The 114,116-nt window shown below is 55.1% G+C and carries 112 protein-coding genes and 3 tRNA genes (2 of these 115 cut by a window edge); 31 read left to right on the top strand and 84 right to left on the bottom strand.

What is annotated here, in order from left to right:
• From ACHZBF_RS04735 to ACHZBF_RS04720, 4 genes are all read right to left on the bottom strand, one after another.
• Positions 1-1,037 carry the 5' portion of an AI-2E family transporter gene (locus ACHZBF_RS04735; protein ID WP_029135153.1) on the bottom strand. Its footprint begins 22 nt before the window's first position, so only the first 1,037 of its 1,059 coding nucleotides appear in the window; the start codon lies at positions 1,035-1,037; its stop codon lies off the left edge, out of view.
• Between the two features lie 26 nt (positions 1,038-1,063).
• The gene (locus tag ACHZBF_RS04730) at positions 1,064-1,453 is read right to left on the bottom strand and encodes a hypothetical protein (protein ID WP_321527776.1); all 390 of its coding nucleotides are present in this window, start codon (positions 1,451-1,453) and stop codon (positions 1,064-1,066) included.
• A 2-nt stretch (positions 1,454-1,455) separates the two neighbouring features.
• Positions 1,456-2,370: a selenium metabolism-associated LysR family transcriptional regulator gene (locus ACHZBF_RS04725; protein WP_029135151.1), complete on the bottom strand. Its 915-nt coding sequence runs from the start codon at positions 2,368-2,370 to the stop codon at positions 1,456-1,458.
• A 186-nt stretch (positions 2,371-2,556) separates the two neighbouring features.
• Positions 2,557-3,369: a hypothetical protein gene (locus ACHZBF_RS04720; RefSeq protein WP_321527775.1), complete on the bottom strand. Its 813-nt coding sequence runs from the start codon at positions 3,367-3,369 to the stop codon at positions 2,557-2,559.
• A gap of 410 nt (positions 3,370-3,779) precedes the next feature.
• Between ACHZBF_RS04720 and ACHZBF_RS04715 the strand changes: the two genes are divergently transcribed.
• Positions 3,780-5,006 carry an OmpP1/FadL family transporter gene (locus tag ACHZBF_RS04715; RefSeq protein ID WP_321527774.1) on the top strand — a complete coding sequence of 409 codons (1,227 nt, stop codon included), beginning with the start codon at positions 3,780-3,782 and terminating at the stop codon, positions 5,004-5,006.
• Positions 5,007-5,141: 135 nt separating this feature from the next.
• Here the strand turns inward: ACHZBF_RS04715 and dsrE2 are convergent, their stop codons facing one another.
• The 3 genes from dsrE2 to ACHZBF_RS04700 form a co-directional block, all read right to left on the bottom strand.
• The gene (dsrE2, locus tag ACHZBF_RS04710) at positions 5,142-5,621 is read right to left on the bottom strand and encodes a sulfur carrier protein DsrE2 (RefSeq protein WP_029135149.1); all 480 of its coding nucleotides are present in this window, start codon (positions 5,619-5,621) and stop codon (positions 5,142-5,144) included.
• Positions 5,622-5,667: 46 nt separating this feature from the next.
• A complete protein-coding gene (locus tag ACHZBF_RS04705) occupies positions 5,668-5,898 on the bottom strand; it encodes a sulfurtransferase TusA family protein (protein WP_029135148.1) in 231 nt (76 codons plus the stop codon).
• Positions 5,899-6,055: 157 nt separating this feature from the next.
• Positions 6,056-6,376 (bottom strand): rhodanese-like domain-containing protein, encoded by a 321-nt coding sequence (locus ACHZBF_RS04700; protein ID WP_029135147.1) that lies wholly within the window; start codon positions 6,374-6,376, stop codon positions 6,056-6,058.
• Between the two features lie 174 nt (positions 6,377-6,550).
• Between ACHZBF_RS04700 and cysG the strand changes: the two genes are divergently transcribed.
• Both cysG and ubiT read left to right on the top strand, forming a co-directional pair.
• Positions 6,551-7,984, top strand: coding sequence for a siroheme synthase CysG (gene cysG, locus ACHZBF_RS04695; protein ID WP_029135146.1), 1,434 nt, complete (start codon positions 6,551-6,553; stop codon positions 7,982-7,984).
• A 74-nt stretch (positions 7,985-8,058) separates the two neighbouring features.
• Entirely contained in the window at positions 8,059-8,607 is a 549-nt protein-coding gene (ubiT, locus tag ACHZBF_RS04690) for a ubiquinone anaerobic biosynthesis accessory factor UbiT (protein ID WP_245621811.1), read from the top strand.
• Positions 8,608-8,671: 64 nt separating this feature from the next.
• On the opposite strand, the gene ubiV is transcribed toward ubiT, so the two are convergent.
• Positions 8,672-9,592 carry a ubiquinone anaerobic biosynthesis protein UbiV gene (ubiV, locus tag ACHZBF_RS04685; protein WP_321527773.1) on the bottom strand — a complete coding sequence of 307 codons (921 nt, stop codon included), beginning with the start codon at positions 9,590-9,592 and terminating at the stop codon, positions 8,672-8,674.
• A 15-nt stretch (positions 9,593-9,607) separates the two neighbouring features.
• Positions 9,608-10,603 carry a ubiquinone anaerobic biosynthesis protein UbiU gene (gene ubiU, locus ACHZBF_RS04680; protein WP_037376253.1) on the bottom strand — a complete coding sequence of 332 codons (996 nt, stop codon included), beginning with the start codon at positions 10,601-10,603 and terminating at the stop codon, positions 9,608-9,610.
• Positions 10,604-10,863: 260 nt separating this feature from the next.
• On the opposite strand from ubiU, the gene ACHZBF_RS04675 reads away from it, so the two are divergent.
• A complete protein-coding gene (locus ACHZBF_RS04675; protein WP_245621810.1) occupies positions 10,864-11,265 on the top strand; it encodes a SirB2 family protein in 402 nt (133 codons plus the stop codon).
• Between the two features lie 15 nt (positions 11,266-11,280).
• Here the strand turns inward: ACHZBF_RS04675 and ACHZBF_RS04670 are convergent, their stop codons facing one another.
• The 6 genes from ACHZBF_RS04670 to surE form a co-directional block, all read right to left on the bottom strand.
• Positions 11,281-12,039 carry a helix-turn-helix domain-containing protein gene (locus tag ACHZBF_RS04670; RefSeq protein ID WP_084610323.1) on the bottom strand — a complete coding sequence of 253 codons (759 nt, stop codon included), beginning with the start codon at positions 12,037-12,039 and terminating at the stop codon, positions 11,281-11,283.
• A gap of 238 nt (positions 12,040-12,277) precedes the next feature.
• The gene (rpoS, locus tag ACHZBF_RS04665) at positions 12,278-13,252 is read right to left on the bottom strand and encodes an RNA polymerase sigma factor RpoS (protein ID WP_321527772.1); all 975 of its coding nucleotides are present in this window, start codon (positions 13,250-13,252) and stop codon (positions 12,278-12,280) included.
• Positions 13,253-13,295: 43 nt separating this feature from the next.
• Positions 13,296-13,634 carry a murein hydrolase activator EnvC family protein gene (locus ACHZBF_RS04660; RefSeq protein ID WP_245621809.1) on the bottom strand — a complete coding sequence of 113 codons (339 nt, stop codon included), beginning with the start codon at positions 13,632-13,634 and terminating at the stop codon, positions 13,296-13,298.
• Between the two features lie 608 nt (positions 13,635-14,242).
• On the bottom strand, positions 14,243-14,827 hold the full coding sequence (locus tag ACHZBF_RS04650) for a YqaA family protein (protein ID WP_029135139.1): 585 nt from the start codon (positions 14,825-14,827) through the stop codon (positions 14,243-14,245).
• A complete protein-coding gene (locus tag ACHZBF_RS04645) occupies positions 14,827-15,489 on the bottom strand; it encodes a protein-L-isoaspartate(D-aspartate) O-methyltransferase (RefSeq protein ID WP_029135138.1) in 663 nt (220 codons plus the stop codon). Before ACHZBF_RS04645 ends, ACHZBF_RS04650 begins: the two co-directional genes overlap by 1 nt.
• The gene (gene surE, locus ACHZBF_RS04640; RefSeq protein WP_029135137.1) at positions 15,486-16,238 is read right to left on the bottom strand and encodes a 5'/3'-nucleotidase SurE; all 753 of its coding nucleotides are present in this window, start codon (positions 16,236-16,238) and stop codon (positions 15,486-15,488) included. The genes ACHZBF_RS04645 and surE overlap by 4 nt, the downstream gene beginning before the upstream one ends.
• Before the next feature lie 157 nt (positions 16,239-16,395).
• Between surE and ACHZBF_RS04635 the strand changes: the two genes are divergently transcribed.
• Positions 16,396-16,956 carry a Smr/MutS family protein gene (locus ACHZBF_RS04635; RefSeq protein WP_321527771.1) on the top strand — a complete coding sequence of 187 codons (561 nt, stop codon included), beginning with the start codon at positions 16,396-16,398 and terminating at the stop codon, positions 16,954-16,956.
• Positions 16,957-16,964: 8 nt separating this feature from the next.
• Here ACHZBF_RS04635 and truD read toward each other — a convergent pair whose 3' ends face one another.
• The 3 genes from truD to ispF form a co-directional block, all read right to left on the bottom strand.
• Positions 16,965-18,059, bottom strand: coding sequence for a tRNA pseudouridine(13) synthase TruD (gene truD / locus ACHZBF_RS04630; protein WP_321527770.1), 1,095 nt, complete (start codon positions 18,057-18,059; stop codon positions 16,965-16,967).
• Between the two features lie 92 nt (positions 18,060-18,151).
• Entirely contained in the window at positions 18,152-20,035 is a 1,884-nt protein-coding gene (locus tag ACHZBF_RS04625; RefSeq protein ID WP_321527769.1) for an ATP-binding protein, read from the bottom strand.
• A gap of 71 nt (positions 20,036-20,106) precedes the next feature.
• The gene (ispF, locus tag ACHZBF_RS04620) at positions 20,107-20,595 is read right to left on the bottom strand and encodes a 2-C-methyl-D-erythritol 2,4-cyclodiphosphate synthase (protein WP_029135135.1); all 489 of its coding nucleotides are present in this window, start codon (positions 20,593-20,595) and stop codon (positions 20,107-20,109) included.
• 153 nt (positions 20,596-20,748) lie between these two features.
• Here ispF and ACHZBF_RS04615 point away from each other — a divergent pair, with 153 nt between their 5' ends.
• Positions 20,749-21,093 carry a TusE/DsrC/DsvC family sulfur relay protein gene (locus ACHZBF_RS04615; RefSeq protein ID WP_051302771.1) on the top strand — a complete coding sequence of 115 codons (345 nt, stop codon included), beginning with the start codon at positions 20,749-20,751 and terminating at the stop codon, positions 21,091-21,093.
• 18 nt (positions 21,094-21,111) lie between these two features.
• On the opposite strand, the gene ispD is transcribed toward ACHZBF_RS04615, so the two are convergent.
• The 5 genes from ispD to ACHZBF_RS04590 form a co-directional block, all read right to left on the bottom strand.
• Positions 21,112-21,822 carry a 2-C-methyl-D-erythritol 4-phosphate cytidylyltransferase gene (gene ispD, locus ACHZBF_RS04610; RefSeq protein WP_321527768.1) on the bottom strand — a complete coding sequence of 237 codons (711 nt, stop codon included), beginning with the start codon at positions 21,820-21,822 and terminating at the stop codon, positions 21,112-21,114.
• Positions 21,819-22,112: a cell division protein FtsB gene (gene ftsB, locus ACHZBF_RS04605; protein WP_321527767.1), complete on the bottom strand. Its 294-nt coding sequence runs from the start codon at positions 22,110-22,112 to the stop codon at positions 21,819-21,821. Before ftsB ends, ispD begins: the two co-directional genes overlap by 4 nt.
• 147 nt (positions 22,113-22,259) lie before the next feature.
• Positions 22,260-23,537, bottom strand: coding sequence for a phosphopyruvate hydratase (gene eno, locus ACHZBF_RS04600; protein WP_029135132.1), 1,278 nt, complete (start codon positions 23,535-23,537; stop codon positions 22,260-22,262).
• Positions 23,538-23,607: 70 nt separating this feature from the next.
• Positions 23,608-24,441 (bottom strand): 3-deoxy-8-phosphooctulonate synthase, encoded by an 834-nt coding sequence (gene kdsA / locus ACHZBF_RS04595; protein WP_029135131.1) that lies wholly within the window; start codon positions 24,439-24,441, stop codon positions 23,608-23,610.
• Positions 24,438-26,087 carry a CTP synthase gene (locus ACHZBF_RS04590; RefSeq protein WP_029135130.1) on the bottom strand — a complete coding sequence of 550 codons (1,650 nt, stop codon included), beginning with the start codon at positions 26,085-26,087 and terminating at the stop codon, positions 24,438-24,440. The genes kdsA and ACHZBF_RS04590 overlap by 4 nt, the downstream gene beginning before the upstream one ends.
• 363 nt (positions 26,088-26,450) lie before the next feature.
• On the opposite strand from ACHZBF_RS04590, the gene fnr reads away from it, so the two are divergent.
• Complete coding sequence (gene fnr, locus ACHZBF_RS04585; RefSeq protein WP_029135129.1) at positions 26,451-27,209, top strand: fumarate/nitrate reduction transcriptional regulator Fnr; 759 nt, start codon at positions 26,451-26,453, stop codon at positions 27,207-27,209.
• On the opposite strand, the gene dnaQ is transcribed toward fnr, so the two are convergent.
• Genes dnaQ through ACHZBF_RS04570 form a run of 3 tightly spaced genes read right to left on the bottom strand, consistent with a single transcriptional unit; the run spans position 27,202 to position 29,183 of the window.
• Positions 27,202-27,957, bottom strand: coding sequence for a DNA polymerase III subunit epsilon (gene dnaQ / locus ACHZBF_RS04580; RefSeq protein WP_321527766.1), 756 nt, complete (start codon positions 27,955-27,957; stop codon positions 27,202-27,204). The genes fnr and dnaQ overlap by 8 nt on opposite strands.
• On the bottom strand, positions 27,954-28,394 hold the full coding sequence (gene rnhA, locus ACHZBF_RS04575) for a ribonuclease HI (RefSeq protein ID WP_321527765.1): 441 nt from the start codon (positions 28,392-28,394) through the stop codon (positions 27,954-27,956). The genes dnaQ and rnhA overlap by 4 nt, the downstream gene beginning before the upstream one ends.
• Positions 28,395-29,183: a class I SAM-dependent methyltransferase gene (locus tag ACHZBF_RS04570; protein WP_084610317.1), complete on the bottom strand. Its 789-nt coding sequence runs from the start codon at positions 29,181-29,183 to the stop codon at positions 28,395-28,397.
• A gap of 263 nt (positions 29,184-29,446) precedes the next feature.
• On the opposite strand from ACHZBF_RS04570, the gene ACHZBF_RS04565 reads away from it, so the two are divergent.
• Positions 29,447-31,102 (top strand): lytic transglycosylase, encoded by a 1,656-nt coding sequence (locus ACHZBF_RS04565; protein ID WP_321527764.1) that lies wholly within the window; start codon positions 29,447-29,449, stop codon positions 31,100-31,102.
• A 149-nt stretch (positions 31,103-31,251) separates the two neighbouring features.
• Here the strand turns inward: ACHZBF_RS04565 and ACHZBF_RS04560 are convergent, their stop codons facing one another.
• From ACHZBF_RS04560 to ACHZBF_RS04545, 4 genes are read right to left on the bottom strand one after another with little or no spacing between them, the layout of a single operon-like run.
• Positions 31,252-33,261, bottom strand: a complete 2,010-nt coding sequence (locus tag ACHZBF_RS04560; RefSeq protein ID WP_321527763.1) for an ABC transporter ATP-binding protein — start codon at positions 33,259-33,261, stop codon at positions 31,252-31,254.
• A 27-nt stretch (positions 33,262-33,288) separates the two neighbouring features.
• A complete protein-coding gene (locus ACHZBF_RS04555; protein ID WP_029135126.1) occupies positions 33,289-34,704 on the bottom strand; it encodes an ABC transporter permease in 1,416 nt (471 codons plus the stop codon).
• Positions 34,705-34,717: 13 nt separating this feature from the next.
• Entirely contained in the window at positions 34,718-35,695 is a 978-nt protein-coding gene (locus tag ACHZBF_RS04550) for an ABC transporter permease (protein WP_288104054.1), read from the bottom strand.
• Positions 35,692-37,809 carry an ABC transporter substrate-binding protein gene (locus ACHZBF_RS04545; RefSeq protein WP_321527762.1) on the bottom strand — a complete coding sequence of 706 codons (2,118 nt, stop codon included), beginning with the start codon at positions 37,807-37,809 and terminating at the stop codon, positions 35,692-35,694. The genes ACHZBF_RS04550 and ACHZBF_RS04545 overlap by 4 nt, the downstream gene beginning before the upstream one ends.
• A gap of 313 nt (positions 37,810-38,122) precedes the next feature.
• Here ACHZBF_RS04545 and ACHZBF_RS04540 point away from each other — a divergent pair, with 313 nt between their 5' ends.
• Complete coding sequence (locus tag ACHZBF_RS04540; RefSeq protein ID WP_029135123.1) at positions 38,123-38,899, top strand: enoyl-ACP reductase FabI; 777 nt, start codon at positions 38,123-38,125, stop codon at positions 38,897-38,899.
• Positions 38,900-38,981: 82 nt separating this feature from the next.
• Here ACHZBF_RS04540 and ACHZBF_RS04535 read toward each other — a convergent pair whose 3' ends face one another.
• The 13 genes from ACHZBF_RS04535 to prmB all read right to left on the bottom strand — a co-directional run bounded on the left by ACHZBF_RS04535 (position 38,982) and on the right by prmB (position 52,967).
• Positions 38,982-40,901, bottom strand: coding sequence for a SurA N-terminal domain-containing protein (locus ACHZBF_RS04535; protein WP_321527761.1), 1,920 nt, complete (start codon positions 40,899-40,901; stop codon positions 38,982-38,984).
• A gap of 74 nt (positions 40,902-40,975) precedes the next feature.
• Positions 40,976-41,052, bottom strand: a tRNA-Asp gene (locus tag ACHZBF_RS04530).
• Between the two features lie 5 nt (positions 41,053-41,057).
• A tRNA-Val gene (locus ACHZBF_RS04525) sits at positions 41,058-41,133 on the bottom strand.
• A 12-nt stretch (positions 41,134-41,145) separates the two neighbouring features.
• Positions 41,146-41,418: an HU family DNA-binding protein gene (locus tag ACHZBF_RS04520; RefSeq protein ID WP_029135121.1), complete on the bottom strand. Its 273-nt coding sequence runs from the start codon at positions 41,416-41,418 to the stop codon at positions 41,146-41,148.
• A gap of 349 nt (positions 41,419-41,767) precedes the next feature.
• On the bottom strand, positions 41,768-44,218 hold the full coding sequence (lon, locus tag ACHZBF_RS04515; protein WP_321527760.1) for an endopeptidase La: 2,451 nt from the start codon (positions 44,216-44,218) through the stop codon (positions 41,768-41,770).
• 334 nt (positions 44,219-44,552) lie between these two features.
• Positions 44,553-45,824 carry an ATP-dependent Clp protease ATP-binding subunit ClpX gene (clpX, locus tag ACHZBF_RS04510; protein WP_029135119.1) on the bottom strand — a complete coding sequence of 424 codons (1,272 nt, stop codon included), beginning with the start codon at positions 45,822-45,824 and terminating at the stop codon, positions 44,553-44,555.
• 173 nt (positions 45,825-45,997) lie between these two features.
• The gene (clpP, locus tag ACHZBF_RS04505; RefSeq protein WP_029135118.1) at positions 45,998-46,642 is read right to left on the bottom strand and encodes an ATP-dependent Clp endopeptidase proteolytic subunit ClpP; all 645 of its coding nucleotides are present in this window, start codon (positions 46,640-46,642) and stop codon (positions 45,998-46,000) included.
• A 27-nt stretch (positions 46,643-46,669) separates the two neighbouring features.
• Positions 46,670-47,995 (bottom strand): trigger factor, encoded by a 1,326-nt coding sequence (gene tig, locus ACHZBF_RS04500; protein ID WP_321527759.1) that lies wholly within the window; start codon positions 47,993-47,995, stop codon positions 46,670-46,672.
• A gap of 430 nt (positions 47,996-48,425) precedes the next feature.
• Positions 48,426-48,510, bottom strand: a tRNA-Leu gene (locus ACHZBF_RS04495).
• A gap of 152 nt (positions 48,511-48,662) precedes the next feature.
• Positions 48,663-50,231 carry a long-chain-fatty-acid--CoA ligase gene (locus ACHZBF_RS04490; RefSeq protein ID WP_029135116.1) on the bottom strand — a complete coding sequence of 523 codons (1,569 nt, stop codon included), beginning with the start codon at positions 50,229-50,231 and terminating at the stop codon, positions 48,663-48,665.
• A gap of 107 nt (positions 50,232-50,338) precedes the next feature.
• Positions 50,339-51,724 (bottom strand): oxygen-independent coproporphyrinogen III oxidase, encoded by a 1,386-nt coding sequence (gene hemN / locus ACHZBF_RS04485; RefSeq protein ID WP_029135115.1) that lies wholly within the window; start codon positions 51,722-51,724, stop codon positions 50,339-50,341.
• 2 nt (positions 51,725-51,726) lie between these two features.
• The gene (locus ACHZBF_RS04480; protein WP_029135114.1) at positions 51,727-52,044 is read right to left on the bottom strand and encodes a hypothetical protein; all 318 of its coding nucleotides are present in this window, start codon (positions 52,042-52,044) and stop codon (positions 51,727-51,729) included.
• Between the two features lie 8 nt (positions 52,045-52,052).
• The gene (gene prmB / locus ACHZBF_RS04475) at positions 52,053-52,967 is read right to left on the bottom strand and encodes a 50S ribosomal protein L3 N(5)-glutamine methyltransferase (RefSeq protein ID WP_321527758.1); all 915 of its coding nucleotides are present in this window, start codon (positions 52,965-52,967) and stop codon (positions 52,053-52,055) included.
• 550 nt (positions 52,968-53,517) lie between these two features.
• On the opposite strand from prmB, the gene ACHZBF_RS04470 reads away from it, so the two are divergent.
• Both ACHZBF_RS04470 and ACHZBF_RS04465 read left to right on the top strand, forming a co-directional pair.
• Entirely contained in the window at positions 53,518-55,464 is a 1,947-nt protein-coding gene (locus tag ACHZBF_RS04470; protein ID WP_051302763.1) for a sensor histidine kinase, read from the top strand.
• A 203-nt stretch (positions 55,465-55,667) separates the two neighbouring features.
• Positions 55,668-57,326: a methyl-accepting chemotaxis protein gene (locus ACHZBF_RS04465; RefSeq protein WP_321527757.1), complete on the top strand. Its 1,659-nt coding sequence runs from the start codon at positions 55,668-55,670 to the stop codon at positions 57,324-57,326.
• Between the two features lie 247 nt (positions 57,327-57,573).
• On the opposite strand, the gene ACHZBF_RS04460 is transcribed toward ACHZBF_RS04465, so the two are convergent.
• The 5 genes from ACHZBF_RS04460 to htpG all read right to left on the bottom strand — a co-directional run bounded on the left by ACHZBF_RS04460 (position 57,574) and on the right by htpG (position 62,422).
• A complete protein-coding gene (locus ACHZBF_RS04460) occupies positions 57,574-58,050 on the bottom strand; it encodes an Rrf2 family transcriptional regulator (protein ID WP_037376241.1) in 477 nt (158 codons plus the stop codon).
• Positions 58,051-58,278: 228 nt separating this feature from the next.
• The gene (locus tag ACHZBF_RS04455; RefSeq protein ID WP_029135112.1) at positions 58,279-58,737 is read right to left on the bottom strand and encodes a DUF1249 domain-containing protein; all 459 of its coding nucleotides are present in this window, start codon (positions 58,735-58,737) and stop codon (positions 58,279-58,281) included.
• A 308-nt stretch (positions 58,738-59,045) separates the two neighbouring features.
• A complete protein-coding gene (trxA, locus tag ACHZBF_RS04450) occupies positions 59,046-59,408 on the bottom strand; it encodes a thioredoxin (protein ID WP_029135111.1) in 363 nt (120 codons plus the stop codon).
• 127 nt (positions 59,409-59,535) lie between these two features.
• Positions 59,536-60,189 (bottom strand): adenylate kinase, encoded by a 654-nt coding sequence (adk, locus tag ACHZBF_RS04445; protein ID WP_029135110.1) that lies wholly within the window; start codon positions 60,187-60,189, stop codon positions 59,536-59,538.
• A 325-nt stretch (positions 60,190-60,514) separates the two neighbouring features.
• Entirely contained in the window at positions 60,515-62,422 is a 1,908-nt protein-coding gene (htpG, locus tag ACHZBF_RS04440; protein WP_321527756.1) for a molecular chaperone HtpG, read from the bottom strand.
• 394 nt (positions 62,423-62,816) lie between these two features.
• Between htpG and ACHZBF_RS04435 the strand changes: the two genes are divergently transcribed.
• The 3 genes from ACHZBF_RS04435 to ACHZBF_RS04425 all read left to right on the top strand — a co-directional run bounded on the left by ACHZBF_RS04435 (position 62,817) and on the right by ACHZBF_RS04425 (position 67,406).
• Positions 62,817-63,413 carry a hypothetical protein gene (locus tag ACHZBF_RS04435; protein WP_037376238.1) on the top strand — a complete coding sequence of 199 codons (597 nt, stop codon included), beginning with the start codon at positions 62,817-62,819 and terminating at the stop codon, positions 63,411-63,413.
• Between the two features lie 35 nt (positions 63,414-63,448).
• On the top strand, positions 63,449-65,809 hold the full coding sequence (ppsA, locus tag ACHZBF_RS04430) for a phosphoenolpyruvate synthase (protein ID WP_029135107.1): 2,361 nt from the start codon (positions 63,449-63,451) through the stop codon (positions 65,807-65,809).
• Between the two features lie 187 nt (positions 65,810-65,996).
• On the top strand, positions 65,997-67,406 hold the full coding sequence (locus ACHZBF_RS04425) for a dihydrolipoyl dehydrogenase (RefSeq protein ID WP_029135106.1): 1,410 nt from the start codon (positions 65,997-65,999) through the stop codon (positions 67,404-67,406).
• Positions 67,407-67,459: 53 nt separating this feature from the next.
• On the opposite strand, the gene ACHZBF_RS04420 is transcribed toward ACHZBF_RS04425, so the two are convergent.
• Positions 67,460-67,813, bottom strand: coding sequence for a hypothetical protein (locus tag ACHZBF_RS04420; protein WP_029135105.1), 354 nt, complete (start codon positions 67,811-67,813; stop codon positions 67,460-67,462).
• Positions 67,814-68,168: 355 nt separating this feature from the next.
• Between ACHZBF_RS04420 and ettA the strand changes: the two genes are divergently transcribed.
• Together ettA and ACHZBF_RS04410 are read left to right on the top strand one after the other, a co-directional pair.
• Entirely contained in the window at positions 68,169-69,836 is a 1,668-nt protein-coding gene (gene ettA, locus ACHZBF_RS04415; protein ID WP_029135104.1) for an energy-dependent translational throttle protein EttA, read from the top strand.
• Between the two features lie 189 nt (positions 69,837-70,025).
• Positions 70,026-70,898 carry an ATP-binding protein gene (locus ACHZBF_RS04410; RefSeq protein WP_029135103.1) on the top strand — a complete coding sequence of 291 codons (873 nt, stop codon included), beginning with the start codon at positions 70,026-70,028 and terminating at the stop codon, positions 70,896-70,898.
• On the opposite strand, the gene cysS is transcribed toward ACHZBF_RS04410, so the two are convergent.
• Positions 70,895-72,277 carry a cysteine--tRNA ligase gene (gene cysS, locus ACHZBF_RS04405; RefSeq protein WP_029135102.1) on the bottom strand — a complete coding sequence of 461 codons (1,383 nt, stop codon included), beginning with the start codon at positions 72,275-72,277 and terminating at the stop codon, positions 70,895-70,897. The two genes, ACHZBF_RS04410 and cysS, sit on opposite strands and share 4 nt — an antisense overlap.
• A 225-nt stretch (positions 72,278-72,502) precedes the next feature.
• Between cysS and ACHZBF_RS04400 the strand changes: the two genes are divergently transcribed.
• The 3 genes from ACHZBF_RS04400 to ACHZBF_RS04390 are packed head-to-tail and all read left to right on the top strand — an operon-like array spanning position 72,503 to position 74,322.
• Positions 72,503-73,075, top strand: coding sequence for a peptidylprolyl isomerase (locus ACHZBF_RS04400; protein ID WP_029135101.1), 573 nt, complete (start codon positions 72,503-72,505; stop codon positions 73,073-73,075).
• Positions 73,076-73,093: 18 nt separating this feature from the next.
• Positions 73,094-73,582, top strand: a complete 489-nt coding sequence (locus ACHZBF_RS04395) for a peptidylprolyl isomerase (RefSeq protein ID WP_029135100.1) — start codon at positions 73,094-73,096, stop codon at positions 73,580-73,582.
• Positions 73,583-73,596: 14 nt separating this feature from the next.
• Positions 73,597-74,322 carry a UDP-2,3-diacylglucosamine diphosphatase gene (locus ACHZBF_RS04390; protein ID WP_029135099.1) on the top strand — a complete coding sequence of 242 codons (726 nt, stop codon included), beginning with the start codon at positions 73,597-73,599 and terminating at the stop codon, positions 74,320-74,322.
• A 3-nt stretch (positions 74,323-74,325) separates the two neighbouring features.
• Here the strand turns inward: ACHZBF_RS04390 and fliW are convergent, their stop codons facing one another.
• The 4 genes from fliW to ACHZBF_RS04370 all read right to left on the bottom strand — a co-directional run bounded on the left by fliW (position 74,326) and on the right by ACHZBF_RS04370 (position 78,566).
• Positions 74,326-74,790 (bottom strand): flagellar assembly protein FliW, encoded by a 465-nt coding sequence (gene fliW / locus ACHZBF_RS04385; RefSeq protein WP_157606896.1) that lies wholly within the window; start codon positions 74,788-74,790, stop codon positions 74,326-74,328.
• Positions 74,791-74,871: 81 nt separating this feature from the next.
• Positions 74,872-76,986 carry a type IV pilus assembly protein FimV gene (locus tag ACHZBF_RS04380; RefSeq protein WP_029135097.1) on the bottom strand — a complete coding sequence of 705 codons (2,115 nt, stop codon included), beginning with the start codon at positions 76,984-76,986 and terminating at the stop codon, positions 74,872-74,874.
• A gap of 168 nt (positions 76,987-77,154) precedes the next feature.
• Complete coding sequence (locus ACHZBF_RS04375; protein ID WP_029135096.1) at positions 77,155-77,919, bottom strand: DUF2189 domain-containing protein; 765 nt, start codon at positions 77,917-77,919, stop codon at positions 77,155-77,157.
• A gap of 206 nt (positions 77,920-78,125) precedes the next feature.
• Positions 78,126-78,566, bottom strand: coding sequence for a hypothetical protein (locus tag ACHZBF_RS04370; RefSeq protein WP_051302759.1), 441 nt, complete (start codon positions 78,564-78,566; stop codon positions 78,126-78,128).
• 142 nt (positions 78,567-78,708) lie between these two features.
• On the opposite strand from ACHZBF_RS04370, the gene ACHZBF_RS04365 reads away from it, so the two are divergent.
• The 5 genes from ACHZBF_RS04365 to ACHZBF_RS04345 all read left to right on the top strand — a co-directional run bounded on the left by ACHZBF_RS04365 (position 78,709) and on the right by ACHZBF_RS04345 (position 81,582).
• Positions 78,709-79,239 carry a hypothetical protein gene (locus ACHZBF_RS04365; protein WP_029135095.1) on the top strand — a complete coding sequence of 177 codons (531 nt, stop codon included), beginning with the start codon at positions 78,709-78,711 and terminating at the stop codon, positions 79,237-79,239.
• A complete protein-coding gene (locus tag ACHZBF_RS04360; RefSeq protein WP_051302757.1) occupies positions 79,236-79,730 on the top strand; it encodes a thioredoxin family protein in 495 nt (164 codons plus the stop codon). The genes ACHZBF_RS04365 and ACHZBF_RS04360 overlap by 4 nt, the downstream gene beginning before the upstream one ends.
• 13 nt (positions 79,731-79,743) lie before the next feature.
• Entirely contained in the window at positions 79,744-80,202 is a 459-nt protein-coding gene (locus ACHZBF_RS04355) for a hypothetical protein (protein WP_157606895.1), read from the top strand.
• A 117-nt stretch (positions 80,203-80,319) separates the two neighbouring features.
• Complete coding sequence (locus ACHZBF_RS04350; RefSeq protein WP_084610312.1) at positions 80,320-80,874, top strand: Tll0287-like domain-containing protein; 555 nt, start codon at positions 80,320-80,322, stop codon at positions 80,872-80,874.
• Between the two features lie 279 nt (positions 80,875-81,153).
• Positions 81,154-81,582: a hypothetical protein gene (locus ACHZBF_RS04345; RefSeq protein WP_321527755.1), complete on the top strand. Its 429-nt coding sequence runs from the start codon at positions 81,154-81,156 to the stop codon at positions 81,580-81,582.
• Between the two features lie 79 nt (positions 81,583-81,661).
• On the opposite strand, the gene ACHZBF_RS04340 is transcribed toward ACHZBF_RS04345, so the two are convergent.
• Entirely contained in the window at positions 81,662-83,242 is a 1,581-nt protein-coding gene (locus ACHZBF_RS04340) for an inorganic phosphate transporter (RefSeq protein WP_029135090.1), read from the bottom strand.
• Between the two features lie 279 nt (positions 83,243-83,521).
• Here ACHZBF_RS04340 and ACHZBF_RS04335 point away from each other — a divergent pair, with 279 nt between their 5' ends.
• Entirely contained in the window at positions 83,522-83,863 is a 342-nt protein-coding gene (locus ACHZBF_RS04335; protein WP_029135089.1) for a hypothetical protein, read from the top strand.
• Positions 83,864-83,967: 104 nt separating this feature from the next.
• Here the strand turns inward: ACHZBF_RS04335 and ACHZBF_RS04330 are convergent, their stop codons facing one another.
• The gene (locus ACHZBF_RS04330) at positions 83,968-84,360 is read right to left on the bottom strand and encodes a hypothetical protein (RefSeq protein ID WP_029135088.1); all 393 of its coding nucleotides are present in this window, start codon (positions 84,358-84,360) and stop codon (positions 83,968-83,970) included.
• Between the two features lie 72 nt (positions 84,361-84,432).
• Here ACHZBF_RS04330 and ACHZBF_RS04325 point away from each other — a divergent pair, with 72 nt between their 5' ends.
• Complete coding sequence (locus tag ACHZBF_RS04325; RefSeq protein WP_029135087.1) at positions 84,433-85,071, top strand: ankyrin repeat domain-containing protein; 639 nt, start codon at positions 84,433-84,435, stop codon at positions 85,069-85,071.
• A 122-nt stretch (positions 85,072-85,193) separates the two neighbouring features.
• Positions 85,194-85,478 carry a hypothetical protein gene (locus ACHZBF_RS04320; RefSeq protein WP_273440847.1) on the top strand — a complete coding sequence of 95 codons (285 nt, stop codon included), beginning with the start codon at positions 85,194-85,196 and terminating at the stop codon, positions 85,476-85,478.
• A 145-nt stretch (positions 85,479-85,623) separates the two neighbouring features.
• On the opposite strand, the gene sbcB is transcribed toward ACHZBF_RS04320, so the two are convergent.
• From sbcB to ffh, 6 genes are all read right to left on the bottom strand, one after another.
• Positions 85,624-87,060 carry an exodeoxyribonuclease I gene (gene sbcB / locus ACHZBF_RS04315; RefSeq protein WP_037376235.1) on the bottom strand — a complete coding sequence of 479 codons (1,437 nt, stop codon included), beginning with the start codon at positions 87,058-87,060 and terminating at the stop codon, positions 85,624-85,626.
• Between the two features lie 183 nt (positions 87,061-87,243).
• Complete coding sequence (gene rplS / locus ACHZBF_RS04310; protein ID WP_029135084.1) at positions 87,244-87,588, bottom strand: 50S ribosomal protein L19; 345 nt, start codon at positions 87,586-87,588, stop codon at positions 87,244-87,246.
• 19 nt (positions 87,589-87,607) lie between these two features.
• Complete coding sequence (trmD, locus tag ACHZBF_RS04305; protein WP_029135083.1) at positions 87,608-88,351, bottom strand: tRNA (guanosine(37)-N1)-methyltransferase TrmD; 744 nt, start codon at positions 88,349-88,351, stop codon at positions 87,608-87,610.
• 7 nt (positions 88,352-88,358) lie between these two features.
• Positions 88,359-88,880 carry a ribosome maturation factor RimM gene (rimM, locus tag ACHZBF_RS04300; RefSeq protein WP_273440845.1) on the bottom strand — a complete coding sequence of 174 codons (522 nt, stop codon included), beginning with the start codon at positions 88,878-88,880 and terminating at the stop codon, positions 88,359-88,361.
• Between the two features lie 60 nt (positions 88,881-88,940).
• Positions 88,941-89,192, bottom strand: coding sequence for a 30S ribosomal protein S16 (gene rpsP, locus ACHZBF_RS04295; RefSeq protein WP_029135081.1), 252 nt, complete (start codon positions 89,190-89,192; stop codon positions 88,941-88,943).
• Positions 89,193-89,565: 373 nt separating this feature from the next.
• Positions 89,566-90,963 carry a signal recognition particle protein gene (gene ffh, locus ACHZBF_RS04290; RefSeq protein WP_029135080.1) on the bottom strand — a complete coding sequence of 466 codons (1,398 nt, stop codon included), beginning with the start codon at positions 90,961-90,963 and terminating at the stop codon, positions 89,566-89,568.
• A gap of 176 nt (positions 90,964-91,139) precedes the next feature.
• On the opposite strand from ffh, the gene ACHZBF_RS04285 reads away from it, so the two are divergent.
• Positions 91,140-91,949, top strand: a complete 810-nt coding sequence (locus ACHZBF_RS04285; RefSeq protein ID WP_029135079.1) for a cytochrome C assembly family protein — start codon at positions 91,140-91,142, stop codon at positions 91,947-91,949.
• A gap of 185 nt (positions 91,950-92,134) precedes the next feature.
• Here ACHZBF_RS04285 and ACHZBF_RS04280 read toward each other — a convergent pair whose 3' ends face one another.
• The 19 genes from ACHZBF_RS04280 to ACHZBF_RS04190 all read right to left on the bottom strand — a co-directional run bounded on the left by ACHZBF_RS04280 (position 92,135) and on the right by ACHZBF_RS04190 (position 110,056).
• Positions 92,135-92,434: a flagellar protein FliT gene (locus ACHZBF_RS04280; protein ID WP_029135078.1), complete on the bottom strand. Its 300-nt coding sequence runs from the start codon at positions 92,432-92,434 to the stop codon at positions 92,135-92,137.
• 2 nt (positions 92,435-92,436) lie between these two features.
• Positions 92,437-92,859, bottom strand: coding sequence for a flagellar export chaperone FliS (gene fliS / locus ACHZBF_RS04275; protein WP_029135077.1), 423 nt, complete (start codon positions 92,857-92,859; stop codon positions 92,437-92,439).
• Positions 92,860-92,913: 54 nt separating this feature from the next.
• A complete protein-coding gene (gene fliD, locus ACHZBF_RS04270; protein WP_029135076.1) occupies positions 92,914-94,275 on the bottom strand; it encodes a flagellar filament capping protein FliD in 1,362 nt (453 codons plus the stop codon).
• Positions 94,276-94,428: 153 nt separating this feature from the next.
• Positions 94,429-94,857, bottom strand: a complete 429-nt coding sequence (locus ACHZBF_RS04265) for a flagellar protein FlaG (protein ID WP_051302755.1) — start codon at positions 94,855-94,857, stop codon at positions 94,429-94,431.
• A 61-nt stretch (positions 94,858-94,918) separates the two neighbouring features.
• Positions 94,919-96,466 (bottom strand): flagellin N-terminal helical domain-containing protein, encoded by a 1,548-nt coding sequence (locus ACHZBF_RS04260; protein ID WP_029135075.1) that lies wholly within the window; start codon positions 96,464-96,466, stop codon positions 94,919-94,921.
• 375 nt (positions 96,467-96,841) lie between these two features.
• A complete protein-coding gene (locus tag ACHZBF_RS04255; RefSeq protein ID WP_321527754.1) occupies positions 96,842-97,351 on the bottom strand; it encodes a flagellin in 510 nt (169 codons plus the stop codon).
• Positions 97,309-98,070, bottom strand: a complete 762-nt coding sequence (flgL, locus tag ACHZBF_RS04250; protein WP_321527753.1) for a flagellar hook-associated protein FlgL — start codon at positions 98,068-98,070, stop codon at positions 97,309-97,311. Before flgL ends, ACHZBF_RS04255 begins: the two co-directional genes overlap by 43 nt.
• A 2-nt stretch (positions 98,071-98,072) precedes the next feature.
• Positions 98,073-100,049: a flagellar hook-associated protein FlgK gene (gene flgK / locus ACHZBF_RS04245; protein WP_321527752.1), complete on the bottom strand. Its 1,977-nt coding sequence runs from the start codon at positions 100,047-100,049 to the stop codon at positions 98,073-98,075.
• 165 nt (positions 100,050-100,214) lie between these two features.
• On the bottom strand, positions 100,215-101,249 hold the full coding sequence (gene flgJ / locus ACHZBF_RS04240) for a flagellar assembly peptidoglycan hydrolase FlgJ (RefSeq protein ID WP_321527751.1): 1,035 nt from the start codon (positions 101,247-101,249) through the stop codon (positions 100,215-100,217).
• Positions 101,249-102,340, bottom strand: coding sequence for a flagellar basal body P-ring protein FlgI (locus tag ACHZBF_RS04235; RefSeq protein WP_037376298.1), 1,092 nt, complete (start codon positions 102,338-102,340; stop codon positions 101,249-101,251). The genes flgJ and ACHZBF_RS04235 overlap by 1 nt, the downstream gene beginning before the upstream one ends.
• A gap of 57 nt (positions 102,341-102,397) precedes the next feature.
• Positions 102,398-103,108, bottom strand: a complete 711-nt coding sequence (gene flgH, locus ACHZBF_RS04230) for a flagellar basal body L-ring protein FlgH (protein WP_037376232.1) — start codon at positions 103,106-103,108, stop codon at positions 102,398-102,400.
• Between the two features lie 15 nt (positions 103,109-103,123).
• A complete protein-coding gene (flgG, locus tag ACHZBF_RS04225; protein WP_029135069.1) occupies positions 103,124-103,909 on the bottom strand; it encodes a flagellar basal-body rod protein FlgG in 786 nt (261 codons plus the stop codon).
• Positions 103,910-104,076: 167 nt separating this feature from the next.
• Positions 104,077-104,817 (bottom strand): flagellar basal-body rod protein FlgF, encoded by a 741-nt coding sequence (gene flgF / locus ACHZBF_RS04220; protein ID WP_029135068.1) that lies wholly within the window; start codon positions 104,815-104,817, stop codon positions 104,077-104,079.
• Between the two features lie 155 nt (positions 104,818-104,972).
• Positions 104,973-106,256: a flagellar hook protein FlgE gene (gene flgE, locus ACHZBF_RS04215; protein WP_321527750.1), complete on the bottom strand. Its 1,284-nt coding sequence runs from the start codon at positions 106,254-106,256 to the stop codon at positions 104,973-104,975.
• 23 nt (positions 106,257-106,279) lie between these two features.
• A complete protein-coding gene (locus ACHZBF_RS04210) occupies positions 106,280-106,960 on the bottom strand; it encodes a flagellar hook assembly protein FlgD (protein ID WP_029135066.1) in 681 nt (226 codons plus the stop codon).
• A gap of 78 nt (positions 106,961-107,038) precedes the next feature.
• Positions 107,039-107,452, bottom strand: coding sequence for a flagellar basal body rod protein FlgC (gene flgC / locus ACHZBF_RS04205; protein ID WP_029135065.1), 414 nt, complete (start codon positions 107,450-107,452; stop codon positions 107,039-107,041).
• A gap of 2 nt (positions 107,453-107,454) precedes the next feature.
• Positions 107,455-107,844, bottom strand: coding sequence for a flagellar basal body rod protein FlgB (gene flgB, locus ACHZBF_RS04200; RefSeq protein WP_029135064.1), 390 nt, complete (start codon positions 107,842-107,844; stop codon positions 107,455-107,457).
• A gap of 387 nt (positions 107,845-108,231) precedes the next feature.
• Entirely contained in the window at positions 108,232-109,050 is an 819-nt protein-coding gene (locus tag ACHZBF_RS04195) for a CheR family methyltransferase (RefSeq protein WP_321527749.1), read from the bottom strand.
• Between the two features lie 61 nt (positions 109,051-109,111).
• Positions 109,112-110,056, bottom strand: coding sequence for a chemotaxis protein CheV (locus ACHZBF_RS04190; protein ID WP_029135062.1), 945 nt, complete (start codon positions 110,054-110,056; stop codon positions 109,112-109,114).
• Positions 110,057-110,247: 191 nt separating this feature from the next.
• On the opposite strand from ACHZBF_RS04190, the gene flgA reads away from it, so the two are divergent.
• The 3 genes from flgA (at position 110,248) to ACHZBF_RS04175 (ending at position 111,920) form a co-directional block, all read left to right on the top strand.
• Positions 110,248-110,973, top strand: coding sequence for a flagellar basal body P-ring formation chaperone FlgA (gene flgA / locus ACHZBF_RS04185; protein ID WP_169720434.1), 726 nt, complete (start codon positions 110,248-110,250; stop codon positions 110,971-110,973).
• Positions 110,974-111,107: 134 nt separating this feature from the next.
• Positions 111,108-111,434 carry a flagellar biosynthesis anti-sigma factor FlgM gene (gene flgM, locus ACHZBF_RS04180; protein ID WP_321527748.1) on the top strand — a complete coding sequence of 109 codons (327 nt, stop codon included), beginning with the start codon at positions 111,108-111,110 and terminating at the stop codon, positions 111,432-111,434.
• 3 nt (positions 111,435-111,437) lie between these two features.
• Positions 111,438-111,920 (top strand): flagella synthesis protein FlgN, encoded by a 483-nt coding sequence (locus ACHZBF_RS04175; protein WP_273440832.1) that lies wholly within the window; start codon positions 111,438-111,440, stop codon positions 111,918-111,920.
• A gap of 455 nt (positions 111,921-112,375) precedes the next feature.
• Here ACHZBF_RS04175 and ACHZBF_RS04170 read toward each other — a convergent pair whose 3' ends face one another.
• The 3 genes in view from ACHZBF_RS04170 to arsS are tightly spaced (each overlapping or abutting the next) and all read right to left on the bottom strand, a layout consistent with a single transcriptional unit that may run on beyond the window.
• Positions 112,376-112,996, bottom strand: a complete 621-nt coding sequence (locus ACHZBF_RS04170) for a TIGR04282 family arsenosugar biosynthesis glycosyltransferase (RefSeq protein WP_273440831.1) — start codon at positions 112,994-112,996, stop codon at positions 112,376-112,378.
• Positions 112,996-113,697, bottom strand: coding sequence for a TIGR04283 family arsenosugar biosynthesis glycosyltransferase (locus ACHZBF_RS04165; RefSeq protein ID WP_321527747.1), 702 nt, complete (start codon positions 113,695-113,697; stop codon positions 112,996-112,998). The genes ACHZBF_RS04170 and ACHZBF_RS04165 overlap by 1 nt, the downstream gene beginning before the upstream one ends.
• Positions 113,690-114,116, bottom strand: partial view of an arsenosugar biosynthesis radical SAM (seleno)protein ArsS gene (gene arsS, locus ACHZBF_RS04160; RefSeq protein ID WP_029135057.1) — the final stretch only. Its footprint extends 539 nt past the window's final position; only the last 427 of its 966 coding nucleotides appear in the window; its start codon lies beyond the right edge, outside the window; it ends in the stop codon at positions 113,690-113,692. Before arsS ends, ACHZBF_RS04165 begins: the two co-directional genes overlap by 8 nt.

The following is a 114,116-nucleotide window of genomic DNA, read 5'->3' as shown; positions in this document are numbered from 1 at the left end:
TTTGGCCACGCCCGCATAACCGCCTGCACCAGTGTTGCCAACGGAATGGCAAAAAACACCCCCCAGAACCCCCATAGTCCACCAAACACCAGTATCGCCACGATAATAGCTACCGGATGGAGGTTCACAACCTCTGAAAACAGCAGCGGCACCAGGACATTGCCGTCCAACGCCTGAATAACAAAATAGGCAACACTCAACCAGATAAAATCGTTACTCCAGCCCCACTGAAACCAGGCAATCAGTATCACCGGAAAGGTGACTACGGCCGCACCTATATAGGGGATAATGACGGAGAGCCCCACCAGCACGGCCAACAGCATGGCATACTGCAGACCCATAAAGGTGAAAGTGAAAAAACTGACCGACCCGACAATGATAATTTCCCAGAATTTGCCACGCACGTAGTTGGCAATCTGCTCGTCCATGTCCCGCCATACAGTATCGGCAAACTTCCTGTCTCTTGGCAGAAATTTAAGCGCCCAATCGAGGATGATCCGTTTATCCTTCAGGAAGAAAAAAACCAGCAACGGCATCAAAATCAGATAGACCAGAATGGTAATGATTCCAACCACCGACGACAGTGACAGGGAAACCACCTGCTGACCAAACGTAGCAATTTCACGTCGCAGTATGGTGAATATCTCCTGCACCTGCGCAGCGGAAATTATCTCCGGATACTTTTCCGGCAGAAGCATCAACAGCCGTTGCCCCTCTGAAATCATCGCGGGAATCTGCTGAAACAGCTGCGTCACCTGGCGCGACAGTTCAGGCATCAACACAAACAGAATCAACGTGACAAATAACAGAAAAGCGACGAACACGACCAGCACTGCGCCAATGCGTGGAAGCCCCATACGCTGGATTTTACCGACCAGTCCTTCCAGGAGATAGGCAATCACTGCGCTGGCCAACACCGGGGCCAGCATCTCCCCCATGGTAATAATGATGGCGAAACACACCACCAGAAACAGGGCAAGAAAAATGACCTCTGGATCAGAAAAATGCCGCTTGAACCAATCTGTCAGAAATTGCATCCGGATAGGCCTGTTAACCGCTCTTGTTATTGTTCACGCCGCTTTGAGAGAAACTCCTGATGATGACGCTCAAACAATGTCTCCAGCTCATCGATCACTTCGCTAGCACCGCGCCCGTGCATGATGTGCGCCGTCATCAAAGAGGAGGTCTCCGTCAACAGCGCTGACCGTTCCAGCATGTGATAACTCTCGGAAAGCCTTTTGATTGCAGCAACAACGCTTTCGACTTCAGGTCGGGGGATCGGTTTTGGCTCTGGCACAGGCCCCAGCTCATCAGCCTCGGAGACCGGGCCGGAACGCTGAAGCAGAAACTCAGCGAATGCCAACAGGCTCAGTTTATCCTGTTCATTCAGAGCAGAATAGAGTTTGAGCAGCTTTCGTTTCTCGTCGGAAAGTTTCTGCCTCGGTAACAGCATAATCAGTCTATGCAGTCGTTCTTGTGCTCTTCACAGTATTTCTGCGCGAACTCCAGCAACTCTTCCATTACCCGTGCGCGGAACTTTTGTTTCTGGTGCACAAAAGAGAAAGGCCTCTCCAGCCCCGGGTCAAGATTGATAGCCACCAGCGTACCCAGTTTCAGTTCTTTCTGAATAGTCGCCCGGGATACCACAGAGATGCCCATGCCCGCCTCGACAGCACCTTTGACCGCCTCCGGGCTGCCCAATTCCATGGAGATATTCAAATCATCCACATTGTCCTTGATCTGGGCAAGATACTCATTGATCACCTCACGGGTTCCCGAGCCCTCTTCCCGGCAGATAAACGGATATTTGATCAGGTCCTCATAGGTCAGGGTACTGCGCTGCGCCTCCGGATGTCCCGGAGGGACAATGGCTACCAGTTGATCGGCCTTGCATATCTCCACCACCAGATTTTTATTGGCCACCGGCGCCTCAACCACACCCAGGTCTATGGTATTGTTCTCCACCATGGAGACAATACCATCGGTATTGGAGACCTTCAGGTGGATATTCACATCGGGATACTTTACTTTAAAATCACCCAGTAACGCCGGCAGCATATATTCCGCGATGGTCGTACTTGCCCCTATAGTTAACGAGCCACTGATCTCTCCGGTCATGGCCCGGACAGAGTTTTCCATTTCGGCATAAAGTTCAAAAATTCTAGCCGCATACTCGTAAACGTGCGCTCCCGCATCCGTAAGACTGATGCGATTATGGGTGCGGTCAAACAGACGGGTATTGAAATAATCTTCCAGTTGCCTGACCTGAAAGGTAACCGCCGGCTGCGTCATATGAAGAGATTCCGCCGCCTTGGTGAAGCTGAGCAACCGTGCCACGGTATGAAACACCTGAAGTCTGCGATCGGCCATATGATATCCCCACAGATATGATTGGTAATAAAATCTTTTTATAGCATACAAATCCTTGAAAAGGCCAATTATTTTAGAAAATTATAACTCTTTAAAATAACTGGCATGAGGGTCTGCCTGAATTGCCGGTTTCCGTGCACAAACAACCCGAACCACGGACCTCCAACATATAGAGTCGCCCCCCGCTCAACGATCACTCAACAGTGAATGCAGGGATTCTTCGATCGCCCCGAGCACCTTGATCAACCCGGTAAAACTGTACCTCCCGGTCCGCTCCAGATCGGGAAAATCGAGCGGCAGTGCGAACCTTGGATGGAGTGCAAAAATCTCACCTTTGCGCACCACCAGGGTATAGGGGAAACGCGGGGTATGTTTTAACGGTTGGATATCCACCGCGTCGATGACAGCCTGGTCACTACCCGCACCCTCCTTCAGCGCCACACCAAACAGGGATACGGCAGCCCCCGGGATCTCAGTCCTGAAAACGACGTTGACTCCACCCCGGCCGCTACGCAAGCCTTCCTCTATCACTTTCAGCGCCCTGGATTGACTTCCAAACCTACCCAAATACAGAAAGTCATCAAACTGCTCCATACCGTATGAATAGCGATAACCGGACAATATCGCCGCCGTCAGCCCCCTGGATGATCCAAACGTTTCCTGCTCCCCCAGAATATTTTTCAGCTGTACTCTTACTGGCTCAAGATCTCCCTTTATTCTGAAGGCATATTTTTGATAATCAGGATTGGTGTAGGCAATTTGCAATCGTCCTTCAAAACGGGTGATACCGATTCGCTGCGGGACAGAAAACAGCGCACTCGCCTCCTCCGCCGCCAACCGCCTCAGGTAATCATTGGTCACTACGATAACGTGGCGGTCGGCATCAGGAGAATATTCTCCAAGTAGTTGAAATCCGCCAGCCGTCAATGCCTCTTTAAGCTCAATAACAGCCTTCACCATGTCACCCTGTACGTTGGATGACAGTATATAGGGCCTCAACAGCGGCTCCGCTGCATCTGCATGAAGCGTAAGGCACCAGATTAATACTAATCGGGAGATATTGCTTAAAATCGTCGAATGAGACATTCCATTTCCCGCTTCCACAAGCCCCGACTCATGATGCGCCGATCATTCGATAAAATCGATCGTTTCTACTAAGCGCAAAAGGCCAGATTACAATTTTGTGCAACAGATCAATACTGATTTTTATCAATCTTCATAAAACTTCATGTGCAGGAGTGTTTCAAACGGTTGTGCAAATAAAAACAGAATGCTAGATTCCTTTAAATAATAATTAAACGGTCGAGATCAGCCCCCAAACAGTATCGACCCCCAGGTCATGGAGATGATCGAACATTAACGTACAGGCCAGTTAAGGCCGCAGACCAAATTACGGGGATACCAAATAGATGAAGAAACTTGCGCTTGTCTCGGCAATCTCGCTGGCAGTTACCGGCCAGGCGATGGCGGCCGGTTATAAAATCCCGGAAAACTCCATCAATAGCATGGCGCTTTCCGCTGCCTATGTCGCCAACGCCCATGGCGCCGATGCCGCCTACTACAATCCGGCGGCAATGGTATACAACGCCCCGGGGGCGAGTCTGGAGGCGGACCTGACCCTCGCACACCTGACCAGCATCAACTTGACCAGTGGAGCATTAGCCCCTGACTCGACAAAAGTCGAGAATATTCCCATCCCCTCTTTCCACTACGTCAGCCCCGCAATGGGTGATTTCCGCTTCGGGCTCTCCGCCGTGGTACCCGTTGGTTTGAGCAAGCGCTGGAAAGGCGGTGCCACCGCGTTTGCCGAGGAGTTCACGCTGGAGACCCTGGAGCTGAATCCCTCCGTCGGCTATCGTATCAACGACCGGTTTTCCGTGGGTGCGGGCGTCCGGGTAATCTACAGTGACGGCGTGGTCAAAAGCAACAACGGCGCTGGCACATCCCGCGACCTCACCGGTGACTCGTTCGATTACGGCTATAATCTGGCCCTGCATTTCAAGGCCACCGATCAGCTCTCGCTGGCGGCCACCTATCGATCAAAAATTGACTTGACGGTTGAAGGAGATGCCAATCTGCTGGTGGGCGGTGCGCTCAGCTATATAGGACCTGCGAGCGTGAAAATTCCCGCACCGGCGGCCCTGAACCTCGCGGCAGCCTATGACATCAACGACCAGACCACGATTGAATTCGTCTATGAGCGTACCTACTGGTCGGCCTATGATCAACTGGACTTCAACTATGCATCCACCATCAATCCGGTGATAAATGGTATTTTTGGAACCCCGCTGATCAAGGACTGGAGTGACAGCAACACCTATCGCATCGGCCTGACCCATCAACTGAATCCGAAATGGACCGTAATGGCTGGTTTTGCCTACGATGAAACCCCGGTGCCGAAAAAATATGTCGGGTATGAACTGCCGGATTCGGACGCCAAGATTATTTCATTCGGCGCCAAGTACAACTACTCAGACCAGATGACCATCGGTGCAGCCCTGCTGTATGACCAAAAGGACAAGCTGACTATTCCTGCCGGCGTCAATGCAGAGGCCAGCAACACGCTTTTGGGAGGTGCCACCTTCGAGGATGCCCGAGCTTATCTGTTCACCGTGGGTATGGAGTACAAATTCTAGGTCAACCTTGGCTACGGACGGGCACCGAAAATACCGGGGTTATCCCCGGTATTTTTTGCCTGGGCTAAGGTAGGCGATAAAAAAGGCCGCTCCCCATTGCTGGGGGGCAGCCTTTTTCATTCAACAATCGACCCTTTAGATATAGAGACAGATATCGCTCTCACCGGCAAATTCGAAGAAACGGGCCGCGCCCGCATATTCGATGCCATCGATAAAATCTGCAGAATCCATATCAAACAGATCCACAGTCATCTGACAGGCGATCAGCTTGACTTCGGCCTCCTGACAAAGCTCCCGCAGCTCTTCCAGCCCGGCAACGCCCTTGTCGGCCATTTTCTTTTTCATCATCATGGTCATCACGGACTGCATGCCCGGCAGCGCCGTCCCCAGCACCGGGAACCACTTATCCATGCCCAGCGGCATGGGCATACCCGGATTGCCCAGTGGGGTCACCTGCAGGTCCAGTTTTTTACGCAGTAGTTGCAGACCATAGAAAGTAAAGAAAATCTCCACTTCATAACCAAGCGCCGCAGCAGTGGATGAAAGGATAAAGGGCGGATAAGCCCAGTCCAGAGAACCCTTGGTTGCAATAATGGCTAATTTTTTCGTTTCCATCTGAATTTCCTCCAGTGGATGAGGCTTTGAATCCGAACCGTATGGATCAGGATTTTTTGATCAGAAAGTGGAATTTGCCGCCTTCTTCACGAGACTCCAGCAGCTGATTACCGGTCTGCTTGGAAAATGCCTCGAAATCTTTAACCGAACCGGGGTCGGTTGCGATAATGTGCAGAACCTTGCCTGCATCCATTGCGGTCAGGCTCTTCTTTGCACGCAGGATGGGCAGTGGGCAGTTCAGGCCGCTTGCATCCAACTCATCATCAAAATCAGCCATGGTAAACCTCCAGATCTTTAGTGTTTAGTTGTATGAAAATCAGTCGTATCTTATATTCTAATTATCAACCAAACGCAAGTCCATGCCCTGTTTCGCGGTTGATGCCCATCGTCCTGATAGCTGGTCGGAATAATAAAATGACTATCGTCGGTGATGATCATCCGTAAGCAACAAGCTGATATCCATTACGCGCCCAATCAATGATCCCGCCTCGTAGGTTAATTACATTATCAAACCCCTGCTGCATCAAATACATGCATGCATGGTAAGAACGGGCTCCACTGCGGCAATAGAGTACAATGTCCTTATCTGGTGAAAGTTCAGTGATTTTCAGCGGAATCAGGTGCATGGGCAGGTGAGTTGAGCTCGGCAACACCCCGGCCACCACTTCCGCTTCGCTGCGGATATCCAGCAGATATATATCTTCATTTGCAGCCAGTCTGCTCTCGAGCTCCTGGGAATTGATCTCTTTGACCACGCGTCACACTCATGTGATGATTAACCTAGTTATTTAGTATATTATAGATTTACTAATATATACAAGCTGAGGGTGGTTATTGTTCCACTCAGGACCACATGTTAGAGTTCCGCCTCACTCAATGGGCATGGTATTCAGGCTCACGGACTCAAATTCCACTTGCGAAGGTAACTGATGGATTTTTTTCCTATTTTCCTGGATGTTAAAAACAGAACGAGTCTGGTAGTTGGCGGGGGCGATGTAGCCGCCCGAAAAGTGGCACTACTGCTGAAGGCACAAGGTAAGATCCGGGTTGTTTCACCCGAACTATGCACCGAACTGAAGGCATCAGTGGAAAAGGGGCTGATAGAGTACGTTGCCCGGGGATTCCAGGTCGAAGATCTGGATGATGCCTACTTGGTCATTGCCGCCACCGATAACACTGAAGTAAACAGGCAAGTATCCGAAGCAGCGCAAAACCGCCATCTGCCCGTTAACGTGGTGGATCAACCGGAACTCTGCACCTTCATCACTCCCTCAATCATTGATCGCTCCCCGGTTGTGGCTGCCGTCTCGACCGGCGGCGCTTCGCCCGTGCTGGCACGCATCATCCGCAGTCGCCTGGAGACATTGATCCCAGCCGGCTATGGCCGCCTCGCAGAGTTGGCGAATCGCTTTCGTGACCGGGTCAAGGCGCGTTTTCAGAATGCCACAGATCGGCGCCTGTTCTGGGAGAAGGTATTGCAGAGCGGAGTAGCGGAACGCATCTTCTCCGGCCACATCGAAGAGGCCGATGCCAGCATGGAGCGAGCCCTGGAGAGCACCGATCCCGGTGACGGCATGGGGGAAGTCTATCTGGTCGGTGGTGGGCCGGGTGACCCGGACCTGCTCACCTTCCGTGCCCTGCGGCTAATGCAGCAGGCGGATGTGGTGGTCTATGATCGGCTCGTGGCCGCTCCCGTGCTGGAAATGACCCGGCGCGACGCAGAGCGTATCTATGTGGGCAAAGAGCGGGATCATCACGCCATGCGTCAGGAGGAGATTAATCAACTGCTGGTGGATCTGGCAAAAAAAGGTAAACGGGTGGTCCGTCTCAAAGGGGGGGACCCCTTCATATTCGGTCGTGGGGGTGAAGAGATCGACACCCTGTCGGCGGAAGGCGTGCCGTTTCAGGTTGTCCCCGCCATTACTGCGGCCTCTGGCTGTGCCGCCTACTCCGGCATTCCCCTGACGCACCGGGACTACGCACAGTCCGTGACCTTTGTCACCGGCCATCTGAAAGATGGCTCCATCAATCTCAACTGGAGACAACTTGCCCAGCCGCATCAGACCGTGGTGTTCTACATGGGGCTGGTGGGCCTGCCGGTGATTGTTCAGAAATTGATCGAACATGGCGTATCGCCGGATATGCCGATAGCCCTGATTCAACAGGGCACCACCGAAAAACAGCGGGTTTTTACCGGTACGTTAAATAGCATCCAGGCGATTGTCGACCGGGAACAACCAAAGCCACCGACCCTGATAATTGTTGGCGAAGTAGTCCAACTCCAGGAAAAATTGAGTTGGTATAAAACGCCTGAAGTTCCACGCAGTGGCGCGACGTCTCCTGCCGGCCCCGTTATGGGATAAATAGTGCCGGAGAAAACCATCGGTTTTATTGACAAAATAACGCCGGTACCTTGGGAATTAACTCAAGCAAGCACATGACGAATGGCATCCAGATGAACAATATGACCCATATTCCCGGAACCCCCTATCTGCCCGCACCACTGGCGTTGCCGCTAAGCCTGGTACCCGGGACCACCTATAGCCAGGTAATGGTTAAGGTACTCAACAAGCTGTTTGTTCCGGAGCTGGCGGATGGTGAACTGGACTTCCTGGAAGGAAAGGTGATGCGCGTGGATGTGATCGACGCCAGACTCCATTTCAGCATCACCCTTCGAGATGGCGTACTTGCTGCCGCCAGTGCGAATCAGCCGCACGACCTGAGCATTGAGGGATCCATTTACGATTTTCTGCTACTCGCCACCCGGCGTGAAGATGCCGACACCCTGTTTTTCAATCGCCGCCTGCGACTCGGGGGTGACACAGAGTTGGGACTCTATGTGAAGAATTTCCTTGATGCACTTGAACTCGACGGCCGCATTGGCCCGTTCCTGAAAATGATGGATGGCGTCACTACCCTGATCGGACGCATCCCGAGCCTGCCTAAACCACGCTTGCCTTTTCCCGGATTGGGGCGACGTAACTGAGCAAATAATCTGCCGGCTGGAATATAAGGGCTGTTCTCTTACCGACTTAGCGCAGAATATCGCTTCACAGCAGTGCCTCGGCGGCCGCCTGAGCCCTATTCTCCATCCCAGCATCCCCATGCCAATAACCATTGCACGAGCCGACCGGCACCAGCCGCTCCAGCCTCACTGCACCAGCCTCCAGCTCGATCTCGCCCTTCAGACAGCCGCTGAACAGTTCGATCACTTTAGCCGTGTGATTGGCCTGAGGACTGATCCGTAGCACATCCACATCTAATGTCCGCACCTCATCCAGCTCCGGGAGCAGATTGAAGGTATGGGCCGACTGGGTCTGAATGCCGTTCAGGGCAAGGAAACGGGTATCATCCTGTGCCGACAGGGTCAATCCATCGGGAAAGTCAAGACAGCGGTATTGGCAATCGTCTTTTGGCAAATTATACGCCCGAGCGGTAAAGCAACGGGCCGAATAGGCCAGTGGTAGACGACCGAAGGCAAACAGCTCGGTTTCAACCCCCTCCGGCCTCAGTTCCTGCATTGCCTTCAGGGTCACCTTGGACAGTTCAACCGGAAACACCCAGCGCTTGAGACCCTGTCTGGCAAGCAGCGCCAGGGTTCTGTCATTATAAATATTGACACTATGGCCTGCGACGAAGGGTTTTCCCCGCATCAGCTGTACAGCCCCCATGTCATTGGCCTCTACCATGTGTGCACCGTTTTCGCACACACGACGTAGACGCTTCAGCTCGGATTCCGCCTCCAGCAACGCCAGCGTGGAAAAAACCACCTCCTTACCCGCCGCCGTCAACCGTTCCGCCAGGGAGAACCAGTCATCTGTGCGCATCAGGCTGCGTTTGGAACAGACCGTCTCCCCCAGATAGATAATATCCACGGGTGAAGCCGCCATCTCTTCATAGAAATCAAGCAGCTGATCTTTTGCCCAATAATAAAGCACTGGTCCGAGAGAGAGTTTCGGCTGTGTATTCATAATAGTAGAGACCCTTTACTGCCAGGGGCGACTGTAGGCACCGAGAGTGGTTTGAGTCCCTTCTGAAACCTTGCCAAGCTCGGCCATCCACTCCGCCTGTGGGCGATAGTTTTCCGGGTCCCGTTGACAGGCATCCAGCGCCGCACGCCAGACCCTGGCCACCTGTTGAACATATACCGGACTGCGTTGGCGCCCTTCGATCTTTATGGCGGCGATACCGGCAGCTTGAAGCTGGGGCAGCAGTTCCAGGGTATTCAGGCTGGTCGGTTCCTCCATGGCATGATAGGTATTGCCGCCGACACTGAAACTTCCCTTGCAGAGGGTGGGGTAGCCCGCGTTCTCGCCCTTGGCGAAGCGGTCAATCAGGACTCCGCCCAGGCGGGTTTCCAGCCCTTCCGCGGTTTCCCGCCACTCCACGTGACTGGCCGGCGAGCAGGCACCGTAGGTATTGGGTGAGCGCCCGGTCGCATAGGACGAGAGAATACAACGCCCCTCCACCATCACGCAGAGACTGCCAAAACCAAACACCTCAATCTCAACCGGGCTGTTAGTGACCACATGCTGCACCTGACCGAGGGAGAGCACCCGCGGCAATACGGCGCGGCGGACCCCAAAGTTATCCTTGTAAAACTGCAGCGCCTCGTAATTGGTGGCGGAGCCCTGTACAGAGAGGTGCAGGTTAAGCGCCGGATAACGGTTTGCCGCATAGTCCAGTACCCCGATATCCGCTGCAATCATGGCATCCACACCCAGATCGGCCGCCTGATCGACTGCATTCTGCCATCGACTCCAGCCATCTGGCTGTGGATAGGTATTGAGCGCGAGGAACACCTTGACCCCACGCTGGCGGGCATACTGTATGCCCTCCGCAATCTTGGCAGGTCCAAAATTCAGACCGGCGAAATGCCGGGCATTGGTGTCATCACGGAATCCGAAATAGACGGCATCGGCGCCATTATCGACTGCAGCCTTGAGGGAGGGCAGATTACCGGCAGGGCATACTAATTCCATCGTTTCAGTCACTCAGGTATTGTGAAACAGCGCAGGACCGGCATCGTCGGCCCGGCGATTGAACTCCAATATAAAATCAATCGGTTGCGCCAACAGATCCAGCAATATTTCCTGCAGTTTTCTGGGTTAATTATCCCTTCCCTGGCACTGAACAGACAACCCCTAAATCATACGGGTTTAATCCGCGCCACTCCACGACAGCGCCTCCTTGGCCCAAACGGTAGTTACAGGTATGCTGCCTTCGCATTAGCGACTCGGCAATGGAACTCATGATTTACTACTGGATTAAGACTCTACACGTCAGCACGGTGATCTTCACCATCGGTTTTTTTACGCTGCGTTTTGTATGGATGTTGAGCCGGTCACGATTATTCAACCATCGCTGGGTACGACTGATATCCCAGACCAATGACTCACTATTGCTTGTGGCAGGTATTGCATTGGCGGTGATGAGTCGACAATACCCCTTCGTAGCTCCCTGGTTGACCGCCAAGCTGGCAGCCCTGCTGCTCTATATCGTTTTGGGTATGTTTGCCTTCAAATGGGCCGGATTGCGCCGTAATCGAATCTTATTCGGTATCATGGCCCTGCTCACCGCGGGTTATATCGTGGCGGTCGCCCTGACCCGACTTCCCCGGCCCTGGGAATTCTTGCTCGGATAGCGGGAGCCGGAAGGCTCAGTGTTCAGCGATATCCCGCAGACCGTCCTGATCCAGCAGGCGCAACCGTTTATGGCGCAGTTGAATCAGACCGTTCTTCTGGAAACGCGTAAACACACGACTGACGGTCTCACTGGCCAGGCCAAGATAACTGCCAATATCACTTCTGGACATGCCGATCTGAAACTCGATCTGGCGCATGCCACGGGCATGCAGGCGTTTGGTCAGGTTGAGCAAAAATCCAGCCAGGCGCTGATCGGCGCTTTGATGTATCAGGGTGGTTATCAACTGATGATTAAAAGCCACCTCGGCGCTCAGCATATTGATAATGCCCTGTTGCAGGTCCTCCAGCAGATAGCCGGATTCCGAGAGGGATTCCATTCTGAGTTCACAGACACTGCTGTCCTGCAGGGCTCGCGCGGTATAGGGATAACGCTGGCCGGAGAGTCCCTCCATGCCGACCAACTCCCCAATCAGGTGGAAACCAACCACCTGATCATAACCCGACACCTTGGGTATGTAGGTTTTGAAAGACCCCGACTTGACGGCAAAAACAGACCTGAATGGGTCATCCTTGAGAAAAATAGTCTCTCCCCGGGCCACATGCCGGCGCCGCAACAATACCCCTTCGGGCACGTTGCTACCCTCCTCGGCATACTCAAGGATGGAACACATCGGGTCCATGCCGCAATCCTGACAGGCCACTTCATCAGCGGCCGCTTTGTCCGACACTCTTCTACGCCCAATCTGAGGAATCTGCTTTTTCACTCTTTCCATTGGTTAATCATTTATTAATCGCTGATCATTCAAACCTTATTCTGCCGAATACTGTAACATTAATACAGGTTCTAGCATCAATTCTCATTTACGGCCAGAACTTACTCTCACACCCCTTTTAATCCCAAGTAACGACCAGCCCCACCGGCGGCGATAAACTGACGGGCAGATAGCATGACACCCCGCCAGGGGCGCTTCTGGACAGGGTGCCAATTTGGTACAAATACCCGTTGACCTGCTATTTGAATAGCGCTTCCACAGAAAAACCATCCTTTTCCAATATACCCCGCAGCCGCTTCAGGGCATCCATCTGTATCTGCCGAACCCGCTCCCGGGTCACCCCGAGTTCATTGGCTACCTGCTCCAGCGTGGCATTTTCATAGCCGTGCAGTCCAAAGCGCCGCTCAACCACCTCGCGCTGCTTATCATTCAGCTTGTTCAGCCAGTCATCCAGGTTGGCCGTCATCCCTTCACTCTGCAGACTGTCAGATGGGTCTTCTGACTGCACATCCGGGATCGTATCGAGTAATGGTTTGTCTGCATTCTTGCCAAACGGCGTATCCACGGAGGTTATCCGCTCATTCAGACCTAGCATGTGTTTTACTTCATCAATAGGTCTGTCGAGCAGGTCGGCGATCTCATCGGCTGTGGGCTCATGATCGAGCTGTTGTGTCAGTTTTCGTGCCGCTCGCAGATAGACATTAATCTCTTTAACCACGTGAATCGGTAAACGGATGGTACGAGTCTGATTCATGATTGCCCGCTCGATGGTCTGCCTTATCCACCAAGTAGCGTAGGTTGAGAACCGAAACCCCCGTTCCGGGTCGAACTTTTCAACCGCCCGAATCAGTCCAAGGTTCCCCTCCTCGATCAGATCAAGCAGTGCAAGCCCCCGGTTCATGTATCGCCGTGCAATCTTGACGACCAAACGCAGGTTGCTTTCGATCATACGCTGGCGCGCTGCGATATCGCCTTTCTGCGCCAGCCGGGCCAGTGTTACCTCTTCTTCCGCGGTCAGCAGCTTTGAAGCGCCAATCTCACTCAGATAGAGGCGCGTCGCATCCATTTGGGCAGACTGCCCAGCCCCGTCGTCACTCTCGGCAATAACCTTGGCCTGGTTATCCGCCGGTCGTTTCGCCCGGACCGTGGACTCCGGGGACTCCGATACGCCGGCATTCCCCTCCTTCTCCTTATCCAACTGCCGTTTGACCATATAAATCCTCCTGGCAAATCTTGCGGATATTCTGATCAGCAGATCAAGGACGGTGCGGCAACAGCTTCAGAGGATCGACAGGCGCTCCGTTGCGTCTGATCTCAAAATGAAGCATGGGTTTTCCGTTACCATCACTGCCCATTTCCGCGATACGTATCCCCTTCTCAACCGTATCACCTTCTTTAACATGTATTTTTTTATTGTAACCGTAAGCACTAAGATAGTTCTTGTTATGCTTGATAATTACCAGGCGTCCGTAACCAATCAACCCACTGCCGGCATACACCACCTTGCCTGTCTCCGCTGCGTTGATCGATGTTCCATATCGCCCTTCGATCTTAACGCCCTTTCTCACCGGATCACCTTTGACGAAACGCTGCACCACTGAACCATCAGTCGGCCACAACCATCGTAACTTAAGGCTCTCGCTGCCAGATTTCCCTTCAGTCTGGCTTGATGATACTCCTTTTGGCGATGATCTGGATAGCTGCTTACCAGATACTACCGGTTTATTCTTACTAGAGGCACCCCTGGTTTGTGGGGTTTTTACTGATGGCGTCTCAGCAACCCGACTCCGTGTTGTGGGTGTCAGACGCAATCTCTGGCCCGGATATATAGTGTAGGGATAACGTATCCCGTTCCAACGGGCCACGGAGGCGTAGTCAATACCGAAACGCCAGGCGATGGAGTAAAGAGTATCGCCTTTCCGTACCCGATAGACACTGGGTCTGGCACTGCGCTGCTGCTGTAGTGGCGGATGATCGCGGGAGACCACAGGCGCTCTCACGGGCGCACTGCATCCGCTCAGATTACCGATCAGCAGAAAAGCGGCCAGGCAGGCGTGGAGTACCCGGGCATATTCGCTCGGCAGCCCCGTGGCAGAACGCCTGGCGTTACCGCTGGTGGTCCGGACTCCAATCATCTCGCCACACGCTTTGCCTGCCAATATTACGCCTTCTCCAGGTTTTTCACGGGTGTTCTTGTAATACGCTATCGGTATAGCTTGACCCCGACGATGACCAGACCGATCAACAAGACCATGGCCCAGCCGATCCGGTCAATATATTTATGCAGTGTATGTTCCATACGCTCGCCGCCCCAGGCCATCAGACCGGCCACCATAAAGAACCGTGCACCGCGTCCGATAAACGACGCCAGAATGAAGGGCAAAAGCGCCATCGAGATAACCCCGGCAGAGATGGTAAACAGTTTGTAGGGAATGGGTGAGAAGCCTGCCAGGAAGATCGCCCAGAAGCCCCACTCAGTGAACCATTCGCGTACCTGCAGATATTTTGGGAAATATCCCGCGCCTTTGAGCAGGGGCTCAATCAACTCGAATGCGAACAATCCAATCGTATAACCCAGCAGACCACCCAGGACGGATGCAACCGTGGTCAGGGTGGCGAAATTCCACGCCTTGCCAGGATTGGCCAAGGTCATTGGTGCCAGCATCACATCGGGAGGAATGGGAAAGAATGAGGATTCCGCAAAACTGAGTCCGGCCAGGTAATGGGGCGCATACCGATGCCGTGACCAATCAAGCACACGCACATAGAGTCTGGAAAAGAGCTTCATCAGAGTGTGCCCCCCAACAGGGGTACAAAAACCACCTGTTCAAGCAGCTCCTTCTCATAACCGGCGCGGGTTCGGGTCACCCTTACCAGCACCTGTTCCGAACGATTGCCGATAGGCAGGATCATGCAGCCCCCGACGCGCAGTTGATCCACCAGTGCCCGCGGTATGCCCTCGGGAGCAGCGGTAACCAGTATCCCGTCGAATGGGGCATATTCAGGCAGGCCCATACCCCCATCCCGATGATGTAGACGGATATTTCGGACATGCAGCTCCTGAAAACGCTTTCTCGCCTGCAGTTGTAACGACTTGATCCGCTCCACGCTGTAGACCCGTTTCACCAGCTTCGACAGGATTGCCGTCTGATACCCTGAACCAGTGCCGATCTCCAGCACCGTCTCCAGTGGCCCCGCCTCCAGTAGCAGTTCAGTCATCCGCGCCACAATAAACGGCTGGGAGATCGTCTGCCCCTGACCGATCGGCAGGGCGGTATCTTCATAGGCGCGACTGGCCAGCGCCTCATCCACGAAGATATGTCTCGGAGTATTGCGTATCGCCTCCAGCACCGCCTGATTGCCGATCCCCTCGTCACGCAAACGCTGGATCAGCCGCTCCCGGGTACGTAGCGAGGTCATACCGATCCCGCGGTGTAGCGAACTGCTCATTGCCCCAGCCTGCCCAGCCAGTCCCCGAGTCGATCGATATCGGCATACCGGGTCAGATCCACCTGTAGCGGCGTGACGGAGACATAACCCTCCCTGACTGCAAAGAAGTCGGTTCCCGAGCCGGCATCCTGTTCCAGACCGGCCGGCCCTACCCAATAGATAGTCCTGCCCCGGGGATCGGTGTCGCGCACCACCGGTTCAGCCCGATGCCGGTGACCGAGCCGGGTGACCTGATAACCTTTCAGCTCGTCATAGGGGAGATCGGGAATATTCACGTTGATAATGGTATCCGGGGCGAGCGGCTCCGCCTGAAGATGCTCAACCAGCTCTCTGGCAACCCGCGCTCCGGTCTCGTAATACTTTGGATCATGACCATTCATGGAAAGGGCAATGGCCGGCAGACCAAGGAATCGCCCCTCGGTGGCGGCCGCCACGGTACCGGAATAGAGCACATCATCGCCCAGGTTGGCGCCGGCATTGATTCCGGCAATCACCATGTCCGGCTCTTCATCCAGAAGACCGGTAATGGCCAGATGCACACAGTCGGTGGGGGTTCCGTCAACCCGGATAAAACCGTTATCCGCCAACTCGGCGCGGATGGGGTACTCCAGGGTCAGCGAGTTGCTTGCCCCGCTACAGTTGCGCTCCGGGGCCACCACGGTAATCTCCGCCAGACCCGACAGTTCAGCCGCCAATATTCTCAGGCCGGGAGCCAGGTAGCCATCATCGTTACTCAGTAAAATCTTCATACAAAATCAAGACGCCAAATACACGGGTTCAAAGACCAAACTATACTGGAAATGCTGCAACTACTCGACCTGCAGCGCACGATTCCCTATATGGATTCCAGATATAGCGGCAGGTTTGCGTATCAGTTGATCCCGGGATGATATACTGGTTTCCGTCATGAACGACGATGAACAACAGAACCGGGATAATGTCGACATACATTTCCAACAGGAGGTGGAAGGTGCCGTACGGCATGAACACGACAAGGCCACCCCTTACAAGCCCAGGCTAAAACCGCTTCCCCTGCCACCCAATCCGAAGGCGACGGGCGATGGGCTGAGCGATGAGTTTGCCGATCTCAATATCGAAACCGGCGAGGAACTGGAGTTCATCCGTCCCGGAATCCAGAATCGACTGTTTCAGGATCTGCAGCGCGGCAGAATCCCACCCGAGGACATGCTCGACCTGCACGGACTGCGGGTGGTGGAGGCACGCCGGGCACTGGCCGGCTTTCTGGCACACGCCATCCGACATCGATTACGAGTGGTACAGATCATCCATGGCAAGGGCTATCGTTCGGAAGATCGCCAGCCGATCCTGAAACAGAAAATCAACCAATGGCTGCGACAACGTGATGAAGTGCTCGCCTTCTGCTCCGCCCCCCGGTTTGATGGTGGGACCGGCGCCGCCTATGTGCTGCTCTCGCGCAAGGGGTTGGCTCAGCTTGATCGCAGTTAGGGGGACTCCTACTGCCGCCCCCCGGGGGTAGCAACAGCTTCAGACGCGCAGGGTTGATCAGGCTTGATCGCAGCCGGGTGATAGTCAATACACTCCCTGAGCAACGTGGTGGCGAAACAGCCCTTGGGCAAGCTGAAATCCAGTTCCAGCAGGTCGCCCCGCCTGTCCCAGGTAAGGTCACTCACCGCTACCCGCAGGGAACGCCGCTCCATCTGCAGCCCGAACCGCTCCAATCCATCACGCCAGAACTGCTCCGGCAGCAGTACCGCCGACTCCAGTTCCGCCACCTCCCCCGATACCATGCTTTCGCCGCGCCCCCACAGGGGGCCGGAAGTGTGGATATCCATGCACTCAAGCCGCTGCATTATCTCCTCATCGACGGAGGCGACCGGAAAGCTGCTGCGGGTACCCGCCAGCATCATCCGCTCACCGGCGAGTGGCCGATTCCAGTTGCCGGCGGTGACCCGGCTGGCCAGCACTTTATTAAACAGCAGTGATCGGACCGCAGAGAGATAGAAACCGCGCTTCTCCCGTTTTACCCGTTTCAGCTCCCCGGTGAACAGGGCGCGGGCTGACGCCAGGTTCCCATCATCCGTGCCAAAACGCTGTTCCCCGAAATAGTTGGGTATTCCGTCACGGGTAATGTTGTTCAGGGTGGCGTTCAACGCTGCTTCATCCCCTTCAAACGCCCGCACCCTGATCCTGAAGCGGTTGCCCTTCAAGGCACCGACACGCAGCTTGCGGCTGTGTCTGGCGGTTTGCAGTACCCGGAACTCGGTTGATTCAATGGCACTCCAGTCCGGCTCCGGTTTACCGGCCAGCCGGATTGAGAACCACTGACGGGTCAGGGCATGCCGATCCTTCAGCCCGGCATAACTGACATCCATCCGGGAAACACCGGCGTGCCGGGCCAGAGTTCCCGCCACCCAGGCGGTATTGCTGTCACGCTTCTCCACGTGTAGCAGCAGATGCTCCCCTTCACCATCCGGCTCAACCAGCGGGATCTCATCCACCATGAAGTCCTCGGGACAGGAGCGGATCATTCCGCGACACTGGGGCACACCATGGGCGTAAGGCAGAAATATGTTGTCTTGATCAGTCACGGCATCTATTCAGGCAGTGGAAAGCCGCCATTCTAACCGAACCCGTGAGATAGCGCTGATTTGAAAAAGTTGTCTCAGACTGACAAGGGAGCTTAACCGCAAGGGAGTTGCAGAATAAAACACGCGCCACCACTCGGCACCGGCTCCACAAACAGATCCCCGCCATAGTTCTCCTTGATAATGAAGTAGGAGACGGACAACCCAAGCCCGGTACCAACTCCGATGGGCTTGGTGGTAAAAAAGGGTTCAAAAATACGCTTGACCTGATCTTCCGGAACACCCACTCCATTGTCCTCGATCTCCAGCCGCACCGATCGGGAGTCTCCCCGTATCCTGAGAATAAAGCGTGAACCACCTGCCGACCCACGGTGTTCGGCCATCGCCTGGGCGCCATTCTTCAGGAGATTGAACAGCACCTGCTGTATCTGGCTTGCCTCACAACAGACCGGAGGCAAATCCTTGTCGTAGTCGCGGATAATCTCAATCTGTCGAAAATCAAGCCCACCCTCAAGGCTGTAGTCATTGGTCGCGAGCTCAAGTGACTGCTCCATCAATCCAATCATATCGTGAGGTTCCATCTGCCGGCTGCTTTTGCGACTGAAACTCAGCATGTTATCGACGATTTTGGCGGCCCGCTTGCCGGATTCCCGAATCCGTTCGATCATGTCGTAGACTTTCCGCTCCGCCAGGTATTGGGCGACGGATTCAATAGTGGTTCCACACGCCTCCGCCGCTTTAATATTGCCGGGCAGATCCCCCTGGATCCGGTTTTGCATTACCTGGATATTTTGCAATATGCCTGCCAGCGGGTTGTTTATCTCGTGTGCCATACCAGCCGCCAGGCCGCCAACCGAGAGCATTTTCTCCGACTGAATCATCATCTCTTCAATACGTACCCGCTCGGTGACATCATCGACACGGATCACCGCACCATCAATCCCATTGGTGGTCAGTGGATAGATAGTGACATCATAGAGCCGGACCGCGTCTTCCTCAGTGAATTTCAGGCGTTGATCGTGGGATGACAACCCCTTGTGGATGGCGCCGCGGATATGCCCCATCTCCTGTGCCAACCGGGGGAAAACCGAGGTCAAATTTTGACCCGCGGCTTGCGTTGCGGCGATTCCGGTAACCTGCTCCGCCTGTCGATTCCACTGGATAACACGAAAATCCACATCCACACAGATCAGCGCCGACGGCATGGAGTCCACCACGTTACTCAACAGATTGCGCAGCCGGTTAAGCTCTGCTTCAGCCTCTTCCTGCTGCCAGATATGCTGGCGGTACTCCTCGAACACCCGGTTACCCTTGTCCACCAACAGGCCGATCTCATCACCCTGATGGCCCGGTGGCATAGTGATCCTGGCGCCAGTGTTATCAGCTGGATTGATTGCAGCAAAAGATGCAGCGGTTTTCATTAAGGGTTTTGTGAGCGTCACGTAGAAGATTATGCTCAGTAGCAGAGCCAGTACCAGAATCTGGACAATACTGAACAGCAGGACCAACCTGGCGCGATCAAAAAAACCCAGCGTCACCAGATAGGGATCGACTGAAACCGTCACGACGCCGACAGGTTTTACACGTTCGGACCATTCCAGGGGAAGCTGGTAGACCTTGGTGTTGCCCACCAGTATATCCGCCAGCCAGCGCATGGAGGAATCCACGCGCGACCGTTGGGCCATGGCCAGCAGCCCACCAACGTCATCCCTGATCTCCACTTGCAACACCGGAGGGTAGGCAAACAAGCCATTAACAACCTGTTGGGCCAAACTGTTGTCCAGATTGAAGGCGGCCTGGGCAGCCGGGGACTTCAGCACATGCAACACCTGATTAACCATCTGATCGACGCGAAGTCTCTCCTGCTTCAGGTCAACCGCTATCTGATAAAACGAAATCGCCAGACCGATGACGAATACCGTCATTACCGTAACCAATGTCTGCTTATAGGTCAGGCTGTGTCTGCGTTTTATCCCCACCACCTCTCCGCATATCTTGCATTCATGGATATTGATCGCCCCGGGCTCCGCCCGTGGCCCGACATTGGCTATTACAACGGCTGATCCGTTACAGTCTGAAGCAGAACCACGGCATAACAGGCGATCCCCTCACCGCGCCCGGCAAACCCCATTCCTTCGGTGGTGGTCGCCTTGATATTGATATTTTTCAAGGGGGTGCGCAAATCTTCGCTCATGTGCTCTCGCATCGACTCTATGTGTGGACTTAGCTTCGGCGCCTGTGCAACGACCGTTATATCGGCATTGCCCAGCATCCATCCCTCCTTGTCCAGCAGCCCCATCACCCGGGTCAGCAGATGGCGACTGTCAATGTTCTTATATTCAGCGCTGCTATCTGGAAAATGATACCCGATATCCCGCAACCCCGCGGCACCAAGCAACGCATCACAGAGCGCATGGATCAGCACATCGCCATCCGAATGTGCCTCCATACCGAGCGGATAATCAATCTCCACCCCACCCAGGATCAAGGGTCTCCCCGGCGTAAACCGATGGGCATCGTAACCCTGGCCAATCCGCATAATGTCACCTCGCTGACTGATAAATAATACTGATATACACTGGCCAACCACGCTCTGGTGATGAGCAGAGCAGACTGCCATGAGCTACTCTTTATAGCAGAATAAGAACAGTGTGGCCGTTGAGATTATTCATCATAAAGGGAGGAGAGAAAGATGCCAAAAACAGATCCCTTGTCAATCGAACAGCGCCAACTGCCGGACAGTTTTTACCAATGGGACGAGGCGCTGGCAAAGCTGCTGGCGGCTGAAGAACATATCGAACTGACCGATAGGCACTGGCAGGTTATCCACTTTCTGAGAAAACACTGTGATGCCCATGGTACCGGCTGCAGCGCACGGCTGTTGCTCAAGACCCTGAGCCAGGAATTTCGCAGTGAAGGCGGTAAACGCTATCTCTACACGCTTTTTCCCAGAGGGCCGGTGGTGCAGGCATGCAAGATTTCCGGCATACCATTGCCACAATATGCCGTAGATCTCTCATTCGGTAGCGTCCATTAAGCAACCGGTCCGGGCGGTTCAATTGCTGCGGTTCTGCTCAAGATAGAAGCCGGCCAGAACCAGGTCCTCCGGGCGGGTGATCTTGATATTGTCACTGCGCCCTTCGATCAGCTGCGGAGTCTCCCCTGCCAGTTCCATGGCACTTGCCTCATCGGTAACCAGCTGATTGTCGGTCCGGGCCCGTTCCAATGCCCTGCGCAGGTCTGCCCAACGAAACATCTGGGGCGTAAAGGCACGCCAGAGACAGTCCCGGGAAACGGTTTCCAGCACTGCCCCCGCGTTGTCCGTTCGTTTGATCGTATCACTGAGCGGGATAGCCAACACGCCGCCCACCGGATGATCCCGGAGGCTGTGCATCAGCTTGTCCAGATCGGTGCGCTGCAGGCAAGGTCTTGCCGCATCATGCACCAGTATCCAGTCATTGGCGTCAGCCTCACCTTGCAGCGCCAACAGGCCATTCAACACGGAATCGGCACGCTCCCTGCCGCCCTCAACCCGCTGCACCCGGGGATGATCGGCATAAGCGCTCTTTTCCCACCAGGAGTCAGATGCCGAAAGAACAACAATCACCCGGATGATTTCCGGATGCTCCACCAGGGTCCGCAGGCTATGGTCAATCACCGGACAGCCCTGCAGGGTCAGGTACTGTTTCGGCACCGCCCCGCCCATGCGTCGCCCGACGCCAGCCGCTGGAACTACCGCCCAGTAGCGTATTGCCGGCCTGGTCACTGTTTGCTCTTCCGGGGTTCGATGATCTGGTAGAAGGTTTCACCCTCTCGAATCATGCCGAGATCATTGCGGGCGCGCTCCTCGATCGCCTCCAACCCTTTCTTCAGATCTTTCACCTCGGCCTGGAGTGCCTGATTGCGGCGACGCATCTGCTGCAACTCGTCCTTCTGCTGCGCAATATCCTGTTTCAGCAAATGCAGTTCGGCCAGACTTCCCTCGCCCACCCAGAGGCGATACTGAAGTACCACCAGCATGGCAAACAGAAGCAGCATAAGAATACGTAGCATCATCTGGCGTAACGACTCACCGACGAATCAATCTCGTCATCCGGAAGCCTCGGTGGACACAAAAGGCGCCACCCTACAGGACTGTCATTGCAAGGGGCCACAGGGTGGATAAGCCGGCAGGTTGGCGCATCCCCCTGCAAGACTCACTGTTCAGAGGCAGTTAAACGCCCCTCTACCTGCATAGACCGCATCACTGCCCAACTGGTCTTCTATGCGCATCAACTGGTTGTATTTCGCCACCCGGTCGGTGCGGCTCAGGGAGCCGGTCTTGATCTGTCCGGTATCTGCCGCGACCACCAGATCGGCAATGGTGGTGTCCTCAGTTTCACCGGAACGGTGTGAGACCACTGCGGTATACCCGGCATCCTTGGCCATCCTGATCGCTTCCAGTGTCTCGGTCAGGGTGCCGATCTGATTGAACTTGATCAGAATGGAATTGGCGATACCCTGTTCAATACCCCGGGACAGGATCCTGGTGTTGGTAACGAACAGATCGTCACCCACCAGTTGTACCCGGCTGCCCAGTTTCTCGGTCAGCAACTTCCAGCCATCCCAATCGCTCTCATCCATGCCGTCTTCGACGGAAATAATGGGGTATTGATCCACGATACCCGCGAGATAATCGACAAACTCGGCCGCGTTGAACTGGCGCCCTTCAGAGGCCAGGTCATATACCCCGTCCTTGTAGAACTCAGAGCTGGCCACGTCCAGACCCAGGTAGATGTCGCTTCCGACCTTGAAACCGCTCTTCTCGATCGCCTCCAGAATCACTTCGATGGCTGCCACATTGGAGGGCAGATCCGGGGCAAAGCCGCCCTCGTCACCCACGGCGGTGTTTAGGCCACGGGATTTCAACACCGCTTTCAAGGCGTGGAACACCTCGGCACCGTAGCGGACCGCTTCGCGGATCGAGCCGGCGCCCACCGGCAGGATCATGAACTCCTGGATATCCACGCTGTTATCGGCATGGGAACCGCCATTGATGATGTTCATCATCGGCACCGGCATGCGGAATGGGCCATCAGAAAGGGATCGATAGAGTGGCAGCGCCTTCTCCTGGGCAGCCGCATGGGCCGCCGCCAGGGAGACGGCCAACAGGGCGTTTGCGCCCAGTCGATCCTTGTTCTCGGTGCCGTCCAGCTGGATGATCTTCCGGTCCAGACCAGCCTGGTCCTGCACATCAAAACCCAATAACGCCTGCTTCAACTCGCCGGTGATGTTGGCAACAGCCTTCAACACGCCCTTGCCCAGATAGCGCTGTTTGTCACCGTCACGCAGCTCCAATGCCTCGCGTGATCCGGTGGATGCGCCAGAAGGCGCCACTGCCCGGCCAATCGCGCCATCAGCGGTGATGATATCCGCCTCTACGGTGGGGTTGCCACGGGAGTCGAGGATTTCCCGACCTCGAACATCAACAATCTCAGACATGCTCACTCCAGTTTTATTGGATGTAGATAATATTCAAGTTTTTTCTTGGAGCCGGAGGGAGGACGGACAGCTATAGCGTGTCTTCGATAAAACCGCGTCGCTTGACCGCCTGATCCAGCTCCATCAAGGTTTCCAGCAGCGCTTCCATCCGGTCCAGCGGCCAGGAGTTGGGACCATCACTCAGGGCCTGCTCCGGATTCGGATGGGTCTCCATGAACAGTCCGGAGATGCCTGCCGCCACGGCGGCACGCGCCAGTACCGGTACGAACTCACGCTGTCCGCCCGAAGCGTTACCCTGTCCACCCGGCAACTGCACCGAATGAGTGGCGTCATACACCACCGGGGCCTGACACTCCCGCATCACCGCCAGCGAACGCATATCGGAGACCAGGTTGTTGTAGCCGAAGGAGGCACCGCGTTCGCACACCATGATCTGCTGGTTACCGGTGCTGCGCGCCTTCTCCACTACATGTTTCATATCCCAGGGGGCGAGAAACTGCCCCTTTTTCAGATTCACCGGGAGGCCCTGGCTGGCGACCGCCTTGATGAAATTGGTCTGGCGGCAGAGGAAGGCGGGGGTCTGCAACACATCCACCACCGAAGCCACCTCGCTCAGCGGGGTATCTTCGTGTACATCGGTCAGCAAGGAGACGCCAATATCGCGTTTCACTTTTTCCAGAATCTTCAGTCCCGCTTCAATCCCGGGACCACGATAGCTCTGCCCGGATGAGCGATTGGCCTTGTCAAAGGAGGATTTGTAGATAAACGGGATGCCCAGCCTGTCGGTCAAAGCCTTCAGTGCGCCGGCGGTATCCAGCGCCAGTTGCTCACTCTCCACCACACAGGGGCCCGCAATCAGAAACAGCGGATGTTCAAGGCCTGCCTCGAATTCACCTAATTTCATGCCTGTACACTCTCCCTGCTCATCTCATATTTATGCTTCCGTGCCGCCTGTATAAAACCGGTGAACAACGGATGCCCGTCCCTTGGAGTGGAGGTAAACTCCGGATGGAACTGGCAGGCGACAAACCAGGGATGCTCTTTGATCTCGACAATCTCGACCAACCGGCCATCCATTGAGCGCCCGGCGATTTTCAGACCCGCCTTTTCCAGTGCCTGCAGATACTGATTATTAAATTCATAACGGTGGCGGTGACGTTCGATGATGGTATCGCTGGCATACAGCTTACGCGTCAGACCATCCTCAACCAGCCGGCACTCTTGCCCACCCAGCCGCATGGTGCCACCGAGGTCCGAGTTCTCGTTTCTCACCTCCAGCTCGCCGTCCGCATTGAGCCACTCGGTGATCAGTGCGATGACCGGATAGGGGGTTTCCCGATTGAACTCTGTACTGTGTGCATCCGCCATGCCGGCCACGTGACGTGCGTACTCGATCACCGCCACCTGCATGCCGAGGCAGATGCCCAGATAGGGAATACGCTGCTCCCGGGCATAACGCACAGTGGCAATCTTACCCTCGACACCCCGCTCTCCGAACCCACCCGGAACCAGAATTGCGTCAACTCCCTTGAGGCAGTCAGTACCCTCTTTTTCCACCTGTTCGGAGTCGATATATTTGATATTGATCTTGGTGTGGGTATGAATACCGGCATGAATCAAGGCCTCGGAAAGGGACTTATAGGCCTCGGTCAGGTTCATGTACTTGCCAACCATCGCTACCGTAACGCTGCCGTCGGTATTCTCCAGGCCATCAATGACCGCCCGCCACTCGGACAGATCTGCCGCCGGAACATTAAGTCCGAACTGTCGCACCACGATCTCATCCATCTTCTGCTCATGCAGCAACAGCGGAATCCGATAGATATTATCCGCATCGACTCCGGTGATGACCGCCTCTTCCGGAACATTGGTAAACAGGGCGATCTTCTTGCGTTCGGCGTCCGGAAGCGCACTCTCGCAGCGACACAGCAACAGATCCGGCTGGATACCGATGGAGCGCAGCTCCTTGACCGAGTGCTGGGTCGGTTTGGTCTTGATCTCGCCGGATGTGTGGATATAGGGAACCAGGGTCAGGTGCAGAAACAGGGCATTCTGCTTGCCGAGTTCGACACCCATCTGGCGAATCGACTCAAGAAATGGCAGGGATTCTATATCACCCACGGTACCGCCGATCTCCACCAGGGCGATATCGGCGTCGCCCGCACCCAGCCGGATACTGTCCTTCATTTCGTTGGTGATGTGAGGAATGACCTGCACGGTGCCGCCCAGGTAATCGCCACGGCGCTCCTTGCGGATAACGCTTTCGTAAATCTGGCCGGTAGTGAAATTGTTGTTGCGGCCCATGGTGGCACGAATAAAACGTTCATAATGGCCGAGATCAAGGTCGGTTTCGGCGCCATCCTCGGTAACAAACACCTCCCCGTGCTGGAAGGGACTCATGGTGCCCGGATCCACGTTGATATAGGGATCCAGCTTGATCATTGTGACTTTAAGGCCGCGCGCCTCCAGCAGTGCGGCCAACGAAGCTGAGGCAATACCCTTGCCCAGCGAGGAAACTACACCGCCCGTGATAAATACGAATTTGGTCATAGACTCTATGTCTTGTGGTGGAGGAAAAAAATCATTCAGGACGGGGTTTAATAGTACGCGAAAGCGGCTGCAGCCTCAATCAAAAGGCCGGTAAATAATTCTCCCTGAGAACCGGCTCGCAAGGAGATCACGGTATCTGCGCACCAAAACGAGGCACACACCGTTTGCGGCAATAACCCCCGACAGCATGACATCCATTCAAGCCACTGATTCGGTTCGCCGAAACCGCTGGATATCGGGTAGAAATCACCCGCTCCTCACGCCCGATCCGAGACAGCGGATTGAGACAAGATGAAAAGTAACTTGATCCAGAGCAAAGCAATCTGCAAAATGTCAGCTCCTATGGAGAAGTAAGGTTGCGCCGTGAGCGAACACAAGGTTATCTCTTTTGACAACATCAAGGTTGCCTGCAGGAACTGTAGTCTTACTTCCCTGTGCCTCCCGATGGGCCTCACCCCGGAAGATGTGGATCTGCTTGACGCCATAGTCAAGCGCAACAGACCGCTGCACCGTGGCGATCACCTGTTTCGCCAGGGCGATAAATTTCAATGCATCTATGTGGTCAAAACCGGAACGGTCAAGACTTTTGATCCGGGTGAAGACGGCAGCGAGCAGGTTCTGGGCTTCCACTTACCGGGTGAAATGATCGGTCTGGATGCAATTGAGACTGGCATTCACCACTGCTCAGCCAAAATCCTGGAGACCACCGCAGTTTGCGAAATCCCCTTCACCCTACTCGAAGAGCTGAGCAGCACCATACCCAGTCTGCAGCACCAGATGTACCGGCTGCTGAGTCGGGAGATTGGCCATGATGAGGATATGCTGACCCTACTGGGCAAGCGCAATGCCGAAGAGCGACTGGCTTCCTTCCTATTGAGTCTGTCCGGACGTTTCCAGCGGCGCGGTTTTTCTCCCTCTGACTTCTACCTCAGCATGTCCCGCCATGAAATCGGCAACTACCTCGGCCTTGCGGTAGAGACCGTCAGCCGCCTGTTTACCCGCTTCCAGGACGATGGCCTGCTGAAAGTGGAGCGAAAACATGTTCAACTGGTCGATATTGAGCGGCTGAAACAGATTCAACGCGGCGACCAGGCCGGCGTACGTGAGCAGCAGGTCACTTGACCTCGTCCCTTGCGGTACCAGCCATTTCTGCATGTTCCAGGCGCCGCCACAGACAGCCTCCACCAGCACTCTTCTCAATCAGCTCCAGTCGCTGTCCATGCGAGGCCAGCTCGTCAACGCTGGCCTGGACCACTTTCAACCGGGGTCGTGCCGGGTCCAGACGCTGAATCCGCTCACTACTGGACTCATTTTCACCACTACCCGCATCCAGTGACAGTGCCCCCTGCCCTCCGGTCATCATCAGATAAACGTCGGCCAGAATCTCCGCATCAAGCAGTGCACCGTGCAGTTCCCGGTGGCTGTTGTTGATGTCGTAGCGTTTGCACAAGGCATCCAGGCTGTTGCGCTGCCCAGGGTGCATCTTTTTCGCCATGACCAGGGTATCCACCACACTGCAGATGGTATCCAGTGACGGATGCTCGCCCGGTAACAGTCTCAGCTCGTGATTGAGAAACCCCATATCGAACGGCGCATTGTGAATAATCAGTTCCGCCCCATGAACATAGGTGACAAAATCATCCACCAGATCTGCAAACCGGGGCTTGTCCGCGAGAAACTCATTGGTGATTCCATGCACCTCGATCGCCGCCTGATCGATCTCCCGGTCGGGCTGCAGGTACTGGTGGAAGTTGTTCCCGGTCAAGCGCCGGTCCACCATTTCCACGCAACCAATCTCGATAATCCGATGCCCCTGGCTCGGTTCCAGACCGGTGGTTTCCGTATCCAGTACAATCTGCCGTGTACTCATAACCCCAACTCCTCCACACCCTTGTTGGCCAGCCGGTCCGCCAGTTCATTTTCCGGGTGACCGCTATGCCCCTTGACCCAGGACCAGTGCACATCATGGGTCGCCACCAACTGATCCAGTCGTAGCCAGAGGTCGCTGTTCTTGACCGGTTTTTTGGCGGCGGTTTTCCAGCCGTTCCGTTTCCAGTTGCCGATCCAGTCGGTTATGCCGTTCTGCACATATTTTGAATCAGTCGTCACCCGCACACTGGTTGGGCGAGTCAGTGCCTCCAGGGCACTGATCACGGCCATCAGTTCCATCCGGTTATTGGTGGTTTGCTGCTCTCCGCCATAGAGCTGCCGCTCCTTGCCCTTATAGCGCATCACGGCACCCCAGCCGCCCGGACCGGGATTCCCTTTACAGGCACCATCGGTAAATATTTCCACCCGCTCAACCACTTATTCACTACTCCTGGTGTGTCTGATGTTATTCGCCGTGGGCTCGGCCATGCTACCCCTGATGCGTCGGGGACGCAGCTTCCAGGCCGGCTTGATCGGGGTCAGCCGGGAGACCCGCTTGACCGCAAGTATCACATAGGCACCCGACATCGGTGACCAGAAACGCCCGCCGATGCGTTCTAAAAAACCCAGCCGCTGCATCATCCGCTCGTGGCGCAATGGCGGACGAAACATCACCCCCTGTTCCGCCTTGATTTCAAATCCGAGCAGAGAGAGCCAGTCATGAACCCGCCAGGCAGAGATAAAATGCCCACACCAGGGGACCTGCTTGCCGCGCATACGCAGCAGCCGCCAGATCCCCCATAGACTCCAGGGGTTAAAACCGACAATGATCACATGCCCTTCGGGAATCAACACCCGCTCCACCTCGCGCAGCAACTGATGGGGATTTCTGGAAAAATCCAGCGTGTGGGGCAGCAGGACGGTATCGATACTGTCCGAGGCAACCGGCAGATGCTGCGGATCCCCAACCACGCATTGATTGCCGAAAGCGTCCTCCCCTTTCGGCACCAGCACGACCTGGGACTTGATCCGGCTCATCCTGAGTGGGTCCAACTGCAATCCCAGACAGCCCACCTGCAGCAGATAATAACCGAAACATTCAGCCAGTAGGCACTCCAGACTCGCTTGCTCCATGGCGAGCAACTCCCGCCCTGGTGTGGTACTGAACCAGGCCCGCAGGGCCTCCGTCGAAGGAGGAGTGGTGATCCGGTTAAATAGTCTCTTCATCAGCAAGTGCGGTTATTGTGCAAGGATTCAAACTTTAACCCATTCCGGCCGGAGATTCCCGCCATCGATCTGGCTTGCCCCATGTGGATGCTATTGCCACCACTGGCATGGCGGTCCACCGTCTAGACAGACAATCCCCATCATGGAAAGATCGCCTGCGACTATTCATCCCCGTAACATGACCTGTTTCCTGGAAAAAAACAGGTGATTTGCGTATGATCCCGGCTAGTTTACGCTAACGCCAGACAGCCGTGGATTGTTTCATGCCGATAAGATATCTGACCCTGACCATCCTCACCGCCCTGGCGCTGAGCGGATGCAATACCACCAATAACGGAGCCGAGCCGGAATTGATCAAGGCGGCGGTTCACGCAGACTCTGTTACGATGACCGAACTGGCGCCGGCGCCGGCCCGGCAGCCTGAACTGGAGTCCGTTGCCCTGAAGCCGCTTGAGGTCGAGGTCGAGCTTGAGCTCGAGTCAGCACCCGTGCCCCAGACCGGGCTGATGGACCGGCTGCGTGCCGGTTTCGGCCTGGAGATTCCGGATCATCCGCGCATTGACAGCCAGATCCGCTGGTTTGCCTCCAACAACGATTACCTGGACAGGGTACAGGAGAGGGCAGCTCCCTATCTTTATTTTATTCTCGATGAGGCTGAACAACGGGGAATCCCCAGCGAGCTGGCCCTGTTGCCGATTGTCGAGAGCGGTTTCCGGCCCTTTGCCTACTCCCCAGGACGCGCCGCCGGACTGTGGCAGTTCATCCCCTCCACCGGCAAACATTTCGGGCTGGAACAGAACTGGTGGTACGACGGTCGCCGGGATGTGGTGGCCGCCACCCGGGCGGCTTTTGACTATCTAAGCCAACTGGCGAGCCAATTTGACGGCGACTGGCAGTTGGCACTGGCCGGTTACAATGCCGGTGCCGGCACGGTGCAACGGGCCATCAAGCGCAACCAGCGAAAAGGCAAACCCACCGATTTCTGGTCACTCGAACTGCCTGATGAAACCATGCGCTACGTGCCGAAACTGCTGGCCGTGGCCAAGGTGATGGGGGATCCGCAGCAGTACGGCATCACTCTGGCCGATATTCCCAACCAGCCCTACTTCGACAGCATTGATATCGGCTCCCAGCTCGATCTCGCCCTGGCGGCTGATATGGCGGGCATCTCCATTGAAGATCTCTATCGGCTAAACCCCGGCTTCAATCGCTGGGCAACGGCGCCGGATGGACCACACCGGCTGAGCATTCCGGTTGAACAGGCCGAGCGCTTCAGCGAGGCGCTCGATGCCCTCGATCCACAGAAACGGCTGCGCTGGAGCCGCTATAAGATCCGCCCCGGCGACAATCTTGGCGGCATTGCCAGAAAGCACAAAACCACCGTGGCATTGCTGCAACAAGTGAACAAGCTGAAGGGCAACAACATCCGTGCCGGCAAGCATCTGCTGATCCCGGTCTCGGTCAAAAGCCTCGATCAGTACACCCATACCGCCGACGCCCGTCTGGCAAAAACCAAAAACAGACAGCGCAAGGGCAAGCGCCTGACCCACAAGGTCGTTGCGGGGGATACACTTTGGGACATTGCACAACGCTACAAGGTCAGCCACCGGGCCCTGGCCCGCTGGAACGGCATGTCCCCCAGGGACACGCTGCGCCTGGGACAGCAGCTGGTCATCTGGCAACAGGGCGGCAAGAGTCAAGACAAGTTGGCGCACGCCACCCCGCTGCTTTCACCGCCGGTCGACACCCGCAGCAGCCTGCGCTACCGGGTGCGCAAGGGCGACTCCCTGGCGCTGATTGCGCAACGTTTCAATGTCACGATTTCCGACCTGAGAAAATGGAACACGCTGGAGGGCCGCTATCTACAGCCCGGACAGCGACTGCAGCTGTTCGTAGATGTGGCTGAACAGACCCTGTAGGAGTCTCCCTGCCCTAAGCTCTGGTCTTGCTACAAATACTGGCGAGGAGTCTTTGTGCTCTTGGTGTTGTTGGCGGTTGCGACGCAATGAACCGGCTCTCCTGAATCACTGCGGGTACCCTCCAGCCCAGCCGGGACAGGTTCCTGCTCTTACGACTGTTCCTGCTCAACCTTGAAACAGCTCACCTGACGGCCGTCATTCAGCCTGATCAGATCCGGGTAGCGCTCCCGACACTGGGGCATCGCCACCGGGCAGCGGGGGTGAAAGTGGCAGCCGACTGGTGGATTGGCCGGTGACGGCATATCCCCTTCCAGCCGGATCACTTCGCGCTTCAAGTCGGGATCGGCCACCGGTACGGCGGAGAGCAGCGCCTGGGTATAAGGATGTTTCGGTGCAGCCAACAGTTGCCCCACCTCACCCCGCTCGACGATCCTGCCCAGATACATCACCGCCACCTCATCTGCCAGATAAGAGACCACCGAGAGATTGTGGGTTATAAACAGGAAGGCGAGGCCGCGACTGTTCTGCAGCCGCTTCAGCAGATTGAGGATCTGTGCCTGCACCGAGACGTCCAGGGCGCTGGTCGGCTCATCACAGATAATCAGCTTCGGATCCACCGCCAGGGCGCGGGCGATACAGATACGCTGACGCTGCCCACCGGAGAACTCATGCGGATAACGGCCGGCGGCATCGGCGGGAAGCCCTACCTGCTCCAGCAGTTCCATCACCCGTGAACGGCGCTGCTCCGCCGAACGGCCAATGCGCTGCGCCTTCATCCCCTCTTCGATAATATCGCCCACCAGCATGCGGGGATTCATCGAGGCGACCGGGTCCTGAAAGATAATTTGCAATTCCGAGCGGCGAGCGCGCAGGGCGCTGCCTTTCAGCCGGGTCAGTTCATCACCGGCAAAACCGACCGTACCCGCGGTAGGCCGCACCAGCTGCAGTATTCCCTTACCTACCGTGGTCTTGCCGCAGCCCGACTCGCCAACCAGGGCCAGCGTCTTTCCGGGCGCGATGGAGAGCGAAACACCATCCACCGCCCTGACCTGACCCACGGTACGCTTGAACACTCCCTTATGAATGGGAAAGTGAACCTTGAGCCGGTCAACCACCAGCAGTGGCTCGAGGCTTGTCGCGGCATTGACCGGCGTATGGTCCGCTTCCGCCACTTCAACGATGGTCACGCCATCTTGATGGCCGGCAAGATAACAGCGTGCGCCCTGGCCGGGTTCCAGTACGGTCCAACCTGGGGCGGTTTCACAATCTTCGAAGGCCCGGTCACAGCGGTCGATAAATCGACAGGCGGTAAACACCTGATTCAACGGCGGCACACTGCCCCTGATCACGGCAAGCTGCTTGCTGCGTTTTTCGGCATTCGGCAGCGACTGGAACAGTTTCTGGCTGTAGGGGTGCTGGGCATGACCAAAAAAACGCTCACGGGTCGCCACTTCGATAATCTGGCCGGCGTACATCACCGCTACCCGGTCCGCCACCTCGGCCACCACCCCAAGATCGTGGGTGATCAGCAGGATGGCCATACCGGTCTGCTGCTGCAACTCCTTAAGCAGTGCCAGCACCTGGGCCTGAATGGTCACATCCAGCGCAGTGGTCGGTTCATCGGCAATCAGCAACTCGGGCCGGCCAGCCAGCGCCATGGCAATCATCACCCGCTGCTTCATGCCCCCCGAGAGCTGATGCGGATACTCGTTGATCCGTCGCTCGGGATCGGGGATACCGACCGATCGGAGCAGCTCCACCACCCGCTGCGCCACCGCCCGGCTATCCGCCCCATCGCGGATCTTCACCGCCTCGCCGATCTGCCGGCCAATGGTCAACACTGGGTTGAGGGAGGTCATCGGTTCCTGAAAAATCATCGCCATGCGACCACCGCGCTCTTCGCGCATGGCGTACTCCGGCAGCTCCAGGAGGGCGGTTCTGCCCAGAGTGACATTCCCACCGATGATGCGCCCCGCCGGTGGCAGCAGACGCATGATCGACAGGGCCGTCATCGACTTGCCACAGCCCGACTCGCCCAGCAGGGCAAAGGTTTCGCCTTTTCTGATCTCCAGGTCGACACCATCCACGGCGCGTACCGGGCGTTCCCCATCGCCCAGCCAGGTTTGCAGATTTTCAACTTGCAGCAGAGTATCGCTCATGCGGCTACGGCTTCCATGGTTGGCTGATCAGCGTGAACTGCGCAGACGCGGGTCGAATGCATCGCGCACCACATCGGAGAACAGGTTGGCCGACAGCACCAGTGTAAACATAAAGATCATCGCGGCCATTAGTGACCACCAGACCACCGGTTCCCGGGCCATCTCCAGCCGGGCACTGTTGATCATATTGCCCCAGCTGTTCATGGTGGGATCAACACCGATATTGACATAGGAGAGCACCGCCTCGGCCAGCACCAGACCGGAAAAATCCAGCACCACGGTGATCATCACAATATGCAGCACATTGGGCAGGATATGGCGCAGGATGATCTGGAAATGTCCCACCCCAAAGGCGACCGCCGCCTGCACATAATCAACTTCACGCAGTTTCATCGCCTCACCCCGCAACAGACGACACAGCCCAGTCCAGCTGGTGACGCCGAGGATGATGCAGAGGAACAGCAGCCGCAGATCGGCCCGCTCCACCAGGCTGTTGAATTCGTCGGCATGGTTGCTCATGTAGATCTGCAGCATGAGGATCGCCGCCGCGATCAGCAACACTCCGGGAATCGAGTTGAGCGTGGTGTAGGTGTACTGGATCAGGTCATCCACCCAGCCACGGAAATAGCCGGCCATGATGCCCAGCAGAATGGCGGCCGGCAGCATCACCAGGGTGGTCAGGGTCCCGATCAGCAGGCCGGTACGGATGCTCTTCAACGCCTGATAAAAGACATCCTCCCCCACCTTGTCGGTGCCCAGCAAGTGATAGCGGCCCGACAACTCCACCGCCCAGAACAGTACCATCAGCAGCAGTCCCAGGGTGATCAGGACGCTCCGCCAGGGGATATCGCTTTTTCCGCTCAGCACCTCTTTGGCGGCCCCCGCGAACCCGCCGCTGCGCCTGGCCGCCAACAGTGCAAACAGGATATTGGCCATGACAAGAGTGACAACCAATCCCTTGATCAACCCGATCAGGCTCAGGCGCATGATGTCCTGCGCCCAGTCGCGTTCAGGGTCCGCCAGATGGGCGCCGCCATATTGCAGCCGTGGGAAGTCCCGAATCACCGTACCGTCAGGCTGCTCGATATTCTCCTTGGCATAAAGATGGGTAGCCAGCGGCGCAGAGTAGGTCTTCTCCTGGCGCACCCGGAGTGGCTGTACCAGACGATCGAACAGGCTGTACACTTCGCTGGACTGCACCTGGGCGCCGGTCTGCTGGTCGGGTGAAAATTGCGGTTCGAAGTGTATCGAGTCCAGCAACCCGATTACCACATAAAAACTCAGGATCACCAGAGTACTGACACCCACCCGGCTGCGCACCACCTGTCGCCAGGGCCCGCGCAGGTGCTCCCTCCGGGCGGCATAGACAGCAAACGCGACCGAAAAGAACAGCAGCAGGAACACCAGCGCATCCGTCCACAGGATCACCAGCCCGCCCATCATGCCAGACCACTCATCATGATAGCCGCACCCTCGGGTCCACTAACGTATAGGAGATATCGGTCAATAGCAGCCCGATGATATAGAGCACCGATCCCAGGAACACCATGGCGCGCACAATGGCGAAATCCTGCCGATTGATGGCGTCGATGGTGTAGCTGCCCAGGCCGGGAATACCGAAGAACGACTCGGTGATCAGGCTACCCATGAACAGCAGGGGCAACACCACCACCACTCCGGTGAGGATCGGTATCATGGCGTTTTTCAGCACATGCCGGAACAGCACTATGCCCTCGGAAAGCCCCTTGGCACGGGCCGTTCGGACATAGTCCCGGTTGATCTCTTCGAGAAACAGCGTGCGGTACCAGCGCGTCCCTGAGCCGATGCCCCCCACCACGCCGATCAGCACCGGCAGGATCAGAAATTTGACGGCCGCGAAGCCGGTGTCATACCCGGAAATAGGCACCAGATGCAGCAGCTTACTCACCAGATACTGACCACCGATAATATAAAAAAGCCCCGAAATCGACATCATCACCACACAGAGCACCACACTCCAGATATCGATATAGGTGGCACGAAAAAACGCAATCAACAGCGCATAGGTGATATTCACCAGCAGCCCGATCAGCAGCACCGGCACCGCAATGGCCAGGCTTGGCCACATCCGCTGGGAGATGTCATAGCCGATATCCCGGTCACTGTCGGAGGTACCAAAATCGAACTGAAACAGCTTCAGGGATTTTTGGAAGAAGATGGTATCGGTCACCTGCCCCACACCCTGACTGGCCGAATTAAACAGCAGTGGCTTGTCATAGCCGCGCTCGGCCTTCCAGTTCTCTATCGCCTCCGGGGTCACCCGTTTCATACCCAGGTTCATGCGCGCCATGTCATCCGGTGAATTGACCACGAAAAACAGCACGAAAGTGAGGATATTCACCCCGATCAGAATCGGGATGGCGTAGAGAATCCGCCGCACGATATAGGCGATCATCGGGCGGCACTCCGTTCATGGCGGCGATACACCAGCATCGCCGGCACGGTGCTGGCCAGTAGCAGGAGTACCAGCAACACCAGCGGCCAGACCACAGGGGGATTCCAGGCCTGCTGACGCGCATTGCGCGTCGCGGGGTCGATGCGTTTGTACTTGAGGGTATTGTTGGCCATCAGATTGGGTTTCACGTTCCCGTACCAGTCGTGATAGAGCGAGAACGCCTTGGGATAAAATCCCCAGATCCAGGGGGCATCGTGGCGCAGGATATCCACCATGCGATCGATAATCTCCTGGCGCTCGGGACTGTTCTCCATGTTTTTCATCTGGTCGAACAGTGCATTGAATTCCGGATTGTCATAATTGACCGCATTCTCGCCGGCATGCTCCACCTTGCCGTTGGGCCCATAGAGCAGAAACAGGAAGTTTTCCGGATCCGGGTAATCGGCATTCCAGCCGAACATGAACAGCTGCCCCGTGCCCTTGCGCAGCTTCTCCTGAAACCGGTTGTAGTCAGTGGCCCGGATCACCAGCTGAATCCCCAGCTGTTTGAGCTGCTTGCGCATCCAGTTGAGTTGCGCCTTGCTATCCGGCCCCGCTGAGGCCGACTCGTAATTCAGCACCAGCGGCCTTCCGGTGCGGATGCTCTTGCCGTTGGGATAACCCGCCTTGGCCATCAATGCGCGCGCCTCCTGCAGGGACTTGCGCCTGGGTTTACCGTTTTCGATATCGAACACCACCGGATTGATCCCCTCTGGTCCCTCTCGACTGCCGAAGATACCCAGCGGCAGGGGACCGTGGGCCACCACCCCGCGACCATTCAGAAAGATGGAGATGTACTCCTCAAAATTGACCGCGATGGAGATAGCCTGGCGCAGGTAGCGATTCTCCTCGGAATCGCCACCGATGACCGGGTCAGCCATGTTGAAACCCAGATAGAAGATCGAGGTCTCCACGGCGGTGGCCAGTTTGATATTCCGCTCCAGCATCTCCTCGGTCAGATTGGCCTCACCGCCGGAACCGAACTTGACCGCCTGGTCAAAGCTGTCCGAACTGACACCGGAGGTATCGTAGTAACCCTGCAGGAACTTGTTCCAGCGGGGTATCACCTCCTGCTCCAGACTGTAGACCGCCTTGTCGATCAGCGGCAGTGCTTTGCCCGCATCGTCCAGCATGCCGTTTTCACCATCCTCCGGTTCACCCTGCAACGGATAGGCCTCGCCATGAAAGTGGGGATTGCGCGCCAGTACCATGCGCAAATTGGGATTGTTCTCCGCGAGCATGAACGGGCCGGTGCCGATGGGATACCAGTTCAGGCTGATGTTGCGTTTATCCAGCCCCGGCTGGCTGTAAAACAGGTCCGCCTCCCAGGGCATGGGAGCGAAAAAAGTCATGGCCAGCCAATAGACAAACTGGGGATATTTGCCCCGCAGCCGCACCTTGAAACGGTAGCGGTCGAGTTGGGTGACGCCCGCCATTCGGTATTGCCTGAGGTCAATAAAACCGCCATTGTCGCCGGCAGCTGTCAACTCACTGGCAAATTCCGAAAACCCGACAATGTACTCCGCCATGATGCTGGCGATCGGTGAGTGGAGCCGGGGGTTGGCCAGACGCTTGATCTGGTAAATAAAATCTTCAGCGGTTGCCTCGCGTGTACCAGTGTGGGGGAAATCCGCCAGGGTGTTGAACCGTTCCACGGCCTCTTCAGTGAGCTGATGATAACGATAGACCCCCGCATCATCCTTTGCCAACGCAGGATGGGGCTGATACCGCATGCCCGGTTTGATATGTATCTCATAGTCGCTGAAGGCGACGTCAGCGACCGGGGCATCATCCGGCAGCGGATTTCCCGCCTGGTCTAGAAACAGCGGCTCCGGCACCTGTTCAGCGGCCAACGGGACCAGTTGGTAGGGCCGTTTCAAAAAGTGGTACTGCAGCGGGGGCTCATAGATCTGCGCGATAAAGGCATATTCATTGGCCGCATAGGAACGGGCAGGATCGAGATGCTTGGGTCGCTCGGAAAACGAGCTGTAGAGGGTATTGGACTTTGCCTCGCTGGCGGGATAGGGGGCATTCCAGGCGCGCTCTCCACAGCCATTGAGCAGTATCAGCAGCATGGCAATCAATCCAGCCGCCGGCCATCCACTCCCGACCGTGCATCCGTGAATCCGTCTTGCCACTTGTTTCCTCAGGCGTCTCATTTTTTATTGTTGATCACTCAATGGGCGATGGAGCGACATCTGCAGTGTATTAACCAGTATGTGCCGCACAAAACCTGCCGCCAGAACAGCAGCATATATTAGAACAGACCAACAAAAAACCGTCGGGTTCTTTTCGGACCGAAGCTTTTCCGGTACCTTAGGACTGCCCGGCCTCCACCACGTCCGGTGCACTCAAACTCTCTTTCATACGAAGCTTCAAGGATTTTACATGGGTTTCCTACAAGACAAACGCATCCTCATCGTCGGCGTGGCCAGCAACCGTTCCATCGCCTGGGGCACCGCCAAGGCCATGCATCGCGAAGGGGCGCAGCTGGCCTTTACCGCTCAGGGCGACAAGCTGTTGGAGCGGGTGCAAAAGATGGCGGCGGAGCTGGATTCAGACATTGTCCTGCCAATGGATGTCACCTCTGACGAACAGATCGAGGCTGTGTTTACCGAACTGGCCAAACATTGGGACGGCCTGGACGGCATTGTTCATTCTGTCGGATTTGCCCCCCGCGACCAGCTTGAAGGGAGCTATATCGATGCGGTCACCCGGGAAGGATTCAGCATCGCTCACGATATAAGCGCCTACAGTTTTGCCGCATTGGCCAAAGCAGGCCGGTCGATGATGCAGGGACGTAACGGCGCACTGATCACCATGAGTTACCTGGGGGCGGTCCGCACCATTCCCAATTACAACGTTATGGGTATCGCCAAGGCCAGCCTGGAGGCCAGCGTTAAATATATGGCCGATTCCCTGGGACCGGAAGGGACCCGGGTCAACGCCATTTCGGCCGGACCGATCCGGACCCTGGCCGCATCCGGCATCAGCGGTTTCAAAGGCATGCTCGCGGAAGCGGAAAAGAAGAACCCGCTGCGTCGCAATGTCACCATTGAAGAAGTGGGCAACGCCGCCGCCTTCCTCTGTTCCGATCTGGCATCAGGAATTACCGGCGACATTCTCTATGTGGATTCCGGTTACCATATCGTTGGCATGGCTTGACAGGACAACCCCGACACCTCCGGGACAGACCAAAAAAAGCCGCCACCCCACGACTGTGGGGTGGCGGCTTAATGCATTGCGCTCAGTTATCTGATGACTTGTTGGTGATGATCACATCAGCCTCTGCGCGCAGATTACCCTGCAGATGCTGGAAATAGCTCTTGCCGCGTGACTGCGTCAAGGCGTTATTCAGGACGGCCTCACCACCCAACTCGTTGGCGTCCGCCAACGTGCCGTCGGTCACTGCATGCAACGCGATCAGTGCCAGATCACCGCTTGCCATCGCCAACTGGCCATAAACCGGCATGTCCCCTTCCGGGCGGGGCATCAGGAAGAGATGCTTGACCAGATCTGCCGGGACATCCCGTTCATCACGACTGATCACCTTGCGCGGCTTAATCGTGACACCCTTCTCTTCGGCAATAGCTGCCAGCGTCTCACCCTTCGTGAGTCCACTCACCAATTCAGCACCCTCACGGGCAGCCTGCTCGACAGCCTTCTCCACCCGCAGTTTATCGCGTATGGCCTGCTTCACCTGATCCAGCGATTTGACAGCAGCCTCTTCATGATCCACAACTCGCAGCACCATGACATGCTCCGGATTAAGCTCGATCGCCTCGCTGTTGTTTCCCGATATCAACACATCCTCGCTGAACGCAGCAGCGATCACTTTGGGCGCCCCAAGCATGCCTTCACCACCATCACGCGTGATCCAGTCACTCTCTTTGGGTTCTATACCCAGGGCATCCGCTGCGGGCTGCAGACTGTGTGATTCTTCGTAAGCGATGTTACCCAGCCGCTCGGCATACTCGTAGAACAGACGTTCAGCCTCGGCTTTCAGATAGGCCTGTTCCACTTCATCCCGCGCCTCGTCAAAAGACTTGCCGGTCGATTCACGAATCTCGGTCAATTTGATGACATGAAAACCAAAGGGCGTACGCACCAGATCACTAATCTCACCCGGCTGCAGATTGAATACGGCCTCATCAAATGCCGGCTCCATAACTCCGGTCTCAAAAAATCCCAGATCGCCGCCCTCTTCGGCGGAACCGGGATCCTGGGAAACCGCCTTGGCGACAGCGGCAAAATCTTCTCCCCCGCGCACCCGGTCCAGTGCCGCCTGCGCCACACTCCTGGCCTGCACAACAGCCGCATCATCACTCCCCTCATCGACGGCTATCAGAATATGACTTGCGCGACGCTGCTCGGCGGTCTTGTAGAGGGACTGATGCTGGTTGTAGTAAGCCTGCAGCGCCTCATCGTCCGCCGTCAGGCTCTTGGCAATACTGGCGATATCCAGATCAAGATATCTGATCTTAACCCGCTCTGGCGCCATGTAATCATTTTGATGCGCGGCATAGTAGGCTTCCACAGCTTCGTCATCGACCTCTATACCACTGAGGAAATTCGCCGCCGGAAGAATGAGATACTCAAAATCACGGCGCTGCAGTCTCAGCTGGGCCAGATTCAGCAGTTCCGAGCGAGTGGTAAACTCGGAAGCGGTAACTGCCTTGGAGAGCTGCTCACTCACCAGACCACGACGAATCTGCTGCTCAAAGCCGGCGGGCGTCAATCCCTGCAGGCGGACCCCTCGTTCATAGGCATCCTGACTGAATCGACCATCAACCTGAAAACCCGAAAGTGAGGCAATCACCTGTTTCACCAGGTCATCACCGACCCGCAAACCCAGCTCCTCCGATTTTTGCATCAGCAGGTTATTGCGAATCATCAGCTGAAGCACTTCCTGCCGCAGTTGTGCCTCGTCAATCATCTCCGGACGGTAGTTGTCACCCAACCGTTGACGCAGGTTTTCGCGGAAATCCCGATAGCCGCTTTCAAATTCACGCTGGGTGATATCCTGGCCATTGACCGTGGCCGCAACAGACTCGGAGCCACCGCCAAGATAGGAGTTAATACCGAAGAGTGCAAAAGGCACACTGATGAGAATAACTATGAACCAGGCGACCACTCCCTGGGCGCGTTCCCTGATGGACTGAAGCATGACGTACCTGAAATCCGAAATCTGGATAGTAAAAAAAACGGGGTATCCTAGGATACCCCGCATCTTCTCACCTATGGCGGAGCGGACGGGGCTCGAACCCGCGACCCCCGGCGTGACAGGCCGGTATTCTAACCAACTGAACTACCGCTCCGAAAATGGTGGGTGCTGAGGGGATCGAACCCCCGACCCTCGCCTTGTAAGGGCGATGCTCTCCCAGCTGAGCTAAGCACCCGCTGAAGGCGCGCTAGTTTACGGCATCCTTAAGGGCTTTACCAGCCTTGAATGAAGGATTCTTGGATGCCTTAATCTCGATGGTAGCGCCGGTCTGTGGGTTCCGACCAGTGCGCGCAGCTCGCTCACGCACGGAGAAAGAACCGAAGCCGATGACTGATACTTGATCCCCACTTTTCAGCGCCTCGGTGATGGCTGCAATCATACCATCCAGTGCGCGACCAGCGGCTGCTTTGGATATATCTGCAGAATCTGCCATCGCATCGATCAGTTCCGTCTTATTCATTAATCGTCTCCCCTAAGGTTATAAAAAAACGCTGTGAGCAGCGTGGGTTAAAACTTTATCAGCTACCGTTGCAGGTGTGCGAAACGGGGTCAATTTATACCAGTGGCCCGGAAGAAGTGTCAAGCAAACAAGTCCCAAAAGCCTAATTTTATGCGGTTTCCAGGCGAATACACACACCCGTCACACATAAATAAAACACCAAAACCTATACGGCCGATTCACTCGACCGGACAACCCGTTGTTTCGGCACACAATACAACCGGTAACACACTAACAACAGCACACGACAGGAAGAAATCGATTAATTTCCTCCCGCGGTGCGGTTTTGACGATAAAAGCCGGGTATCGATCAGTGTCGGGTCAAGCCGCCACCCTTCTTGACACTTTTCTTTGCCGTTCGCGGCTTACTCTTGGCAACCTCGGCAATGTCACTCTGTTCTTGTAGCGGCGTCGGCATATGAACCAGCGCAATCTCCAGCGCCTGCTCTACCCAACGGACAGGCAGAATTTCAAGATTCTGCTTGATGTTCTTGGGTATCTCGACGAGATCACGTTCGTTCTCTTCGGGTATGATCACCGTCTTGATCCCCCCGCGGTGAGCAGCCAGCAACTTCTCTTTCAGACCGCCGATGGGCAGCACCTCACCCCGGAGTGTGATTTCACCCGTCATGGCGACGTCTGCTCTTACCGGTATCTGCGTCAATGCGGAGACCAGGCAGGTACACATACCGATACCGGCACTGGGACCATCCTTCGGAGTCGCCCCCTCCGGCACGTGAACATGCACATCCAGTTTCTGATAGAAATCGTTCTCGATGCCCAGTGCCGCCGCCCGACTTCTGACTACCGTCATTGCCGCCTGGATCGACTCCTGCATCACATCGCCCAACTGCCCGGTGTGGGTCAGTCTACCCTTGCCAGGTACCAGGGCCGTTTCAATCTTCAGCAGTTCTCCACCTACTTCGGTCCACGCCAGTCCCGTCACCTGACCGACCTGATCATAGTCCTCCACCTCGCCATATCTGAAGCGTTTCACACCCAAATATTTATCCAGGCTTGCCGGTGTAATAGTCACCTTCTTGCCGGACTTGGTCAGAAGAATGTCCTTGACCACTTTACGACAGATTTTGGAGATTTCCCGCTCCAGATTCCGCACACCGGCTTCGCGGCTGTAATAACGGATAATGTCACGGATTACTGCCTCCTTGAACACGATCTCGGTCGCCTTCAAACCATTGTTCTCAATCTGCTTGGGCACCAGATAACGCATGGCGATATTGACCTTTTCATCCTCGGTGTATCCCGACAGCCGTATCACTTCCATACGATCCAGCAAGGCAGCCGGTACATTCAGTGTGTTGGCGGTGGCCACAAACATCACTTCCGACAGATCAAAATCCACCTCCAGGTAATGATCTCCAAAGGTATGATTCTGCTCGGGGTCCAGCACTTCAAGCAGCGCGGAAGCCGGGTCGCCACGGAAATCCATGGCCATCTTGTCGATTTCATCCAACAGGAACAGTGGGTTCCTGGTACCTATCTTTGACAGGTTCTGGATTATTTTTCCCGGCAGCGCGCCGATATAGGTGCGCCGATGCCCACGAATTTCCGCCTCGTCACGCACACCACCGAGCGCCATACGTATAAATTTACGATTGGTCGCGCGGGCAATCGACTGCCCGACCGAGGTCTTACCAACACCCGGGGGCCCCACCAAGCAAAGAATAGGACCCTTCAGTTTGCGCACCCGCTGCTGCACAGCCAGATACTCGATAATCCGCTCTTTTACTTTCTCCAGACCATAGTGATCCTTTTCCAGCACATCTTCCGCAGCCTTCAGGTCATTGCGAATCTTGCTGCGTTTCTTCCACGGCACATTCACCAAGGTATCAATGTAGTTTCTCACCACAGAGGCCTCTGCGGACATTGGTGACATCAGCTTCAACTTGTTCAGTTCCGCCACCGCCTTGGTCTTGGCCTCCTTCGGCATGCCCGCGGACTCAATGCGGTTTTCCAGATCCTCGATCTCATTGGGCGCCTCATCCATCTCGCCCAACTCTTTCTGAATCGCTTTCATCTGTTCATTCAGATAATACTCGCGTTGGTTCTTTTCCATCTGGCGCTTGACCCGGCCGCGAATCCGCTTTTCCATCTGCAGCAGATCATTCTCGGCCTCCATCAGGCTCATCAGGTGTTCCAGACGGTCACCTATATTTGCCATCTCAAGCACACCCTGCTTTTCATCCAGCTTCAGTGACATGTGAGCAGCCATGGTATCTGCCAGACGACTGGGGGACTCAATGCTGGAAAGTGAGGTGAGCACTTCAGGGGGTATCTTTTTATTCAGCTTTACATACTGATCGAACAGCGCAATGGCCGAACGCATCAGGACCTCGAGCTCCCGATCATCATCCGGCGTGACATCCTCGACACGGGAAAATTCGGCCGAAAAATAGCCATCCGCCTCAGAAATATCGCTTAGTTTGGAACGTGAGCCACCCTCGACCAGCACTTTTACCGTACCATCCGGCAGTTTGAGCAGCTGAAGGATATTCGCCAGGGTTCCAACCGTGTACATATCCGCAACCGCCGGCTCATCGGTCTCCGCACTTTTTTGCGCCACCAGGATGATCTGCTTGTCCTCTCTCATGGCTGCATCCAGCGCCTTGATGGACTTTTCACGGCCAACAAAAAGCGGTATCACCATATGCGGATAAACCACTACATCCCGCAACGGAAGCACGGGGATTTTTGTAACCGAATCTGCTATCCGGGGATTACTTATTTCGTCTTGACCCATGGAGGGCACTCCTTCTGTTACGGCCTATTGGCTGCTGCATGACTGCATAGCAGTCGCCCGTCAAACTGACTTGTCATCCAATAGTGCGGAATGGGTAGCGGCATATCACGATCCTGCCGTTCAGTGGATGGTGGGGGCTTAGCTCGAACATTTCAAGTTATTAGGCAGTGCACTTTACAGGGTAATAGCATCAGCGGCCCTGACGCTGGCCCGATCAATCAAGGCATTAGTTTAATGAACCCGGTTAAAGCAGAAAAACCGCTGCCTTGTAACCCGGTCAGCGGTTTTATATAAACCGGACATGAGCCTGTCCGGCTTTCAGCACATGACATGATCAATCAGCCGCAACCATCTTCTTCTCACCACCTTCATAAATAATGTAGGGGGCATTTTCACCGGTGATAACCGCCTCATCCACCACCACTTTGGAGACGTTTTCCAGTGACGGCAGGTCATACATGGTATCCAGCAACACCTGCTCCATAATGGTTCGCAGACCTCGGGCCCCCGTTTTCCGCTCCATCGCCTTACGCGCAATCGCGGACAGGGCATCCGACCGGAACTCCAGTTCACAATCTTCCATCTCGAACAGACGATGGTACTGCTTCACCAGGGCATTCTTGGGTTCTGTAAGAATACGCACCAGGGCCTCTTCATCAAGTTCCTCAAGGGTTGCCACCACGGGCAGCCTGCCGACAAACTCGGGAATCAGTCCGTACTGAATCAGGTCCTCCGGTTCCACGTTGGTTAGAATCTCGCCCACCTTGCGGGAAACATCCTTGCTGTGCACCTCCGCCGAGAAACCGATTCCCCCTTTCTCGGAGCGATTACGAATCACCTTATCAAGACCGGCAAAGGCACCGCCCACCACGAACAGAATATTGGAGGTATCCACCTGCAGAAATTCCTGCTGGGGATGCTTGCGACCGCCCTGGGGCGGAACCGAGGCAACCGTTCCCTCTATCAGTTTCAACAATGCCTGCTGTACACCCTCGCCGGACACGTCACGGGTGATGGAGGGATTGTCTGATTTGCGGGAAATCTTGTCGATTTCATCAATATAGACAATACCGGTCTGAGCCTTTTCAACATCATAATCACACTTCTGCAACAGCTTCTGAATGATATTCTCGACATCCTCACCTACATAACCGGCTTCGGTGAGCGTGGTGGCATCAGCGATGGTGAATGGCACATTGAGCATCCGTGCAAGCGTCTCAGCCAACAGGGTCTTACCGGATCCGGTTGGACCGATCAGCAGGATATTACTCTTGGCGATCTCGATCTCGTCCTTGTTCTTGCTGGTATCAAGCCGCTTGTAGTGATTGTACACCGCCACCGAAAGCACTTTTTTTGCTCGAGCCTGACCAATCACATATTGATCAAGCAACGCACTCAGTTCGTGAGGTTTCGGCAGTTTTCCAGCGCTCTCGACACTGCCTTCCTGCATCTCCTCACGGATAATGTCGTTGCACAACTCTACGCATTCATCACAGATAAATACCGATGGACCGGCTATGAGCTTACGAACTTCATGCTGACTCTTTCCGCAGAATGAGCAATAAAGCAACTTGCCGTCATCGCCTCTTGTCTTGTCGTCACCCATGAAGCCATCCTCTCGCTATTTCAGTCAACCCGCTTTCTGTCATAAATAATGTATAAGGCTGATCGAACTTCATTACAACCCCCAACACATAATCACCTGGATGAAACGAGTTGAAGCCACAGTGAAAAATATATCAATTTTTCCAATAAAAACAGGCTGTTAATCCGAGAAAATCACTCGGCAGCAGCACCGTCAGGACGCCGACTCAGTACTTTATCGATAAGTCCGTAGGCAACCGCATTCTCGCCGCTCATGAAATTATCACGATCGGTATCCTTCGCGATGGTCTCGAGCGACTGCCCGGTGTGCGTGGCCATAATATTGTTCAGCTTGTCACGTAACAGGAGAATCTCCTTGGCGTGGATCTCGATATCCGTTGCCTGTCCCTGAAAACCACCCAGGGGTTGGTGGATCATCATTCGGGAGTTGGGCAGACAATAACGCTTGCCCTTTTCTCCACCAGCCAGCAACAGTGCACCCATACTGGCCGCCTGACCTATGCACATGGTGCTGATATGGGGTTTTACAAACTGCATGGTGTCATAGATTGCCAGCCCGGCACTCACGGAACCGCCGGGTGAATTTATGTAGATATGGATATCCTTGTCCGGATTCTCAGACTCCAGGAAAAGCAACTGGGCCACGATCAGATTGGCCATGTTGTCTTCAACCTGACCGACCAGGAAGATAACGCGCTCCTTGAGCAGTCGCGAATAGATATCATAAGAACGCTCCCCCCTTGATGTCTGTTCGACCACCATGGGAATCAGTCCCAGATTCGTTGCATCCAATCCGCCCATATTTCGTATATCGGTCATGCTGAATTGATCCTTTATATCCTGGCTTTATTCGTTTACCGCATCGACATCCGGCGTTGCCGGATTCATCACTTCGTCAAAGCCTTTTGCGGCATCCTCAACCTTGACCTGATCAAGCACCCAATCCACCACCTGATCTTCAAGAACCAGGTTCTGGATACCGGAAAGTTGTTCTTTATTACCGTAATAGTAATCAACAACCTGCTGGGGGTCTTCATATGACTGGGCAAATTGCTCAATCTTCTGACGTACCCGATCTTCATCCAACTCAATATTGTTACTACTAAGAACCTCTGCAATGATCAGTCCAAGGGTAACACGTTTCTTTGCCTGATCCTCAAACAGCTCAACCGGCAGATTGAGGTTATTCCCCTGGCCACCCTGGGCCAGGTTGGCCCTGGTCTGCTGCAGTAATACCTCGGCCTCACGCTTGACCAGCGCCTTCGGCACTTCCAGATCATTGACCTGCAACAGTGCATCCATCGCCTGTTCTTTAACAAGACTGCGGATCTTATCCTCGAGCTCACGGGTCATGTTGGCGCGGATCTCTTTATAGAATCCGTCTACGCCCTCTTCGGAGATGCCGAAGGCCTTGATAAACTCTTCATTAACCTCGGGCAGTACCGCTTCAGAAACCTTGGTAACCTCAACCTCGAATGTGGCGGGTTTACCTGCCAGCTTTTCTGCATGGTAGCTCTCGGGGAAGGTCAGCTCCAGGGTACGCGCCTCGCCGGCCTTGGCACCAACCAGCCCCTCCTCAAAACCTTCGATCATGCCCTTGGAACCCAGTTCCAGTGGAATGCCTTCTGCAGAGCCCCCTTCAAAGGCCTCGCCATCCATGTAGCCTTTGAAATTGATGGTGATCTGATCACCTTCCTGCGCCGAGCGATCCACTTCATTCCAGGTAATCCGTTGTTTGCGCAACTTCTCAACCATTTCGTTCAGATCTTCATCGGTCACTTCCACCACAGGGCGTTTTATCGTTACATCACCCAGTGAATTGAGAGTGACCTCCGGCATCACTTCAAAAACCGCCACATAAGCCATGCCTTCATTGACACTTTTTTCCACCGGCTCGATGGCAGGCTCTCCGGCAGGATTCAACTTCTCCTGCATCAGCGCTTCAAAATAGCTGGACTGCACCAGATCGCCAAACACCTCCTGTTTGGCATCATTGGAAAAACGCTTGCGTACTACCGACAGAGGCACCTTGCCCGGGCGAAAACCATCCAGCCTGACGGTCCGTGCAATCTCTTTCAGCCGTTTCTCCACTGCCTGATTTACCTTCTCAGCAGGGAGTTCAACTGTCATACGACGCTCAAGCCCTTCACTCGCTTCAACCGACACTTGCATGAAAACCTCTTCTGGCAGTGTTTACTGCCATTCCTCTGTCTTTAGTTAAAAGTGGTTACCGCTGACGCAGTAGCCGAAAGTTAGCCCGTTCGGGGCGGTATAACCGGTCGGCAACCGAAGGGACACAGCACCCCGTTCAGTATCCGGACACGCTTCGAAGAACTGTTACTAACCTCATGTAAATCAAGTTATTAGATAACTTCTACCGAGATTGAAATGTACACAGCCACTTGCAAATAAGCCGGCTATTGTACCTAAAAACAACCTATATTAAAGCGTATTTTGCCGCTAAGGTCGGATCATGCCAGGGAAAAGCGGCGTGAATCCCGGGCCTCACAGACACATAAGGGAAGCAGTTATGCCACACGGGTCCACATGAGCCAGGAAAACCGGGATGATCAAAGCGAGAAAACATGGCTAAAAAAGAGAATGGTGCCGTCCGGGAGACTTGAACTCCCACACCTTGCGGTACCAGAACCTAAATCTGGCGTGTCTACCAATTCCACCAGGACGGCATATCGGGGCTGATTATAGAGAGGCCGCCGGGGAAAGGTCAATTCATGAAGCCTTTGGCAAGACTGGCCGTCGCGGCTGAAGGCACCCCTGCCACCTGCGCCACGCTTGAACTGCGAAAAAACTTCGCCAAACCCCTGCGTGAACTTTTTGCTCAATCCGGGCTGCGGATATCGATTCCCCGCTCAAGCTCCCCACTCTTGCGCAGTTCCCGCTTGAGTATCTTACCGGCCGCATTCTTGGGCAGGTTTGGACAGAGTTGGATCTTCCTCGGCACCTCATGCCGCCCCAGGTTTTCGCGACAATAGGCCCTGATCTCGGCTGCGGCAAGCTGTTCATCCTCTTTCAATACCACGTAAGCCACGGGGATCTCACCATGCAGTTCGCTCGGCTCGCCAACGACCGCGGCCTCCAGAATCGCCGGATGGGCATAGAGCAACTCCTCCACCATGCGCGGATAAACATTCATGCCGTTCACAATAATCATGTCCTTTTTGCGATCGACAATATAGACATAGCCATCGGCATCCTTGTAGCCGAGATCCCCCGTCCTTACCCATTCACCAAAGAAACTCTCGGCAGTTTCTTCGGGCAGATTCCAGTACCCCTTCATCACATTGGGTCCCTTGACACAGATTTCACCAATGCTGTCGATACCGATCCGCTGGCCGGCGTCATCGTAAATTTCCATCTCCACCTCCGGTACCGGCAGTCCGACCGAGGCCGGTTTTCGCACCCCGTCGACCGGGTTGACACAGGTGACCGGCGAACACTCGGTCGGCCCATCCCCCTCACACACCGGCATGCCAAAACGCTCCTCAAACTGGTGCATGATCGCCTCCGGCATGGCGGCGCCACCGGATACGCAATAGCGGATACTCGACCAGCGCCTGACCTGCTCCTCCGGCATACGCAACAGCACGTTATACATGCTGGGAACACCGAGAAACACCGTGGCTCCCACCGCCTCGATCACTTCCGAGACCGTGACAGGATCAAACTTCGGTACCGGCGCCAGACTGAATCCATGCAACAGAGGTGTCAGGGTGCCGACAGTGGCGGCAAAGGAGTGGAACATGGGCAACACCACCAGCAGACGATCTTCACCCGCCCGCAACTGCAGGGCGGCCTTAACGCTACAGGTATTGGAAACCAGGTTACGGTGGGTCAGCATAGCGCCCTTGGGATGACCGGTGGTTCCCGAGGTGTAAAGAATCGCTGCCAGATCTTCATCCGGATCAAGCACCGGCCGGGGTGTCGGGGCGCCGCTCCGACAGAGTGCCGCAAAATCCAGATCCTGCGGATTGACATCTTCACCACCGATACAGACGGCAAAACCCAGCGTTGCCAGCTCATCACGAAAGGCCGCAACGCCCGCCGCCATCAGATGATGATAGATCAGGCCAGTGACTCCGGCATCCTTGAGGATATAGAGAATCTCGCGCGGATTAAGCAGCAGGTTGACCGGGACCACCACCGCGCCCGCCTTGACAATGCCGGCGTAGGCGATGGCAAATTCGGCCGAGTTGACGCAATAGAGGGCGATGCGGTCTCCCTTGCCGACGCCCTGCCCGGCCAGTGCTGCCGCCACCGCATCAGACTGTTGATCGACCTGGCCGAAGGTCACGTTGCTATCAGCAAACAGAATGGCCGGCTGATCACCATAGCGCTCAGCCGTTGCTCGCATCATCTCCGGGATAGAGGGTGTCGTTGCTACTGTCATGTCCGGTTTTCCTGCTGATAAGGGATAGCGCAGGATAAAACCTGACATTGCCTGATGCAATGGAGTCTGTTGTCCGGTTCATCCCTGAAACCGGACATGGGCTCAGATCAGATCACCTTGGAGAAGTTTTTCTGCTGCACACCGGCCGACAGATAGCGATCGAAGGCCATGCAGATATTGCGGATCAGCAGGCGCCCCCTGGGCAGTACCCTGACACCACTCTCATCCATCGTGATCAACCCGTCGGATACCATGCCCGGCAGGCGTGCCAGCTCGCTGGCGAAGTAGTCGGCGAAGCGGATGCCCCACACCTGCTCCACCGCGGAGAAATCCAGTACAAAGTTACAGATCAGGCGGGTAATGACATCGCGCCGGATCAGATCATCCGTGGTCAGCTCAATGCCCCGGAACACCGCCAGCTTGCCGGCATCAATGGCACCATAATACTCGTCCAGGCCACGCTCGTTCTGGCTGTAGGTATTGCCGACCATGCCGATCGAGGTGACTCCCATGGCCACCAGATCACAATCGGAGTGGGTGGAATAGCCCTGGAAATTGCGATACAGCGTCCCTTCCCGCTGTGCCACGGCCAGCTCATCATCCGGACGGGCAAAGTGGTCCATACCGATATAGACATAGCCGGCACTGGTCAGGTGGTCGATGGTCATCTGCAGGATATCCAGCTTCACCTGGGCGGCCGGAAGGTCCTGGGCATGGATGCGTCGCTGCGGCTTGAACAACTCCGGGAGATGGGCGTAATTGAACACCGAGAGACGGTCCGGCCCCACCTCGATCACCCGGTCCAGGGTCTTGGTGAAGCTCTCCACGGTCTGAAACGGCAGGCCGTAGATAAGATCAATACTGACCGAGCGGAACTTGTTGTCGCGGGCCGCCTCCAGCACCGCCATGGTTTCGGCCTCTGACTGGATGCGATTCACCGCCTTCTGCACCCGGTCATCCAGATCCTGGACGCCAAGACTCAGGCGATTGAAGCCCACCTCGCGCAGGGTGCGGATGGTCTCCGCTGTCGCCTCGCGCGGATCGATCTCGATTGAATACTCGCCCTTGTCATCATCCGCCAGGGTGAAGTGCTCACCGGTCACCCGCATCAGCTCCTGCATCTCCTGGTGACTGATGAAGGTGGGTGTTCCCCCGCCCCAGTGCAGCTGTTCCACTACCCGGCTCTTGTCAAACATCGCCCCCTGCATGGCAATCTCTTTGTGCACCCGGTCCAGATAAGTGGCCGCCATGCTGCGATCCTTGGTGGCGATCTTGTTACAGGCGCAATAGAAGCAGATGGTGTCGCAGAACGGAATATGAAAATAGAGCGAAAGGGGCCCGCCCTGCTCATTGGTGGCCGCTGCGGCCGCCCGGTACTCCGCCTCGCCGAAGCCCTCGTGGAACTGGGGCGCGGTGGGATAGGATGTGTACCTGGGTCCGGAATAGTCGTACTTATTGATCAAATCCAGATCAAATACCAGTGACTGATCCATGCTTAGTCCTCACTTACATCGAGTCCCCGGCGATGGGTCTCGTTGATCTGTTGCAGAAGAATGTGAAAGGGGATCTCGTCCCCATGGCGATTGGCCACCTCGATAAAAGGCAGATCCTCACGTCCGAAGGCATAGGTGCCGTTGCACATCGCGTCAAAGAGCTGGTCGATGCCGCGCTCCAACGGCTCAAGATAGGCGGGGAATGTCGCCATCTCCTCCATCTCGTAAAGCAGGCACTCCTTCAGATCACCGACTTCAAATTTGGCCTGTTTTACCCACTCCGCATACTCTTGCGCAGTGCGCGCGCGTTGTATCGCCATGTTATTGCCTATCCTTCATCAAACACATCTTGATATTCATTGAGTTGCTCGGCGGTGAGCAGAAAAACCCCGTGACCGCCGCGTTCAAAATCCAGCCAGAGGAAGGGCACATCGGGAAAACGTTCGCCCAGAGCATATTCGCTGTTGCCCACTTCGACCACCAGAATACCCTCCGGTTCGAGATAATCGGCAGCTTCCCGAAGAATGCGGCAGACGATATCCAGCCCGTCCTCTCCGGCCGCCAGCCCCAGGGCCGGCTCCTGGTGGTACTCATCCGGCAGGCCTTCCATCTCCTCCAGACTGACATAGGGAGGGTTACTGACAATGATGTCGTAATGACGCCCCCGCAAGCCATCGAACAGGTCGGAACGGATCGCCTCCACCCGGCCCTCCAGGTTGTGGCGCTCGATATTGATCGCGGCCACTTCCAGGGCCTCCGCCGAGATGTCCACCGCATCCACATCCGCCTCTTCAAAGGCATAGGCGCAACCTATGGCGATACAGCCACTGCCGGTGCAGAGATCCAGTACCCGGCCCACTGTCTCCGACTGGATCCAGGGCTCAAAATGGGCCTCTATCAGTTCGGCAATGGGTGAACGCGGCACCAGGACCTTGTCATTGATATAAAAATCCAGCCCGGCGAAGGTCGCCTCGTGGGTCAGGTAGGCAGCGGGTATGCGCCGGATGATGCGTTCCTGAAACAGGCTATACACCCGCTCCTTCTCATCCGGGGTCAAGCTCGCTTCCAGGTAGGCCGGGGGCAGATCCTGCGGCAGATAAAGCGCATGCAGCGTCAGCCTGATCGCCTCATCAAAGGGATTATCCGTCCCGTGACCGTAGTAGAGTCCGGCCTCAGTGAACCGACTGGCACCCCAGCGGATAAAATCCCTCAGGGTATTCAGATTTTCGATCGCATCAGTCATGTAGGGACCACCAGCAGAAGATCGTGAATGATAGCTTATTTGGCTGGTCTCTGGAATCGGCAGGGATTATTGCCCGACACCGGCAGGCCGGTATTATTAAGCCCATGCCTTTGATAAAGCGGATAGTATTTCAATACGATATGCGGTTTCATGATACCTTTGCGCGTAGCAGGATGAGAAGATCGCCCCGTCAGACGAAACGATCGCGTTGCCGCCAAGCATGTGCGGGTTCCGTTTCAACGATGGTTTCCCAGCTTCAATCGGTGTACATCAAAGCGCATCTATCCAAACCTCTCTAATCCGTGTCATTTTATCCCACTACGCAGGCTGCCCGAACCGGCCATCGGCCACATCAGCCCGCTGGCGTGGATAGAGCACCCTGAATCGGCAGCTATCGATCTCCATCACCTATGAGATGGAAAAGGAAATCAATGTCATTGAAGCGCTACCGAAGGTGGCTGAGTACCCGGTGTATCTTCAATCATGGGTAGCCTTTTGTGATCTCTGCTATAAGCTGTATAGACCGCAGGAATAAACACAGTCAGCCAACATGAAACTGCTCAAGATGCTTAAAACCCAGATCGCCGCGGCGCTGGTACTGATCATGTTGTTGTTCGGGACAATATTCGCCTTGAGCATGATGGCCCTGAATGAACAACAGAGCTACAACATCCTGCTGAATATCTCCTCCCGACTCGAACAAACAGCGCAAAACCTGGTTTCCCTCGGCATGAATTACGCGATGAACATCCCCCAGGACAGCAGCAGTTATGAGCGTGACGTAAAACTGTACTACAGAGCCATGCACGATCAGATCGAAATGCTCGACACTATCACCAACAGTTTTATGACGGCCGAGTTCCCCCCCGCACTTACTGAAATAGGCGACTCTTTTCGGGCCGACCTGACACCGGCCACAGAGCAGGCGGTAACCACTGTCGAGGAGCTCTGGAAAGACTTTCGCGGTGGTATCGTGAATGCGCTCGACACCGATAACGGTAACGACATGCCGCGCCTGAATGAGGCCGCAAGCTATATCGCCCGCTATAACGCACCCTTTCTCGCCTCCATCAATATCCTGCACACCCGGATTCAACAACAGACCGAACAGCGACTGACGCAGGTTTATCAACTGTATATCAGCCTGCTGTTTGCAGCGGTGATCATCACTTTTGGCGTATTCGCCTGGTTTTTTCTGGTAGTACTGAAACCTCTACGCCATGCCGTAAACGGTTTCCAGCGGGTGACCCAGGGAGATTTCGGCTATCAGGTTCCAATAGCGGGTGACAACGAACTGGCCCTGATGACACGCTCATTCAACCTCCTCTCACTGCGACTGCATACCCTGTTCCGGCTGATTGACCAGATACAGCAAGGGTCGGATCTGAATGAGACGCTTGGTTTTGTCGCCAAGGAGTTTTCCGCACTGCTGCCACTTGACTGGGTCGGGGCACTTTTTGTCGCTGGTGACAATAACACGATGGTACTGGAGGGGAGCTACCGTAACGGACAACCGGAGATTACGCAGCGAAGCCGCTACCCGTTGAGAAACACCCTGCTGCTCAAGGCGCTGGAGTCGGGCGAACCACTGCATATACCTGACATGTCATCCACCATAACCAATCCCGACTACCAGTTTCTCAACCACCTGATTTCGGAAGGGATCAAAGACGCCATTTTCCTCCCCATCACCGATGCCAGTCCGATCCCCGGTATCCTGGCATTTGGCACCTGCAAGGCGGATACCTATACGCCGGAACACCTGGAACTGCTGACCAACATCGCCGGCCTCATCACCCACAGTTTTGGCCGCACCTTTAAACTGGCGGAACATAGTCGACTCGCCGCAATCGGCAGTTTCGCCTCGGGTATCGCCCATGAAATCCGCAGCCCACTTTCCACTATCAGCATGGCATTGGACTATTTTCAGGATGCCGAACTGCCTGGTTCGGCCAACAAAAGGGCCCTGCTGGCCCAGAAAGAAACGGCACGGATGGCACGACTGCTGGAGGAGATCCTGCTCTACGCCAAGCCGCTCCAGCTAAGGCTGGAGCTAGTCGATATCAAGCAGCTGCTTGCCGAGCTGTTTGAGGCCCACAGGGATATCGCCCTGGAGAAGCAACAGCAATTTGAATTGATAGCACCCGAGAACGATCTGAAAATACTTGGCGACCCGGACCGGCTGATACAGATTTTCCTTAATCTTGCCAATAACGCCTGTGAGGCCGGAGCGCTTAATGAATCGATCCATTGGCGTCTGGAAAAGGATGAGATCACCAGTTCCCTGATAATCAGCGTGACAAATCAGGGGAGCCCAATTCAGGAAGAACATCTGTCACAGCTTTTTAACCCGTTTTTTACCACCAAAACGCACGGAACCGGACTTGGACTCAGCATTGTCAAACGGATTGTCGAGGCGCACGGGGGGGAGATAGCGATCACCTCGAGTGAACAGCAGGGGACCACAGTCAGACTGTTGATGCCGCTGGCGTCATGAGCCACTAGCAAGAAGTTGAGATTGCCTGGATTTTGGACATGGAGTATTCACCCGGTTTCGGGGTGTCTAAAGGATTAATAAAATTAGCCGATATACGGTGAACTGTACTCTTGTACAACCGTGATAAGCGGCAGGATGCGAGTTTTATCCGGAAGCAAACAAATAAATATAATAAATAAATATAAAATTAGGGGGTGTTAAAAATGAGCATGTTTAGCAATCGGAAGCTGAGCATACGCTTTCTGCTATTGACGATCTTATTGGCGGTCGTTGTGGTGATTGAAAGTGGCACGATCATCGTGGACAACATGGCAATAACGGATCAATCCACCCAACTCGCCGAAAAAAAAATCCCTATTCTCAACAAGGCCCACAAACTGAAGCTGTCAGTAGTTCAGGTGCAGCAGTGGCTCACCGACATCAGCGCCACACGTGGTCGTGACGGGCTGGATGACGGTTTTACCGAGGCGGAGAATAATGCCAAAGAGTTCAGGAAACTGATTAATGATCTCGTCGTGCTTGATACTGAACATGCCTCGCACTACCGGGCAATGCTACCGGTTTTCAATGCCTATTACGATGTCGGGAAACGGATGGCCCAGGCCTATATCGACGAGGGACCATCCGGTGGTAATCAGATGATGGCGCAATTTGATGAGGTTGCCGCTAAGATGGCCGAACAGGTGAATAGTTTTCTCACCGAGGTTGATGAGGGGACGACAGCCGCGTTGTCGAAGCAACTGGTTTTAGCCTCATCAACCGGGCGCTCTATTGTTATCGGCTCCCTAATAGTCCTGCTTGGCGTTGGTCTCGTCTATCTGCTCATGGCGCGGGCGTTGGCCTATCTGCCAAAAGTAGTGATGGAGTTGCAGCGAATGGCCGAAGGTGACCTGACCTCCTCCATCGATGTGACTCGCCGGGATGAATTCGGGGACTTGATGCAAGGTCTGCAATTCACACAACTACGGCTGTTGGAGATGATTTCACAAATCGGCGCGACCACGGCACAGCTCTCCACAGTGGCGGAAGAGGTGTCGGTGGTAACCACACAGACCAGTGCTAATATTCAGCAGCAGCAGTCCGAAACGGATCAGATCGCAACGGCCATGAACCAAATGAGCGCTACCGTGCGGGAGGTGGCGGAGAGTGTTGGCAATACAGCCAACGCTGCAAAAGGCGCTAATACCGAAGCCGGGAAAGGCCGCAAGGTCGTGGAAGAGGCGGTGCAAGGAGTCCAGCAACTGGCTGGACAGATTGAACAAGCCTCAGAGGTTATGGCCGGGGTAGAGCGGGATAGCGAAAATATCAATACCGTGCTGGATGTGATCAAAGGCATTGCGGAACAGACCAACCTGTTGGCGTTGAATGCAGCAATCGAAGCAGCCCGCGCCGGAGAACAGGGGCGCGGATTCGCCGTGGTGGCAGACGAAGTGCGAACCCTGGCGGGTCGAACCCAGGAGTCCACCGCGGAGATCCACCAGATAATCGAAAAACTCCAGTCAGGCTCGCGCGCCGCGGTCCAGGCGATGAATCAGAGTCGGGAGCAGGCCAGATCTGTTGTAGATCAGTCATCCCTGGCGAGGTCCTCATTAACGACCATCGTGGATTCAGTATCGAAAATTGATGAAATGAGCAGCCAGATCGCGACCGCGGCGGAAGAACAGAGCACCGTGACAGAAGATATGAACCGTAATATCGTCAGGATCAACGATATGGCGACGCAAAACGCCCTGGGCGCAAATCAGACTTCCCAGGCCGGTCAAGCACTGGCGCGCATGGCGGCAGAGCTGCAAGGACTGGTTGGGCAGTTCCGGGTTGAAGGAGCGGCTATTCAGCCCGCATCAGATCAAGGGATAACTTGACAAGTCCAATGTGGCCTGCAGTTGTACCCATCCGCCTTGACTGCAGGCAGGACCGGAGGGTCTGCTGCCCGGCAAACGAACTTCGAATCCGGCCGGGTGCAGGTAATCCTCGAACCACCCACCACGCCAACAACCAAAACTGCGTCGTCACGGCGCTACGCGACATGTCTGGCGCACCAACAGTAAAGGCCATCCTTGCGGATGGCCTTTACTCGCATGCACAGCGGGGAAATCTATATAGTCCGGATTACGCGGCAGCGGTATCCGCACGTGGCATAATCGGCTCCTTGTTCTGCTCTTTCCGGCAACCCTGCTCCTTCAAGCCACCACGTTCGACCAGCTCAGCCAATGTGATGCTCTGTAGGAAAGAGAAAATCTCGTTACTGAGATCATCCCAGAGATTGTGGGTCAGGCAACGCTTGCCATCCTGACAATCGCGATTTCCACCACAGCGGGTAAACTCCACCCACTCGTCGACCGCACAGATAATGTCTGCGATGGATATCTCATCTGCTTCACGCCCCAGATAATAGCCGCCACCCGGCCCGCGCACGCCTTTAACCAGTTGCTTGCTCCGCAGGGCGGCAAACAACTGCTCAAGGTAAGACAGCGATATACCCTGGGTTTCGGAAATCTCAGCCAGAGTGACCGGTCCGTCAGTGCCATTAAGGGTAAGATCCAGCATTGCGGTTACGGCGTAACGCCCTTTGGTCGATAGTCTCATAATTTCAGTTCCGTTCGGTGAATAATTACCTACGTCTTTACTTGGTTATAAAACTATCATTTCCCTATGGAAATTGTCAACATTTATTGGATTGGCTCCAATCACAAAAAGAAATAAATCCTGTAATTAGTAACTTTTACTTAAATAACAGCTAGTTGACCGAACACGCAGGGAACTTGATGTGAACTGGGAGGGGAAAGATATTAAGAAAAAACCCTCTGCGCCGCCTCAAACCGGCAAAAGACTCTCTTGCTCGAGACCAGCAATTGCATGTCGGGGCAGAAAACAGTGGCCCTGCCGGGCTGAATAAGCGAGCCACTTGGAAAGAAACAGACTGATTCTCCATTTCTGTTCGAGCGTCGGATGAATCACCCCCCTGTTCAGTGGGAGTATATGCTGCTTAAGGCTCAGCACCTCCGCCTGGCGTGAATCATGGTAGATTCTGATGGTGGCGTCGGGATCGGGCAATTGTCCCGTTTCATGGGCAAAATAGTAAGTCAGATGCAGCAAACTGGTGTATGGGGTCTGCTCCAGGACCTCCAGGTAGAGGTCCGTGGCGCCATCCAGGCGCGACAGGTATCGGCCCTGCATATGCCGCATGTCAGGCGCCAGGCGCGTTAGATAATGATAATTCTCTTCACACAGATCCATTAGCCAGCCGACTGTCGGTTTTCCCGACAGCAGCATTTTCAAGTTCCATGGATAATGGGGTCTGCGCCGCACGTCTCTCCTCCGCTACATATGGGCATCGGGCGCCCAAATCAGTAAAAATCAACATATTCGCTTTAGCTTTGACGAGCTCCGCCTGTCGTCTTGCCCGTGTCGCGTATTTACGTGAGTCTTATTCTGCCCTTATCGACGCCCGCTACTGATACTGTAGCAAACAAGCTCACCCTACCGGTACAACTGTGCAATTCCGCATTGAAAGGTATGCTCCAAAAAAGCAGAAGGCCGGCATATAGCCGGCCCGGATACCTGGAAATACAGTTTTCCGATCAGGCGTTCTCTTTCTCTATCTGCTGATGTACTTCTGCCATATCCAGTTCGCCTGCCTTCTGCAGAAGATCACGGAATCCGCTCTCCGGCAGGGCACCCGCCTGACTGAAGATGATGACCTTTTCACGGAAAATCATCAGCGTAGGAATGGAACGTATCTGAAAATGACCAGCGATCTCCTGCTCCTCTTCCGTATTCACCTTGGCAAACACAATATCGGGATGATCCTCAGAGACTTTTTCATAAGTAGGCGCAAAAGAGCGGCAAGGACCGCACCAGGGAGCCCAGAAATCGACAATGACAAAGTCGTTATTGGTTACAGTCTCTTCAAAGTTATCTTTGGTCAGTTCTACGACAGCCACGGGAAGATCCTCTTGCACGAAATTTATTAACGAAACACTATATCATTACTTACTAATAAATACTAATTTTATCCCAGCATAAAAAAAGCCGGGGATTCCCGGCTTTTCACTAACACTGGCGGATGAATCAACCCAACGCGGCAAATATGCTGTCGCGAATCTGATCCACGCTACCAACCCCGGCGATCTTATGGTGTACCGGTGCCCCACTCTGGCCACTGGCGGCCCAGCTGGAGTAGAAGTCGATCAGCGGTTCGGTCTGATCATGATAGACCTTCAGACGCGCCTTGACGGTCTCTTCCTGGTCATCATCGCGCTGGATCAGCGGCTCACCCGTAACATCGTCCTTGCCCGCTTCCTTGGGTGGGTTGAAAGTGACGTGATAGGTGCGGCCGGAGGCAAGATGTACGCGACGCCCGGACATGCGCTTGATAATCTCTTCATCGGGCACATCGATCTCGACCACAGCATCCACCGTCACGCCGACATCCCGCAGTGCTTCAGCCTGAGGAATAGTGCGCGGAAAACCGTCGAACAGGAAACCGTTCTCGCAATCGGCCTCAGTAATACGCTCCTTCACCATGCCCATGATGATATCGTCGGATACCAGACCACCTTCATCCATGATCTTCTTGGCCGCCTTGCCCAGTTCGGTTCCCGCCTTCACATGAGCACGCAACATATCACCAGTCGAGATCTGCGGAATGTTGTACCGCTCCTTGATGTAGTTAGCCTGGGTACCTTTCCCCGCTCCGGGACCTCCTAGCAGAATCACTCGCATTAAAATACTCCTCGGTTACTGGACAATAATAGTTATTGAATGGCCGGAGTCTGACACAGGCCATCCCCAATCACCATTCGAGTATGCAAATATATGAATATAAAAGGCTTATGTTGCACTTGCACATAAGAATAGCAAACCCTAACAAATGCCGAAAAGGTGTACAACAAGCAACCTGCGCGTAACCGCTCACTTCCCATACCCCTAAACCTCATAGAGTCGCATGCGTTCCCAGGCGGAGCGTGGGAACGAGGGCCAAGTCATGCACAATAAAAAACCCGCAAGGGTTAAACCGTTGCGGGTTTTTTATTCCGTAGGGACTGAATCAGGCCGACAGGCTTAGCATCAGCTTGTTGAGACGATGAACGAAGGCCGCCGGGTCATCCAGCTGTCCGCCTTCGGCCAGGGTCGCTTGATCCAGCAGTACCCGTGAGAGATCGGCAAAGCGGTCCTCGTCCGGCTCCTGGTCCATCTTCTCAACCAGGGGATGTTTCAAATTCAGTTCCAGAATCGGCTTGGTCTGGGGAGCGTCCTGACCCAGCTGTTTCAACACCCGCTGCAGGTTGGCACCCATGTCATGCTCATCGGCCACCAGGCAGGCGGGAGACTCGGTTAGACGGCTGCTGACCCGCACTTCCTTTACATCGTCTCCCAGCACGGTCTTGACCCGCTCCAGCAACCCCTTGTGCTCCTCGGTCTCCTTCTCCAGCGCCTCCTTGTCCTCCATGTCACCCAGGTCGAGCTGACCCTTGGCCACGGATTGCAGCGGCTTGCCCTTATACTCGTTCAGATGGGAGACCAGCCACTCATCCACCCGGTCGGTGAGCAGCAGCACTTCCACATCCTTGGTATTAAACACCTCCAGATGCGGACTGTGGCGGGCCGCGGCATAGCTGTCGGCCGTGATGTAATAGATCTTCTCCTGCTTTTCCTGCATCCGCTCCAGATACTGATCCAGTGAAACAGTCTCCTCCTTACCCTCCGACTTGGTGGAAGCGAAGCGCAGCAGACCGGCGATCTTCTCCTTGTTGGCAAAATCCTCGGCCGGTCCCTCCTTCATGACCCGGCCAAACTCCTTCCAGAACTTCTGGTACTTCTCGGCATCATCCTTGGCCATTTTTTCCAGCATCCCAAGCACCCGCTTGGTGCTGGCGGCACGAATGCTGTCGATCTTCTTGTCATGCTGCAGCAGTTCCCTGGAGACATTCAACGGCAGGTCATCGGAATCCACCACGCCTTTCACAAAGCGCAGATAGTGCGGCATCAGTTTTTCCGCCTCATCCATAATAAAGACCCGTCGCACATACAGCTTGACACCATGTTTCTGATCCCGCTCCCAGAGATCGAAGGGCGCACGACCGGGGATATACATCAACGAGGTGTATTCATTCTTGCCCTCGACCCGGTTATGCACCTGATCCAGCGGGTCCTCAAAGTCGTGGGCGATGTGCTTGTAGAATTCGTTATATTCTTCCTGGCTGATATCCGCCTTGTTGCGCATCCACAGGGCTGTTCCCTTGTTCACCTGTTCCCACTCGGGCTCCGGCGCCTTCTCCTCTTCGTCCGCACCAAAATGCTCCTTGAGCATCTCGATGGGAATGGAGATATGGTCGGAAAACTTGCTGATGATGCTGCGCAGACGATACCCCTCAAGAAACTCGTTTTCGTCCTCGTTCAGATGCAGGGTAATGGTGGTGCCGCGGCCCGGTTTTTCGATGGTCTCGATACTGTAGGCCCCCTCGCCAGTGGACTCCCAGCGCACCCCGTGCTCGGCACTCAGGCCGGCCCGGCGGGTCTCCAGAGTCACCTTGTCGGCAACGATAAAGGCCGAGTAGAAACCGACGCCAAACTGGCCGATCAGCTGGCTCTGGCTGGCCGAGTCATCACCCTTGCTGCCCAGCGCCTCCAGGAACTTTTTGGTGCCTGAACTGGCAATGGTGCCGATGGTCTCGGTCACCTCCTGGCGGCTCATGCCGATACCGTTGTCCTCAATGGTGACAGTACGCCGCTCCTTGTCCACCGAAACCCGAATCTTCAGGTTGGGATCCTCTTCATAGAGCGCATCATCTGTCAGGGCCTCGAATCGGAGCTTCTCGGCGGCATCGGACGCATTGGATACCAATTCCCGCAGGAAGATCTCCTTATTACTGTACAGCGAGCGAATCACCAGGTTGAGAACCTGGCTCACTTCTGCCTGAAATTCCAATGTCTCTTTATGCGCATCGACTGTCATGGTGTTGCCGCCTCCGATAGTATTTCAAGTAGATCGATTTTCTCTGTTTACCGGCACTAACCCCTTATAGATCACAGGGAAATCGGCCATCGACTGATAGTGAGGGTCAACTGGTGAATTTCAAGCCAGTCGTAGTAGATGGGTGCATATCCCCGTAACATAGTAGTTAAATTCCATACAACAGGGCCTTTCGGCCTGTTTCCGCAGGGTAGGAATACCCCCATCCTGGCCCATTTTGTTTGCAAAATATGCCAAAATCCGTACACTTCAGCCCCACCTGAAGCGAGTAGTGTTTTGATGCTGTGAAGACTCCTGAATTGACCACAGATCGACACCCTGGCGCCAACTGCTGAAGAACGGTACTGCACCCGACACAAGCCGGATCACGACCGCCATGCTCAAGCGTCTGCTCTTCGTCGTTGTTATCGCCTATGGCGCCTATGCGACCTACACTTCTCGCCCCGTAGAACATAATCCGGGGATACTGGTCAAGGATGCCCCAAATCAGCGTGAAATTGTCGCCACACCCTTTACCCACAAAGGCTATCAGGTGACGCCGCTGGCTGAATTCAGTCTGGAAGCGAGAATACTGGGTACTGAGCGCTACAGCCTGGGTAGAGAGTCCGATCTTTCGCCCGTTGATCTGGCCCTGGGCTGGGGCCCCATGTCCGACAGCGCTGTCATCTCCCAGCTTTCAATCAATCAGAGTGGCCGGTTCTATCACTGGTCCACGCCGAGATTGCCGATCCCGAAACAGGCCATCTCCAGCCACTCGGCAAACATGCATATGGTGCCGGCTGACACACAGATAGAGAAAGCGTTGAAAAACCTCCGGGAGGGCGAGATCGTCCGGTTGGCAGGCTACCTGATCCGGGCTGATGCCGCCGACGGCTGGCACTGGGTTAGCTCATTAACCCGGGATGACAGCGGTAACGGCGCCTGCGAGCTGGTTTGGGTCAAGGAGATCAGCCGGCGTACGGCAACGCTTTAGAGTTTTATGTTTGCAGAAATTTACCGAGGAAGATCATGAACAACTATGTCCAATGGCTGAGTGAACTGGGGATGGACGACGTCGAGCATGTCGGCGGCAAAAACGCCTCCCTGGGCGAAATGATCCAGAACCTGTCCAACCTGGGTGTGCAGGTGCCGGGGGGTTTTGCCACGACCGCCTATGCCTATCGGGAATACCTCGCCACCGATGGCCTGGCCGACCGCATCAATAAGGCCCTGGACAACCTGGATGTGGATAATGTGCGGGCACTGGCCGAGACCGGCGCACAAATCCGCCAGTGGATCATGGACACCCCGTTTCAACCTGCCCTGAACGCCGCCATTGACGAGGCCTATGCCGCCTTGATCGAGGAATATGGCGAAGAGGTCACCTGGGCCGTACGCTCTTCGGCCACCGCCGAGGATCTGCCAGACGCCTCCTTTGCCGGTCAGCAAGAGACCTTCCTGAACGTCTCCGGTCTGGACAATATCAAGCGTCAGATCCACGAGGTATTCGCCTCCCTGTTCAACGACCGGGCCATCGCATACCGTGAACACCAGGGTTTTGAACACTCCCTGGTGGCCCTCTCCGCCGGCATCCAGAAAATGATCCGCTCGGACATCGGCGCCTCTGGTGTGATGTTCACCCTGGACACCGAGTCCGGCTTCCGTGACGCGGTCTTCATCACCGCCAGCTACGGCCTGGGTGAGATGGTGGTACAGGGCGCGGTCAATCCGGATGAGTTCTATGTCCACAAACCCACCCTGGAAGCCGGCCGGCCGGCCGTGATCCGCCGCAATGTGGGCGGCAAGGCGATCAAGATGGTCTATAACCCCGGCGGGCCCAGTCCGGTCAAGATCATCGACGTGGATGAAGATGAGCGTCACCTGTTCTCCATCACCGACGCCGAGGCGGAAGAGCTGGCGCGTCAGGCCCTCACCATTGAAAAACACTACCAGCGCCCGATGGATATCGAGTGGGCTCGTGACGGTGTCGATGGCAGACTCTATATCGTTCAGGCCCGGCCCGAGACCGTGCAGAGCCGTAGCGGCAATGTCATGGAACGCTATGAACTGAAAGCCAAGGGCCCGGTATTGACTGAAGGCCGCTCCATCGGCTCGCGCATCGGCGCCGGCACCGCCAAGGTGGTGATGAGCCTGGATGACATGGATGACGTGCAACCGGGTGACGTACTGGTGACCGACATGACCGACCCGGACTGGGAGCCGATCATGAAGCGTGCCGCCGCCATCGTCACCAACCGGGGTGGACGTACCTGTCACGCCGCCATTATCGCCCGTGAACTGGGGGTACCGGCCGTGGTGGGCTGCAATGACGCCACCACACAGATCAAGAACGGTCAGCAGGTAACCGTCTCCTGTGCCGAAGGCGACACCGGTTTCATCTATGACGGCAAGCTCGATTTCGAATACAAGACTATCGAGCTGGACGCTATGCCGGAGATCCCCACCAAGATCATGATGAACGTGGGCAACCCGGACCGTGCCTTCGACTTTGCCGGCATTCCCAATGCCGGTATCGGCCTGGCCCGCCTGGAGTTCGTGATCAATAACATGATCGGTATCCACCCCCAGGCGCTGCTGGAGTATGACGCACTGCCGGAGGAGTTGAAGGCTGAAATCGCACCCCGTATCGCCGCCTATAAAAGCCCGACCGACTTCTACGTCAGCAAAATCATCGAGGGCGTCTCCACCCTGGCCGCGGCCTTCCCCGGCCCGGTCATCGTGCGTATGTCCGATTTCAAATCCAACGAATACGCCAATCTGATCGGCGGTCCCCGCTACGAGCCGGAAGAGGAGAATCCGATGATCGGCTTCCGCGGCGCCTCGCGCTATATCTCCAAGAGCTTCGCCCCCTGCTGGGAAATGGAGTGCAAGGCGCTGAAATATGTACGCGAGGAGATGGGCTTCAGAAATGTGGAGATCATGATCCCGTTCGTTCGCACCCTGGCCGAGGCGAAAGGTGTAGTGGAGGCCCTGGAGGCCAACGGTCTGAAGCGGGGCGAGAATGGCCTGCGCCTGATCATGATGTGCGAACTCCCCTCCAATGCCGTACTGGCCGAGGAGTTCCTGGAGTACTTCGACGGCTTCTCCATCGGTTCCAACGACATGACCCAACTCACCCTCGGCCTGGACCGGGACTCCAGCCTGATCGCCCACAGCTTTGATGAACGGGACCCGGCGGTGATGAAGATGCTGAGCATGGCCATCTCCACCTGTCGCGCCAAGGGCAAGTATGTGGGCATCTGCGGACAGGGTCCCTCGGACCATCCGGACCTGGCCAAATGGCTGTTGGAGCAGGGGATCAGCAGCGTCTCACTGAACCCGGACACCGTGATTGACACCTGGCTGTTCATGGCGGGCCAACAAGCATAGGCCAGGCCAAGCGTTATAGTTGTTAACGACCAGACCGGGCGGAATATCTCCGCCCGGTTTTTTTATTGCCGGGCAATAGATTTCCCATGTAATTCACAGGGCTTTGAATCTCCCTCACAACGTTTACAATGGAGCGAATTTTACACCGGGCGGAGACCCGTCAGTCGAATAACGGGAGCGTATTACAGTGGAAGAGAGAAACGTTGATGTCGCCATTATCGGCTCCGGCAGCGCCGGACTCTATGCCCTGGGCCAGGTCAAGGCCTCCGGTAAAAGCTTTGTCCTGATCAATGGCGGTGAACAGGGTACCACCTGCGCCCGCGTCGGCTGCATGCCCTCCAAGGCGCTGATCCAGATTGCCGAGGATTTCCACCGTTGCGGCGTCCTCGGGCGCTACGGGGTGGAAGGCCATAAAGACCTTACCCTCGACGGCGAAGAGGCAATGGGCCATGTACAGGACCTGCGCGACACCTTTGTTGACCGGGTCGTTAGCAACAGCACCGCCAATATGAGCGATGAGCTGTTCATGGAAGGCTATGCCCGCTTCCTGGAGCCGCATCTGCTGGAGGTTAACGACATCCGCATTCGCGCCGACAAGATCATTATCGCCACCGGCTCCCGCCCCATTATTCCCAAATCCTGGCAGGCCTTCGGCGACAGGATACTGACTACCGACACACTTTTTGAACTGGAAGAACTCCCGGAATCACTGGCGATCATCGGCCTGGGGGTGATCGGCCTCGAGATTGGTCAGTCGATGGCCCGGCTGGGTGTTGAGACCACCGGTTTCGACCAGCTGGAAACTATCGGCGGGCTGGATGATCCGGCGGTTGCCAAGGCCGCCATCGAGATCATTGGCCGTGATTTTCCGCTCCACCTCGGCCATGCCGCCGAGATCAGCGAAGAGGGCGACAAGCTGCGCGTAACCGCCGGGGATCATTCGGTGCTGGTGGACAAGGTGCTGGCCAGCCTGGGACGTCGTCCCAACCTGGATAACCTGCAGATTGAGAATGCCGGCATTGACCTGGGAGTGAACACCATCCCCGCCTACAACCCCCAAACCATGCAGATCGGTGACAGCCATATCTTCCTGGCCGGCGACGTCGATGCCGAGCGGCCACTGCTGCATGAAGCGGGGGATGAGGGCCGGATTGCCGGTCACAACGCGAGCAGAGACCGGATCCAGGCGTTTCAACGCAAGACCCCCCTGGCAATCAACTTCGTTGACCCGAACATCTGCCATGTTGGCAAACGCTGGTCTGAGCTGGATCACGAGCAGTCAGTGGTCGGTGAAGTGAATATGGCACCTGTCGGGCGGGCCCTGATCATGGGCAAAAACAAGGGCATCATCCGGGTCTACGCGGACAAGGCCAGCGGCAGACTGCTGGGCAGTGAAATGATCTGCACCAAAGGCGAGAATCTGGCTCATCTGCTGGCCTGGTGTATCCAGCAGGAGATGCGAGTGGGAGAACTGCTGCAGATGCCCTTCTACCATCCGGTCATTGAAGAGGCTCTGCAGGCAGCGTTGTATGATCTCTACTCCAAGGTAGATACCAAAAACAGCGGCCCCATCACCGAGTTGAGGCCGCTGGTGTAATCAGTCGTGAAACGGGACAGGGACGTCCCGCAACTGGCACAAATGCTTGCGCGTCACTCGGCAAGCCGCTTGAACTCACCGATATCCACATCATCTTTCAGTAATCTGGCAATGCCATCTTCACCCACCTGCAGAACAAATCTGATCCGGGTCTCGGTATCCTGGGGCGTTGTACAATCAAGCTGTATTTCCCTGGCGCTCTTCCCGCCCCAGAAGCAGTGGTGGCTGTCGGCTCCGGTTTTTGCATCTATCAGCTCCGCCCTACCCTCGTAGTGGACCATGAGCCTGGAGAATGGCGCATCAACCGGACCTGTGCTTTCCCAATTACCCGCGCCAGGATGGCCGGAACACCCCACCAGGCCAGCAGTCAACAGAAATATCAGTCCCGCCATTCCGATCTTTCGCATTATCAATCCCTATTCAACTATTGTTTGTCGTGCCGGCATTATAATGCAGAGCAGTTCGATTTGGTTACCCAGAGGCTCGACCGCCCCCTCTAAACACCAAACAGTCTAAAGGGCAGGCCACACCCGCCGACCCGGGCTCTCCGATAACGGCGCCCACGGGGCACCCTATGTACGCGGAACATTTCACCGGAATGTTCGGTGGCGGGTTTTAGGATCAGTAGAAAGGCAGATGAGCAGACCTGCCAGATGTGCCACAATAGACGCCAATTTATAATTTCCGGTAACCCGGCCCGCTGACCGACTCGAATCAACAGGCGCCGGTCTACCCCACTTTGTCTCAACTGAAAGAAAGGTTATGGCCCAGTACATCTATACAATGAATCGCGTCGGCAAGGTTGTGCCGCCAAAGCGGGTAATCCTCCGTGACATCTCCCTCTCCTTTTTTCCCGGCGCCAAGATCGGCGTCCTGGGTCTGAACGGCGCTGGCAAATCAACCCTGCTGCGCATCATGGCCGGGATCGACACCGACATCGAGGGCGAGGCGCGCCCGCAGCCGGGCATCCACGTCGGTTATCTGCCACAGGAGCCACAGCTTGATCCGGCCAAGGATGTTCGCGGCAACGTGGAAGAGGCCTTGGGTGATGTGGTCGAGGCGCTGGCCGAACTTGACAAGGTCTACGCCGCCTACGCCGAGCCGGACGCCGACTTCGACGCCCTGGCCAGCAAGCAGGCAAAGCTGGAAGACCTGATCAACGCCAAGGACGGACACAACCTGGAACGCACTCTGGAGATTGCGGCCGACGCCCTGCGCCTGCCACCCTGGGACGCGGATGTGACCAAACTCTCCGGCGGTGAACGACGCCGCGTGGCACTGTGCAAGTTGCTGCTCTCCAAGCCGGACATGCTGCTGCTGGACGAACCGACCAACCATCTGGACGCCGAGTCCGTGGCCTGGCTGGAGCGCTTCCTGCACGACTATCCCGGTACCGTGGTGGCGGTTACCCATGACCGCTATTTCCTGGATAACGTGGCCGGCTGGATTCTCGAACTGGACCGTGGCCACGGCATCCCCTGGGAGGGCAACTACAGCTCCTGGCTGGAGCAGAAGGAGCAGCGCCTGGAGATGGAGCAGAAACAGGAGGCGGCCCGCATCAAGAGCATGAAGCACGAGCTGGAGTGGGTACGCTCCAATCCCAAGGGGCGCCACGCCAAGAGCAAGGCGCGTCTGCAACGCTTCGATGAGTTGCAGAGCCAGGAGTTCCAAAAGCGCAACGAGACCAACGAGATCTATATCCCGCCCGGTGAACGACTTGGGGATCTGGTGATCGAGGCCAAGGGGCTGAGCAAGGCGTTCGGCGACAAGCTGCTCTACAGTGATCTCTCCTTCAACCTGCCCAAGGGCGGCATCGTCGGCATTATCGGCCCTAACGGGGCCGGCAAGACCACCCTGTTCCGCCTGCTGACCGGCCAGGAGCAGCCCGACGGCGGTGAACTGCGAGTTGGTGACACGGTCAAGATCTCCTCCGTCGAACAGTCCCGCGAGGCCCTGGATGATAACCATACCGTCTGGGAAGAGCTCTCCGGCGGCGCCGACATCATCACCATCGGCCGCTACGAGCTCAATTCCCGCGCCTATGCCAGCCGCTTTAACTTCAAGGGAACGGATCAGCAGAAGCGTATTGGCGATCTCTCCGGTGGTGAACGCAACCGGGTACACCTGGCCAAAACCCTGCAGCAGGGCGGCAATGTGCTATTGCTTGACGAGCCGACCAACGACCTGGATGTGGAGACCCTGCGAGCGCTGGAAGAGGCACTGCTCACCTTCCCCGGCTGCGTGGTGGTGATCTCGCATGATCGCTGGTTCCTGGACCGTATCGCCACCCATATCCTGGCCTTTGAGGGAGACTCGGCCGTCACCTGGTTCGAAGGCAACTATGCGGATTATGAGGCCGATCGGAAACGGCGCCTGGGAGCCGAGGCGGATCAACCGCACCGGATCAAGTACAAGCCACTGAACCGTTGATCGCACAGACGGCTGGGCGGCACTTACGGCGGGCAAAGCCCGCCCTACGATAGGGCGCCCTATGGGCGCCTGCCGTCCGAGACAAACTGGCAACCCTAGCAATCGCGCAGGATGGGCAAAGCTTACGCTCCCAGCATCTCGGATAAATTAATCCGGCGCGAACAGTCACAATTCTCGGCAGGCAACACCATGAACCAGACTGAACAACTTCTTGAGCGGGCACAACGGTTGATCGAACGGCTGGAGGGGGTCTTTGCCCCCACCACTGCCGAACCGGACTGGAATTGTATCGCCTTTCGCTGGCAGCGCGGCACGGGTCTGCAAGCCATTACCAGACCGCATAAAGTACAACTCGACGACATCCTCTGTGTAGATCGGGTCAAGGCTGAAATCACTCGCAATACCCGCCAGTTTGTCGAAGGCCGCAGCGCCAACAACACCCTGCTCTGGGGCTCCCGCGGTACCGGCAAATCCTCCCTGATCAAAGCGCTGCTGAATGAGTTTGCCGATCAGGGGCTGCGTCTGATCGAGGTGGAGAAGCATGACCTGATCGACCTGACTTCAATCGTCGAACTGATCCAGGACCGGCCTGAACGCTTCCTGCTCTATTGTGACGATCTCTCGTTCGAGGCGGATGACGCCAGCTACAAATCACTCAAGGCGATACTGGACGGCTCCATCTCCGCGCCGCCGGAAAATGTGCTGATCTACGCCACCTCCAATCGACGCCACCTGCTGCCCGAATTCAAGCAGGAGAACCAGGATGTGCATATCGTGGAGGGGGAGATACACCAGAACGAAAGCGTGGAAGAGAAAATTTCACTTTCCGAGCGGTTCGGACTCTGGCTCTCATTCTACCCGTTCAGCCAGGACCAGTATCTAACGATTGTCGACCACTGGCTGACTCGCCTGGGCGCACGGACAACCGCCGATGAGTCGATACGACTTGAGGCCCTGCGCTTCGCCCTCAAACGGGGCTCAAGAAGCGGCCGGGTCGCCCTGCAGTTTGCCCGCGACTGGGCGGGCCGCCTGCCGGAAGACCTCCCTGACGAAAAAGATTAACCGCGCCGCCAAGTGGTCCCCTGCGGACCGTCTTCGAGCACCACACCCTGGTCCTTGAGTTGATCCCTGATCTTATCGGCCTCCACCCAGTTCTTTTCCGCCTTGGCGGTGTGGCGCTGCCGGATCAGACCATCGATCTGGTCATCACTGAGCCCGCTTTCCTCAACGCCACCGCGCAGGTAGTGTTCCGGATCGTCTTGCAGGATACCCAGCACTCCGCCCAGCCGGCGCAGTTCGGCCGCCAGGGCTGCCGCCCGGTCCACCTCCTCTGAACGCAACCGGTTGATCTCCCGCACCAGATCAAACAGCACCGCCAACGCCTCCGGCGTATTGAAGTCATCATCCATGGCTTCATGAAACCGTTCCACGAAACCTTCCCCGCCTGCCGGTTCTGCGGCCGGCAAGCCGCGCATGGCGGTGTAGAAACGGGTCAGGGCGCCACGGGCGTTATCCAGATGCTCATCGTCGTAGTTAAGCGGACTGCGGTACTGGCTGGTGAGGATAAAATAGCGCACCTCTTCCGCCTGATAGCGGGCCAGGATTTCCCGAACGGTAAAGAAATTGCCCAGTGACTTGGACATCTTCTCATCATTGATGCGAACAAAGCCGTTGTGCATCCAGTAGTTAACGAAGGGTTTTCCGGTCGCTCCCTCGGACTGGGCAATCTCATTCTCATGGTGCGGAAAAGTGAGATCGGCGCCCCCGCCATGGATATCAAAAGTATCACCCAGACAGCAGGTGGACATGGCAGAGCACTCGATATGCCAACCGGGACGCCCTCCGCCCCAGGGAGAATCCCAGGACGGTTCCCCCGGTTTGGCTGATTTCCAAAGCACGAAATCGAGAGGATTGCGCTTCTGGTCATCCACTTCGACCCGGGCACCTGCCTGCAGATCCTCCAGTGTCTTGCCCGACAACTTGCCATAGTCGGCAAAACTGCCGACCGAATAATAGACATCCCGGTTGTCCGCCACATAGGCGTGACCATTGGCCACCAACCTCTCGATCATGGCGATGATTTCGGCGATGTGGGCGGTCGCCCGCGGTTCACTGTCCGGCATCAAAATACCCAGCGCCGCGGAGTCCTCATGCATGGCCTGGATGAATCGCTCCGTCAAATCGCTGAACGGCTCACCATTCTCGTTGGCCCGATTGATGATCTTGTCGTCAATATCGGTAATGTTGCGGATATAGGTGACATCGTAACCCTGTGATTTCATATAACGATAGACCACATCAAACACCACCATCACCCGGGCATGCCCCAGATGACAGAGGTCATAGACCGTCATGCCACAGACATACATCCTGACTTTTCCTGGCTCCAGCGGCACAAACGCCTGTTTCTGGTTGGTAAGATCGTTGTAGATCTTCAGCATAACGACTCCGGCAGATCATCTTTAACTTGGGAAACCCGGCACAGGACAGAATCCAACGGCCGTTCCCTGACCGCGCATAGTAAACGAAAGCACCCATGCAACAAAGGGGGTAACCGGGGCGGAGATTAACCGGGGCTTTTTCCTCGAGCCGGGAACCTTTATCATTGGACGTTCATGCACTATCACTCGATTCTGCCCGAATCACTAAGTAAGCGAGTATTGATAATGAATAGACGCCTTATTTCTCTACTGTTAGCACTGGTCTTTACCCTTGGCAGCGCCGCCCAGGCCAGCGCGGATACCACACGGGTGCTGATTAAAACCAGCGTCGGAGAAATTGAACTGGAGCTGGATGGCGATAAAGCACCCGGCACTGTTGAGAATTTCCTTCGCTATGTCGATGAGGGCTTCTACAATGGAACGATTTTTCATCGCGTAATAAACGGTTTCATGATCCAGGGAGGTGGATTCACCACCGATCTTGATCAAAAACGTGGGCATGCACCGATTCAGAACGAGGCAAAAAACCGCCTGTCCAATGCGCGCGGCACCATTGCCATGGCCAGAACCAGTGCGCCTCACTCCGCCACTTCCCAGTTTTTTATTAACCACAAAGACAATGACAACCTCGACTACCCCAGCTTTGACGGCTGGGGTTATGCAGTGTTTGGCCGAGTCACCGGGGGAATGGAAACGGTGGACCGGATTGCCGATGTCGCGACCACCACCAAGATGGGCATGCAAAATGTTCCTGTCGAATCAGTCATAATTGAAAATATCACCCGTATCACCAACTAAACCACAGGAAGCCAGCACATGATCACTCTCAAAACCAATCGTGGAGACATCGTCATAGAACTGGACGAGGAGAAGGCGCCGATTACCAGTGCAAACTTTGCCCAATACGTTAAGGATGGCTTTTATAACGGCACAATTTTTCACCGGGTCATCAACAACTTTATGATCCAGGGCGGTGGCTTTGAGGTCGGAATGACAGAGAAAAGCACCCGTGCCCCAATCGAAAACGAGGCAAAGAACGGCTTGAGCAACGTCATCGGCTCCATTGCCATGGCACGAACGATGGATCCACACTCCGCATCAGCCCAGTTCTTTATCAATGTCGCAGACAATAAATTTCTCGACTACCCGGGTCAGGACGGTTGGGGCTACTGTGTCTTTGGTAAAGTGGTCGAGGGGATGGACGTGGTCAATCAGATGAAAACCGTCGATACCACCATGAACAGAGGGCATCAGGACGTGCCGGTTGAAGACCTGATTATTGAAGAGGCGATCATCAGCGAATAAGTTGTGAAGCCGGCATGAGCGACACCCTGATCATTTCAGACCTCCATCTGTCACAACATCGACCCGATACCGTGGCCCTGTTCCTGCACTTTCTGCGGGAGCGGGCCTGTGGTGCCGGCGAGCTTTACATTCTCGGCGATCTGTTCGACGCATGGATAGGCGACGACAACATCCTGCCGCCGGTCCCCGAGGTTGTTCAGGCACTGCACCAATTGACAGACAGTGGTTGTAAGCTCTCCGTAATGCATGGCAATCGGGATTTTCTGCTGGGAAGCGATTTTGCGAGAGCAACCGGCGGCAAGCTGCTACCAGACCCCTTCGTGGCTGACCTGGGCGGAGAAACCACTCTGCTGATGCACGGTGACCTGCTCTGCACCGATGATCTGGAATATCAGCAGGCACGTAAGCTGCTGCGCAGTCCGGAGTTTATTCGGGACTTTGTCTCCCGCACCATCGAAGAACGCGTCCAGCTCGCAGCCGAGTACCGTCGGCGTAGCGGTGAAGTGGTCTCACTGAAGTCGGCCGACATCATGGATGTCAATCAGCAGACGGTTGAACGCTACATGCGTGAGTATCAGGTCAGGCGCCTGATACACGGCCATACCCATCGCCCGGCGTTACATGAATTTCAGCTGGATGGTACGCCGGCCCAACGCTATGTGCTGGAGGACTGGCATGAACAGACCGGCTCGTACCTTCGGGTTGATAACCAATCTATCCGGCAGGAAACTTTCTCTTGAAGGCTAATTGGCCTTGATGGTTATTCGGCGTTCAGCCCTGTACAACGGCTTTTGTAACCCCAGCCGGCTCTCAGAATTTATCACCAGAGGCGCCATAAAGTTGGCATTTACCCGAGAACCCTGCGCCTCTGCATCTTGTTCCGCGGTCTGCCGATAGGCCACTAATAACAGTACCACATCCTCGGCCCGCTCCAGTTTCAGCAGCGCCTGTTCCTCGTCGCTCAAGATGAATTCATAGAAAATGTTCAGGCTTTCCGGGGCAAAAACCGAGAACGTAAGATCCGGGTCGTCAACCGACTGCAGATATCCAACCACATCATCAGCATGCTGTTGAAAAAGTTGAAACGTACGATCCTTTTCAAAACCGGGAATGCCCAAGGGAAAGACTATGCGGGCTTCAGGATCATCGAATTGTGTTCCAAGCGAGGTACTCTCTATCTTCATGCCAGCTCCAAAAATGCTGACCAAGACATCCGCTGTTACCTGTCAACAATACTAAGCGATATACCGGCCTATCTGGAAAACAGAGACACCGGCCATCAAGCCTACCTACTTATCCTTCTGTGGGTCTTCCGGGTTTTCAAAATCAAAATCCATGTCTATGGAAGGTATATCATCATCCTCTGACTCGTCACTATCCTGAATCAGATCGCCAAACGTCACCGCATCGCTGTATTCACCCGAAATTTCCAGATCGTCAAGATCAATATCAATATCCAGCGGGCTCTGCTGAGTTGGCGCTCCCTGCCCTGCCGACCCCGCGGTATCTTTCCCGGGAGCTGCTGGCAGGATCATGTCGATTGATTCATGCCGCTGCCAGGCAGGATGTTCAGGTACAAGGTGCTGACCCATATCGATCACTTTTTCCCACAACTCCGGGGACTGATTCATCAGCGCTGGATAGACCTGATCGAGATAACTGGCGAATGCCTTCTTGTCCCGCCTGAACGCATAGATCTCGAGTAGTTTTGCTTGAAGCTCAAAACTGTCGGGATTCTGTTCCATTGCCTCTTCAACCAGGGACTCGGCCTGGCTGTAGCGACGATAGGCCAGATAGATATCCGCTTCCATCAAAATTGAAGCAATATCATTGCTCTTTTCGGGAAGCAGACTGACCTCATCGTGAGTCTGATTCCGGGGCGCCTTTACCGGAGTCATCGGGACATCGGCCGGTTCATGAACCACCTCAACCGGAGGCACCGATTCATTCCTATCGGGCGCGGTTGTTTCACCGGACATTTCAAAAAGTGCTGGCGCCTCGAACGCTGTCTCCCGTCGCCTTCCCCGCATATTCAGCAGGAGTAACGTTGAGAGAACAACGATCACCGCGCCCATCAGTATCATCCAGTACTCATCTTTCCAGACAGCTTCCATGGGCGAAATGTCTGTAACGGGAGCACTGACTGAAACATTACCGGTCGGCGGCGGTGCCGACGACATCACCGTAGCAGCGTCTGTAGCCACCCCCTGTCCCGGCACGGCATCCTTCGACCCGACCTGGGCAATTTGCTGGCGCAGATTTTCGAGCTGGGCGTCTTTCTCTTCCAGCGCTTTCTTCAGCGCTTCCACCTTCGACTCCAGCGCCGCCCTCAGTTCCACGATGTCCCTGTTTATCTCCTGTACGGCAACCAGCTCCTGTTCGGAATCCTTAATGGCCTCGCGTAACTTGTCACTTTCCTGCGCCGGATAATCTGCTTCACTCTTCTCCGCCAACTGCCAGTTACGGTCCGGCTCAACCACTCTTAGCCGCTGACGTTCCTCGGCAGTGAGTTCCTCACCCGGTGCCACGCTCGCTATTGGTTCCTGTGCCAGTTCGCCGCCCGCCTGTCGGCCAGTGGATTCAGCCACGGGGGTATCGGGCGCCGTACTCTGCTGATCAAGCGCGGGCCGAGGCTCCACGACGTTATCGGTTGGCGGTGGCGCAGTGGATACCCTGCGCCCCTTACGCCACTCATCCATCTGCTGCTTTACTGTTGCGCGCGCCTCTGTCTCAGTGATCGCCGCAATCTCCCCGGGAGTGGGAATAGTCAGCAAAGCCCCCTTTTTCAACAGGTTGATGTTTCCTCTATGAAATGCATCGGGGTTCGACTTCAGCAAGGCAACCATGGTCCGATTGCGGGAAACGTCGGCATCGGGCTGTACCTTTCCGGCGATCACCCAGAGTGTCTCGGTCCGCTGGACCGGCCCATAGGTCGATGTAGCAGAAGACGAACTAGCTGGCGCGGCTGAATTTCGCTCCGACGACAGCGCAACTGCCTCTGACCTCGGCGGCTGGTAAGTGGGTGGATCGAGCAGGATAGTGAATTCACGAACAAGATTGCCTTGCGGCCAGCTCACCTCCAGAAGAAAATCCAGAAATGGCTCACGGATGGCCTCGCGTGTGCTCACCTGTATGTAGGGATCGCCATTTTCCGGAAAAACCGCTCTGAACCGCAGCTTGGATAGCAAAAAAGGCCTTTCAATTCCCGCGCGCCGAAAACCTTCAGGGCCAGCCAGTTTTACCCTGATGTCATCGATTGCCATCTGTTCGACCGATATCAGCCTCACCTTGGCATCCAATGGTTCATTGAGGGCCGATTCGACCTTAATACCACCCAGCCCCAACGCGAAGGCCGAGGCTGATGAAATCAGCAGCAGAAGTAATAAAAGTGAGTTTCTGATCATTATTTTAATCGGATTTCAGTCAAATCCGTTTCTCTGGTTACCCAACAATATCCCCACCCCGGAAAATAACCAGGAAATGATATATGTGGCGCAATATAAAACAATAAGTTAACTACGTCACTCAAATCCGGACATAAATCGATTATGTGGCAGATGCCAAGCCCACAGTCACTCTGACTCCATTAGCCGAAGCATATCGCTGTAGGTAGCATAATTGGCATAGGCGAGCACAGGAAGCACCACAAGCAGCAGTGGCAAGGCAAACAATACGGTAAAAAAAGTCAGCCCCCCCAATACAATAGCCCAGAAGAACATCAGCCTGGTGTGGCCTGACACTGTCCTGACACTAAACGAAACCGCATCCACCAGTCCGCACTGTTTCTGCAAAGCATAGGGAATAGAAAACACCGTAATGCAGAAGGTGATGAAGCTGAGTACAAATCCAAGAATACTGACGAATAACAGGAATGCCAGGACATCGGTGCGCAAAACCGGATCAGCCTTGTAGGCTGACAACGATGTCGGCACGAAGTCAAAATAGACGCTGTAGATTATCAACGCATCGGTAATCCAGATCAGATAGATCACCAATGAGACCAAACCGATCACCATGATAGATACCGGACATTGCCTGAACCCTTCAGCAATATCGGCAAACCCCGGCCTGCTACCGCTGTGGATCCTGTCGGCCAGGTAATAATAGACTGCAACCAGTCCCGGTACGACAATGAGAAATCCACCGGCAATGATAAAATAGACAACACTGAAACCGTGATGCAGAAGCATCCCGCCCATTGCCAGGCCAATCACCAGGAATAACGCGGCATAGATCATATTGAGAAACGCCGCTTGCCTGAAATCCCGCCAGCCCCGACTAAGCCATTCCCAGGTAATTGCGAACATCATCTTTTCCCGCGTGATATTGACACTCATATATCCACATCCAACTGCTTTGCCTTTTTGCTTAGTATAATTCTAGACGCCTCGCCAAGTTATCCAGATTACGTGAAAATTCGTAAATACCAAGCAAGCCGGCACGGGGGAAACGATGGCCGCACTCTGGTTTGATCCGACAGGCGTGAATGGCCGGCATGCAGCCGAAGAGTCTCAATCGACAGGCACTGACCTGGGAAGACTGATTATTTTAAATCCGATTTATCCGCATTGCCGGGGCCGGATTTAATCTTGAGATCTGGGATATCGACTCGTCCAATGACATGTAAAACGATGCCGACCCCCACAAAAAAGACCACCGCCGCACCAAAACTGGCAACCACCGGATGATCACTACCAAGTTCACCAGAATAGTACACCGAGGCAAGGATACAGCCGATAGCGGCAATATAAGAGATTATTGCAATATAAAATGAAACTTTCTGCGCCCTTCTGGTTTGCGTCACCTGATTACCTCTGCCAACAAAGCCTGATGTCCGTTGCAGGGTACCCCAATCAATACTGACTGACCAATTGTATTCTTTAAATGAACTCCCACCTGGGCCCAAATTAAGGTCCTGTTTCAGTGGGTGTTGACCTCCCTCTGGGGAGTCACCCGACGGGGCGACCTCGGCCACACCTGCCAAAAGCACTGATCCTGACACCATAGATAACCGGGACAGAGTCAATATAGAGCGGCAGGTTAAATTCTCTTGCCAATCATCAGAAATTTAGTTTATTTTGATCTAATGCTTTTAGGCGCGAAAGAATTTAATTACCTGGCAATCCATGTCCACCGATAAACAGATGACCCTGCAGATCTCGGCACAACAGATAGATCAGTTCTGTACCGAGCTCTGCCGAGGCAGTTCCAATGCCAGCCGTAAACACTCCGCCCTGATTGCGCTGGAAGGTTTTATAATCCGGCACTCATCAACTGATAAATATACCGGTATATTCAACCGCATTATCGGTATCATTCAGGATTATGCGGAGCAGACACGCACCGAACTGCTTAATGAGTACGCAGACAGGCTTCGGCCGGCATTGAAAAACAGGGATCGAACTGAACTCGCCAGGGTCCATCAGTCTGTTTCACGCAATGGATTTGATCACCTGCTGGACCAGGTGCTGGAGAATCTGGCTCCAGATATGCGAAGTGCGCTCAAGCTGTGGGCTGAAGAATGGGTCACTGACGCAGATTCCAAAGCGCGCCAAGCCAGCGGATACCCTGATGCACTTAATTTTAAAGAGGCGGGGATTCGACTTGACGAGTATCGGGCAATGACTGAATTAAAGAGAAAGTTAACACTATTATGAAGTATCTGTTAGCCACCCTGCTTCTGTTGCTTACCACAACGCTATTCGCAGATGATGCGGAACACACCTCATTTGCTGCCATAACAACCGCGACGGACCTGCATGCAGATGGGAAAACAGCCAAAACAGAGAACAAGGCCATACTGCTGTTGGTATCACAAGAGCACTGCAGCTTTTGCGTACAGATCAAGCGCGAAGTGATCAGCCCAATGTTGCGGAGCGGCAACTACACCGATACTCTTTTAATTCGTGAGTTGATACTTGACGGCGTCTCAACCGTCATTGATTTTAAGGGCACCCAAAGAGACAACCACAGTTTTGCATACGATTATAAGGTTTCGGTGACACCTACCCTGCTGTTTCTCGATGCAGAGGGAAAAGAGCTATCCGAACAAATGGTCGGAATACAGACACCAGACATGTACTACTACTATGTTGATCAGTCTGTTCAGGAAGCAATCAAGGCAATCGGTCATCAGACTAAACTCTGACATGCGCACAGTGATGCCTTCAAAACTGAAAACCTTACACACCCTTCTGGTATTTCTACCATGTGTGATCCTCACAGCCAATGGACAGGCCGCCACAACCGTAGGACCACTGACAACGGGAGGTGCAGCCTGCGTCGTCGCAAAAAAACTGGGGGACTCCCTGGCCATTGAATGGGCAACGGGGGAACCCTCTGTTGCCCATGCTATCGAAAAGGCAAAACAGGCACTTCGCATTAAAGGTTACGAGTATGTATTTCCCCAATCAAACAGTAATAACCCGCATGGCTGGATGATCATTATCAAAACTCAATATCGTACTTATACCGGCAGAGAACGCACCAGCTACGGGTGTGGTTTCAGTAACCAGTCTCCAGCCGGTGCAGAGAGCAACGCGCTGCTCAATCTTCGCACCTACTCCTGGGGCTGGAAAGAGAGTATCGGTTACGAAGTGATCGAGAAACATCAGTACTAACCATCTGGTCAGTGCAGGCCTGACAGCCAAACTGCCCGGAAAACCGAGAAGCACCTGCAAGTGCTCAACATCAACAGGGCGCCAGAAAGCCTTGATAACCGCTAGGGAGAGACAACCATGTATAAAAAATTGATCGCCGCACTACTTGCCACCACTGTATCCAGCGTTGCTATGGCCAGTGAACTGGAAGCTGAGGCCCTTGGTCTGGTAAAGCAGTTCGGATCGACACTTAAGGGACAGCTGGTCAGCGCCATGAAAGAGGGGGGCCCGGTTAAGGCCATCGAATTCTGCAATCTGAGGGCACCCGGTATCGCCGCCGACATCGCCGCCGCTTCAGGCTGGGAAGTAGGCAGAACAAGCCTTAAGATCCGCTCGGAAGACAACGCCCCCGATTCCTGGGAACTGAAAGTTTTGCAGGAGTTTGAAGCCAAGAAATCAACCGGGACCGCACCGGCCATGCTCGAATACTCAGAAGTTGTTGAAGTGGATGGAAAAAAGAATTTTCGCTATATGAAGGCCATTCCCACTGAAAAGGCCTGCCTCAACTGCCATGCCGCTACCATCGCACCCGATGTTGAAGCAAAACTGCATGAACTCTATCCCAGCGACAATGCACGCGGCTTTAATGAAGGCGATATTCGTGGCGCCTTCACCCTTACAAAACCACTCTAACAACCACACATATCCAGACTGACCAGGGGCCTAAGGCCCCTGTTTTTTTGTTCCGCCCCGCCCTACCTGTTTTTACACCACTTGGGGTTATACTTTCCTTCAGACAGGTGTGCCTATAACAGACCGAAGGAATTCAGCAATATGCCCGCTCAATACTATGATATCTTTTTTTCTGGTAAGACCGTGGATGGAGCAGATCTCGCGGAAGTAAAACAAAACCTTGCCAGAATCTTCAATACCGGAAGTGAACAGCTTGAGCACCTCTTCTCGGGGAATTCGGTGAAGGTTAAAGGTAGCGTGGATCAGGAGACCGCGATCAAATACCGGGTTGCCTTCAGAAATGCCGGCGCCCTGGTAGACATCCAGTCAGCAGACCCTGTTGCCGATCCAGCGAAAACGGCCCCATCCGCCGCGCCGCAGAATCAGCGTAAGGAAATTATGACCCTGCTACCCCCCAGAGCGGGTAGCCTGATTGATTGCGCGCCGGCAATACGACCCGCGCCATTACCCGACATCAGCAAATTGTCACTGGCCAGTCCAGGCGCCCTGCTGGATGAAACACCTCCACCACAGGCCAGATCAATTGACACCAGCAATCTTGAGCTCGCACCAGCCAATACCGGTACCCTGGAAGATTGCCAGATCATAAAGGAACCCGCGGTACTACCAGACATCAGTCAATTGTCGATCGCTGAAGACAGCAACTGAACCGAATACACCATAAATACTAAAGGCCGATACACAGAGTGCTCGGCCTTCCTTGTGAACAAGTCAGATGCCGTTCGGATTAAGGCAGCATCATCCCTCGAATCATAAAGTAGAGCAGCGCCGCCATCAGTCCAGAGACCGGGACGGTAATAACCCAGGCAGCCACGATTTTCAACAAGGCGGATCGCTTCACCAGTTCGTGTCGATAGACCTTACGCAGACCTTTACGCTCTTTCTTTGTCAACGGGGCGTCGTGTTCGGTTTTGGCCTGCTTTTTTAACTCCCTCAGCATTTCGCCTTTTTTTGTCAGGGAGGCTTTCTTGAATTCCATCAGATAAGCCTCGATCGCATCGGGGTCATCATCCTGGTGATGTATCTTTATCTCTTCAACCATCTTGGCATAGCTGGTCTTGATGAATTCACGCAGGAATCCCACACCGAAAATACCACCAACGGCGATATGGGTGGAGCTGACCGGCAAACCCAGTTGGGTAGCAAAAATCACCGTCACCGCGGCCGCCATAGCGATGCAGAAGGCGCGCATTTTATCCAGCTCAGTGATCTCACTGCCCACCGTCTTGATAAGCTTCGGACCATAAAGTGCCAGTCCCACAGCAATACCCAGAGCCCCCACCATCATCACCCAGAGTGGTATGGCAGCCTTCTGTGCAATACCGCCATGGACGATTGCATCATTAATCGCCGCCAGCGGCCCAACGGCATTGGCCACATCATTGGCCCCGTGGGCGAAACTCAGCAAGGCCGCAGCAAAAATCAGCGGCAAGGTAAACAGCTTGTTAATACTCTGCTTTTCGTTGGGTAGATTATTGGCCACCCGGGAGAGGAGCGGTCGAACCAGGACAAAAACCACCAGACCCATGATCAGGCCGATAAAAACCGCGGAACCAAACTCGGTTTTCCATATTTTCTTGAAGCCTTTCAGGACGATATAGGTGGTAAAGGCCCAGGTCATGAGTCCCACCAGCAACGGCACCATGCGCTTGGCCGCCGCGATCATATCCACCTGATAAGTGATAGTACGCTTTATAAGCAACAGAAAAGCGGCGGCGATAATCCCTCCCATAACCGGAGAAATGACCCAGCTAGCCGCGATGGCCCCCATTTTGTCCCAATTGGCAATGCCTACACCGCCAGCCGCGATGCCGGCACCGAGCACTCCGCCCACAATGGAATGGGTGGTTGACACTGGCGCACCCAGGGCGGTAGCCACATTCAGCCAGAGAGCACCGGCAAGCAGTGCCGCCATCATCAGCCAGATGAAGGCATCTGTCCCGTGGATTGCTGAAGGATCAATAATCCCCTTCTTGATAGTGCTGACCACATCGCCACCAGCGATCAAGGCACCCGACGCCTCAAAAACAGCAGCGATAATAATCGCCCCGCCGAGAGTGAGCGCCTTTGAACCAACCGCGGGCCCAACATTGTTGGCCACATCATTGGCACCGATATTCATGGCCATATAGCCGCCGATAACTGCGGCGACCATCAACATCACATGCCCCGGAGTATCCATTCCGCCACGCATGCCGGTGAATAGCATGATACCCACTATAAAGAGCAGGGCTATGCCAATTCGAAACAGCTCCTGCCGGCCTTTACTGGTCGCTTTTTCAAGCTCACTTATGTTCTGAAGTTCCATAAAAACTCAGTATGGATTCGGTTTAGACCTCGGCATGAAGATCGTTAATGGAACGCCGAACATGCCCCCGGAATTTGAGTGCGCACTGTAACATTTTTGTCATTCAAAAGCCCCATGGAAAGCAGATAAAACAGCGGCGCAATGTTTCAGCGCAGTCTCTTATGTATGCTGGCTTCAATGGATTGAATGGAAATCTGGTCCAGGTTTTGCTTAACTAGAACCCAGATATATTAAATCGACGCTTAACGTCAATTATTTGACTGAACCTGGAGAATTATTATGGTCAGCCCTATTTCAAACGACAAATTATTGCCGCCGAACAGCGATAGAAACGGTACTGCGACCAGTAAGCGACCTTCAGGTGAACGGAACGGCACCCCAAACACCACAATCACACGCCCGACAGATGATACGGTAGAACTCAGCAACACCAGTCGACTGGCCAATCAGGAAATCCCTCCCACGAAAAATAGCGGCGCCATCAACAGCGCAGCGGAAGCCAGGGAACTGGTTATAAGGATAAGAGAGCAGATTGAAACCGCAGGGTCGCAGGCCATGAAAAGCCATGGACAACTGGAAAAGGGCGGTCTGACATTGTTACTGGAATCATCCGCAGCCTGATTGATACGACGTGGTATCGGGATAACGATCGCACAATCAGGCTCTCCCATCCGGCCAGACTCTATTGGCATCACAGTTGAAGCCGCAAGCGCGCAACCAAGCCGCTATTCGGGACCAATTTCCAGCCGTTCCACCTCGGCCAAGGTTACGGTTCTGCCATCGGTGGTAATGAATGTACGCCCATCGATATCGCCTTTATAGGCTTGGTATGAGGTCGCTTGCGCACTGCGGGTATCTATCACCCGGACCGTAACCACTTGATAGGCATCGCTCCATTGGTGGTAGAGATAGAGGCCTGCTCCCGTGAGCATCAGAAACACCGCCCCTCCCGCAAGGAACTGAGCGACGCGCCGCCGACTCTGCCGCTGCTGATTCAACGAAGCATTGAGCACAGGAGCCGATGACGTATACTGCCGCATATTACGTTGACTACGCATCCGCAGGGTCAGCAGTGCCCCGGCAATCACCAATGCGGTCAATAGAAGTTTCAGGAACATGGGCGCGTACCTTATCATGAGCCCGGTAATGGCGCTATTATCTGAACAAAAGGACCAGACAACCAAACCGACATGAACAGATTGAACCTCTTGGTATTGACTGCATTACTTCTTTTATTGACTGCTTGCGGGGAGCCGGATAAACCAAGCATCCCGCTCAACCTTGCAGTGGAACGTGGCGACATCAATCAGATCGAGCGCCACATCCTCTGGGGCAGTGATATCAACAAGTTCAATATCGACGGCGAGGCACCAATCCATGTGGCCGCGCGTCAGGGCAGCTACATCGTGGTGAAACTGCTCACGGAAAAAGGGGCGGACATCAATATTCTGGACAAACAGGGGATCAGCCCGCTGGGGAGAGCTATCCTGTCCGGACGAACCCAGATTGCCGACTACCTGATCAAGCAGGGAGCCACACAGGATCCGGACGGATTACTCGACCTGATGGTCAAGGCGGGCGAACAGGACCGGGATGTCATCCCCCTGCTGATCAAATGGGGAGCGCAGATCAATCACCAGAACGAACAGGGACAAACACCATTGGCGCTGGCAGTCAGCACTGGCAACCGGGTGCTGGTAAAGCACCTGATCGAGAACGGCGCCGACGTCAACCTGGCGGACAACGCCGGCCAGCGTCCACTGACCATAGCCAGACAACGTGGAGATGAGAACATAATCCGCATGCTGGAACGCAATGGAGCACAGTAACAGATGAAACAAAAACCGCTTTTCCGGTCGTGACGTAGCGCTTTACATCTGTTAAGTTCCGCCTCTATATTTTCAGTTATCAAACACGGGCCGACCAGGCCCTGAACACAGGATTCACCGACATGGCATCGACCGTTGAAGAACTTACGATTAACTATTCAGAAGATGGTATCGACGTCGTCAAGGAGCTGGACAAGGTAGTCCTCTCCAAGGGTGCATGGTCAACGGTAATGTTCCGTTATCAGGAATGGAATCGTTCAAAAGATGAATACAGCCCGGATAAATACAGCATACGCCGCTACCAGAAACGCAATGGCGAATATATCCCAAAATCGAAATTCAACATCTCCAGCAAGGCCCAGGCCGAGGCAATCATTGAGGCCCTGAGCAACTGGACCAAGGATTGAGACACCGGGCCCGCATTAGCCGAAGGCGTAACTCGACGCACGTGCGGACCGGTCGATTCGTCTGATTACGCTGCGCTAATCCGACCTACCCTGGGTACCCTGGCTCCTGTGGGTGCGCGGATTGCGTACCCAACATGCTACTCATTCACTCCAGCCCAATCCTCGCCGGCCAATCCGCCAATTCGGACAATACCTGCTTGCGGCCGCGGTCGATTGCCGGATCGACCATGAGTCTGGCAAGTTGCTGGCGAAATGCCGTCAGCGTTATGCTTCCGCCACCTTCCGGAGCCGTTAGTCGGTCCATGCGATACTCCTGCCAGCGTTCGCGCTCAGGTTTGCTAAGCGTCTCCGGCCAGTTGCGCGCCCGATAGCGAAACAACATCTCCGGCAGGCGGGCATCATCAAATGCCAGGCTCATCCCGGCTAATGATTCCGGAGTGGCGGTCAATACCTGGTCCATTCGCTTTCGATCATCCGCGCTGAAAAAATTGCCGGTATAGAGACTCTGGTCTGGATCTGTAATCGGTTCAAATTCACGGCCACTGTGGACCGCTTGTATCTTCTCCCCAAGACCCGGCACGCTCTTCAGGCGATTGAGGTTGCGCAAGCCCTGCGCCTGATTGATTCCCCAACGCTCGGCCGCCTGCTCAGTCAGGGTATTCATTGGAACCACAACCGGGCACTTGTTTAGGTGAACAGTTTTCAGCGGAATCCGCTCCACACCGTCAGGCAGTTGATCTCTTGGAGTAAAAAGGCGGGATTGAATCTGTTCCACTGACAGGTCGATCAACGCGGCCGGATCACATCCAAGATCATAGACAATAACGCCATTGGGATTGGTCGGGTGACGAGCCAATGGAACCACCATAGCGATACAGCCTTTCTCTGCGGGATACATGGAGGAGACATGTAACACCGGCTGTCGAGCGCGAAGATTGAGCAACTCCGCCACCTTGCGCTTGTTTCGCATGTTCAGCAGATAATCGAACAGCCGGGGCTGCTGGTCACGAATCAATCTGGCCATCGCGATCGTGGCATGCACATCGGACAATGCGTCATGGGCCGCCTCATGAGCAATGCCGTTGGCGACCGACAACTCTTCCAGGCGGAAGCTGGTCGAGCCATCCTCCCGCTTTGGCCAGACAATACCTTCCGGCCGCAGGGCATGGGTAAGCCGCACCATATCGATAATATCCCAGCGGGAATTGCCATGCTGCCACTCACGGGCATAGGGATCGAAAAAGTTTCGAAAGAAGCCGAAGCGGGTAAACTCATCGTCAAAGCGGACACTGTTGTAACCTACGCCACAAGTGCCGGGCTGGGCCATTTCGTGATGGATCAGGCGGAAGAACTCCGCCTCTACTACCCCCTCTTCCAACGCCCTCTGCGGGGTCAGGCCGGTAACGAGGCAGGCTTCCGGTTGCGGCAACAGGTCATCGGCCGGTTTGCAATAACTGACCAGAGGTCTACCGATGATATTCAGCGCCTCGTCCGTACGGATGCCGGCGAATTGAGCGGCCCGATCCTTGCGCGGATCTGCACCCCATGTCTCGTAATCATGCCAATAAAAGGTCAACGACATCGTGCGCCCCACCTGCTCTCCGTCAGTGATTCTTCAGCGGTATCTTGGAGGCTTTCGCACAGGGAGGCAACCTCAAGCATATTCTGTTGAAGGCAAGCAGCTCCTTGACTGCCTTAGCCGCGATCAAAAAAACACCCCGCCGAAGCGGGGTGTTTTCACTACAGGGCAAAAGAACCGTAGGGACTAGATCTTCTCTCTGATACGCGCGGCCTTACCGGTACGACCACGCAGGTAGTACAGTTTTGCACGACGCACATCACCGCGACGCTTGACTTCAATCTCGGCCACAGATGGGCTGTAGGTCTGGAAAACACGCTCGACCCCCTCGCCATGGGAGAGTTTGCGCACGGTGAAAGAGGAGTTCAAACCGCGGTTTTTCTTGGCGATGACCACACCCTCGAAGGCCTGAAGACGCTCGCGGGTGCCTTCGACAACCTTCACCTGGACAACTACGGTGTCGCCGGCGCCAAAATCGGGAACCTCACGGTTCATCTGCTCGGCTTCAAGTTCCTGGATGATATTGCTCACGGTCGTATGCTCCTGTATTTCAATCAGCGCTCGTATGCGCCTGGATAAACTCGTTTAGTAAATTCTCTTCTTCCTGGCTGAGAACACGTCCCTCCAGGAGGTCTGGTCGTCTTTGCCAGGTTCTGCCCAATGACTGTTGCAATCGCCAACGTCGAATCAACTCATGATTGCCGCCCAGCAGAACCGAGGGCACCCGGTCTCCCTCGAACACTTCCGGTCGCGTGTAGTGCGGACAATCCAGCAACCCATCGACGAAGGAGTCCTGCTCTGCTGAATCCTTGTCGCCAAGCACCCCGGGGATGAGTCGTATAACCGCATCCATCAGCACCAGTGCAGGCAGTTCACCACCGCTAAGCACGTAGTCACCAATGGACCACTCTTCATCCACATAGCGACTGATCAGCCGCTCATCAATCCCTTCATAGCGTCCGGCAACCAGGATCACTCCGTCCTGCCTGGCCATTCGAACAGCTGCTGCCTGGTCAAACCGTCTCCCCTGCGGAGAGAGATAAACTACCGCCGAATCCGGCGCAGCCTGTTTGGCCCGGGTGATCGCATCACGCAACGGCTCAATTTTCATTACCATACCGGGACCGCCCCCGTAGGGCCTGTCATCCACGGTACGATGCACATCATGGGTATAATCCCGCGGATTCCATAATCCCAGGCTGACCTGCCCACGATCCACCGCGCGCCCGGTCACACCTTCGCCAATCATGGCCCTGAACATTTCAGGGAACAGGGTCACCACGTCGAAGCGCATGGTCACCTCAAAAATCCGGGTCCCAATCCACGGTGATCAAGTCACCGTCCAGATCGACCTCTTTAATTACCTGTGCAATGAACGGCAACAGGTGCTGGCTCACGCCCTTCACCACCATGACATCATTTGCACCGGTCTCGAACAGATAATCTACCCGTCCCAGCTCAATCCCTTGCAGGTTAACGACCCTTTTTCCCTCCAGGTCACACCAGTAATACTCATCGGCCGGTATTTCCGGTAGCCGATCACGCGGGATAGCGATCTCCGCACCATTCAGAGCGGCCGCCTGATCCCGATCGATCACGCCTTCCAGTGCAGCAACAATCCCCTTTCCATGGGTTTTGCCCTGCTTCAGCTTATACTCTTGCCACTGCCCATCCCGAAACAGATACCAGGAAGGATGACTGAGAATGTTTTCTTTCGGCGAGGTGTGTGAATAAACCTTCATCCACCCACGCACACCGAACAGACCGGAAACGCGCCCCAGAATGGCCCATTCAACCTGTCGCTCTCCCGCCGGAACGCCCATCAGGAGATCCGGCAACAGGTCTGTTCAGCTACTGGCCACACCCGCAGGGCTCCCAGTCAATCAGGCTGCAGCCTTTGACGCTTCCTTAACCAGCTGGGCAACACGATCGGTCGGCTGCGCACCCTGGGAAACCCAGTGGCTGATACGCGCCTGGTCCAAACGCAGACGCTCCTCACCGCCAGTCGCAATAGGATTGAAGAAACCCAGTCGCTCAATGTACTTTCCATCGCGGGGATTTCTGCTATCAGCCACTACGATGTGATAGAACGGCCGCTTTTTCGCGCCGGTCCGTGCAAGACGAATTGTTACCATTTCCAACCCTTGAATTTAAAAAAATCTGCCACGCACCACCGGCCAACCAAAACCGGCCGGAGTGAAACGGGGCATTCTACCCGTTTCCGGGGAAAAGTGAAGTGTTTTGTCACCTTAAATCGGGACAACATCTTATTGCGCTGAACGGAGCGGGGATTTGCGCGTTTAGCCGCGTAGGTAGGGTGGATACTCCCGGGGGGCGCAGCCACTATTGCCGCCGGGTATGCATTCCCACGCGGAGCGCGGGAACGAGGAACCCCCAAAAAGCGATTAACCGCAAAGATCTTTGTGGTTAAGGATTACCTTCCAGCTCGGCAGGGCGGGCACAAAAAGCGTGCCTGCCCTGCCGCACTGCGGAGTGCTGAAATACCCCTCAAAAGGGGAAACCGCCCCCGGGAGGCATCCCGCCCGGCGGCATACCACCACCGGGTCCCAGCTTGGACTTCAGCCCCCGCATCATCTTGGCCATGCCCCCGCCCTTCATCTTTTTCATCATTTTCTGCATCTGGGCGTACTGCTTGAGCATCTTATTCACTTCCTGAACCTGGGTTCCCGAGCCCAGGGCAATTCGGCGCTTTCTTGAGCCCTTGATCAGGTTAGGGAAGCGTCGCTCCTGCGGTGTCATGGAGTTGATTATGGCGATCGAACGGACGATCTCCTTGTCATTCACCTGGTTCTTCACATGATCAGGGATATTCCCCATCCCCGGAAGCTTATCCATCAGTGAGTTCAACCCCCCCATATTGGACATCTGCTCCATCTGGTCACGGAAATCCTCCAGATCGAAGCCCTGTCCCTTGTGCAGTTTTTTGGCCAGCTTCTCAGCCTTGGCCTGGTCCACCTTACCCTGGACCTCTTCCACCAGAGAGAGTACATCACCCATACCCAGAATCCGTGAGGCCATCCGCTCAGGGTAAAAGGGTTCAAGGGCTGTCGTTTTCTCGCCCACACCGAGGAATTTGATCGGCTTTCCGGTAATCTGGCGAATGGAGAGCGCCGCACCGCCTCGGGCATCACCATCGGTTTTGGTCAGAATCACGCCGGTCAGCGGCAGGGCATCGTCAAAGGCCTTGGCGGTGTTGGCGGCATCCTGACCAGTCATGCTATCAACCACGAACAGGGTTTCGACAGGCTTGATCCCTGCATGCAGCTGCCTGATCTCATCCATCAGTGCCGCATCCACATGGAGACGGCCTGCGGTATCGACAATCAGGACATCGGTGAACTGCTTGCGCGCCTGATCCAGTGCAGCCCGGGCAATGGCAAGCGGTTGTTGCAGTGTGGTGCTGGGGAAGAACTCCGCCTCCACTTCAGTGGCCAGGGTTTTTAGCTGATCGATAGCAGCCGGACGATAGATATCACAACTGACCACCATGACCGATTTTTTCTGGCTCTGCTTCAACCAGCGTGCCAGCTTGGCGACACTGGTTGTTTTACCGGAGCCCTGAAGGCCAGCCATCAGTATCACGGCCGGTGGCTGGGCAGCCAGGTTCAGCCGCTCATTGGCCTCACCCATGATTCTGACCAGTTCATCATTGACGATCTTGATCAGCACCTGACCCGGGGTGAGGCTCTTCATCACCTCCTCACCCAGCGCCTTCTCTTTCACCTGCTCGACAAAATCCCGGACCACTGGCAGAGCGACATCCGCCTCCAGCAGCGCCATGCGAATCTCCCGCATGGTTTCCTTGATATTGTCCTCGGTCAGTCGGCCCTGGCCGCGCAGCTTTGTCAGTACGCCGCCCAGCCGGTCTGTCAGATTGTCAAACATGCTTTAGCTCAGCCTCTCGCCATGAATTTTCCGTATTATATATGGAAACTGTTCTCTTCGTGCCATTGATCCCGACAGCGCGGTGCAATCCTCGCGACCAGATAGGCGATTACGCTCAAACTCTGCCCATCCGGGCTAGTCAGAGCAAGGGGAGATATGCGATTATCACGCCCAATATGAACCATACTATTGTCGCTTTTCTCGCTATAGCCTGCTACCTCGCCAGTGGGACTATCATTGCGGTCCGACTCTTTTCAGATCGGACAGGAAAAACCCTTTCCCGCCATCTTGGAATCATCATTGGAATGGTGGGGGTTACCCTGCACGCATTCCTGCTATATCAAAATGTGGTCAGTGAAGGCGGTCTGAACTTCAGTTTCTTTGGCGCCTCGTCCCTTATTGCCTGGACCATCGTCCTGCTGTTAATACTGTCGGCGTTGACCAAACCGGTGGAAAATCTCGGCATTACCCTGTTGCCGCTGGCCGCCTTGAGCATTGCGCTGGATATGCACTTCCCGGCCGAGCATATCCTGGCTGCCAATTCATCCTGGGCCCTGCGCGTTCATGTTCTGATTTCCCTGCTGGCCTATAGCCTGCTGGCCATGGCCAGCGTCCAGGCCATCCTGCTGGCCATCCAGGACTATCATCTGCGACATCGCCACCCCGGGGGATTTATCCGCGCCTTGCCGCCATTGCAAACCATGGAAGCACTGCTGTTCGAGATGATTGGATTGGGATTCACCCTGTTGACGGTGGCACTACTGAGCGGTTTCGTCTTTCTGGAGGACCTGTTCGCGCAGCATCTGGTCCACAAGACCATTCTTTCCATTGCCGCCTGGCTGGTATTCGGCACATTACTCTGGGGACGCCATCGTTCCGGCTGGCGTGGCCAAAAAGCACTGAGCTGGACACTTTCGGGGTTCGTGGTGCTGATGCTGGCCTATTTCGGCAGCAAATTTGTGCTGGAGATTGTGATCAGCACCTGATCTTTTTGCGCACTACCGAAGGTGAATGGTGACTGCCGCTGCGGACTATCTTTAAGCAGTTGTAGCCTGATAGTACCCGTAGGAGCGGCGCCCTCGCCGCGAATTCGGCCCGGGGGCGGGCCTCCTACAGGCCAACCACTGCCGCGGGGTAAGATGAGCAACATTCACGTGCCCATCAGGTTTGCTCAGCGCCGGGACGTATCCTGGTAGGCCTTGGTGGCAGTGCGTCCGTGGCTCAGTTTACTTAGTAACAGTCCTACCTCTTTCCGTTGCACCCGGGCTAACTGTGTAATCTGTTGATCCAGATCCAGAATCAATCGAATCTGACCAGTTGCGCCATCGACGTCTATTACCTGGGGATCGAGCGGAAAGGTGTCTTCCATGATCTGCTGACGCTCAATCTGCATCTCGGTTACCCGCTCCCACTCACCCTGCTCCGCGAATAACAGCATTTCCTGACTGAGATGGATAAGTCGACCGAGCATGATCAGATTGCCGTCTGCCGATTTTCCGCATCCAGTTGTGACGGAATCACGTCCCAGGCGGATTTCACTTCCAGCAGCAGTGATGACACCTCATCCAGAATCTTCGGGTCGTTCTTGGCACCCGCCTCACCCAGGCGGCGCACCATGTAGTCATACAGGTCATCCAGATTCCGCGACAACTCGCCACCGGATTCCATATCCAGACTGCTCTGCAGGCCGCTGACGATGGAGATGGCCCAGCTGATATAACGCCCCTTATCCGCCGGCTCATTTCGCGCCATGTGCCCTTTGGCTGCGGCAATCTTGTCCAGGGCCCCCTCCATCAGCATCTGTACCAGACGATGAGGAGTCGCATCTTCAACACCAGAATTCACACTGACACTATTATATTGTGATAGCGCACTCTTCATTCTTGATTTTACCATTGGGTACTCCAGACTGATTCAACTCTATGCTGAATCTGATATTCCAAGATGCAATTACTTTTTATTCCCACTAGCCAGATTGGACAATATATCCAGCTGGCTGGTCAGATATTCACTAGTCGTCGTCATATTCGCAATCAATCCATCCAGGGCACCAAACTGCCGAAGATAACGTGCCTCGATATCTTCCAGACGGCGCTCCAGCGATTCTCGGCTGCGCTCAATGCCCTCTATTCGACTATTACTGCCATCAATGATACTGTCGATGGTCCCACCTGACTTGACGAACCCCTCCAGCAGGCCGTCAAACCTGGCTGCAAATCCGCCATCCTCATCACTAAAGAAACTTGTAACACTTTGAGGCGAATCTTCCAGTGCCGAGACAAAGTTCCCGCTGTCAAACTCGAGCTTGCCCGTGTCTGAGTTGGTGGTTACACCCAACTGGGAGATATAGGAGTAACTGCCGAGACCGCTAAGACCTGTATTCAGCATACCCCGCAACTGATTTTCAATATTACGCAGTACACTGCCACTCGCGCCACTGCTCTGCAGTGTTGACAGTTGATCATTCAGCTCATTGTATGCATTAACGAAGCCACTGACGGCACTTTTCGCAACCGAGCTATCCTGGTTGATTGAGATATTGGACTGCCCGGTGGCCTGCAGATTCAGCGTCAAGCCCTCTATCACATCAGTCACACTGTTACTGGCGCGGGTGATGGACACACCGTCCACTGTCAACGAGGCATCCAGCTCATTCTCCCCAGCCAGCAACTGATTACTCGCATCCCGGTTCAACATGGAGAAGTTGAAAGTATTGGCATCCAGACTACCACCAAAGGAGAGTTGAACACGATTGTCATAACCCGTTGAGCCAGACGTCAATACCAGGGTCTGGTTCCCACTGTCACCCGTGATCAGACCAGCAGTCACCCCTGTGCCGTTAGTCTCCACATTGATCGCCGACTGAATCTCACCCAAGGTCATGGCAGTGGAGAGATCCAGGGTAAAGCTGTCCGACCCCACAGTCAGCGTCAATTCGTCACCCGCCATCCCACCAAAAGTGGTTGATGATGCAACCTCACTGGATCCCAGCTTATGCTGCTGCGCCAGCCGGTTCACTGTAACATTGTAAGAAGAGGTAACGGCATCCGTATCGGAAGATACGGTTAACACACCGCTATCGGATGAGCTGGCCTTGGTGGCCTGAAAGGTATCCGCATCCAGCAGCTTTGTCATGGCACTCTGCAGGGACGAGAGTCCACCCTTCAGGCTGCCATAGGCTGATATCTGGGCCTGCACCTGGGCCTCTTTCTGGTTTAGCCGAGTAAGAGGCTGCTGCTCAACCGCCATCAACTGGGAGACGATGCCTGTAACGTCAAGCCCTGAACCCAGTCCTGGTGATGAGATGGCCATTTGGTTCTCCTGGTAATGCCTACTGAACTCTGTCAGCCCAAGTTAAAATCGCCTTGCTAACTGACGGAGTGAATTGCCTGATTTTTTATCTCTGCGCCAGGCATCTGTTAATCAAATTAAATCCAGTGACGTCCCTGTCACCCGTCCAGAGAATCATGCCTTTGCTTCAAACAGCAGCGATATTCCCTGATTACCTTTAAAAATAGCTTCACTCGTTTCCCTGAGCCTCTGCTGCATATCCAGCACATCTTCAGATGGAATACTCCTCACCATCTCACCAGACTCTTTATCTATAACCTTGATAACGGTCTTTCCACTCTCTTCATCCACTGAGAATTCCAGTTTACGCTGAACAGATTGAGCAAACTGGTTCAACTGTTCAACCGCATTATCAAGCGTCTGTCCATCCATCGCTGCAGTAGGCCTTTGTTCTTCCTTGGCCTCACCCCTGGAAGCGATTTGTGCAGATTGAGCCACCCGCTGGATTTCAGAATTTTCCCGCACCCTTACGGTACTGCTTGCAGCTCCTTTTGATTGCGCGGACAGGCCGCTCAATACACTTTGCGAGATTTCATTCACCATGGCGATCACCTATTTAACGCGGGATGGGGCAATTTTTTCAATGCCCCATCCCTCGCCCAGATTACTGGAGAAGTGACAATACGCTCTGCGGCAGCGCATTCGCCTGGGAAACCATTGCCACACCCGCCTGCTGCAGGATCTGCGAACGGGTCATCGCGGCTGTTTCAGCGGCGAAGTCGGCATCTTGGATGCGGGAACGGGCGGCTGAGAGATTTTCAGACGTCACACTCAGGTTAGCTATAGTTGTTTCAAAACGATTCTGAACTGCACCAAAAGTACTACGAAGGGTACTCACTGAAGACAACGCCGCATCAACGCGAGTAAGAGTTGTATTAGCATTTGCAACCGTCGTTACTGATGATGAACTAAGTGCTGAGTTGCCAAGTGCCATAGAGCCCGTAGTAAATCCAATTGTCGCCGGAGCCGTCCCAGCTACAGCAATTGACTCTGCAGATATGAGACGGAGAGTACCTCCATACGTAGCTGTTGCCGCTGCACCACTTGCACCTGGCGTAAAGTCAGTTGTGGTGTTAACAGCGTTGTTATCACCCTCAATACCCTGAAAACCATCTGTTGTGGTTGTTGTGTTTGTCTGCGAAACCGCTATATTTCTGCCATCACTTGCAGTTAACGTAATTCTGGTATTTGCGCTATCATACGAAGCTGTAACACCCGATGCACTTGCATTTGAGTTGATAAGCGACACAAGCGTATCGGAACTCATCGCACCGTCGGCAGTACCATCATATCCCGTTACAATTGCCACACCATTGAGCGACAGGCTATAACCAGTATTTGTAGCAGATACGGCGTTGGCGGCCAGGTCTAACTGAACCGTCGTATCGGCGACAGCAGTTAACCCACTAATACCAGCCGAATTAATAGCGTCAGCTTTTGAATAGGCACTACCTGCTGTTCGTCCAGCGCCTGTTGAAGAATAGTCCTGTGACGCCCCAACGGTGACGGCGGAATTACTCCCAATGGCTATAGTGACATTACCTGATGCGATAGCACTAGTATTTACACCAGTTCCTTGTGAACCAACTGCCTTAGTGGTATCAAACTGGGTAGTACTATTGACGTAGTCAGCAGTTTTACCAATTGATGTAGTACGCATACTTGTTGCGAGGTTGATTGATATAGTTTCACCAACATTTGCACCAACCTGGAAGCTGGCTGATCCAAAAGTACCATCCAGAATACGTTGATTATTGAACGAAGTTTGCGACGCAACACGGTCTATTTCTGCAAGCAGTTGCTGCACTTCCTCATCAAGTGCCGCCCTGTCAGAAGCACTGTTAGTTGAATTTGCTGACTGTACAGACAATTCACGTACACGCTGTAAATTATTAGTAATCTCACCCAACGCCCCTTCCGCAGTTTGGGAAAGAGATATGCCGTCATTTGAGTTTCTAATTGCCTGATTTAACCCTCTAATCTGGGAAGTCATCCGTTCAGAAATTGCCAAACCAGCCGCATCATCCTTAGCGCTGTTGATACGAAGACCGGAAGAGAGCCGTTCCATGGCTGTAGCCATTGAACTCTGGGATTTGTTCAGATTGCGCTGTGCGGTCAGGGACGCAATATTGGTATTGATAATCTGTGCCATTGTCTTGCTCCTTATTCCCCTTTAGCTACCGCATCGGGTGCCCTCGGGGTCAGGTTGATATTTGGCGGATATATCGGAACAATTTTCTGATATTTACCGCCTCCGATGTTTGTAACGGCCGTATCCAGGGATTCTTTAAGCGAAATAACAAAAAATCTTGCGAATGCCATTACAAAAAATATCCGTTTAATTTTTACATAAAAATCAATCTCGTAGGTCGAATTAGCGACAGCGTAATCCGACAATCAATCCACGCTCCCTGTATCGGAAACCTTGTCGGGTTACGCCTTCAGCTAACACGACCTACAACTTCAGACACGTTGGATGGGCACGTCTTGTGTGCCCACGCCGCGCATTCGGCCCGAGGCGGGCCTCCTACAGGTAATTGAACAGGGAAAGCCCTTTTACCTTCACATAGGCCTGTTGAGCGGCCTGCAGGGCGGTCATCTGGCTCTCAAACCGGGAGATAGCCTCCGTATAGTCCAGATCACGCTCCTCAGAACGGTGGATTTCCAGGTTCAGCTTGAGATCCTCATTCACCGTCTGCTGCTCTTCAATGGAATTCAAACGGCCACCCACGGTGGTTCTGACCTCAATGACATTGTCCATCGCCAGCTGAACATCGGTGATATAGCGATCTACTGATTTCCCGGCCTCCAGATCCGCGGCCAGCAGGTCAAGAGTCTCGAATACACTCCGCTTTGAAGTCACCGGCGCGGTTGCACCTGTTGTCAGACCCGTATTGGCCGTGGTGGCAGTACCGGCGATATTCACCGTCACGCCCGTGCCCCCAACCGCGGTCAGGGTCAGGGTGTCAGGCGGTGCAGTGTTACTCTCGGCCCTTACCCCGGTTTGACCACTGATGGCATTGATGGCATCTCGCAACTGGACCGCTCGCTGCGTCGGATTGGCCGCGAGCGCAAGGCTCCGATACTGATTGCCCCATTGCCGTTGCCACCATCAATGGTGATATCACCTGCAGTGATGGCGGCAGGCGCCGGGTCGGTAGGCGCGGCCACATTGACCGTGGCAATCGGCCCGGTCGCGATATTCATGAACGTATCAAATCCGTTGTCCCCATCCGCCACGGTGCGATCCGAGGCGATCTGCAGTTCCCGTTGGCCACTGTCGCCGTTGTAGCTGTAGACACCCAGGTCATAAGAGAAGGGCCGGGTACCGGACTGATAGCCGGCAAAAACGTACTCGCCCCCGCTGTCCCTCGAATTGGCCATGGAAAACAGCTGATCGCCTATCTGCCTGATTTCAGAGGCAATGGCACTTTTATCAAGCGTCGTTAACACATCATTATTACCCTCTACTGTCAGTTCCCTGACCCGCTGTAACAGATTGGTAATACCATCAAGCGCCCCCTCTTCCGTCTCCAGGCGGGAGGTCAGCCGATCAATATTGCTCTGATACTGGGATAGTGTGTCGACCGCGCGGTTCAGCCCCAATACCCGGGACGCACTCGCCGGATCATCGGAGGGCGTCAACACCCGTCTGCCGGTGGAAAGCTGTTGCTGGGTATCGTTCAGTTCACTCTGCTGCCGGAGCATGGAACTCAGGCTGCGCTCGGTGATCATCTGGGTTGAGATGCGTAACATAGTTACCTCCGGATTGCTCCGATCAGCGAGTCAAACAGGGTATTGGAAACTGTAATCACCTGCGCCGCAGCCTGATAGGCCTGCTGAAACTTGATCAGATTGGCAGCTTCTTCGTCCAAATTGACGCCACTGATCGAAAGGAGCGAATTTTTATGGCGCTCCCGCAGTCCATCGGTGGCATTGAAGTTGACCTCGGCCTGATGAGTCTTTGAGCCGACATCTGAAACCAGTTGGCTGTAGACCCCCTGAAAAGTGGCTGTCTCCAGCCCCCCACCTGTCGAGCCCAGCATGGATTTAGAGGATTGCAGATCAGCCAGTTTGAGTGCATTACGGTTATCACCGATACCACTGCTGTTATTTTCGATAACAAACCGGTCTCCGGCGGCAGGTGTGCCGGTGATGTTAAAGCTCATCCCGCCATAGGCGGGGAAGGAGAAACTGGCGCCGTTTGTCTGGGTTGCTGGATCATAGGCAATGGTGCCACCGGGACCACCGGTGACAGCGAATCCAGGAGCCCCGCCATGAGCGGTGGCACTCCACTCGAGCGTTATGCTTCCGGCAAGCGGAATGTTGCTGGTATTGCTGTAGTCCGGTTGGGAAATGGCAGCCGTGCCCTGATTGGGACCACCGCCGATGTTGGTTGTCTGTGCAGCCCGGATGGGGCCGGCCGCGGCTATTTTTCGTGGATCACTGATCAACAGCTCCATGTTACTGGCCGCATTTCGCGTTGGCTGGATCAGATAGCGGTCACCCGCTGTGGCGGCTGCGGAGATCGAAATAGATATGCCGTCTATCTCAGCCGTGGTATGGGGATAGACTCCACCTGTATTGATCGTGGTTACCTGGCCGTCAGATAGCCGGGTCATGGTAAATTGATCGGCCACACTGGTTGCGCGCAACTCATAGTCACTGGCCGTCAGATTGCCGGTATCAATATAAGCGGCCGTCACCTGGGCAGCACTCGCATTGTTGGCATTACTCAGCACGCCGACACTGTGAGGAGCAAAGAACTGCCCACCCAAATTACCATCCAGATCCAGACCCTGTTGATGTTGGCTGTTGATCCTGTCAGTCATCCCGATAGCCACCAGGCCCAGCTGGTTGGTCGCGGGCTTGAGAATCTCATCTCGAAAATCAAGCAACCCGGACAGCTCGCCGCCTGCCAGTTGATCAGTAACTACCTGGGTTCCGGAAACATTGGTGAAGGCGATATCACGCTGACTGGGATCGCTACTGCTGTTGACGGCTGTCAGTGTTGCATTGGTTCCACCGATGACCAGGGTCAACCCCTTGCCGATAAAGACATTCAACGCCCCGTTGTCCTGCGGGACTACCGTGATATTGACCAGCTTGGAGAGTTCGTTCAGCAGCACCTCCCGCTGATCCAGCAGATCATTGGGCGAAGGTCCCCCTGCACCAGACGCTTCGATAATACCCTGATTGACCTGGGCAATCGCCTCGGCCAGATCACTGATCTCCTTGGCGACATCCGCCAGTTCCTGATTCAGCTGATTATTTGCATCGGTAAACTGCCGGCTGAGGTCATGATAGCGATTGACCATGGCACCCGCTTCCGACAACATCACCTGCCTTGTTGAGATGGAGGAGGGATCATCCGCCACTACCTGCGTGGCATTAAAGAAATCCTGAATGGCGGGATCCAGCCCGATATTGGGATCCGCCAATACATTGTCTATCCGGCTGGCGTGGCTGAAATAACTCTCCATCTCGGAAGCGGACGACTGGGATGCACGCATCTGGCCCGCCAGGAAGTCATCATACAGGCGCTGCACCTCTCCCACCTGTACTCCCGAACCGATATAACCGGCCCCGGTCAACTGCGGAATTCGGGCGGTCAGATTGACCCGCTGTCGGCTGTACCCCTCGGTATCCGAGTTGGCAATATTGTGCCCGGTCGTGGTCAGCGAGCGCTGAAACGCGAGCAGTGCCGATGTACCTATATTGAGTATGCCTGCCATCTGTCTGTCCTGGTCGCTGAAGCCGCGCCTACGATTGATGCCTTTCGCGGCTGAAGCCGCTCCTACGATCGATGCCTTGTAGGAGCTGCTTTAGCTGCGATTTTCGCTTTTCATGCCTAAATGCCTCTCCTACGTCGTTAATCCCACTGACGACCCGCGTGAATTTCATAGCGACCATTCATGCTCAAGCTTGAGTCGTTCCACCGCCCGGGTCATTTCTGGCCCGTTTAATACCGCATTGATTTTACTCGCATAATTCGGATCGGTCGCATAACCGGCCCGCTGTAATTCAGTAAAATAGGCCTGACTGTCTTTCGTGGCTCCCAGCGCCTCGCCGTAGCGAGGATTCGATTGCAGAAAATCCACGTAGTCATGAAAACTGTCCCGCAGCGAGTCATAGGAGCGGAAAGAGGCCCGTTTCTTTACCGCCGTACCCGCCTCATATTCCAGGGTATTGACGCTTACCCGGTCGCCTTCCCAGCGTCGATCCGCCTTGATCCCGAACAGATTATTGGCCGGTGCACCATCGGCTGCGCGGATCAGCTTCTTTCCCCAACCGGTCTCAAGCGCTGCCTGGGCCAACAGGGCCTGCGGTTTGAGGCCTATCAGACCAGCAGCCTCGGTCGCCCAGGGCCAGAGATTCTCGACAAACTCTTCAGCACTCCAGTTTTTCGGGTCCGGTTGTCCCACGGCAATTTCGGCGCCCACTGCTGGTTTATTCCGCCCAGCATCTGTACGAGGTGTTCCTTCTACACCACCGGACACTGTAACGCCGTCAAGGCGCACACGGCCCGCCCTCTCCGCGTTGCCTGACTCCGGTGCGCCATACATGTTTACAGCCATGGCCAGTCGCCGGTAATCTTCGATCGTTTTCGCCGTCGGGACGGTATCAGCTCCCGCTTCATCAGCACCGCCCAGTTGCCGCTTAATGACATCCGCCAGCCCCATTCCGCCACTCTCAGCCAGATGGATGGAGAGCTGCTGATCGTACATGTCGCGATAGAACAGGCTCTGCTCACTATCCATAAGTCCTTCACCCAGGCCGGCCTGGCGCATGCTCTTCAACATCTGCTGCACGAACAGGGATTCAAACTGACGCGCCACTTGATCCAGCGAACCCTTGGCATCTTCGGATGCCCGGGCCTTGAGCGCCGTCAGGCCCTCCATGTTGGTATAGATTGACGCGCTAGCCAGATCCATCAGATGACCACCAGCTCGGCTTTGAGGGCCCCCGCCTGTTTCAACGCTTCCAGAATAGCCACCAGATCGGACGGTGCCGCACCCACCTGGTTGACCGCGCGAACCACCTCATTGAGAGTCACGCCCGGGTTGAACAGGAACATCCGGCTGCCGCCCTCGGCCACACTGACATCGGAGCGCGGCACTACGGTGGTGGCACCACCGGAGAACGCTTCAGGTTGGGAGACCTGGCTGTTTTCGCTAATGGTTACCGTCAGGCTGCCATGGGAAACAGCAGCGGGAGAAACCTGCACCTGATTGCTGATCACCACCGTACCGGTACGGGAATTGACAATCACCCGCGCCGCCACCTCGCCAGGCTCGACCGGCAGGTTTTCGATCAGTGAGACAAAGCTGACCCGCTGACCGGGATCGATTGGGGTATTGACCCGGACGGATGTAGCATCCAGCGCACGCGCGGCGCCCGGACCGATAGCCTTGTTAATGGACTCAACCATCCGGTTGGCAGTGGTGAAGTCACCCTCATGCAGATTGAGGGTCAGGTAAGTCCCCTGACCAAAGCCGGAGGTGACCGTACGCTCGACGGTAGCGCCGTTGGGAATGCGCCCGACACTGGGGATATTGATGGTGATACTGGAACCATCCGCACCCGATGCACTCAACCCACCCACCACCAGGTTGCCCTGGGCAATAGCATAGACCCGGCCATCGGCACCCTTCAGTGGTGACATCAGCAGCGTGCCGCCACGCAGGCTCTTGGCATCACCAATGGAGGAGACGGTGATATCGATCTTCTGTCCCGGCTTGGCAAACGCAGGCAGATCAGCATTGATGGTCACCGCCGCCACATTTTTCGGATTAATCCGGGTACCGGGCGGCACCACGATACCGAGCTGGGTCAGCATGCTTTTCAGACTCTGCTCCGTGAACGGGGCGGAACTGCTCTTGTCGCCGGTGCCGTTGAGGCCCACGACCAGGCCATAACCGAGCAACTGGTTGGTACGCACCCCGGCAATGGAAGCAAGATCCTTGATCCGCTCCGCCTGGGCAACGCCGGCAAACAGCAGCAGTGCCAGAAGGCCGATGCTCATGTGGATACTGGCCGGCAACAGGGAACGCAACGCTATAGACTGTTTCATACAATTCACCTAAAAGGGCATCAGGGCGCTGATAAAGAACCGGCCCAGCCAGCCCATCACATTGGAATCGGCCACCGCACCATCACCAACATAGACAATGGTCGGATCGGCCAGACGCGTGGAAAGCACGGTATTGGTGGCATCGATATCTGCCGGGCGCACAATGCCGGACACCTTCACATACTCATTGCCCTGATTAATGCCGATCCGCTTCTCGCCACGGACCACCAGATAGCCATTGGGCAGCACCTCGATGACCGTCACGGTGATATTGCCTGTCAACTCGTTGTTCTGTTCGCTGTCACCCTCACCGGAAAAATCGTGTTCCGACTCCAGGGAGAATCCGAGATTGTTACCCCGATTGCTGGCCAGCGGCAGCAAGCCCGGCGCATTGAATTGTGGCGTGGAACCGAGCAGGGTCGGATTGGTGACGCTGTTGCTGTTGGATTTGCTGACTTCGGTGGTGGCGCTTTTTTTCGCATCAGTCTTCTCAACCAGCTCGATGGTCAGCATGTCACCCACACGGCGGGCACGCATATCTTCAAACCAGGACTGCTCATACCCGGCCTGGTAGATGGCGCCATTGCCTTCCGGTTTCGGCGCGGCCACCACCGGGCGAATCGGCGCATACGCCGGGTCGCGCACCGGAGCCGTGTTACAGCCGGCCAGTGCGACGGCGGTCAATGCCAGCATCATTAAGGAGAAGAGCCGATTCATCATCTCAAGTACCTGTTGTTAGAGCTGATTGCTCACATAGGCCAACATATCGTCGGTGGTGGAGATCGCCTTGGAGTTCATCTCGTAGGCGCGCTGGGTCTCAATCATGTTGACCATCTCCTCCACCACGTTAACATTGGAGCTTTCCAGCGAGCCCTGATTGACCGTACCCACGCCGTCAACACCCGGGGTAGCCGTCGTGGGGGCACCACTGGCCGCGGTCTCCCGGAACAGGTTCTGACCCACTGCCGCCAATCCGGTCGGGTTGACAAAATCCGCCAGCTCGATGGTACCGATCTGGGTCGGCGTGCTGTTACCCGACACCAAAGCCGAGACCACGCCATCCGAGCCCACGGTGATACTCAGGGTGTTGGCCGGGACGGTAATAGCCGGCTCCAGGGCATAGCCATTGTTGTCCACGATCTGTCCATCCGAACTCATACCGAACGAGCCATCGCGGGTGTACACAATGGAACCATCGGGATGCAGTACCTGAAAGAAGCCCCGACCCTGAATGGCCATATCCAGCGAGTTGCCGGTCTGCATGATGTTGCCCTGGGTATGCAGCTTCTGCGTGGCCACTGTGCGTACACCGGTACCGATGGCCAGACCCGATGGCAGCTGGGTGTCCTGTGACGACTGCGCGCCGACCTGACGCACATTCTGGTAGATCAGATCCTCGAACGAGGCACGATCCCGTTTGAACCCGGTGGTACTGACATTGGAAAGATTATTGGAAATGACCGACATGCGGGTCTGCTGCGCATCCAATCCTGTTTTTGCTATCCAGAGTGCGGGGTACATAGGGTGTCATCCTCTTGTCGTTGTTTGTTGACTAACAATAGTGAAGGCAATCTGCGTGCCAACCACGTTAACCCGACCATCGCTTTTATCAACCTGTAGGAGGCCCGCCCCGGGCCGATTTCGCGGCGAGGCGCCGCTCCTACAGTTCGCTTTTTGCAACCATCGGGTCAGCCGATACGCATGATGCTGGCTGAGGACTCATCCGTCTGTTCTGCCGTCTTCATCATCTTCACCTGCATCTCGAAGCGGCGGGAGAAATCGATCATGTCCACCATGGAATCCACGATATTGACATTACTGCTTTCCAGCGAGCCGGTTGCCAGCTGTATCTCGGCATCCGCCTCCAGCAGTTGGCCATCCTGCTGGCGCATCAGGCCATCCGTCCCCTTCTCCATCCCCTCCAGCGAGGGCGCCACCATCTTGATCCGGTCGATCTCCGCCAACTCTCCAGCCCCCTGACCCAGGGGACGAATGGAGATGGTGCCATCGGATGCAATCTCTATCTTCTCCGCCGGTGGTATGGCAATCGGTCCACTATTGCCGATCACCGGCAAACCGTTGCCGGTGGTCAGCAGGCCGTTGGCATCCAGCTTGAGGTCGCCACGGCGGGTATAGGCCTCACCGCCATCGCGTGACTGCACAGCAAACCAGCCGTCGCCATTGATAGCGACATCCAGATCCCGACCGGTATGCACGATCGCCCCGTGCTTGAAATCAACACCGGGTTGCTCACTCATGCCGTAGACCCGGGTGGGATAACCATCCCCGAACACCGGCATGCTGCGGAACTGCTGCAGGTCGGCCAAGAAGCCTGGGGTGCTGGCATTCGCCAGGTTGTTGCTGTTATTTGACTGGGCCAACAAGGTCTCTTTGGCGCCGCTCATCGCAACAAATAACATGCGATCCATTGTCTTCTCCTGTGAATTTCATCCGCGTGGGCACAAACAACGTGCCCACCCTACAACCCGCACCCCGTAGGAGCGGCGCCCTCGCCGCGAATCATGTCGCTCTCGAAACCCCCGTAAAATTCGGCCCGGGGCGGGCCTCCTACATGCCACCGACCTTATCGAATATTGATAATCGTCTGGGTCACCGTGTCGGCGGTGGTGATCACCTGGGCATTGGCCTGATAATTACGCTGCGCGGTGATCAGGTTGACCAGTTGCTCGGCAATATCCACATTGGAGTTCTCCAACCCGCCCGACTGAACCAGGCCAAAACTGGACGTACCCGCCTCGCCCATCTGCACATTGCCGGAGGTGAAGGTCTCCGCCCAACTGGTATCACCCAGCTGACGCAGTCCCTGCGGATTGTTGAACTTGGCCAATGCCACCTTGCCCAATGCCGTGGACTGTCCATTTGTAAAACGGGCCGATACCACACCGGTGTTATCGATATCAACGCCACTCAGCCTGCCTGGGGCATAGCCATCCTGAGTCAGGTTATTGACTGCAAATGCCGACCCGAACTGGGTGCTGTTATTCATATCAAAGGTCATGTTGAGCGGCGCCGCACCGGCAATAGGGTAGGCGTTATAAGCCAACGTACCGGTGGCCGAAATACTGCCCGATCCCGTTACCAATGCGCCCGATGTGTCAAAATTTACCGTCGCACTGGGATAGGCGGCGGAAGAGGGGGCGGCGGTTGAGTTTGTCGTCGGCGTAACAATATTGCCGTCGACCGTGGTATAGACATTCCACTCATTCGCCACTGTCGACTGCCTGAAGTACATGGTCATGGTGTGCGCCGTTCCCAGTGAGTCATAAACGGTAGTCGATGTTGAGTTGTCGTAGCTGGTAGCCACTGCCGGATCAAACAGGGTAGCCGCCGCTGTCGCGGTTCCGCTGGAGTCCAGATTGACCGCCACATTGGCGCTGGTGGTAGCGGACGGTGTACCGGAGAGGGTTGGAAGCTGCAGATCGGTTGTCGAGCCGGTATTAAAATTGGTGCCGCTGGTACCGATCGGGGCAAACACCTGCAAACGGTCATTGGTGTGATTCACCACATAACCATCCCGATCCACCGTATAGGCGCCCGCGCGGGTATAAGAGGTATTACCGTTGGCATCCGCCAGAGTGAAAAACCCCTCCCCGTTCAGCGCCAGATCCAGGTTGCTTGCCGTGAAGTCAATATTTCCCTGGCTGAACTGCTGCGCCACCCGGCTGACCCGCACACCCCGGCCGGCCGAGGTGGTACTGACATCCTGGATGGAGTTGGCGTAAATATCGGCAAACTCGGCGCGGGACTGTTTGAATCCATTGGTTGCCGCGTTGGCTATATTGTGACCTGTCACCTGAAGGTCGGTGGATGCGGCATCAAGTCCGCTCAGTGCAATGCGAAAAGGCATACTCTAATCTCCTCGTTAAATAATCAGCGGATTTCTGCTACGGAACTGAATGACACAGGCCCCAGGCCGGCCAGATTGACGGTAAGCCCCTGCCCTGCCCCGCCGATGCTGACGCTGCCCACCCGGGCCTCAATTAATGTATATGGCGTCACACTCTCACCATCCACTTTGGCTTGGGCCTCAATCTGGTACTGCCCTGGCGCTACCGCCTCCCCACTCTCATCCAGACCATCCCAGGTGAAGCTCACTTCACCCTTGGGCTGGGTGCCCAGTTGAATCTCTTTTATCAACTCACCAGAGGCATCGGATATCCGCACCGTGACATCGCTGGCCGGTTCGGTAACGCCAACCACACCCTTAATGGATCCTCCCGCCTCAAGATTGCCGGTATTGACCGGCACCAACACGTCACGCCCCACGAGATTGGCTGCCTGCAGTGCCTGATCGGAAATCATGGTGTCGGAAAAATTCGAGAACGAGTTGTTCAACTCATCAATACCGGAGACCGCGGCAAACTGTGATATCTGGGTTGCCAGCTCACTGTTATCCATCGGCTTGGTCGGGTCCTGATGGGTCAGTTCAGTCACCATCAATTCAAGAAAATCCTCCATCCCCAGTTCATTGTCTTTCTTCTCCTCAAGCTCACGCGAGAGACCCAGGGTCTGGTATAGCTGGTCGGTACTGGCTGCGTTGACACTGCTCATTTAACTGCTCCTTTATTGTTCGGCGCGTCCTTGCGCCTTACCGCTACGGGGTTACGCAAAAAAATCGCTGCTGACGATTTATTCACCTAATCGCAATGTGGCAACCATCAGCTGTTTGGCTGTATTGACCACTTCGACGTTGCTTTGATACGAGCGCGAGGCGGAGATCATATTGGCCATCTCCTCCATGACGTTGACGTTGGGCCGGAAGATATAACCCTCTTCATTGGCCTTGGGATGATTCGGGGCATATTCCATATTCAGGGGGGCATTGCTCTCGACAACTCCTTTCACCTGAACGCCCACGGCCGGCTCATCCGGATTGAGTTGATTCAGCAACGCGCTGAAGACCGGCTGTCGGGCCTTGTAGGTCTCTTCAACGCTGCTGCTGACACTGTCCACATTGGCCATGTTGCTGGCCACTGTATTCAATCGCAGGGACTGCGCACTCATGCCGGAGGCGGCGGTGTCGAATATCTTGAACATTGACATGATTATTGCCCCGTAATTGCTTTTCTGAGGGTTTGGATGGTGCCACTGAGGAAGCGCAGACTGGTCTGATACTGAATGGCATTTTCCGCGTAGGCGGTATGTTCAAGCTGGCTATCCACGGTGTTGCCATCCAGACTCGGCTGACTGGGTATGCGATACGCCATCTCACTGGGTGAGATGATGCCGTTATCCAGTGGTATATGGCTCTGGTGGGTGGTCCTTAGCTTGGACTGCTGAGCGGTCTGTTGCTGAAGCACTTCACTGAAATCAAAATCCCGCGCCTTGTAGCCCGGGGTATCCGCATTGGCGATATTACCGGCCAGCACCTCGGCACGCTTTGCATGCAGTTGGAGTGACTGGGCATGGATTCCAAGTATTTTGTCAAAACTCATAGGTCTGCTTCCTGGTTTTTCCTGAAAACCTATTAGCAGACAACATGCCAACTCTGCACTTCATTGTTTTTATGGGATTTTTTCAGAGATACGGCAAGCAGGAAAGCGGCAACCGGCAACCGGGGGCCGCGGCGACGGCAAGTCCTGACCGGCCTGGGGAATTCTCGAACCGCGTGCGGTGGGCGGCTGAGTATCGTCGGTCGGATGAGCGCAGCGTAATCCGACAAAAGCGCTCGGTCTGTCGAGTTACGCCTTCGGCTAACGCGACCTACGATTGGTCGGGTGTTCTCTGTGGTGCAGACGCTTGAGGCGTTCGGGGGTGCGGTAAATACGGCAGCGGTGACCGGCAAGCGGCTGCTGCCCGGCGGCAAACCGTAGCCGGTTTGGCTATTTCAGGCGGTAGGCGATACCACCCAGCTTGCTGACCATTTCAAAACGGTCGGTATGGGCCGAAAGCGACTCGGTGGAACCAAGAAACAGATAACCGCCCGGATTCAGTGACCGGGCCATACGATTGATAATGTCGCGCTTCTGTTCACTGGAGAAGTAGATAAGGACATTGCGACAGAAAATCACATCAAAACGCCCCATCATTTCATAGCCCTTGGTGAGATTAAGCTCGCGGAAGCTGACACGCTGGCGGATTTCCGGCCTCACTTCCAGGCAATCCCCGTTGATTTTGAAATAACGGTCTTGCTGTTCCAGACTCAGGCCGCGGGATGAGGACATACCGCAATAGATGCCCTTTTTTGCATCGGCCAGTACCGTTGAAGAGATATCCGTTGCAACCACATCGACACCGCCGGGCAGTGCACCGGGATTTGCCCGCTGATAATCCTGTACCACCATGCTCAGATTGTATGGCTCCTGGCCATAGGAACAGGCGGCGGACCAAATCCGGATCGAGCGGCCCGAACGGGCTTTTATCTCCGGACAGATCATCTCCTGCAGCAGGCGAAAATGGGACATATCACGAAACCAGAAGGTCTCGTTGGTAGTCATCGCATCGATGATACTGGTCCTGAGCCGTGGATTTCTGCCGCTGTTGAGCTGGTTCAGCAACTCACCCACCGTGGCAATCCCGTAGTCGCGCATCAGCCCGCCGAGCCGGCTTGATACCAGGTATTCCTTTCCAGCACCTAATACAATTCCGCAGGCATCTTCAAGAAACTTCTGAAACGCCTCGTAATCACCGTGTGACAGCATATTCCGGCTCGCTAGGCACTGTGAGATTGTTATCCATTGCGCTTGAGTTATTTACGCTTGTTCAGGAGGAGAGCGCCTTCAACTCCAGTTTATGCTGCTTGAGGCGCGTCTGTACCACCCTGGCCAGCTCGTCCGGCTCAAATTTGGCCAGGAATGAATTGGCCCCGACCTTTTCGATCATGCTCTGATTGAACACACCGCTCAGGGAAGTATGGAGGATAACTTGCAGATTGGCGAGCGCCGGATCCTTGCGTATTTCCGTCGTCAGGGTATAGCCGTCCATTACCGGCATCTCCACATCCGAAATCACCAGTGACAGAAAGTCGGAGACTCTTCGGCCTTCGTTGGTCCACGCCTTCAACTGATCCAGCGCCTGTTTGCCGTCATTGCAGACCGTGGTCATCACCCCGAGCTTATCCAGCACACGCTTTACCTGATTGCGCGCCACCGAGGAATCGTCGGCAATCAATACATGCTGGGTCTCATCGATCGCCTCCTCTTCAATAACGCCCTCGGATACATCCTCCGACACCGTGACAATCTCGCTGAGTACTTTCTCCACATCAATGATTTCCACCAGCTCTTCATCGACCCGGGTAACTGCCGTCATGTAACTGCCTTTTGCCGCACCCTTGGGCGGGGGCAGAATATCACCCCAGTTCATGTTGACAATCCGGTCAACCGAACCCACCAGAAACCCCTGTACCCTGCGGTTGTACTCGGTAATGATGACGAAACGCCCTTCGATGTTGGCCAGCGGAGGCCCCCCAATAGCCTGAGAGAGATCCATCACCGTAATGGTTTTGCCACGCATGTTGGCGATACCCCGGACTACCGGGTGGGAGCCGGGCAGCTGGGTCAGCGGAGGGCATTGAATCACCTCCTGCACCTTAAATACATTGATACCAAACCGCTGTCTGCCGGCGAGCCGAAACAGCAACAGCTCCAGTCGATTCCTGCCCGCAAGCTTGGTTCTTTGATCAACACCGTCAAGGATACCCGCCATCTCTACCTCTCCGTTCAAATATCTCTGTCTGATGTTAGCGACCCACCTGTCTATTGCTTTAGGCCCGATTGCATTCAATACCCGCGGAAAGGATATGCGCAGGCCTTATCACGCGGCCCTTATATCAGGCATGGGTATTGCATGTTATTTGTGCAGCAATGAATGAGCTGAATATTTGGACAGGTGAAGTGATGAGCAGATTAACACCCGCGGTCAGGAAGCGGCATTATTGGCCAATCCTGCTTCTCGTCTGGTCACTGGCGGCAGTATCCGCCACGGAGGAGCAGACACAACCCCACGAGAGCATCCTGGCGGCAGCCGAGCAGCATGTTCTGAATGACTTTGACGAAGAGAACCAGGAGATCAACGTCGCGGCAGGGCGGCTGGACAGTCGGCTCCGATTGGCGGCATGCGACCAGGAACTGGACACTTTCATGCCCCATGGTCGCAAAAACGCATCCCGTGTAACTGTTGGCGTGCGCTGTAACGACACCGGCGGCTGGACGCTCTATGTGCCGGTAACCCTGTCACTGATGAAAGAGATTGCAGTCGCCAACCGGGAACTGCCCAGAGGCACCATTCTTACATCGGCGGACTTCAAAATTGAAAAACGGGACGTCGCCCGACTGCATCGGGGATATATCGAACACCCCCAACAGGCCATCGGCAAAAAGCTTAAACGCCGGTTGCGTGCCGATGCCGTTCTGACACCAGGGCAGCTGATCATCCAGCACGCGGTAAAAAAGGGCAGTCAGGTGGTGATCGTGGCCCAGATAGGTGGATTGCAGGTTCGCATGAATGGCAAGGCCCTATCAAACGGCGCTGTCGGGGAACGCATCAAAGTGGAGAACAACAGTTCCAACAGGCAAATAGAAGCGACTGTTATAGACTCCGGGGTAGTCAAGGCAACGACCTAGGATATTCCGGTAAACACCGACCACCATTGTGAACCGGCACTGGTTTTTAGCATCAAACCAACTACTTTCTGATTAAAGCTTGCACCCATTTGGCCGCTACGCTGATGGGAACTTTTTACAAGGTGGTTAACAGCATGAAAATCAAAGGTCTGTCCGGACAACCCATCAGCACTGGTGAGGGCAACAAGAGCAAGGCAACCGACAAAACACAGACAGCGGGCGCATCTCCCAGCGAAAAATCGACCGGCACCAGCAGCGATACCGTTAGCCTGACGATATCGGCTACCCGCCTGCAGGAGCTTGAAGCACAGATTGCCAGCCTGCCGATCGCCGATGCGCAGCGTGTTTCTGATGTACAACGATCCCTGGCTACCGGCAACTTTGCATTTGAACCGGAAGATGCCGCGGAGAATCTACTGGCCCAGGAAAGGCAATTTTCGCAACTGGACAAACAGGAGTAATCAATGAATCTCTCTGCCGAACAGCAGAACCGGCTCAGCCAGATCATCTCAACCGAGCTGAACTGCGCTCACTCACTTGCTGAAATACTTCAGCGTGAACAGAACGCGCTTAAATCACACGATCCGGAACAGGTTCTGGACATCAGCAGAGAAAAACAGCAGACCGTGGACCAGATGCAGGAGTGCGGCAGACAGAGAGATCGTCTGCTCACATCACTCGGGGTTGCCGGTGGCTCTACAGGCATCAACAAACTTCTACAAACCAATAGCGCCGCTACATGCGCTGGTCTGTGGCGCCAGCTGGAAGCTATTGCCGGCAAGCTGCGCGAGCAGAATGAAATCAACGGCGGCATACTGGCACTCAGCCAGCGCCACAACAAACAGGCACTGGATCTGCTTTGTGGACGTACCGATAGCAGAAACACCTACGGCGCCAGAGGGCAGCACAACCAGGATCAGTCGGGCCACTCACTGGCAAAGGCCTGATAGAGATAAAAAGCGCTTAACCGCGAACGATGCGAAAACACACAAGCAAGTCGGGTTACGCCTTCGGCTAACGCGACCTACAGCCACAGCGCCAAACTGTAGATCGGATTAGCGCAGCGTAATCCGACAAATTGATCAACCCACAAGCAAGTCGGGTTACGCCTTCGGCTAACGCGACCTACAGCCACAGCGCCAAACTGTAGGTCGGATTAGCGCAACGTAATCCGACAAATTGATCAACCCACAAGCAAGTCGGGTTACGCCTTCGCCTAACGCGACCTACAGCCACAGCGCCAAACTGTAGGTCGGATTAGCGCAGCGTAATCCGACAAATTGATCAACCCACAAGCAAGTCGGGTTACGCCTTCGCCTAACGCGACCTACAGCCACAGCGCCAAACTGTAGATCGGATTAGCGCAACGTAATCCGACAAATTGATCAACTCACAAGCAAGTTTATTGAGCGGTTCCACTTAAGCGCAGGTATCGCTGCAGATCGGCATCCCGGTCCAGATCCCAGAGGGGTTCAAGTTCACGCCAGACCCAACCCAATTGAGCAAGGCGCTCGCGCGTTATCTTCAACACCTGATCCGTGCCCCACGGGATGTCGTAAAACAGCTGCCCATCCATCCGCCGCATACCCAGGAGTACATAACCGCCATCTTCAGCCGGCCCCAGCACCGCATCGGCACCGGCACTGAGCCAGTCCAGGGCACGGAGCAAGTGCTCCCGCTTGAGCACCGGGCAGTCACCACCGATCAACAGCACCATCTCACACCGGGTGAGTGCCTTGCGCGCGGCATGGGCCATACGCTGACCCAAATCACCCGTTGTCTGTGCATAGAGAGTAATGGATGGATTCGCTGCCGCCTGGAAAACCGCGTGCCGGGTATCCGGGGCACACCAGATCTCAACTGGCGCCACCTCCCGGGTCGCCTCCCCAAGCACCCGCTCCAGAAGCGTGCGATAAATCTCCGCAGCACGCTGTTCCCCGACCGAAGGAATCAGTCGTGTCTTAACCTGTCCCGGCACGGGTGCCTTGGCAAACAGCAGAATACGAGCAGCGGGAAAACGCATCAACGGTAACGTTGAGCCAGCCGCGCCGGGTCCGCCCCGAAAAAATAGGCCCAGCGCAAACGCCACATCAACAATACAGTTGAAATAATCCCGGACTGCTCCCAGCGACGGCTGGAGGTAATCAGACACCGGGCAATCACCTGCGGTCGGGAATATCTCTTCAGCCGCTTGGTTATGGCGATATCCTCCATCAACGGAATTGCCGGAAACCCACCCAACCGCACAAACAGCTCTCGCCGAACGAAGATACCCTGATCACCCGTCGCGATACCACTGAGCCTGGATCGCCAGTTCATCATGAACTCAATGACACGCAGCATGGGATGTCGTCCGGACAGCCGGATATTAAACCGGCCCCAGTCACTCTCCGATGCGGCCATGACGGAGATGATCTGCCGGGGAAATTCGGCCCGAATGACACTATCGGCATGAAGAAACCAGAGAATCTCACCAGCAGCAGCCTGCGCACCGGCATTCATCTGCTGCGCCCGTCCCACAACCGAACCAATGAGCTTATCTACCAGTGGCGCTGCCAATGCCACGGTATCGTCAATGCTTTCGCCATCCACCAGCACCAGCTCGACACCCTCGGCACGGGCATCCTGCAGCGTTTCCAGCAACTGAACAATGGTCTCCGCCTCATTCAGGCAGGGGATAACAACCGAAAGCACCGTATTCCTGATCATCAGAGCATCAGTCACTCAGCGCGCCACCACAGCTGCTACCCTGTCCGGCGGTACAACCGTAACAGTGTTCGGCAATGCGGATCGCCCAACCATCCAGCGATTGTCTTGAAACTTCACTGATATGGATCCTGTCTTTTCCCTCGCGAACTATGGGCATCTGCAGCATCTGGTTGAAATCACAATCATAGAGATAGCCCTGCCAGTCAACGCTCAGCAGGTTTCTGCACATAACGGTCTCAAGGTTATCGCTGCTATAGGCACTCTTAAGCAAGTCCAGATAGTCATGAAACACGCCCTTTGACAGCAACATACTGCCAAATCGGCTAATCGGCATATTGGTAATGGTGAACAGCTGACTGAAGCGGATACCATGATCCTCCCAGAGACGGCGCTTAAAATCCGTCTCCAGACTGTACTGCGAAGGCGGTAGTGCG

Source organism: Sedimenticola selenatireducens (assembly GCF_963675335.2).
Lineage (GTDB): Bacteria > Pseudomonadota > Gammaproteobacteria > Chromatiales > Chromatiaceae > Sedimenticola > Sedimenticola selenatireducens.
Note: the sequence above shows the minus strand (reverse complement) of the source record. Positions and strands in the feature narration are given on the sequence as shown.

Coding starts and splice junctions, on each gene's coding strand:
- ACHZBF_RS04730 (WP_321527776.1), bottom strand. CDS start 1,453: ATGCTGTTACCGAGGCAGAAACTTTCCGACGAGAAACGAAAGCTGCTC.
- ACHZBF_RS04725 (WP_029135151.1), bottom strand. CDS start 2,370: ATGGCCGATCGCAGACTTCAGGTGTTTCATACCGTGGCACGGTTGCTC.
- ACHZBF_RS04715 (WP_321527774.1), top strand. CDS start 3,780: ATGAAGAAACTTGCGCTTGTCTCGGCAATCTCGCTGGCAGTTACCGGC.
- dsrE2 (WP_029135149.1), bottom strand. CDS start 5,621: ATGGAAACGAAAAAATTAGCCATTATTGCAACCAAGGGTTCTCTGGAC.
- ACHZBF_RS04705 (WP_029135148.1), bottom strand. CDS start 5,898: ATGGCTGATTTTGATGATGAGTTGGATGCAAGCGGCCTGAACTGCCCA.
- cysG (WP_029135146.1), top strand. CDS start 6,551: ATGGATTTTTTTCCTATTTTCCTGGATGTTAAAAACAGAACGAGTCTG.
- ubiT (WP_245621811.1), top strand. CDS start 8,059: ATGACGAATGGCATCCAGATGAACAATATGACCCATATTCCCGGAACC.
- ubiV (WP_321527773.1), bottom strand. CDS start 9,592: ATGAATACACAGCCGAAACTCTCTCTCGGACCAGTGCTTTATTATTGG.
- ubiU (WP_037376253.1), bottom strand. CDS start 10,603: ATGGAATTAGTATGCCCTGCCGGTAATCTGCCCTCCCTCAAGGCTGCA.
- ACHZBF_RS04675 (WP_245621810.1), top strand. CDS start 10,864: ATGGAACTCATGATTTACTACTGGATTAAGACTCTACACGTCAGCACG.
- ACHZBF_RS04670 (WP_084610323.1), bottom strand. CDS start 12,039: ATGGAAAGAGTGAAAAAGCAGATTCCTCAGATTGGGCGTAGAAGAGTG.
- rpoS (WP_321527772.1), bottom strand. CDS start 13,252: ATGGTCAAACGGCAGTTGGATAAGGAGAAGGAGGGGAATGCCGGCGTA.
- ACHZBF_RS04650 (WP_029135139.1), bottom strand. CDS start 14,827: ATGAAGCTCTTTTCCAGACTCTATGTGCGTGTGCTTGATTGGTCACGG.
- ACHZBF_RS04645 (WP_029135138.1), bottom strand. CDS start 15,489: ATGAGCAGTTCGCTACACCGCGGGATCGGTATGACCTCGCTACGTACC.
- surE (WP_029135137.1), bottom strand. CDS start 16,238: ATGAAGATTTTACTGAGTAACGATGATGGCTACCTGGCTCCCGGCCTG.
- ACHZBF_RS04635 (WP_321527771.1), top strand. CDS start 16,396: ATGAACGACGATGAACAACAGAACCGGGATAATGTCGACATACATTTC.
- ispF (WP_029135135.1), bottom strand. CDS start 20,595: ATGCGGATTGGCCAGGGTTACGATGCCCATCGGTTTACGCCGGGGAGA.
- ACHZBF_RS04615 (WP_051302771.1), top strand. CDS start 20,749: ATGCCAAAAACAGATCCCTTGTCAATCGAACAGCGCCAACTGCCGGAC.
- ftsB (WP_321527767.1), bottom strand. CDS start 22,112: ATGATGCTACGTATTCTTATGCTGCTTCTGTTTGCCATGCTGGTGGTA.
- eno (WP_029135132.1), bottom strand. CDS start 23,537: ATGTCTGAGATTGTTGATGTTCGAGGTCGGGAAATCCTCGACTCCCGT.
- kdsA (WP_029135131.1), bottom strand. CDS start 24,441: ATGAAATTAGGTGAATTCGAGGCAGGCCTTGAACATCCGCTGTTTCTG.
- ACHZBF_RS04590 (WP_029135130.1), bottom strand. CDS start 26,087: ATGACCAAATTCGTATTTATCACGGGCGGTGTAGTTTCCTCGCTGGGC.
- dnaQ (WP_321527766.1), bottom strand. CDS start 27,957: ATGAGTACACGGCAGATTGTACTGGATACGGAAACCACCGGTCTGGAA.
- ACHZBF_RS04570 (WP_084610317.1), bottom strand. CDS start 29,183: ATGAAGAGACTATTTAACCGGATCACCACTCCTCCTTCGACGGAGGCC.
- ACHZBF_RS04565 (WP_321527764.1), top strand. CDS start 29,447: ATGCCGATAAGATATCTGACCCTGACCATCCTCACCGCCCTGGCGCTG.
- ACHZBF_RS04560 (WP_321527763.1), bottom strand. CDS start 33,261: ATGAGCGATACTCTGCTGCAAGTTGAAAATCTGCAAACCTGGCTGGGC.
- ACHZBF_RS04555 (WP_029135126.1), bottom strand. CDS start 34,704: ATGATGGGCGGGCTGGTGATCCTGTGGACGGATGCGCTGGTGTTCCTG.
- ACHZBF_RS04550 (WP_288104054.1), bottom strand. CDS start 35,695: ATGATCGCCTATATCGTGCGGCGGATTCTCTACGCCATCCCGATTCTG.
- ACHZBF_RS04545 (WP_321527762.1), bottom strand. CDS start 37,809: ATGCTGCTGATACTGCTCAATGGCTGTGGAGAGCGCGCCTGGAATGCC.
- ACHZBF_RS04540 (WP_029135123.1), top strand. CDS start 38,123: ATGGGTTTCCTACAAGACAAACGCATCCTCATCGTCGGCGTGGCCAGC.
- ACHZBF_RS04535 (WP_321527761.1), bottom strand. CDS start 40,901: ATGCTTCAGTCCATCAGGGAACGCGCCCAGGGAGTGGTCGCCTGGTTC.
- ACHZBF_RS04520 (WP_029135121.1), bottom strand. CDS start 41,418: ATGAATAAGACGGAACTGATCGATGCGATGGCAGATTCTGCAGATATA.
- lon (WP_321527760.1), bottom strand. CDS start 44,218: ATGGGTCAAGACGAAATAAGTAATCCCCGGATAGCAGATTCGGTTACA.
- clpX (WP_029135119.1), bottom strand. CDS start 45,824: ATGGGTGACGACAAGACAAGAGGCGATGACGGCAAGTTGCTTTATTGC.
- clpP (WP_029135118.1), bottom strand. CDS start 46,642: ATGACCGATATACGAAATATGGGCGGATTGGATGCAACGAATCTGGGA.
- tig (WP_321527759.1), bottom strand. CDS start 47,995: ATGCAAGTGTCGGTTGAAGCGAGTGAAGGGCTTGAGCGTCGTATGACA.
- ACHZBF_RS04490 (WP_029135116.1), bottom strand. CDS start 50,231: ATGACAGTAGCAACGACACCCTCTATCCCGGAGATGATGCGAGCAACG.
- hemN (WP_029135115.1), bottom strand. CDS start 51,724: ATGGATCAGTCACTGGTATTTGATCTGGATTTGATCAATAAGTACGAC.
- ACHZBF_RS04480 (WP_029135114.1), bottom strand. CDS start 52,044: ATGGCGATACAACGCGCGCGCACTGCGCAAGAGTATGCGGAGTGGGTA.
- prmB (WP_321527758.1), bottom strand. CDS start 52,967: ATGACTGATGCGATCGAAAATCTGAATACCCTGAGGGATTTTATCCGC.
- ACHZBF_RS04470 (WP_051302763.1), top strand. CDS start 53,518: ATGAAACTGCTCAAGATGCTTAAAACCCAGATCGCCGCGGCGCTGGTA.
- ACHZBF_RS04465 (WP_321527757.1), top strand. CDS start 55,668: ATGAGCATGTTTAGCAATCGGAAGCTGAGCATACGCTTTCTGCTATTG.
- ACHZBF_RS04460 (WP_037376241.1), bottom strand. CDS start 58,050: ATGAGACTATCGACCAAAGGGCGTTACGCCGTAACCGCAATGCTGGAT.
- ACHZBF_RS04455 (WP_029135112.1), bottom strand. CDS start 58,737: ATGCTGCTGTCGGGAAAACCGACAGTCGGCTGGCTAATGGATCTGTGT.
- adk (WP_029135110.1), bottom strand. CDS start 60,189: ATGCGAGTGATTCTGCTAGGAGGTCCCGGAGCGGGGAAAGGTACCCAG.
- htpG (WP_321527756.1), bottom strand. CDS start 62,422: ATGACAGTCGATGCGCATAAAGAGACATTGGAATTTCAGGCAGAAGTG.
- ACHZBF_RS04435 (WP_037376238.1), top strand. CDS start 62,817: ATGCTCAAGCGTCTGCTCTTCGTCGTTGTTATCGCCTATGGCGCCTAT.
- ppsA (WP_029135107.1), top strand. CDS start 63,449: ATGAACAACTATGTCCAATGGCTGAGTGAACTGGGGATGGACGACGTC.
- ACHZBF_RS04420 (WP_029135105.1), bottom strand. CDS start 67,813: ATGCGAAAGATCGGAATGGCGGGACTGATATTTCTGTTGACTGCTGGC.
- ettA (WP_029135104.1), top strand. CDS start 68,169: ATGGCCCAGTACATCTATACAATGAATCGCGTCGGCAAGGTTGTGCCG.
- ACHZBF_RS04410 (WP_029135103.1), top strand. CDS start 70,026: ATGAACCAGACTGAACAACTTCTTGAGCGGGCACAACGGTTGATCGAA.
- cysS (WP_029135102.1), bottom strand. CDS start 72,277: ATGCTGAAGATCTACAACGATCTTACCAACCAGAAACAGGCGTTTGTG.
- ACHZBF_RS04400 (WP_029135101.1), top strand. CDS start 72,503: ATGAATAGACGCCTTATTTCTCTACTGTTAGCACTGGTCTTTACCCTT.
- ACHZBF_RS04395 (WP_029135100.1), top strand. CDS start 73,094: ATGATCACTCTCAAAACCAATCGTGGAGACATCGTCATAGAACTGGAC.
- ACHZBF_RS04390 (WP_029135099.1), top strand. CDS start 73,597: ATGAGCGACACCCTGATCATTTCAGACCTCCATCTGTCACAACATCGA.
- ACHZBF_RS04380 (WP_029135097.1), bottom strand. CDS start 76,986: ATGATCAGAAACTCACTTTTATTACTTCTGCTGCTGATTTCATCAGCC.
- ACHZBF_RS04375 (WP_029135096.1), bottom strand. CDS start 77,919: ATGAGTGTCAATATCACGCGGGAAAAGATGATGTTCGCAATTACCTGG.
- ACHZBF_RS04365 (WP_029135095.1), top strand. CDS start 78,709: ATGTCCACCGATAAACAGATGACCCTGCAGATCTCGGCACAACAGATA.
- ACHZBF_RS04360 (WP_051302757.1), top strand. CDS start 79,236: ATGAAGTATCTGTTAGCCACCCTGCTTCTGTTGCTTACCACAACGCTA.
- ACHZBF_RS04355 (WP_157606895.1), top strand. CDS start 79,744: ATGCCTTCAAAACTGAAAACCTTACACACCCTTCTGGTATTTCTACCA.
- ACHZBF_RS04350 (WP_084610312.1), top strand. CDS start 80,320: ATGTATAAAAAATTGATCGCCGCACTACTTGCCACCACTGTATCCAGC.
- ACHZBF_RS04340 (WP_029135090.1), bottom strand. CDS start 83,242: ATGGAACTTCAGAACATAAGTGAGCTTGAAAAAGCGACCAGTAAAGGC.
- ACHZBF_RS04335 (WP_029135089.1), top strand. CDS start 83,522: ATGGTCAGCCCTATTTCAAACGACAAATTATTGCCGCCGAACAGCGAT.
- ACHZBF_RS04330 (WP_029135088.1), bottom strand. CDS start 84,360: ATGTTCCTGAAACTTCTATTGACCGCATTGGTGATTGCCGGGGCACTG.
- ACHZBF_RS04325 (WP_029135087.1), top strand. CDS start 84,433: ATGAACAGATTGAACCTCTTGGTATTGACTGCATTACTTCTTTTATTG.
- ACHZBF_RS04320 (WP_273440847.1), top strand. CDS start 85,194: ATGGCATCGACCGTTGAAGAACTTACGATTAACTATTCAGAAGATGGT.
- sbcB (WP_037376235.1), bottom strand. CDS start 87,060: ATGTCGTTGACCTTTTATTGGCATGATTACGAGACATGGGGTGCAGAT.
- trmD (WP_029135083.1), bottom strand. CDS start 88,351: ATGCGCTTCGACGTGGTGACCCTGTTCCCTGAAATGTTCAGGGCCATG.
- rimM (WP_273440845.1), bottom strand. CDS start 88,880: ATGGGCGTTCCGGCGGGAGAGCGACAGGTTGAATGGGCCATTCTGGGG.
- rpsP (WP_029135081.1), bottom strand. CDS start 89,192: ATGGTAACAATTCGTCTTGCACGGACCGGCGCGAAAAAGCGGCCGTTC.
- ffh (WP_029135080.1), bottom strand. CDS start 90,963: ATGTTTGACAATCTGACAGACCGGCTGGGCGGCGTACTGACAAAGCTG.
- ACHZBF_RS04285 (WP_029135079.1), top strand. CDS start 91,140: ATGAACCATACTATTGTCGCTTTTCTCGCTATAGCCTGCTACCTCGCC.
- ACHZBF_RS04280 (WP_029135078.1), bottom strand. CDS start 92,434: ATGCTCGGTCGACTTATCCATCTCAGTCAGGAAATGCTGTTATTCGCG.
- fliS (WP_029135077.1), bottom strand. CDS start 92,859: ATGGTAAAATCAAGAATGAAGAGTGCGCTATCACAATATAATAGTGTC.
- fliD (WP_029135076.1), bottom strand. CDS start 94,275: ATGGCCATCTCATCACCAGGACTGGGTTCAGGGCTTGACGTTACAGGC.
- ACHZBF_RS04265 (WP_051302755.1), bottom strand. CDS start 94,857: ATGGTGAATGAAATCTCGCAAAGTGTATTGAGCGGCCTGTCCGCGCAA.
- ACHZBF_RS04260 (WP_029135075.1), bottom strand. CDS start 96,466: ATGGCACAGATTATCAATACCAATATTGCGTCCCTGACCGCACAGCGC.
- flgL (WP_321527753.1), bottom strand. CDS start 98,070: ATGTTACGCATCTCAACCCAGATGATCACCGAGCGCAGCCTGAGTTCC.
- flgK (WP_321527752.1), bottom strand. CDS start 100,049: ATGGCAGGCATACTCAATATAGGTACATCGGCACTGCTCGCGTTTCAG.
- flgJ (WP_321527751.1), bottom strand. CDS start 101,249: ATGGATCTGGCTAGCGCGTCAATCTATACCAACATGGAGGGCCTGACG.
- ACHZBF_RS04235 (WP_037376298.1), bottom strand. CDS start 102,340: ATGAGCATCGGCCTTCTGGCACTGCTGCTGTTTGCCGGCGTTGCCCAG.
- flgH (WP_037376232.1), bottom strand. CDS start 103,108: ATGATGAATCGGCTCTTCTCCTTAATGATGCTGGCATTGACCGCCGTC.
- flgG (WP_029135069.1), bottom strand. CDS start 103,909: ATGTACCCCGCACTCTGGATAGCAAAAACAGGATTGGATGCGCAGCAG.
- flgF (WP_029135068.1), bottom strand. CDS start 104,817: ATGGATCGCATGTTATTTGTTGCGATGAGCGGCGCCAAAGAGACCTTG.
- flgE (WP_321527750.1), bottom strand. CDS start 106,256: ATGCCTTTTCGCATTGCACTGAGCGGACTTGATGCCGCATCCACCGAC.
- ACHZBF_RS04210 (WP_029135066.1), bottom strand. CDS start 106,960: ATGAGCAGTGTCAACGCAGCCAGTACCGACCAGCTATACCAGACCCTG.
- flgC (WP_029135065.1), bottom strand. CDS start 107,452: ATGTCAATGTTCAAGATATTCGACACCGCCGCCTCCGGCATGAGTGCG.
- flgB (WP_029135064.1), bottom strand. CDS start 107,844: ATGAGTTTTGACAAAATACTTGGAATCCATGCCCAGTCACTCCAACTG.
- ACHZBF_RS04195 (WP_321527749.1), bottom strand. CDS start 109,050: ATGCTGTCACACGGTGATTACGAGGCGTTTCAGAAGTTTCTTGAAGAT.
- ACHZBF_RS04190 (WP_029135062.1), bottom strand. CDS start 110,056: ATGGCGGGTATCCTTGACGGTGTTGATCAAAGAACCAAGCTTGCGGGC.
- flgA (WP_169720434.1), top strand. CDS start 110,248: ATGAGCAGATTAACACCCGCGGTCAGGAAGCGGCATTATTGGCCAATC.
- flgM (WP_321527748.1), top strand. CDS start 111,108: ATGAAAATCAAAGGTCTGTCCGGACAACCCATCAGCACTGGTGAGGGC.
- ACHZBF_RS04175 (WP_273440832.1), top strand. CDS start 111,438: ATGAATCTCTCTGCCGAACAGCAGAACCGGCTCAGCCAGATCATCTCA.
- ACHZBF_RS04170 (WP_273440831.1), bottom strand. CDS start 112,996: ATGCGTTTTCCCGCTGCTCGTATTCTGCTGTTTGCCAAGGCACCCGTG.